Origin of the sequence: Mesorhizobium sp. L-8-10 (assembly GCF_016756635.1) — a bacterium.
GTDB lineage: Bacteria > Pseudomonadota > Alphaproteobacteria > Rhizobiales > Rhizobiaceae.
Genome location: NZ_AP023263.1, coordinates 4,322,836 through 4,437,291, shown reverse-complemented (window position 1 = coordinate 4,437,291; position 114,456 = coordinate 4,322,836). Strand labels below are relative to the sequence as shown.

Genomic DNA, 114,456 nt, shown 5'->3' with positions numbered 1-114,456 from the left:
CGAAAAAGAGTGGCGTAAGCGGCAAGCCGGAACCCTTGGTCTCCAGACTGCAGTTTGCGATGAACCATGGCAGGTTCGCTCATGCCGCCGCCAGCAGGCTGGCATTGCCGCCCGCAGCGGTGGTGTCGACGCAGACGGCGCGCTCATGCGCATAGGCCGCCGGATAGATGACCTCGCTCACCAGCGGCACGATCGGCCCCTTGCGTGTCGCGAGCGCCTGGCGCAGCGGCTTCAGCGTCGCGGCATCGGCGGAACAGGCCACGGCGTCGATCGCAACTCCGCCGAGGCTGTCGGGTGACACAACACCGTCGATCACGGCGAGAGGCAGGCCTTTTCCGGTGAGCGCCTGCAGCGCCACAGGCGCACCCGGCGCCACAGCCAGCACCGCATTGCCGGCGGCAAGCGCCTGGATCACCTGCGCCAGCAGCGTGTCGGCATCGGGCCCCAGGCACAGGACCTTGCCGCGCGGCAGCAGCGACAGCGTGTTGGCTTCTCCGGTCGGCCCGGGAAGATCGGCCTGGCCGTATTCCACTGCAGCCGCGGCGGCGATCGCCTCGGCGCCCTTCCCGCGCAGATGCTTGCGCAGGATGGCGATGCGGTCGGCGCGTGCCGCCCAGCCGCCGAGTGCCGCATCCGGCATATGCTCGGCGAGCGTCGTCGCCGCGGCCGGCTTGCCGGCTGTCGCCGCTGGGTTACCGGCCATAGGCCCGCCAGCCGCCTCAGAAGCCTTGCGGAAGCGGCGCAGATAATGCGGCCCGCCCGCCTTCGGTCCGGTGCCGGAAAGCCCTTCGCCGCCGAATGGCTGGGACCCGACCACCGCGCCGATCTGATTGCGATTCACATAGATGTTGCCCGCATGGATGCGATCCACCACGTGCTGCACCCTTCCCTCGATGCGGGTGTGCAATCCGAAAGTCAGGCCGTAACCCTTGCGGTTGACGGCGGCGACCACCTGGTCGATCTCGTCGGCGTCGAAACTCGCGACATGCAGGACGGGCCCGAAGATCTCGCGCTCCATCTCGCCTATGCCCTTCACCTTGAGCACATGCGGAGCGATGAAACGCCCCTCGCCTGGAACCTCGCCCTTGGCGATGAGCTTGCCTTGTTCCTCCATCGACCGGCAGTAATCGCCGATCGACTGCTTGGCCTCGTCGTCGATGACGGGTCCGACATCGGTGGCAATGGACCGCGGGTCGCCGATCGTCAGGGCCTCCATGGCCCCGCGCAGCATTTCCAGCATCTTCTTCTCGACATCCTTCTGGACGTACAGCACGCGCAGCGCCGAGCAGCGCTGGCCCGCGCTCTGGAAGGACGATGCCAGGATGTCGCGCACCGCCTGCTCGGGCAGCGCGGTGGAATCGACAATCATAGCATTGAGCCCGCCGGTCTCGGCGATCAGCATGGCGTCTGGGGCGGCCGTCGCCGCTAGCTGGCTCTCGATCAGCTTCGCCACTTCCGTGGAACCCGTGAAACAGACGCCCGCGATCCGCGGGTCGGCCGTCAGCGGCGCGCCGACGGACGGGCCGTCGCCGGGCAGCAACTGCAGCACGTCTTCCGGGATGCCTGCCTCGCGCAGCAACGCCACCGCGCGGGCCGCGATCAGCGGCGTCTGCTCCGCCGGCTTGGCGATGACGGCATTGCCGGTCACGAGTGCGGCGGCGATCTGGCCGGTGAAGATCGCGAGCGGGAAGTTCCAGGGCGAGATGCAGGCGATGACCCCGCGCGCCTGCGTGCCGGCCTCGGCCTTGCCGGCCTCGGCGGCGTAGTAGCGCAGGAAGTCGACAGCCTCGCGCACCTCGGCGACGCCGTCGGCGAGCGTCTTGCCCGCCTCGCGCGTCGCCAGCGCGAAGAACTCGACGGCACTGGCCTCGTAGAGGTCGGCGGCACGGCGCAGGATCGCGGCACGCTCGGTGACCGGACGCGCCGCCCAGGCCGGCTGCGCTTCGGCTGCGAAGCGCACAGCAACGGCCACTTGCTCGGCGCTGGCTTCGTGGACCGTGCCCACCACTTCGCTCGGCTTTGCGGGGTTGACGATCTTGCGGCTGCGGCCATAGCCGGCCGCGCGCGTCATCGGCTTGGCCGTCCAGCGGTCCCCGCCGGCAAAGGCGGCGCGTCCGGCGTCGATCTTTTCCAGCGTGAGGGGATCGGTGATGTCCCAGCCCTTGGAATTGCGCCTGCCGGCGCCGAAGATCGCCAGCGGCGCCGGGATCGACGGATTGGCGGCCGGTCCCTGCGTGGCGACCGTCTCGAAGGGATCGCGGGCAATCTCCTCGGCGTTGACCTCCTCGTCGACGATCTGGTGCACGAAGGACGAGTTGGCGCCGTTCTCCAGCAGCCGGCGCACAAGGTAGGCGAGAAGGTCCGAATGCGCGCCGACCGGGGCATAGATACGACAGCGCGTACCTTCCGCCTGGCGCACGGTCTCGTGCAGCGCCTCGCCCATGCCGTGCAGCCGCTGGAACTCGAAACAGTCGCGGTCGGGCGCCATGGCCAGCACCGCCGCCACGGTATGCGCGTTGTGCGTCGCGAACTGCGGATAGATCCGGTCGGTCAGCGACAGGAGCTTTCGAGCATTGGCGATGTAGGATACGTCGGTATTGGACTTGCGGGTGAAGACCGGATAGCCCGGCAGCCCCATCGTCTGAGCGCGCTTGATCTCGGTGTCCCAGTATGCGCCCTTCACGAGGCGCACCATGATCCTGCGGTCGAGCCGCTCGGCCAGCGCATGGAGCCAGTCGATGACGAACGCCGTGCGTGGCCCGTAGGCCTGGACGACGACGCCGAAGCCATCCCAGCCGGCAAGTTCCGGCGACGACAGCACCCGCTCGATGACGTCGAGCGACAGGTCGAGCCGGTCGGCCTCCTCGGCGTCGATATTGAGCCCCATGCGAGCATCGCGGGCAGCGATCGCGAGGGACAGGAGCCGCTCCGACATCACCGGCAGCATGGTCTCCCGCTGGGAAACTTCGTAGCGGGGATGTATCGCCGACAGCTTGACCGAGATGCCGGGGTTGCGGCGGATATCGCTGCCGCTGCCGAGGCTCTCGAGCGCGGCGATGGCGTCCGTATAGGCCTTCAGATAGCGCAGCGCGTCGGCCTCGGTGCGGGCCGCCTCGCCCAGCATGTCGTAGGAATAAAGATAACCCCTGGATGTCATGGGACGGCCGCGCTTGACCGCCTCGGCGATGGTGCGGCCGAGCACGAACTGCTCGCCCATCTCGCGCATGGCGGCGGCGACCGCCGTGCGGATGACGGGCTCGCCGAGCCGCCGCACCATGGCGCGCAGCGTGCCTTCGATGCCGCCCTCGCCTTCGTCCAGCACCTTGCCGGTAAGCATCAGAGCCCAGGTCGAGGCGTTGACGAAGATCGAGCTCGACCCACCCGAATGCGCCGACCAGTCATGCGGGGCGATCTTGTCGCGGATCAGGTCGTCCATAGTCTCGGTGTCGGGCACCCTGAGCAGCGCCTCTGCCAGGCACATCAGCGCCACACCTTCCTTGGTGGAGAGACCATAGGCCTTGAGGAAGACCTCCATGAGGCGGGGATCGGACGAAGCCCGCACCGCACGTACGAGATCGGCCGCACGCGCCGAGATCGCCGCGCGGTCGGCTTCCGACAGCGCCGCCGCCTTCACCAGCCGCGCAATCGCCTCCGCCTCGTCAGGCAGGTAGTTGCCCCTGATTTCGGCACGAATGGCGTCGAGCGCTGGCATGGCATACCCCGTCGGTTGCGAGAGTGATCTGGAATGTCCCCGGTGGCAAGCCGGAGACTGGCGGCCTCTATAGCATGGTCGCTTTTTCCGGATGGTCTGAAGAAATGGAACTGAAGGACCTTTTGGTCTATAATTTTGGCATCAGCCGATAGATTTGGACTGCAGATTTGACAAACTCAGATCAATTGGACCGCATTGACCGGAACATACTGGCGGCTCTGGCAGCCGATGGCCGGCTTTCCATGGCCGAGCTCGCGGCGAAAGTCGGCCTTTCCAAGACCCCGGTGCATGCAAGAGTCAGGCGGCTGGAGGCGGAGGGCTATATCCGCGGATATTCGGCCGTCATCGACCGCGAGCGCATGGGCGAAGGTCATGTCGCCTTCGTGCAGGTCAAGCTCTCGGACACGCGATCGGCGGCTCTCGACGCCTTCAACCGGGCCGTCCGGGGCGTGACCGAGATCGAGCAGTGCCACATGATGGCGGCGAGCTTCGACTATCTCCTGAAGATCCGCACCCGCGACATCGCCGCCTATCGCAAAGTGCTCGGTGAGCGGATATCGGCCCTGCCCCATGTGGCTCAGACCTCGACCTTCGTGGCGATGGAAACCGTCAAGGACAGGTAGGCGGTCTATTGCGACAGCGTTCCCAGGAACCCGATCAGCGCCGAGACCTCGCGGTCGGAAAGCTTCAGCGGCGCAAGTTCAGAGTGGCCGGAAACGCTTTTCGGCGCCTGGACATAATGTTCGACAACCTCTTTCAGCGAGCCGAACTGGCCGGAATGCATATAGGGCGGACGGTCGGACGCGCCGCGTAGCGACGGTGTCTTGAAGGCGCGGACCTGTTCGGGGCTGTCCTTCACCATGAAGCGCAGTTCGCGGCACTCCTCCGGCCTGGCGTCGCTATAGCGGCCGAGGCAGTTGAAGGGATCGGCGAGAACCTGCCGCGCGCCGGCCTCCCGTCCGGTTTCGTCCGGCAGGCCCGCCACCGGCGGCACGCCGGTATTGTGGAAGTGGTCGTCCGTGAATCGCGGCCCGTTGTGGCAGGTGACGCAGTTCGCCCTGCCGATGAACAGCCTGAGCCCGTAGATCTCCTCATCCGTGAGCGCCGCATCGCCTTCCGGCTGCCGACCCGCCCTGATCGCGTCGGCGAAGCGGTCGAAACGCGTGGGCTCGTGGACGATGCTGCGCTCGAAGGCGGCGATCGCCTTACCGAGATTGACGAAAACCTGATCGACATCCGCGCGCTGCCCGTCGCTCATCGCCGCCCAGGCGGCCTTTTCCGCCTCCGAGCCGAGCGGCCCGGCGCTGACCGGCATGCCGGAAAGGTCGGGCAGCGGCCCGAAGACATGTTCGTAACGATCGCGGAGCGTGTCCTTCACGACATGCGCGTAGAAGGCGCGTGTGCCGCCATGCTCGCGCGGATCCTCCATCGGCGTCAGCGCCTGGGCCCAAAGGCTGTCGCGGCGGCCGTCCCAGAACAGGAAGGGCGCGCGCGCCACGCCGGCGAGCGGCATCGAGCGGCGGTTGGTCATGGCGAGCCCCACCGACCGCGGCTTGTCGTCCTGGAACTGACGGTCGATCAGATGACAGGTCGCACAGGCCACGCTGCCGTCGCGGCTGAGCCGCTGCTCGAAGAACAGCGTCGCGCCGAATGCGGCGGCGCGCGGCAGATCGGCATAGCGATTGCTGGGATCAGGAGGCAGCGGCGGCAGGGCGGAAAGCGACAGCGACGCGACCGTCGCCTTCTCTGCCTCGGTCAGTCCTTCGGGCTGGCATCCGGCGACCGCCGTCGCCAGAACGAGTGAGACTATTGTGAAACGCCGCTTCATCGCCCCTACAATACGAGGTTGCCTACAATACAAGGTTGAACGTCACGCTGTCGTCGCCCGGTGACGCCGAGATCGCGAATTTTAGCTCCCACCAGCCGCTCATGTTGAAGCGCACGCCTTCGACCCTGTAGCGTCCATCCCCGAGATAGGCCGTGACCTCGGGAGACGTCGGCAGCCCGTGACCGTGCTGCGGCATGCCGCCGCCGACCGTGATATGCGCACCCTCGACTGGCTTGCCGTCAGGCGTGGCCAGCGTCAGCACCAGCGCCTGGAGGGGGCCCCGTTGCACCGGTTCGATCTCCGGGGCCATCGCCACCGAATAGAGGCCCATGGCGCTTGGCTTCGAACGCGAGAGATCGAGTTCGGCCGGCGGCCTGACCAGGAAATGCATCGCCGCCCAGCCGGCCAGGCCGACGGCGACGAGGGCGATCGCGATCAGCACCGCTCGGCGCAACTTCATGCTAATGCTCCGTGTTCACGGTCCCGAACGGTATCGGGAAAAAGTTGACGTACCGGAACAGGGCGAATCCGGTTCGGCCATGGCCAGCCGATGTGCGGCAGTGTAGAGCGGAACGCTCAATCGGGGAGAAAAAATCCATGGCGGGACGCGGCGTGGCGTCGATCGGCGAATGCATGCTGGAGCTTTCCGGCACGCGCGGCGACGAATGGCGGATGGGCTTTGCCGGCGATACCTTCAACACGCTATGGACCCTGCGCGCGCTGACCGCGTCCGACATGCCGGCCGACTATGTGACCGCCTTCGGCGACGATCCCTTCTCGCGCGACCAGATCGCCTTCTTCCGCGAAAACGGCATCGGGACCGCGGCCAGTCCTGTCATCCCGGACGCGCGGCCCGGCCTCTACGCCATCAAGCTCAAGGGCGCGGAACGGTCCTTCACCTACTGGCGCTCCGATTCGGCAGCGCGCCGCCTCGCCGACGACCCGGATTCATTGGCAAAAAGCCTGGAAAACCGGGCACTTGTCTACTTTTCCGGAATCACTTTGGCAATTCTCGAAGCGCCGGCGCGCAAGGTGCTCGTCGAAACGATCGCCACAGCACGCAAGGCCGGCAGCCTCGTCGCCTTCGACCCCAACTATCGGCCTCGCCTGTGGCAGGACGCGGCCACCGCGCGCGCGGCGATCGCCGAAGCGCTCGCGGTCACCGATATCGCACTGCCCACTTTCCCCGACGAGCAGGCGCTATGTGGCGACGCCTCGCCGGAGGCGACCGCATTGCGGCTGCAGGGCGCGGGCGTGAAGGAGGTCGTCGTCAAGAATGGCGAGGAGCCCGCCTTGGTCGCGTCCGGCCGCATGATGGAATCCGTTCCGGCCATTACCGCCGTCGCCATCGACACGACGGGCGCCGGCGACAGCTTCAACGGCGGCTATCTCGCCGCACGACTGGCCGGCTTCGAGCCCTCCGAATCTGCGCGCCATGGCCATGCGGTGGCCTGCGCCGTCGTCCAGGTTCGCGGCGCGCTCGCTCCCTTCGAGGTGCTGAAGGAAGCCTTCGAGGTTTAGATATCACCAGTTCCGGACTCTGACCGCCGCGCCGGGTCACCCCAGCCTCAAGCGATATTCCGTCGTCTGCCTATAGATCTCGCCCGGCCACAGCACCGCTTGCGGAAAATAGGAACGATTGGGCGAATCGGGCCAGATCTGCGGTTCGAGCGCGAGGCCCGCATAGGCCCCATAACTGCGCCCGCCATGCCCCTTCGCCCCGGGCGCCAGCTTGTGGCCGGAATAGAACTGGACGCCCGGCTCGGTCGTCCACACTTCCATTTCGAGGCCCGATTCCGCGCCCTGCACCCAGGCCGCCTGGTGGAGCGGACCGCGGCTCGCCGCGAGGCAGAAATTGTGGTCGTACGCCATCTGCTGGCCACCGCTCTCCAGGCGGATCGGCCGGGCATGGCGGAAATCGAACGGCGTACCCTCGACGGGCTGCACCACGCCGGTCGGGATCAACTCGTCGTCGACCGGCAGATAGGCTCCGGCCGGCAGCATCAGCCTGTGGTCGAGGATGCCGGAAGCCCCGCCGTCATCGAGATTGAAGTAGGAATGGTGTGCGAGATTGCACAGCGTCGGCTCCTCGCATGTCGCGCTGAGCTCGATCGACAGCGTGCCGGGGATCCTCAGCCGATAGGTGCAGCTCACGTCGAGCGCACCGGGGAAGCCCATGTCGCCGTCGGGCGAATGGAGTGTCAGGGTGACGAAGTCGGGGCCATGCAGCGCGACCTGCCAGACACGCTTCCCGAAGCTTTCCTTCCCGCCATGCAGCGTGTGCTTGCCGAGGAAGTTCCGGTCCGTCTGGCAGCGCCTGCCTGATATGATGAAACGGCCGTCCTTGATGCGGTTGGCGTAGCGTCCGGCGATCGCCCCCATATAGGGCGAATGGGCGGGATAGTCGTCGAACTTCTCGAAGCCAAGGACCAGCGGCGGCTCATGGCCCGCAAGCCGCAGGTCCTGCAGCACGGCGCCCCAGTTCATGACGGCGGCGGTGAGGCCGCCGCCCGAGATCGTGAAACGATGGACGGCCTCGCCCTCGCCGGTCGTGCCGAAGCGTTCGCCGTCCATCTCTGTCGGGCCGCCTAGAGGCCGAGCCCGCCGATGCAGACATATTTGGTATCGAGATAGTCCTCGATGCCCTGATGTCCGCCTTCGCGGCCCAGACCGGATTCCTTCACGCCGCCGAACGGCGCCTCGACAGTGGTGATCAGGCCCTCATTGACGCCGACCATGCCGTATTTGAGGCCTTCCATGACCCGGAAGGCGCGGCCGAGATCGCCCGTATAGAAATAGCAGGCCAGACCATATTCGGTGTCGTTGGCGAGCCGCACCGCCTCTTCCTCGGTCTCGAACTTGAAGACCGGGGCGACCGGACCAAAGATCTCTTCCTTCATGAAGCGCATCTTGGTAGTTGCATCGGCGATCACGGTCGGCTCGTAGAAGGAGCCGCCAAGCGCGTGGCGCTTGCCGCCGGCGACCACGCGGCCGCCCTTGGCCTTGGCGTCGGCGACAAACTCCTCGACCTTCTCCACCGCCTTGTCGTCGATGAGCGGCCCCTGCTGGACACCGTCGTCGAGACCGGAGCCGATCTTCAGCTTCTGCGAGGCTTCGGCGAACTTCTCGACGAATTCGTCATAGACGCCCGCCTGCACGAAGAAGCGGTTGGTGCAGACGCAGGTCTGGCCCGAATTGCGGTATTTCGCCACCATCGCGCCCTCGACGGCGCGGTTGATGTCGGCGTCGTCGAAGACCAGGAACGGCGCATTGCCGCCGAGTTCCATCGACACCTTCTTGACCGTTGAGGAAGCCTTCTGCATCAACAGCTTGCCGACCTCGGTCGAGCCCGTGAAAGTGATCTTCTTGACCAGCGGATTGGTGCACAGTTCGTCGCCGATCTCGCCCGCCGAACCGGTCACGACATTGACGACACCCTTGGGGAAGCCGGCCTCTTCGGCGAGCGCTCCCCAGGCGAGGCCCGAATAGGGCGTCTGCGAGGCGGGTTTCACAACGACCGTGCAGCCGGCGGCGAGCGCCGGGCCGATCTTGCGCGACAGCATCGACGACGGGAAGTTCCAGGGCGTGATGGCCGCGACGACGCCGGTAGGCTCCTTCGTCACGAGGATGCGGCGGTCGGCCCAGGGCGACGGCACGACATCGCCATAGGCGCGACGGCCCTCCTCGGCGAACCACAGAACATAGGCGGCCGAGATGGCGACCTCTCCCTTGGCTTCGGTCAGCGACTTGCCCTGCTCCATGGTCAGCAGTTCGCCCAGCGTCTGCTGGTTATCCATGATCGCGTCGTGCAGCTTGCGCAGCAGCTTGTGGCGCTCGAGCACGGAGGTTTTCTTCCAGGTCTGGAAGGCGGCGTCGGCCGCCTCGATGGCGCGCCGCGTCTCGACCTTGCCTGATTTCGGCACGGTGCCGAGCTTGAGGCCGGTGGCCGGGTTGATCACATCGACGGTGGCGCCCGAATCGGCCTGCACCCATTCGCCATTGATCAGGTTGGCCTGCCGCATGAAGGGGCTGGTTTTCTGGAGCATGGTTCCGTCTCCCGTCGGCGCCCCGGGGGCGCCGGTCTCTGTTCCGTTGTCAAAAGCCTGGCCGACCGCTTGGTTCCATGCGGTCATTCCGCAGGGCCGAGGCTATTGAATGGTCTTACCCCAGCGCATGACGCAGGATCAATCGCAATGCGGTGGCATAACCCATTGGCACAACGAAAAGTCCCGCCTAGCCGAACACCATCTGGGCGATTGAAAGCCAGAGCGCGGTCGTCGCCACCGCGGCAGCCGTGGCGATTGTCATCTGGTTGGAGGCCAAGGCCTGGCCGGTTCCGAACTGGATGGCGATCAGATAGGAGTTGACGCCGGAAGGCAGCGCCGCCGTCGCGACCGCCACCTTGGCCGCGAGCGGCGGCAGGCCGAGCAGCCAGGCCATGAGCAGCGTGACGGCCGGCATCAGGAACAGTTTCAGGACCGACAGGGCGAGCGCCGGCCGCACATTGCCCGATATGCCGAACTTCAAGAGCCCGAGCCCCATGGCGAAAAGCGCGATCGGCCCCGCTATGCCGGCGAGCGCGTCGACCAGCCTCAGCGCGAAGCCCGGCAGGGGCAGTCCGATGAGCCGCCACGCCAGACCGGCGAGAATGCCGATGACCAGCGGATTGACGAAGAGCTTGCGCAGGAACGACTTGACCAGCGCCGTGGGCTTCACCGGCTTGCCCTTCTCGCTGCCGAACAGGCCGAAGAGGATGATCGAGGCCGCCATCATGACGGGCAGATGCACAGAAACGATCAGCGACAGTATCTCCACGCCCTGCTCTCCGAAGACGCCGAGCGTGAAGGGAATGCCGAGCAGCACTGTGTTGGAGAATGCCGCGGCGACCCCGCCGACGACGCCGGTCGCGCCGTCGCGGCCGAACAAACGCGTCGTCGTCAGATGCCCCGCGGCCCATGCGACTGCCGCGGCCGTGAAATAGGTCGCCCACAGCGCCCATGGAGCCGCGCCGTGGAAGTCGGCCGAAACCATGGTGCGGAACAGGAGCAGCGGAACCGCGACGCCGACCGCGAATTCCGACAGCGCGTCACCCGTCTCGGCCTTGAGATAGCCCGACCACCCGGCGAGATAGCCGAGCGCGACGAGCCCGAAGACGAAGATGACGGTTTCGGTCGATGAGGACATCGCGCCCTGATAGGCGAGCGGGGTACGAACCGCAATCTTGGCGGGTCGAAAGATCGGAGGAGGCGACTGGTGGCGATCGGCCCGCCGCATGCGATGGCCCATGCCGGCAGGTCCGAGCCTTCCGACTTGAGGAAGATCCTTTAAACAACTGCTGTTACATGCGATTTCGGGCGTCTACTCTAGGGACCGTTATCACGAGGCGATGTCTCTGATCACACTGGGACGGCTTACCGGCGGTTAATGTATTCAGCGGTAGGATCAATCCATGTAGTGGAGCACAGGTGACGGAGATGGGTGATCCAGCGGGCCAATCGGAATTCGGTGCCCATCGGCCCATTTCCGACCGCGGTCATCCCCCGGAGTCCACGCTCTATTCGCTCCTCGCCCGTCTGCGTCTGGCCCTGACGAGCCCCTTCAATGCCCGTACCGTTTGGCGATTGCATCGGCAGATCGAGTATCAATCCGGCTTGCTCCGACAAGCGGAAGCCGCAATCGCAGGCGCCGAGATTTTCGAGCGGGCTTCCGTCGCCGCGCGAATGGGCTTCTGGCAGTGCGAATTGCCCAGCGAACGATTGACGTGGAGCGACGGAACCTACGACCTCTTCGGCCTTCAGCGTCGCAGTGGTATCGTGCGCAGCGAGATCCTGAAAGGCTATTCCGAAGAATCGCTTGCTCGCCTGGGGCGAGTCCGTGGCAATGCCATAGAAGCGGGTTCGGGCTTCGGGCTTGATGCCGAAATCCGGATTCCCGAAGTCGGAACGCGTTGGATCAGAGTATCCGCCACCGTCGAGCGTCGAAACGGCGAACCGATCCGGCTCTTCGGTATCAAACAGGAGAGCGCTTTTCAAAAGTCCCAACTCTATGATTCAATAGAGAAAAGTTAGGATTGATTCGGCTATGTCTCGTCGTAACTTGGCGCAACCTTCACTCGCCGATGCATTGGTGCGTGACGTGAGCAGGGGTAACAAGTTTCTGGAAGAAGTGCAGAAGTTGATCGATTGGTCGGCTTTCGAGGTGCTGTTCCGGGAAATCCATAACGATGCTCTGGGGGCGCCCGGCTACCCGCCGATAGCAATGTTCAAGATTGCGCTCTTGCAGCAATGGTACGGCCTGTCCGATCCGGCGGCGGAAGAAGCGGTGGCCGACCGGCTGTCGTTCCGCCGCTTCTGTGGGTTTCCGCTCGATCAAAAGACACCGGACCACATGTCGATCTGGCGCTTCCGCCAGAGGCTGGTCGAACTGGCGCTTCAAGATAAGCTGCTTGCCGAATTGAACCGGCAGTTGGAAGGGCGCGGTCTTCTGGTAAGGCGCGGCACGCTGGTTGACGCCACCATCATCTCGGCGGCGGTGGCCAGGCCCGACTACGAGAAGGGCCAGGTGTCGGCGCGCGATCCGGATGCAGGCTTCACGCACAAGCACGGCAAGACCTATTTCGGCTACAAGGCCCATCTCGCCGGCGACGCGGAGAGCGGGCTGATACGCCAGGCGGAGATGAGCTCGGCCGATCTGCATGACAGCCAGATGGGCGCTGTGCTCATTCAAGGTGACGAAGAGGCCTATTACGCCGACAAGGCCTATGACAGTCAGGCGCTGCGCGACGAACTGGCGGATCGAGGCATCAAGGACCGGATTGCCTACAAGGCCAAGCGGGGCAAGCAGCAGCCGAATTGGCAGAAGTGGATGAACAAGGTCGCCGCCAGCGTGCGGGCCGGCATCGAGCGGACCAACGCGACGATGAAGAACTGGTACGGCATGGCCCGGGTTCGCTATCTCGGCCTGGCGCGCAACCACTGCCATCTGCAGCTTGTCGCCTGCGCGATAAATGCCAAACGGGCGCTCGTTCTCGTCAAGGCCGGCACGGCCTGAGGGGAAGGCTGCGTCCAAAATCAGGAAATCGAGGGCAAAATCGGGAGCAAGTGAGCAGAAACTGAGCCGATAGGCTGGAGAAAGTTGCGCGGATCGGCGGCGACGGGCCGCTGATGCCCGCCACATACGGGCGAAGAACGTCTAAGGGCGGGACGCCCCAACTTTAGAAAAGCACTCCAGGACATTACCGAAGAAAAGAAACAACTCGAACGAATAGAGTATCTCGCGGGGCACGATGTGATGACCGGGCTTGCCAATCGCGCCCAGTTCGAAGCCCGAATCGCTGAAATCTGTCAATCCGGGGGAACAGGTGGCGTGCTGATGCTCATCGACCTCGATGGCTTCAAGAAGGTCAACGATACTCTCGGGCATGCTATCGGCGACGAATGTCTGATCGAGATTGCCCGGCGACTCTCAGCGGTGTGCCAGTCCGCCGAGTTGGTTGCTCGTATTGGCGGTGATGAGTTCGCTGTGCTCTTCGGCCCAGGCGCCAGCCTGCAAAAAGTCGAAGGGATCGCCCGGCGCATTGTTCGTGTTGCCGAGGAGCCCATGAAATGCTCCGGCCGCGTTTTCCGGGTCGGTGCATCTCTTGGCTATGCTTTCGCAGAACAGGAAACGCCGACGGCCGTATTCACGAGAGCCGACCGTGCGCTCTACGCAGCAAAAGCAACTGGCCGCCGCACTTTTTCAGGACCTCAGCGGGCGCCTGATCGATGTCTTCCGTAGGAGTCACGCGCATACGCGCGGCCCGTCGTGGTGGTGAGAAGGGCGCTCCTCGATGACAACGCTGGCGGCATGAAACCGACTGCCAGACTCTCGCGCGGTGATCCGCACACCCAAAGGGCTACAATTGCCAATTTAGCGACGCAGGATTTTTCGAGAGGCAACGAAGAGATGCGGCTTCTGTCACCCATGGAGGTCGGCGATCTACTGGCCGGGGACCTACGGGCCTTTGGCGGGCCAACGACGAGTGAACCGGTTGCTGGCCGGGTCAGGGCCGACCAGATCAGCATCGTGCTTCGCAACACACTATTCGCCATGCTCGCGAACATCGTCAACGCAGCCGTCCTTGTCATGGCGCTTTGGAACTCGCCGGACCGGACTCGAGCAATTTTCTGGGCAATCGGCATCTTCGCGGCTGCCGGTTTCATAGGCATTCGAGCATGGTCGTCGTATCAGGTCGTCAAGCCAAGGACAGTCTCTCGCCGTACAACGCAAAACCTGGTCCGAAACGCCTGCCTCCTCGGCATGTGGTGGGGAGCAGTGCCGGTTCTGTTTTTCCACGATGCAGCAAGCAACAACCAGGTCATTATCATCTGCCTCGTCGCGGGGATGATCTCGGGAGGCGCCGCGATGTTTTCGACGATTCCGATAGCGGCCATCGCCTACACACTGCCTATCTTTGCCGGCTCCGCGTTTGCGATCGCGCGGGCGGGAGATACCGTTAGCGTCGCGGTGGCAATCCTGATGGTGAGCTACGCCGCGACGCTGTTTCGAGCGGTGCTTGGTCACGCATTCGAGTTCACGCGGCGGTCCATTCTGCAGGTGGAAAGCGAACATGCCATCCGCCGAGACCTTCTGACGAGCCTGTCGAACCGCCTCGGTTTCAACGAACTGCTCGACAAAGCGTTGATAGACGCGAGGCAGTATGGCCAGAATTTCGCGCTGCTTTTCGTCGGCTTCAACAATTTCAACGATGTGAGCAACCATTTTGGTCGCGCAATAGCGGATGCAATTCTGGTTGAGATTGCGGCAAGGCTGCGCAAGGAAACGCGTGAGAGCGATAGCGTGGCCAGATTGGAGGGCGATGAATTTGCGATAATCAAAGCCCGGGACGTCAGGCCAGATCAACTGATGTCGCTAGCGGGCCAGATCATCGAATCAACACGCCAGGCTTTTCTGGTCGAAGGGCGCGAGATCTACTGTAGCGCCAGCATTGGCATCGCGCTGGCGCCGTCTGACGGCCTCGACGCCGACCGGCTCCTCAGGAGCGCCGACAGCGCGCTGGGCAGGGCCAAGAAGGTTGCGGCTGGCTCTATTCAGTTCTTCAGTCCAGATGACGACGACGCGGCTGCGAGGCGCCAAGCGCTTGAACGCGATTTGCGATCTCCGCTGTCCGACGGCCAGCTCTCGATGGTGTTTCAGCCGTTTCTCGACCTCGACCGTGATCGAATCCAGGGCTTCGAAGCCCTCATGCGATGGCAACATCCAATCCACGGCGCCATCTCTCCAGCCGAGTTCATCCCCATCGCTGAGGAGACCGGACTGATCCACTCCATCGGGCAATGGGCCATCCGGACGGCTTGTGAAGGCGCTGTTCAGTGGCCTGATGACGTGCGAGTTTCCGTCAACCTGTCGGTCGTACAACTGAGAGACAAGGCATTGTTGAACTCCATTCTGGAGACACTGGCCGACGTTGGGCTGGAGCCACGACGATTTGAGGTCGAGATCACGGAATCGGTTCTCATTTCCGATTTTCAAGAAGCCCAGGCGTTTCTGGAATCCCTGAGTTCTCTATCTGTAACGGTCGCCTTGGACGACTTCGGCACCGGGTACTCATCGCTCACCTACCTTCGCAAACTGCCGCTTTCCCGCCTCAAGATCGACCGGTCCTTTGTCCAGGACCTGCTGACCGATACGGACAGTGCAGCGATCGTCAGATCACTGATCGGGCTGGCGCATGAGCTGCGCATAGGTGTGACAGCCGAGGGCGTCGAGACGCCGGATCAGCTCGATTATCTGCGCCGGATCGGATGCAACGAAGCTCAAGGTTATTTGATCGGTAAGCCCATCCCCAAGGAAGACATCCCGGCGATGTTGCAAGGGCGTTCGCTCAGATGGGGTTGATGTCGGAAGCGAAAGTTACCGCCAGCGGAGTGCTAGCGGGGCGTCGCATGGGCGGAACTCCCTACTTGGCCGCGGACCGAAGTTGCGCCAGATGGCGCCGGAAGATCGCCAACGCGGACATCAAGTCACTTTGCTGACCGCCCCCATAGTGCCAGGTCCAGTATCTCGACCGCGCTTCTGCAGTTCAGACAACCCCAGCCAAGTCGAAAAGCGCATCAGCCATACGCGGCACACAATGCCAAGAGCCCCTCGACTTGTCTTTCTCCCCCGTTTCGCGTCCCTATAGGGCCCGTCAACGAAAGGAATCGAATGTTCCGAGTTGCTGCCGCGCTGATCCTGCTGGTTTTGGCCACCGCCGCCGAGGCTACGGAAGCCGGTTGGGCGCTCCTTCGCGACGGCGGTCATGTCGTGCTGCTGCGCCACGCCATGACGGCGGGCTCCGCCGATCCGGCCAAGGTCGATCTCGACGACTGCAGGAGCCAGCGCAACCTTTCCGAGCGCGGCAGGCAGCAGGCCCGCAAGATGGGCGCTTTGTTCGCCGCCCGCGCGGCCGGGATAGAACTTGCACTGGCGAGCCGCTATTGCCGTACGATGGAAACGGCACGGCTCGCCTTCGGCGAGCGACCCACCGAGGCCTTCGAGGCCTTGGACGTCCCGTCGTCCGACCCGACAGAGGCTGAGGCACAGAAGGCCGCGGTGATGAAGGAGATCAGCGGCTTCCGCGGCTCCGGCAACATGGTGATGGTCACCCATCTGGAGAACATCACCGCCCTGACCGGTCAGTCCGCCCGTGAGGGCGAGGCGCTGATCGTACGTCCGGACGGCGAGACCCTTCATGTGCTCGGCCGCATCGTCTTCAACTGACCCCTGCTCCGCCGCGCGTATCCGACGCCTTGCCGGCCGGACCGCGACTGTTGCAACGCAACAAGGCGACGTACCGGAAGGCTGGGGTTCAACCCGCTTCGGCGTCGCCTGGCTGTTCGCGCGTGGCAACTTCGCCCTTTTCCTGCCGGAAAAAACCGATTAGAGAGCCGAGCAAATCATGAAGACTATTCCCCCGATTGCAGAGGGACGCATCGTGCCATCCACATTCGACCGAGTTGCCAAGATCATATCCGATACGAGCGAGATCGACATCGACACGATCACGCCGGAAAGCCACACGATTGACGATCTGGGCATCGACAGCCTTGATTTTCTCGATATCGTCTTTGCCATCGACAAGGAGTTCGGCATCAAGGTGCCGCTCGAGAAATGGACGCAGAGCGTCAATGACGGCAAGGTTCCGACCGAGGAGTATTTCCTGATGAAGAACCTCTGCGCCAAGATCGACGAACTGGTGGCCGCGAAGGCTGCCTGATCGCAGGCGACAGAGCCCTTCATGAGCAGCACCCACGACGTCGTCATCACCGGCATCGGCCTCGTCTCCTCGCTGGGCGAAGGTGTCGATGCGCATTGGGACAGGCTTTCTGCCGAAGGCGCCGCTCCGGTGCTCGACGCGGAGCGTTTCGCGCCCTACACGATTCATCCGCTGCCCGTCATCGACTGGAGCCTGCAGATCGCCAAGCGCGGCGACCAGCGCCAGATGGAAACCTGGCAGCGGCTGGGCACCTATGCGGCCGGCCTCGCGCTTGACGATGCAGGCATCAAGGGCGACGAAGCGCTCTGCTCGACCATGGACATGATCGTCGCGGCCGCCGGCGGAGAGCGCGACGAGCAGGTGGACGCGGCGATCCTCGCGGCCTCGGAAACGCGCGACGACACCGAGGTGCTGATCAACGAGAAGCTTACCACCGAGCTCCGGCCCACGCTGTTCCTGGCGCAGCTCTCGAACCTCCTGGCGGGCAACATCTCCATCGTTCACAAGGTGACGGGGTCCTCGCGCACCTTCATGGGCGAGGAAGGCGCCGGCGTCGCGGCGATCGAGACGGCGGCCGCCCGCATCCGTTCCGGCCAATCGAGCCATGCGCTCGTCGGCGGGGCGTTCCAGACCGAGCACCCCGACATGTTGCTCGGCTACGAGTTCCGCGGTTTCCTGCATCGCGCGCCCTGGAAGCCCCTGTGGCAGCGGTCGGGAACGGAAGGCGGCGGCGTCGTGACCGGCTCTGGCGCGGCCTTCCTCGTTCTGGAATCGCGCGAACATGCCGAGCGGCGCGGACGCAAGATCTATGCGACCCTGGCGACGACGATCTCTGACAGGGTTAGGCGCCGGTCGACCGATCTTGCCGCGGCGATCGGTGCGATGCTCGACAAGGCGGGGCTGCCTGCCGGCCCTCTGCTCGCACTTTCCGGTGCGTCGGGCGCGCATGAAGCGACCGCGGCAGAGAAAGCGGCATTCGCCGCACGCCCTGATATCGCCGCACGCGGCTTCAGCAATCTCACCGGCCATCTCAAGGAAGCGCAGTTCCCGTTCGCGGTCGCCTTGGCTGCCCTGACAATCGACCGCGGTTCTGCCTATCCCGCATTCGATGCGCAGACCGAGCCGGCATTCGATGGCGTGCCCGAGGCGGCGCTTGCGACCGCGGTCGGCTTTTTCCACTTCGAGGGCATGGCGCTGCTTACAGCGCCGCGTTGACAGGAAGCGAGGTCGTCCATGGCGAACATGACGGACCATATGGGGCGCAAGGTCGTCGCCGTGACCGGCATCGGCGTGGTCACGTCGCTCGGCGCCGGCAAGAAGGACAATTGGGATGCGCTGACCTCGGGCCGTTCCGGCATCCACGCCATCACCCGGTTCCCGGTCGACCATCTCAATACGCGGATCGCCGGTACCGTCGACTTCCTGCCGGCGAGCAACGGCGGCGCCAGCGCGTTGACCTATGAGCTCGCGGCACTGACGGCGGAAGAGGCGCTCGCCGAGGCGCAGCTCGGCACATCCGATTTCGGCGGCCCCCTGTTTCTTGCTTCGCCGCCGGTCGAGCTGAGCTGGAAGGACCGTTTCAGCCTCTATCATTCCGGTAACGGTACCACAGGCTACGACCGTCTGCTCGAGGTCGCCCGCGGCCTCAACTCGACCGAGGTCTTCGATTCGGTGCAGTTCGGTACGATCGCCGAGCGATTGTCGGACCGTTTCGGCACGCGCGGCCTGCCGATCACGCTGTCCACGGCCTGCGCCTCGGGCGCCACCGCCATCCAGCTCGGTGTCGAGGCGATCCGCCGGGGCGAATGCGACCGGGCGCTCGCGATCGGCACCGACGGCTCGGCGACAGCCGAGGCGTTGATCCGTTTCTCCTTGCTGTCGGCCCTGTCGACCAACAACGAGGTGCCGGAAAAGGCGTCCAAACCCTTCTCGCGTGACCGCGACGGATTCGTGCTGGCCGAGGGGTCGGCTGCGCTTGTCCTGGAATCGCTGGAAAGCGCGCTGGCGCGCGGCGCCACGGTTCTCGGCATCATGCGCGGCTGCGGCGAGCGCGCCGACGATTTCCACCGCACCCGGTCCAAGCCCGATGGGTCCCCGGCAATCGCGGCGGTCCGGGCAGCGCTCGCCGATGCCGGCCTCGCCGAGGACGAGATCGACTATGTCAACGCCCACGGTACTTCGACGCCAGAGAACGACAAGATGGAGCATTTGTCGCTGGCGACCGTGTTCGGCGAACGGATGCGCTCCATTCCGATCTCGTCCAACAAGTCGATGATCGGCCATACGCTGTCGGCGGCGGGCGCGATCGAGGCAGCCTTCTCCTTCATGACGATGCGCGAAGGCGTCATCCCGCCGACCATCAACTACGACAATCCCGACCCCGCGATCGAGCTCGACGTCGTGCCCAACGTCAAGCGTTCGGCCGAGGTGCGCACGGTGATCTCGAATTCCTTCGGCTTCGGCGGGCAGAACGCCTGCCTTGTCATGGCTCGCGAACCGGTCTAGAGCATCGGACCCGAAAGTGGGTACCGGTTTCGGGATAAATCCGATGCTCAAACAAACAGATGGAGCGGCAGCACCGATCCTCTCGGTGCGTCCGCCGCTCTAGGCCACCATTCCTTCGCACATAGCCGTATTATCCGACCCGGAGCTTCGCCATGCGCGCATTGCAGTTGATCGAGGACCGCAGGCTCGAAGCCGTGGACTTAGCCCCCCCGCCTCCGCCCGCACTCGGCGAGGTCACGGTGCGCATCAAGGCCGTGGCGCTCAACCATATCGACGTCTGGGGCTGGCGGGGCATGGCCTTCGCCAAGCGCAAGCTGCCGCTGGTGATCGGCGCGGAGGCCTCGGGCGAGGTCGAGACCGTCGGCCAGGGCGTGTCCGGCCTGCTGCCGGGACAGCTCGTCTCGATCTATGGCGCACGCACCTGCGGCCTCTGCCGAGCCTGTCGCGAAGGTCGCGACAATCTGTGCGAACATGTTGCCGGCGTTCACGGCTTCCATCTCGACGGCTTCGCGCAGGAACTGATCAATCTGCCGGCGCGGCTCCTGGTACCCGCCCCTCCCGGGGTCGACGCGATCGGCGCTGCAGTCGCGCCGGTGACCTTCGGCACGGTCGAGCACATGCTGTTCGACAATGCCCATCTCGAACCCGGAGAAACTGTGCTTGTTCATGCCGGCGGCTCCGGCATAGGCACGGCCGCCATCCAGCTCGCCAAGCGCATGGGCTGCACGGTCATCACCACGGTCGGCTCAAACGACAAGATCGCCAAGGCCCAGGCGCTGGGCGCCGACCATGTGATCAACTATCGCGAGGACCGGTTCGAAGGCGTCGTGCGCAAGCTCACCCGCAAGAAGGGCGTCGATGTGGTGTTCGAGCATGTCGGCGCGGATACCTGGGCAGGTTCCATGCTGTCGCTGAAGCGCGGCGGACGGCTGGTGACCTGCGGCTCGACGTCTGGCGTGTCGACCTCGATCAATCTGATGCAGCTCTTCCAGCAGCAGCTCAAGCTCCTGGGCTCGTTCGGCTGCCGCATGGAGAACATGGCGAACGCCATGCAGAAGATGGCGGCCGGGCTGGTGCGGCCGGTCATCGACACCGAGGTGGATTTCGATTCCATCGACGCGGCGCTGAAACGCATGGAAGGCCGTGACGTCTTCGGCAAGATCATCCTTCGCGTCGCCTGAGATAACGACTAGATGAGGCCCCTGACGATCCGCATCCTTCAGCGGTTGAGATTGCTCAATCACTGGATGGTCGCCCAGCTCGCCCGCTTCGGCCTGGCCGTATTGAAGCGGTTGCCCGCGGACAAGGCGCTCAACTTCGCCGATCGCTTCGCGCGCCGGGTCGGCCCGTGGTTCGGCCGCCATCGCGTCGCGCTGAACAATCTGCGGCAGGCCTACCCCGAAAAGAGCGAGGAAGACATCCAGCAGATCGCCTCCGACATGTGGGGCAACATGGCGCGGCTCGCGGCCGAATATATCTTCATCGAGCAGCTTTTCGACTTCGTGCCGTTCAAGGAACCGCCCGGCCGGATCGAGGTTTCGGGCATCGAGATCTTCGAGCGCATCGCGGCGGAGAACAGGCCGCACATCATCTTCACCGGCCATATCGGGAATTTCGAGTTGTTGCCTGTGGCGGCGGCCACCTTCGGCCTGAAGGTGACCGCGATGTTCCGGGCGCCCAACAACCCCTTCATCGCCGACTATGTTTCGGAGACGCGCAAGTCGGCGATGGGCGACCTGCTCGCCTCCCGCGCCGGCGCCGCGCTCGCTCTGGCCCGTATCCTGGATGCCGGCGGCAATGTCGGCGTCCTCGTCGACCAGAAATTCGCGCATGGTGTGCCCACCACCTTCTTCGGCCGCAAATGCGAGACCAGCCCGCTGGTGCCCAAGCTCGCCCGCCAGTTCGATTGCGACGTCTACCCGGCCCATTGCATGCGGCTGCCCGGCAACCGCTTCCGCCTCGTGCTCGACGAAAAGCTCGATCTGCCGCGCGACGAGACGGGTCAGGTGGACGTAAGCCGGACCACGCAGCTTCTCAACGACGTGGTGGAGAGCTGGGTCCGCGAGAACCCCGGCCAGTGGATGTGGTTCCACAAGCGTTGGAACATGGCCGGTCCCAAGCGCAGGCCGGCCCCGCGATCAGCCTGAAGGAGCTCGCCCGAAAGCGTGCGGCAGTTTCGGGAAAAAGACGAGCATGCAGCGCTCAGCCGCCGTAGTAGTTCATCACGGCGTGGCGAGCGCTTGCGAAGAACAGCCAACGTTCGACAAGCACCCCGGCGAGAAAGGAGATCGCGGCGGCACTGGAGAGCGCAATGGCGACGCCCCCTCCCGTCACAATCCCCAGAATAAGAAACAACGCCGGCGCGAACCCGCCGAGTGCAAGCGCGAGGCGCCGCAGCTTGGCGGCATGTTTGCGGGCGACGCGAAAACCCATCTCGCGCGTCAGATAGTTCTCGTTGACGTGCGGCCGCTCGAACAGATGCACGCGGCCGATGAAGCCCAGCCCCGTGGCGCTTTCCGGCGTCGACAACGGCGTCAGCCCATCGAGGCGCCGCCACCATAGGATCTTGGCGACCCAGGCCGCAACGAGGAGAACCAGCGCGGCCGCAAGCATCGGCACGGCCATCGATCCGCCTGCTACCGCGAAGACACCGGCCAGCATTGCCCCTCCGGCCGCGGCGAACAGCAGATAACACGCCGGCGTCAGGGGCGTGTGCCAGGCATCGACCGACTTCAGCGAGGCATAGATCATGGCCGTGCAGTAGACCGTGCCCGCCGACAGCAGCGAGCCCAGCAGGCCATGGAACCAGAAGTAGCGTCCCTCGAACACCGACGCCCAGGCCGACCATACCAGCGGCACGAAGGTCAGGATCGACATCACCCCTTCGCGTGACAGCCAGCTCGACCGCCATTGCGAGAAGGCCCGCCAGGCGCGCTGCGGATTTCCGAGATGCAGTGTCGACGACGAAAGCCCCGCGGCGATCAGCAGAAGCGCAAGGATATGGGCAATGCCCGTCGAGGTCGCGGCCGGGTCGAGCAGGCCGAGCCCGAGCACTGCCGCCAGCCCGTAGCCGAGGCCTGAAAACGTGGTGAAGACGATGATGGAGGGTGCGGGATGCATGGCTAACCGGCTGACGAGAGGAAAGAATGCCGGCTGGCGTCGCGTTCCTTCGCGCCCCCCTCTGTCCTGCTGGACATCTCCCCCACAAGGGGGGAGATCGGCTGTCTCCGGCCTCTCGCCCATCCAGGAGCGTTGCAGATTGGCGAAAGCCGGGCGGCCGGCCGATCTCCCCCCTTGTGGGGGAGATGTCCGGCAGGACAGAGGGGGGCAACGTAGAGCGCCGTACTGAAATGCATGATCGCCATCAAATCCGGTCCAGCACGCCGTCGAGCCATGCGAAGAAACCCTTCGCGCTCTCGGTGTTCTCGGCGAGCGGCAGCGAAGAGGCGCTGGCGGCGAGTGGCTTGCGTGGCCGCGGCGGCAGGTACTTGTTGACCGGTCTCGTTCCCTGCTCCGGCATCAGATCCATGCCGCCGCGCTCGCGGACCATGACGGAGACGGCCGAGGCAGGGTCACCGAGATCGCCGAAATGGCGGGCATTGGCCGGACACGTACGAACGCAGGAAGGAATCCGGTCCACCTCCGCCAGCGTCTCGTTGTAGATCCGGTCGACGCAGAGCGTGCATTTTTTCATCACGCCGGCAGCCAGGTCCATCTCGCGGGCGCCATAGGGGCAGGCCCAGGCGCAGAGCCCGCAGCCGATGCACTTGTCCTCGTCCACCAGCACGATGCCGTCGGCATCGCGTTTATAGGACGCGCCCGTCGGGCACACGGTCACGCAGGGCGCGTCTTCGCAATGAAGGCAGGATTTGGGGAAATGCACGATGCGGGCCTGCCCCGCTTCTCCAACGATCTCGCCGCCTTCGGGCACCACTTCGAAACTGTGGACACGATTGAGCCAGGCGCCCGAGACATCGACGCCGTAAGGATGCTGGTCGGATAGCGCGCTGCCATAGCCACCGGTGTTCCACTCCTTGCAGGACACGACGCAGGCATGGCAGCCGACACAGACGTCGAGGTCGATGACCAGCCCGAGCTTCCTCGGCGATCGCGCGGCCGGCAGGCTGGTCATTCGGCCCACTCCTGCCCGTAGCGCAATTCGTTCGGCCGGTTTCCGAGATCAGGCTCCGACAGTTCGGGCAGATGCGGCTCGCTTATTTCGGCCGGCTCGGCCTTCTCGATCCGCACGCGCAGGTCGTACCAGGCCGCCTGACCGGTGACCGGGTCGGAATTCGACCAGCGCTGGCCGTCGCCTTTCGGCGGCAACAGCTCATGGATGAGATGGTTCACCAGGAAGCCCTTGCGCGCTTCCGGCACGTCGCGGTCCAGAGCCCAGGCGCCCGAGCGCTTGCCGATCGCATTCCAGGTCCACATCGTGTCGCGATTGACCGCGTCGCTGCGCGCGATCTCGACCTTGATGCGCCCGTGATGCGAGATCACCCAGGCCCAGTCTCCGTCCTTCAGGCCATGCGCCTCGCAGATCGCTCCGGGCACATAGAGCACGTTGCGGGTGTGTATCTGGCGCAGCCAGGCGTTCATGGACCCCCAGGAGTGATACATCGCCGCCGGCCGCTGCGTGATCGCGTGATAGGGAAAATCCCCCTCGCCCAATGCGGCCTCCTCCAGCGGGCGGTACCATTCGGGGAGCGCATGGAAGGCGCCGAGGATACGCTGCCGGTATGCCTCCGGCGCCAAGGGCGCGCGAAGCCCTTCGGCGGACAGGCGGAATTTCTGCAGCGTCTCGGAATAGAGCTGGAAGGTTACGGGCTGCGGCTTGTCGAAGAAGCCCATGCTGACGGCGAAGTCCTGGTACGCCTGGTTGGCGTGCTTGAAGAACTGCGCCTCGAGCGGGATATGCACGGAGAAGAACGACCCGTTCTCGATGTAGCGCTTCAACTGGTCCGGATTGGCCGCCCCGCGCCCCGCACGGTCGCCCTTGACGCCCCGGAACCCCGCCAGCGGACCGATGCCGGGGCGCCGCTCGTGGCGGACGATATAATCGGCATAGTCGGCATAGATCGCCTTGCCCCTGCTGTCGACGAAGCCCGGCAGTCTCAGCCGTACGCCGAGATCGAGCAGCACCGTCTGGAAGCCGCGAACGTCGCGATCGGGCTCGACGACCGGCCAGCGGATCGCATCCTGCACGGCATCGGGCTCCGAGATCGGCCGGTCGAGCAGCGAGATGCAGTCGTGCCGCTCCAGATAGGTCGTGTCGGGCAGGACGAGGTCGGCATAGGCGACCATCTCCGAGGCATAGGCGTCGGAATAGATGATCCTCGGGATGCGATATTCATCCGTCTCAGGATCCTTGTCCTCCAGCATCCGGATCACGCCCGCCGTGTTCATCGACGAGTTCCAGGCCATGTTGGCCATGTAGAGGAACAGCACGTCCACCGGATAGGGATCGCCGGCATGGGCGTTGGCGATTACCATATGCATGAGGCCATGGGCCGAGACCGGCGCATCCCAGGAAAAGGCCTTGTCGATGCGGGTCGGCTTGCCCTCGACGTCGACGAGCAGGTCTTCCGGCCCGCGTGGAAAGCCGAGATGCGGCCCCGACAGCGGCTTGTTCGAGCCGAAATGCTCGGCCTTGCCATGCGGGGTCGGATGGGCCTCGAGGGGCTTCGGATAAGGCGGCTCGAAACGGAACCCGCCAGGACAGTCGACGGCGCCGATCAGCACCTGCAGCACGTGAAGCGCGCGTGCCGTCTGGAACCCGTTCGAATGCGCCGAGATGCCGCGCATGGCGTGGAAGGAGACCGGACGGCCCACGAAGGTTTCGTGATGGACGCCATGCACGTCGGTCCACGACTGGTCGACGGTGATCGTCTCCTCGAAGGCCACGCGCGCGATCTCGGCGGCCAGTCCGCGAATGGTCTCGGCCGCGACGCCCGTCTCGGCCGCGACGGCCTCCGGCGCATATCTGGGATCGAGATACTTCTCGGCGAGCAACTGGAACGACGGCACCGCGAAGCGGCCATCCTCGAACCGGTAGCGTCCCGACAAGGCGGAATGCGCCCCTTTGGTGCCATGCGGGACGATCCTTTCCGTCACGGTCTCGTAGACCAGCGCCCTGCCCGCGGTGTCGCGTGCGAACAGGCCGTGCTCTTCCGTGCCGGGAGCGTCGATCACCAGCCAGGGCGCATTCGAATAGCGGACGAGATAGTCCACATCGATCCTGCGGGCCCGCAGCAGTTCATGAACAATCGCGAGGATCAGCAGTCCGTCGGTTCCCGGCCTTATCCCGACCCAGTTGTCGGCCACGGCGGAGTAGCCGGTGCGCACCGGATTGACCGAGACGAAACGCGCGCCGCGCTGCTTGAGCTTCGAGATGCCGATCTTGATCGGGTTGGAATCATGATCCTCCGCGACGCCGAACAGCACGAAGAGGCGGGTCCGGTCCCAATCGGGCGCGCCGAATTCCCAGAAGGCTCCGCCGATGGTCATGATGCCGGCTGCCGCCATATTGACCGAGCAGAAGCCGCCATGAGCGGCATAGTTGGGGGTACCGAACTGCTGCGCCCAGAAGCCCGTCAGCGACTGCGACTGGTCGCGGCCCGTGAAGAAGGCGAGCTTCTTCGGGTCGGACTGGCGCACCTCGCCCAGCCAGGTCGTGGCGAGCGACAGCGCCTCTTCCCAGGAGATCTCCTCGAACGTGCCCGAGCCGCGCGGGCCGGTCCGCAGCAGCGGCGCGCGCAGCCGCGCGGGCGCGTAGTGCTGCATGATGCCGGCGGAACCCTTGGCACAGAGCACGCCGCGGTTCACGGGATGATCGCGATTGCCTTCGATATAGCGGATCTTGCCGTCCTTGATATGGACGTCGATGCCGCAACGGCATGCACACATGTAGCACGTGGTCTTGCGCACTTCGTCGCCTACCGGCTTGGACAGCGCCACGCGCGAGTCGGTATCCATCTGCGATGCTCCCTGCGCCCGAGTCCTACAGAGCGGACCCGCGAAAGGAAATGGCCGAAGGCGTCAATCCACGCCGCTGCACCCCAACGTGTCGACATGAGCGCCGGCGGCCGGCCGGCACCCTTGCGCGGAGATCGTCAGTTCGACACGATGATGCGTGTGTTGCCCGGCCCGAACTCCTTGACCAGCGCGTAGAAGCGCGCCGCGTTCTGCGTGTCGAGCCTGACGCAGCCATGCGAGGCGGGCGATCCGAGCCGCGACACGGCATTGGTCCCGTGGATGGCATAGCCGCCATGGTAGAACACCGAATAGGGCATCGGCGAATTGTCGTATTTGCGCGAGCGCCACATCTTGTGGAGCCGGGTCGGCCGCCAGGTGCCGCGCGGCGTGACATACCCCTTGCGAGCCGTCGAAACGCGCCAGGTATGGATGATGCGGCCATGTTTCGTGACGGTCATGGTCTGTGTCGAAACATTGATCCTGGCGACGAGACCCGCCGAGTAGGCTTCCGTCGAAATTCCAGAAAAGGCCAGAGCAGCCGCCATGAATAGTATCTTGTACATTCAAATGAACCTTTCTTCCCAAGCTTTTCGTCCATTTCGGAAGAAGCGGCAAAAATCTCTACACGGGGTAAATATTCTGTGGCGAATACGCAACAATAACGATTGAACCGCCCGGAAGTTGCGCCATTGCGTCGGGAGACTTTGCGCCACGGAGCAACCGAGGATTGCGCCATCGCGGCGACTTCCATTGACAGGGTGGAGGACAGGCATAGTCTCCGATCACGCCCCTGGAAGACAGCGAGGCTGTTCCGGTCGGCGCGGCGTGATCACCATGCGAGGTACTGCCGGAAAGGATCAAAATGCAACATGATGGAGCACTTGCCGGCCTGAGCCGGCGTCAGTTGCTGTCGCTGATCGGGCTGACGGCTGGCACCGCCGCCATGTATCAGGCGATGTCCAGCCTCGGGCTCGCGCAGGAGTCGGGCTACAAGGGACCGGTCAAGCTCGAAGGGGACCCGAAGGGTGCCTCGGTGCTGATCCTCGGTGCCGGCCTTGCGGGCATGACGGCCGCCCTTGAGTTGCGCCAGGCCGGCTACAAGGTGCAGATCCTTGAATACAACGAGCGCGCCGGCGGCCGGAACTGGACCTTGCGCGGCGGCGACACCTATACCGAACTGGGCGGTGCGACCCAGAAGTGCGAATTCGACGAAGGCCTCTACATCAATCCGGGCCCTTGGCGCATTCCGTATCACCACAACGGGCTGCTTGCCTATTGTCGGCGGCTCGGCGTGACCCTGGAGCCCTTCCAGCAACTCAACCACAACGCCTTTCTGCATTCCAGCAAGGCCTTTGGCGGCAAGCCGCAGCGCGTCCGCGAGATCAAGACGGACTTCCGGGGCCACGTATCCGAGCTTCTGGCCAAAGTGACCCAGAAGGGCGCACTCGAAGGAGACGTGACCAGGCAGGACCAGGAGATGCTGCTGGAGGCGCTGCGCTCCTGGGGTGCCCTCGACAAGGATTACGCCTACAGGGAAAGCCTGCATACGGCGGAGTTTCGCGGTTTTGCGAAAGACCCTGGCGGCGGCCTGGGCGCGGCGCCCGTGCCCGGCAAGCCGATCGCGCTTGCCGACATATTGAGCTCCGGGCTCTGGGACAGCCTGGCCAATTTCGCGCTCTACGAATTCCAGACCACCATGTTCCAGCCGGTCGGCGGCATCGACATGATCGGCAAGGCCTTTGCCAGGGAGGTCGGCGACCTCATCCAGTATGGCGCCAAGGTCACCAGGATCGCGCAGGACGACAAGGGCGTCACGGTGACCTACGAGGAGACCAGGAACCCCGGCTCGACCAAGCAGGCAAGTGCCGACTGGTGCGTGTGCACGATCCCGCTGAGCATCCTCAGCCAGATCGAGATCAACGTGTCGGCGCCGATGCAGGCGGCGATAGAGGCCGTGCCCTATGTGTCTTCGGTCAAGGTCGGCCTCCAGTTCAAGCGCCGCTTCTGGGAAGAGGACGATCTGATCTTCGGGGGCGTCAGCTACACGGACCTGCCGATCACCCAGATCTCCTATCCCAGCACCGGTTTCAACAAGGGCGGCAAGGGCGTTCTGCTCGGCTGCTACACTTGGAACGGGCCGAATTCCTACGAATTCACGTCCATGGCGCCGGAAGAGCGGGTCAAGCGCGCGGTGGAATACGGTTCCCAGATCCACCCCCAGTACAAGGACGAGTTCGAGAACGGCATCGCGGTAGCTTGGCACCGATCGCCCTTCACGCTCGGCTGCGCCGGCGACTGGACGGACGAGGCACGCAAGGAGCACTACGACAATCTCTGCCAGATCGACGGGCGCATCGTGCTCGCGGGCGAGCACGCTTCCTACATACCGGCCTGGATGGAAGGCGCGATCCTGTCGTCGCTCGACGCCATAACCCGCCTGCACCAGCGTGTCGTCTCGGGTTGACGCCGTGTCGACGCGATTTTCCGCGACTCAGACAGCGAGGGATGTCATGACCCAGCACACTTCCGCACGCATAGGCCTTGCCTTGGCGTTCGCGGCCTGCGCCGGCTCCGGCGCCTTGGCAGATTCGGCCGGCGTCACCGTCAGCCAGGGCGACAAGTTCAGCCAGCAGACCGGAGAGGCACTTTATGCCAATGTCTGCACGGCATGCCATATGGACCAGGCGCAGGGCGCGGTGGGTGCCGGCAAATATCCGGCGCTCGCCAAGAATGAGAACCTGGAGGCCGGCGGATACCCGGTCTATGTGATCCTGCATGGGTTGAAAGGCATGCCGCCCGTTGGCCAGATGATGAGCGACGAGCAGGTCGCCGCCGTGGTCAACTATGTCAGGACCCATTTCGGCAACGACTACACGGACGAGGTGTCGGCGCAGGACGTTGCCGACGCCCGGTAGAGGCGACAGGATCCGGCGTGCCGGTTTCCCCTCACTCATCGATAGAAGGAGCATGCAACATGAAGAATTCGCGGATCGCCGCCGCCACGCTGGCTGCCGGCCTTTTTGCCGCCAGCGGCGCACTGGCCGACGAGGTCGTGCGCCACAGGATCCCGAACTCCGATTTCCCGATCGCGCAGGCGGTCGAGGTCCCGGCCGGGAAGACGACCGTCTATGTCAGCGGCGCGGTGCCGACCGCAATCGACGAAAAGGCCGACAAGAACAGCGTGGCGGCCTATGGCGACACCAGAACACAGACCGAGACCGTGCTGAAGGCGATCGACAGGACACTCCAGGGGCTCGGCTTGACGATGGGCGACGTCGTCAAGATGCAGGTCTTCCTGGTCGGCGATCCCGCCAAGGGCGGCAAGATGGATTTCGCGGGTTTCATGGAGGGTTATGTCAAGTTCTTCGGAACCAAGGAACAACCGAACCTGCCCTCACGATCGGCTATGCAGGTGGCGGGGCTTGTCAATCCCGGCTTTCTGGTCGAGATAGAGGTAACGGCCGTCCGGCCCTGACGAAGCTGAAGTGCCCGTGCCCTGAATGCGCAGGCGCCAGGCTCTCACCAGCCGCAATGGAATCCGCGCAAGGCGCCGCCGGCCGCGCCTCGCCGCAAGGTTTTTGGAATGTACGACAAGCTCTTCGAAACGATTGACGGCCAGGTAGACGACCTGGTCGAGCTCACGGCCGACCTCATCCGCTTTCCGACCGTGAACCCTCCGGGCGAAGCCTACACGCCCTGCGCCGAATACATCGGAGAACGCCTGAGGAAGCAGGGCTTCGGCGTGGAGTTCGTCCGTGGAGAAGGCACGCCCGGCGACACCGATCGCTATCCGCGCACCAATGTCGTGGCCCGCTTCGACGGACGCGGACCCGGACCGACGGTGCATTTCAACTCGCATATCGACGTGGTCGAGGCCGGAGAAGGCTGGACCGTCGATCCCTTTGGCGGCGTGGTCAGGGACGGCCGGGTCTATGGCCGCGGCGCCTGCGACATGAAGGGCGGCCTCGCCGCCTCGATCATCGCGGCCGAGGCCTTCATTCGTGTCAATCCCGATTTCTCCGGTGCCATCGAAATCTCGGGAACCGTGGACGAGGAATCGGGCGGCTTCGGCGGCGTCGCCTATCTTGCCGGCAAGGGCTATTTCTCGAAGCCGCGTGTCGATCACGTCATCATCCCCGAGCCGCTCAACAAGGATCGCATCTGCCTCGGCCATCGCGGCGTGTGGTGGGCGGAGATCGAGACCAAGGGCGAGATCGCGCATGGCTCGATGCCCTTCCTCGGCGACAACGCCGTGCGCCATATGGGCGCCGTGCTCGCGGCCTTCGAAGCGGAACTGTTCCCGGCCCTCGACCGCAAGCACACCCGGATGCCCGTGGTGCCTGAAGGCGCGCGGCGCTCGACCATGAACATCAACTCGATTCATGGCGGGCAGACCGAGGATTTCCGGCCGGGCCTCCCCTCGCCCAATGTGCCGGACTGGTGCCGGCTCACCATCGACCGTCGGTTCCTGCTCGAGGAGGACATCGCCGAGGTGAAGGGCGAGGTCACGTCGATCCTCGAACGTCTGAAGCGTGAGCGGCCAAAATTCGACTACAAGCTGCGCGACCTGATGGAGGTCCAGCCGACCATGACGGAGCGCGACGCGCCGGTCGTCACCGCGGTGGCGCAAGGCATCCGCGAAATCTTCGACCGCGAGCCAGACTATGTGATCTCCCCTGGCACCTACGATCAGAAACACGTCGCCCGCATCGGCCACATCTATGACTGCATCGCCTACGGGCCTGGCATCCTGGACCTGGCGCACCGTCCCGACGAATGGGTCGGCATCACCGACATGGTCGAATCGGCCAAGGTCATGGCGATCGGCCTCGACGTCCTGCTACGCGGCGGCGCCGGTTCCAGGCCGCGGTGATCGAGCGGCTCGCCCGGCGCGGCGAAACGGAAAGCGATTTCACCGGGGCCGTGGGCAGCGCAACAATGTCGATTTACTCCGGCCGAAATTCCGGCTTCAATCGCGCCCATTCATTCTTGGGGAGTAGGTTATGAAAAGTTGGAAGACCATTCTCGCGGCGACCGCCCTGGCGCTCGCATCGAGCACGGCGGCCCTCGCCGCGCGCACCGATCTCGTGCTCGGCATTCCGCTGGAGCCGCCGCATCTCGACCCGACGGCAGGTGCTGCCGCGGCAATCGACGAGGTACTCTACGCGAACGTCTTCGAAGGCCTGACCCGAATCGGCTCCAAGGGCGAAGTGCTGCCGGCGCTGGCGGAAAGCTGGACCATCTCGGACGACGGCAAGGTCTACACCTTCAAGCTTCGCACCGGGGTGAAGTTCCATGACGGCAGCGACTTCAACGCAGAGGACGTGACGTTCTCGCTCGACCGGGCACGGGCCGACAATTCGACAAACGCGCAAAAGGCCCTGTTCGCGGCGATCGACACGGTCGAGGTCGTCGACCCCGCGACGGTGAAGGTCACACTCAAGCAGCCGCAAGGCTCCTTCCTTTACAATATGGGCTGGGGTGACGCGGTGATCGTCGCGTCGGAATCGGCCGAGACCAACAAGGACAAGCCTGTCGGCACCGGTCCGTTCAAGTTCGACAACTGGGCCAAGGGCTCCGCGATCACCCTGGTCAGGAACCCCGACTACTGGGGTGAACCGGTGGCGCTGGAGAAGGCCGAGTTCCGGATCGTTCCCGACGCGGCCGCCGCCATTCCCGCGCTGCTTTCCGGCGACGTCCAGGCCTTCCCGAATGTCGGGGTGGGCGACGCGCTGCCGCAGATCCAGGCCGATCCGCGCTTCAAGGTGGTCATCGGCGCGACCGAAGGCGAAACCATCCTGTCGACGAACAACAAGAAGCCGCCCTTCGACAATCTGAAGGTCCGTCAGGCGATCGCCCATGCCCTCGACCGCAAGGCGATCATGGACGCTGCATCCTCCGGCCTGGGCACGCCGATCGGTTCGCATTTCTCCCCGGCCAATGCCGCCTATGTCGACCTCACCAGCACCTATCCTCACGACGTCGCCAAGGCCAAGGAACTGATGAAGGAGGCCGGCCTCGAGAACGGCGTCAAGGCGACCCTCAAGCTGCCGCCGGTCGCCTATGCCCGCGACGGCGGACAGGTGATCGCCTCGGAACTGCGCGAGATCGGCATCGATCTCGAGATCATCCCCGTGGAATGGGCGGACTGGCTGAGCCAAGTCTTCAAGAACAAGGACTACGACTTGACGATCGTCTCGCACACCGAGCCGAACGACATCGGTATCTATTCCCGCAAGGACTATTACTTCAACTATGACAACCCCGCCTTCGACAAGGTGATCGAAGAACTCGATCTGACCTCGGACGAGGCCAAGCGGATGGAACTCTATAAGCAGGCGCAGAAGATCCTGGCCGACGATGCGGTCAACGGCTTCCTGTTCGAACTGCCCAAGATCGGCATATGGGATGCCAAGCTGGAAGGGCTCTGGGAGAACTCGCCCATCCAGGCCAACGACCTTACCAAGGTGAAATGGGTCGACTGACGTCTCTTGGTAAGCATGCGAAACTACCTTTCTCCGGTCTGCCGGCCGTCTCCCCCGATCCGGGGGAGACGCGCGCACATATTCGCCTGTCGGATGAGGAGCTCTTTCCCAGGCGTCGGCGCCGCCCCTCATCTGCCTGCCGGCACCTTCTCCCCGCAATGCGGGGAGAAGACCGCCTGCCGCAGTGACGGCGTTCAATCTGCTATGCTGACGATTGGCGAAGCCCGTGGCGACATCGATCTTCTCCCCGCAATGCGGTTATGGGACGCACACATCGCGAAAGTACCCCTCATCCGACCTCGCCCTTTGGGGCGAGGCCACCTTCTCCCACAAGGGGAGAAGGTTGGAGCCTGGCTTGGCCGGCCCTTCAAATCGTCAACTTATGCGATTAGCTGCGACGTTGCGGGAGCCTTCCCTTCTCCCCTTGTGGGAGAAGGTGGCCGCGCGAAAGCGCGGTCGGATGAGGGGTACTTTCGCGACGTGTGCTGCCGTAGCGCAATGCGCGGAGAGGGTGTCGGCAGGCGGATGACGGGCCCAGCTCGGCGTTGCCGAGTCCGTTATCTCACTGAAGCAAAACGAATTTCAGCGCTACTTTCACGGCACGGGCAGTGCCGGCGCGGCAAGAAGAGCCTCTCGCCCTGCCCGCACGGAAGAGGTCAGGCAGGCCGAACAGCACTCTTCGGCGCCGTCGTGCCACCGACCCTTCGGCGCGAACTATGACCGCCTACATCCTCAAACGCCTCGGCATCGGCGTTGCCACACTTCTGGTGGCTTCGCTCGTCGTCTTCGCCGTTCTCGAGATCCTACCCGGCGATCCTGCCCAGCTGATGCTGGGCATGAACGCGACGCCGGACGCCGTCGAGGCGCTGCGCCAGCAGACGGGCCTCGACCAGCCGCTGGCGGTTCGCTACCTGAGCTGGCTCGGCGGCATGCTGACGCTCGATCTCGGCCGTTCCTACACTTATTCGGTGCCTGTCATCGACCTGGTCGCGGAACGGGCCGTCGTGTCCCTGCCGCTTGCGGTGATCTCGCTTTTCCTGTCGACGGCGATCGCCATTCCGGTCGGCATCTTCTCGGCCTCACGGCGAGGAAAGGCGGCGGACGCCGTCGCCATGGGAACGGCGCAGCTCGGCGTGGCGATCCCCAATTTCTGGTTCGCGCTGCTGCTGATCTATCTCTTCGCCGTGTGGCTGCGCCTAGTACCGGCCGGCGGCTTCCCGGGCTGGAGCGCGGGCGTCTGGCCGGCCCTGAAGGCGCTCGTCCTGCCGGCGGTGGCGTTGGCCCTGCCGCAGGCCGCCATCCTCGCTCGGGTGACGCGCTCCGCCCTGCTCGAGGTGCTGAACGAGGACTATATCCGCACCGCGCGCGCCAAGGGCATGCCGCGCCGCTACGTGCTGTGGCGCCATGCGTTGCGCAACGCGATGATACCCGTGCTGACCATAATGGGCTTGCAATTTGCCTTCCTGCTCGCCGGCACGATCATCATCGAGAACGTCTTCTATCTGCCGGGCCTCGGGCGGCTGGTCTTCCAGGCGATCACCCAGCGCGACCTCATCGTCGTCGAAAGCGTGGTCATGCTCCTCGTCGCGGCAGTCATCCTGGTGAATTTCCTCGTCGATCTCTCCTACGCCGTGATCGACCCCAGGCTGAGGACCCGGCAATGACCGACCCTGCATCTGCCGTGAAGGGGGACAGTTTCCTGTCCAAGGCCCTGGCGAGCCGTTCCCTCGTGATCGGTCTTTTCATCACCCTTGCCATCGCCCTGATGGCGCTGGTCTCCTTCTTCTGGGTTCCCTATGACGTGACGGTGCTTCCGGTCGCGGACCGGATGAAGCCGCCCTCGTCCGCGCATCTTCTGGGCACCGACCACTTCGGCCGCGATATCCTGTCCATGATCATGGTCGGATCGCGCAATTCGATCGCCGTAGCCCTCGTCGCGGTCGGCATCGGCATGGGGGTCGGCGTGCCGCTCGGCTGCTGGGCTGCGGCCCGCGGCGGTCTGGTCGATGAGGTGCTGATGCGGTTCAACGACCTGGTCTTCGCCTTCCCCGCCTTGCTCTCGGCAATCATGATCACCGCCATCTTCGGGCCCGGCGCCATCAACGCGATCATCGCCATCGGCATCTTCAACATCCCCGTCTTCGCCCGGGTCGCCCGTGCCGGCGCATTGGCGATCTGGCCGCGCGAGTTCATCCTGGCCGCCCGCGCCGCGGGCAAGGGCAGCGCGCTCATCACGATCGAGCACATCCTGCCCAACATCGCGACAATGCTGCTCGTCCAGGGCACCATCCAGTTCGCGCTCGGCATCCTGGCGGAAGCCGGTCTTTCCTATGTCGGCCTCGGCGCCCAGCCGCCCATGCCGAGTTGGGGACGTATGCTGTTCGACGCGCAGACGCGCATGATGGTTGCACCCTATCTCGCCATCTTTCCCGGCATGGCCATCGTCGTGACGGTGCTCGGCCTCAACCTGCTCGGCGACGGCCTCAGCGACGTTCTCGACCCCAAGCTGAGGCGCGAACGGTGAGCCTGCTCGACATACGCAACCTGACGGTCGACATCGCCGGCATTCCGGTGCTGAAGGGCATCGACCTGTCGATCGAACCCGGCGAGGTGATGGGGCTCGTCGGCGAATCCGGCTCCGGCAAGTCGATGACGGCGCTGACCGTCATGCGCCTCCTGCCTCGGTCTGCGCGCGCCGCAGGACGCGTCGTCTTCGACGGCATCGACCTGCTCACGGCAACCGAGGACCAGATGTGCGCGCTGCGCGGCAACGAGATCGGCATGGTCTTCCAGGAGCCGATGACTGCGCTCAATCCCGTCAAGACGATCGGCGAGCAAGTCGCCGAAGGGATACGCTGGCACACGGGCGCCAGTCGCGGCGATGCCGAGGACAGGGCTCGCAGGATTCTCGACCGGGTCGGCCTGCCGGAAGCGAAGTTCCCCCTCTCCCGCTATCCGCATGAGCTTTCCGGCGGCCAGCGGCAGCGTGTCGTCATCGCGATAGCCTGCGCGCTGAAGCCGAAGCTGCTGATCGCCGACGAGCCGACCACCGCGCTCGACGTGGTCCTCCAGAAGCAGATCCTCGAACTGCTGCGCGACCTGGTCGACGAGGCCAGGATGGGGCTTCTGCTCATCTCGCACGACCTCGCCGTCGTCACCGACATGTCCGACCGCGTTACCATCATGCGCCACGGCGAGGTGATGGAGTCCGGCGAGACCGCGCCGACACTCTCCGGACAGGCCCATCCCTATACGCGCCAACTGGCGCTTGCCTCGGTACATGTTCCGGCACGCCCCAAGGTCCATTCCAGCAGCGGGTCCACGGGCCGGCTGCTCGAACTCAGCGACGTGACGCGCGACTATCCGGGCCGGAGAGTCTCGCTGTTCAAATCAGGCGCACCGGTGCGGGCGGTGAACGGCGTGTCCTTCTCTCTGGCCGAAGGCCAGTCGACAGCTCTGGTCGGGCGCTCGGGCTGCGGAAAGTCGACGCTCGCGCGGATGATCCTCGCTCTCGACAAGCCGACGGGCGGCAGCATCCGCTTCATGGGCGCTGACCTCGCAGGCAGGACCGAGGCCGAGCTGAAGCCGGCACGGCGCAACATGCAGGTCGTCTTCCAGGACCCTTACGGTTCCTTCGACCCGCGCCACAAGGTGGAACGCCTGGTCGCGGAGCCCCTGCATCTGCTCGAGCAGAAGCCGTCACCGGCCGAGCGGCGCGAGCGGGTGGCGGCCGCACTTCACGAGGTCGGGCTCTCGCCGCGCGACATGGACAAGTACCCGCACGAATTCTCGGGCGGCCAGCGCCAGCGCATCTCGATCGCGCGCGCCATCATCACGCGCCCCAAGCTGGTGGTGGCGGACGAGCCGGTTTCGGCGCTCGACGTCTCGATCCGCGCCCAGGTCCTCGACCTCTTCGCCGACCTCAACCAGCGGCTGGGCGTCGCCTACCTGTTCATCACCCACGATCTCACCGTCGCGCGCGCCATCACCGACGACGTCATGGTTATGGACGAAGGCCAGATCGTGGAGGCGGGCAAGACCACGCAGGTGCTCGACAATCCGCAGTCGCAGGCGGCCAGGGACCTGGTCGACGCCGCGCCCGACCTGCACCGGGCCATCGCGCGGAAGCTGCAGGAACAGGGATGAGCGAATAGCCAATGGCCAAAAGCGAAAGAACCCGAACTGCCGTCCGCGCACCTTTTCCCTGTTCGCTACTCGCTATTCGCTATTTGCTCGCTGCTGGCTTCACGACATCGACCGGGCTGAGGCCCAGCATTTCGAGCGTACGGCGGAGCAGACGCACTTCGTTCTCCGCAAGCTGCTGGTCGGCCTTGGCGATGTCGGCCATGTGCTGCGCCAGGAGCCGTCGCCGATCGTCATCCAGGTCCTGGAACATCGCAACGGCCTGGGAGCCGTTCGTCTCGTATCCGAACTCGTTAAGGTAATCGATCACCGAGTCCATGCTCGCTTCCGGGATGCCGAAGGAGTCACGGCAGATCCGCCGCAGCGTCTCCATTTCGGCATCGCTGACGGAACCATCGGCGAGGATCATGCGGAAGAGGAGCAGAAGTTCGGCGGAGAGCACGGGATCGTCGGCCACCTTGCGTACGCCCGGGTCACCCTCGAAAAGCGAACGGATCCTGGCCAACATTCCCTGAGACATGTTTGTGTCACTCCACAGACCGGAAAGCCGGAACCTATAGCATCGGACCGGGGAGCGGAACGGTTTTTCGGAAGGCTGCTATCGCGAAATCGGCCTTGCGAAAGGAGCCTGCCTGTGGTCGAAGCACAAAGGCTCACCGCTGGCCATCCGCCCCGAAATGTTCGATCTCTCGACTGAACTCGTCCTCCTGCTTGCGATTGCCGCTTTCGGCGCCGGCTTCATCGATTCCATCGCGGGCGGCGGCGGGCTGATCACGGTTCCGGCCCTCATGCTCGCCGGCTTCAGCCCGGTCGAGGCGCTGGGCACCAACAAGCTTCAGGGGTTGTTCGGGACCGGCTCCGCCACGATCGCCTACGCCTCCAAGGGGCATGTGGACCTGAGAAAGCAGCTTCCGTCGGCGTTTCTTTCGGTCGTCGGCAGCGCGGCTGGTGCGCTGCTGGCGACGGTGCTGCCCGGCGATCTCCTGCGCCTCGCGCTGCCCTTCATGCTGATCGCGATTGCTCTCTATTTCGCGCTGAAGCCGAACATGAACGACGTCGACCGGGCCGAGCGCCTGTCGCCCCTTCTGTTCGGCCTGCTCATCGTCCCTGCGATCGGCTTCTATGACGGGTTGTTCGGCCCCGGCGCCGGCTCCTTCTTCATGCTCGCCTTCGTGTCGCTCGCCGGTTACGGCGTGCTCAAGGCAACTGCTCACACCAAGCTGCTGAATTTCGCTTCCAACCTCGGCGGCTTCGCCGCCTTCGCTGCGGCCGGGGTGATCTCGTGGAAGATCGGGCTGATGATGGGACTGTGCCAGTTCCTCGGCGCGCGCGTCGGCGCCGGCCTGGCGATGCGGATCGGCGCCAGGCTGATCAAGCCGCTGCTCGTACTCACCTGTATCGCCCTGGCCGTGAAGCTTCTCGCCGATCCGACCCACCCGCTGCGGCTGCTGATCGGCGTTTGAGCCTGCGGCCGAAATCTGACGACTGAGTGGGATTATCCGTCCCGAGCGGCCACGGTCTCAGGCGAGGTCCGTGTGGGCAAAGTCGTCGCCCTTATAGAGCAGCGAGACATTGAGCGACTTGGCACAGGCGTAGGCAAAGCAATCGCCGAAATTGAGATCCGCGACATGACCGACGGCTTTGCCGTATGTCGCGCTGGCGTCCAATGCTCTCCTGCCGATCTCACCCGATATCGACACCTCCTCAGCCTCGAGATCCTCTACGAACGCATCGATGGCCGCTTGCGCCTGTTTCAGCAGCGTCGGCGACGGTCGCGCAATGGATCCCTTCGCCGTCGCCTTCAGGCGTGCAAGCGCCACGGTCGCCTCGAACTTCACCAGCGGGGAAACGAAGAACCGCCCGCCGGCCGCAGCCAGTCGCTTCTCGATCTCCTCGTGCCCCGGCTCGCGTCCCAGGATCGCGACGACGACCGACGCATCGACGAACATCACGCGTCGCCCCACATCTCGTCGGTAAAGTGCTTCATGTCGAAGCTGGGATCGCCGGGTCCCATGACATCGGCGAGCGCCTTTGAACGAGCGAGACGGTCCCTTAGCGGGAGTGCGCTTCGTGCTCGCGCGAGTTGGTCCCTCAAGGCTTGGCGAACTGCTTCGGTCTTGGTGGGTGCGTGTGTCAGCCTGCGAACCTCCTCGGCCAATGCATCGACTTCCGCGTCCCTGATGAACAGCGCCATGGATATCTCCTTCGTATATCCATATATCACATGGAGGATATACGGTCCATGTCATCTGCCTGCCTCTTCCTCATGGCGCCATTCGGTCCTATCCTCGTCGAACATCGAGGCGCGAGGATCTGATGTCGTCGGCATCGAGACCATCGACGGAAAGCCGGGCCTCCACCAGCCCTTTCCAGCTCGAACGGAGAACCCCGCCCGCGCTCGACGGCATGGTCGAGCGTTTGATCGGATACCGGGAGCACGGCCAAGCCATCACAGGCAACGTCGAGACGGCCACGCTGGTGGTACCCCTGGTCATCAGTTTCGGGGAAGCCTTTGAGATCGGTCTCGGCCGCAAGCCCGGCCCCGGCGATCGTTATGGCAGCTTTGCGGCCGGTCTCTATGCGGGTCCCGTGGTGATCACGTCGACTGGCGCCGCCGAATGCATTCAGATCGACTTCACGCCGCTTGGCGCCTGGCGTTTCTTCGGCCTGCCGATGAGCGAACTCGCCGCCCGGATGGTGGCTCTCGACGATCTCGGCGACGAGGATATGAGGCGCCTGCGCCAACGGCTATGGGAAGAGCGCGACTGGCAGCGTCGGCTCGATCTCGCCGAGAGCTACGTCATTGAAAGGATCCGAGGCGCGCGGCAAGCCGATCCGGCCCTTCATTGGGCCTATCAGCGCATGCTCGCCTGCCGGGGTGACCTCCGCATCGCCGATGTCGCGCGAAAGCTCGACTGGAGCCGCAAACACCTGTCGCAGCGGTTCCAGGCGCAACTTGGCCTTCCGCCCAAGGTGATCGCCCGCATGATCCGCTTCCAGGCGGCGCTCGCGATGGCACGGTGCGAGGGCGAAGTCGACTGGGCCGACATTGCCGCGGCCTGCGGCTACGCCGACCAGGCGCATCTGACGCGTGACTTCTCCGAATTCGCCGGCGCCAGCCCGTCCCGGTGGCGGGCCCGGTCCGCCTGAGCGCGGTTACAATTCTTCAAGACGGCGGGCCGGGTTCTTGCGACCATTCAGGCCGACGAAACCGCCGGCATGAGGAGAGAAGTCATGACCGAAGCCCCGCGCATTTTCGCGACCTTTCGCTACCGCGATCCAGCGCGAATGATCGACTGGCTGGTGGAAGCCTTCGGCTTCACCTTGCGTGTGAAATACGGTGAAGGCGACGACGTCCACCATGCCGAACTCGCCTTCGGGTCTTCGATGATCATGGTCGGCCACACGCGCGAGGATGAATATGGCGCGATCGTCGGCCCGCCCGGCGAGAATGGCGGCAAGTCGGTCTACATCGCCGTCGATGACGCCGACGCGCTCTATGCGCGCGCCAGGGCGGCAGGCGCGAAGATCGAGCAGGAACTGAACAACAAGGATTATGGCAGCAGGGATTTCATCTGCCGCGACCCGGAAGGCAATGTCTGGTCGTTCGGCACCTACTGGCCGAAGGCTGGGGACCCAGCCTGAGCCCTACCGAGCCGCGGCGAAGAGCGCGTCGCAGTCGAGATGCCTTTCGAGATGCTCGGCAATGGCGTCGAGCGCATCCTCGACTGCGGCCCTGTAATCGATGCCGCCATCGGCCACGCCCAGGCTGGCCAGATAGCGGCGGCGAAACGTGTCGGCGCCGAACAGCCCATGGAGATAGGTACCGAAGACCTTGCCGTCGACCGATGTGGCGCCGTCCTCGACACCGTCGATGACGGCCGTCGGGCGCAGGCAATCCGGGCCGACGGTGCGGCCGAGGTGGATTTCGTAGCCTTCGAGCGCGGTATTGAAACGGGCCGAGCGCGCGGTGGCGTTGCGCACCGTCTTCTCGGGTTCCATGACGGTCTCGACATCGAGCAGGCCGAGGCCCGGTGCTTCCGTGACCTTGCCCTCGATTCCATCAGGGTCGCGCACGACGCGGCCGAGCATCTGATACCCGCCGCAGATGCCGACCACATGGCCGCCGCGACGGCGATGCTCGGCAAGATCGCGATCCCAGCCGTTCTCGCGGAAACGGATCAGGTCGCCGATCGTCGATTTCGAGCCGGGGATGACGACGAGCCCGGCATCGTCAGGCAGCCGGCTGCCCGGCGGCACGAACACGACCTCGACCCGTGGCTCGGCCTTCAGCGGATCGAGATCGTCGAAATTGGCGATCCTGTCGAGCATCGGCACGGCCACCTTCAACGCCCTTTGCTCGCCCGAGGCCAACCTCTCGAGCACCACCGAATCCTCCGACGGCAGCAGCGCCGCCTCCTTGAGCCAGGGTACGACGCCGAAACACGGCCATCCCGTCAACTTCCCGATCGCGGCAAGGCCGCTGTCGAACAGGGTCACGTCTCCACGGAACTTGTTGATGAGATAGCCCACGATCATCCGCCGGTCGGCTTCCGGAAGGATCAGATGCGTTCCCGCGATCGAGGCGATGACGCCGCCGCGATCGATGTCTCCGACCAGCACGACGGGACAGTCCGCGCGTGTGGCAAAACCCATATTGGCGATGTCGCGGTCGCGCAGATTGATCTCGGCCGGCGAGCCCGCGCCCTCGACGATGACGAGGTCGGCGCCCTCGCCCACCTTGCGCCAGGAGTCGAGCACCGCATCCATCAGCTTCGGTTTCAGATGCTGATAGTCGCGGGCCCGTGCCTGGCCGAAGACCTTGCCCTGGACGACGACCTGCGCGCCGATGTCGCTTTGCGGCTTGAGCAGCACGGGGTTCATGTGGATCGAGGGCGCAACGCCGGAGGCGATCGCCTGCAGCCATTGCGCGCGACCGATCTCACCCCCGCCGCTTTCGCCGGGAATGTCGGCCACCGCCGCGTTGTTCGACATGTTCTGCGGTTTGAACGGCCGCACACGCAATCCCCGCCTGCGCGCCGCACGGCAAAGTCCGGCCACCAGGACGGTCTTGCCGACATCCGACCCCGTGCCTTGCAGCATGATCGCCTTGGCCATCGCGCCTTCTCTTTCAGTTGCTGACGACGGGCTTCTGGGCCAGGGGGCCGGCCCGCCAGAGATAGAGAGCGAGCAGCGGCTCCGCCCTCGTACGCATCGCATGATTCACGTTGGAGGGATGATGGATCACCTCGCCAGCGCCCCTCGGCAGGTAGTCGCCCGTTTCCTTGCGCCATTCAGTCCCGCCGGTGAGTGGAACATAGATCTCCTCCGCTACATGGTGATGGTCGGGATAAACCACTTCCGGGCCGAGAATCAGAAAGCCTGCTGCGACGTTCTCATTGGCGAAATGGCCCCGCGTGCCAAAAAGCTCCAGCCAGCCGTAACGATCGACGAAATGCTGGCCGAAGTCGGCAGCCGTGTAGGTCTGCTGCCAAAGCAGCGCTTGCCGGTGCTCCGCCAGGAAGCGGACAAGCCGCAGTGCTTCGGGCCGTGCGATCTCCGCGACACGATCGAGATAGCCGAGGCAGGCAAGCGTTCCGGGCTCCACGGCGCGCGCCGCCATGTCCCAGTTGATCTCGCTCACATAGCTCGCCAGCGGCTCGGCCGGGAGGGTTCCGAGATACTCCCGGAACAGTTGCAACAGGGTCTGGGGGATCGTCGTCGCCATCATCCGTATCTTCGCACAACCGCTCCGCAGCGGGTCGGATTGCGCTGCGGCATCATTGCTCTAGATTGCGTCATACGAAAAGCAAGACCTGCCGGGGAGGCCGCCATGGACGCAGCGATCGAAGCGACCGCCGGACAATTCGAGCTCAACGAGGATCAGCGCGCCATTCAGGAGATGGCGGAGGCCTTCGCCGCCGACCGGGTGGCCCCCAATGCGCTCGAGTGGGACCGCAAGAAGCATTTCCCCGCGGATGTGATCCGCGAGACCGGCCCGCTGGGCCTCGGGGGAATCTATATCCGCGACGACGTCGGGGGCTCCGCGCTCGGAAGGCTCGACGCAGTCCTGATATTCGAAGCACTTTCCAGGGCCTGCCCCGCCTTCGCCTCCTTCATCTCGATCCACAACATGGCAGCATGGATGATCGACAGCTTCGGCAATGACGAGCAGCGCCATCGCTTCCTTCCCAAGCTGACCTCCATGGAATGGCTGGCATCCTATTGCCTGACCGAGCCGGGATCGGGATCCGACGCCGCGGCGCTGAAGACGCGCGCGATCCGCAGCGGCGGCAACGGCAGCGACTATGTACTGAACGGCGCCAAGCAGTTCATCTCCGGCGCCGGCGACAGCGACGTCTATGTGACCATGGTGCGCACCGGCGAGGACGGACCGAAGGGCATCTCGACCCTCGTCATCCCGAAGGACGCGCCCGGCCTTTCCTTCGGCGCGGTCGAGAACAAGATGGGCTGGCACATGCAGCCGACCCGTCAGGTCATCTTCGAGGACTGCAAGGTTCCGGCCGAGAACCTGCTCACCGGCGAAGGTTCGGGCTTCCGCATCGCCATGGCCGGCCTCGACGGCGGCCGGCTCAACATCGCGGCCTGCTCGCTGGGTGGAGCGCAATCCGCGCTCGACAAAGCGCTCGCCTATGCCGGCGAACGGTCGGCCTTCGGGCAGAAGATCAACCAGTTCCAGTCGCTGCAGTTCAAGCTCGCCGACATGGAGACCGGGCTGCAGGCCGCCCGCGTGCTTCTTTACACCGCGGCCTCGAAGCTCGACCGCAAGACGCATGACGCCTCGAAATGGTCGGCCATGGCAAAGCGCTTCGTCACCGACACCGGCTTCGACGTCGCCAACGACGCCCTGCAGATCCACGGCGGCTACGGCTACCTGCACGACTACGGCATCGAGAAGTTGGTTCGCGACCTTCGCGTCCACCAGATCCTCGAAGGCACCAACGAGATCATGCGCGTCATCATCGCGCGCCATCTGATCGCCCGCTGAGGCGGCGAGGAATCCGGAGAACAGACATGACCACGATCGCTTTCATCGGCCTCGGCAATATGGGCAACCCCATGGCCGCCAATCTGGTCAAGGCCGGGCACACCGTGCAAGGCTTCGACCTCTTGCCGGAGAACCTCACCGTGGCGCGCGAGCATGGCGTGACCGTGATGGCGAACGCCGCGGCCGCCGTGAAGCATGCGGAGGTGGTGATCACCATGCTGCCGGCCGGCAAGCATGTGCTGTCGGTTTATGAGGACATCGCCGCCGGGGCCCCGGCGGGCACTCTGTTCATCGACTGTTCGACGATCGACGTCGAATCGGCCCGCAAGGCACACGCGATTGCCGCCAGGCACAAGCTGCTCTCGATCGACGCGCCGGTCTCCGGCGGAACGGGCGGAGCCGCGGCCGGCACCCTGACCTTCATGGCCGGCGGCTCCAAGGAGGCCTTCGCCAAGGCCGAGCCGGTGTTGAAGCCGATGGCGGGGCGCGTCGTCTATTGCGGCGACGCCGGCGCCGGCCAGGCGGCGAAGATCTGCAACAACATGATCCTCGGGATTTCCATGATCGGCGTCGGCGAGGCCTTCGTGCTCGCCGAGAAGCTCGGCCTCTCCCATCAGGCGCTCTACGACGTGGCCTCCACCTCGTCTGGCCAGTGCTGGTCGCTGACCAGCTACTGCCCGGTGCCGGGGCCCGTGCCCAACTCCCCCGCCAACCGCGACTACAAACCCGGCTTCGCCGCCGCCCTGATGTTGAAGGATCTGAAACTCTCCCAGGAAGCCGCGCAGGCATCCGGCGCGATCACACCGCTCGGCGCGGAAGCGACCCAGCTTTATGCCCTGTTCAACGCCGCGGGCCATGGCGGAACCGATTTCTCCGGCATCATCCGCTTCCTGCGGGGTGACGCATCGTAAGCTTGCGAAGACAGGCTTCCGAGCAAAAAAGCCACAAATTTAGAATTGCTTAAGGTCTCGATAACCGCGCGGTAACGATGTTCCTGTAGAACGGATGACGAGGCGGCGATCGCAACCGCCCCCGCTCCGGATCAGGTCTCGCGTACCGGAGCCGTATCATTGCCGAGTGAGTATGCGTCGGCCTTGCGTTGTTTGGCGAAGCCGTGCTTCCCCGATGGGGCAGCGCGGTTTTCGCGTTTTGGGGCCCACACCTCGACCTGGCGTCTGAAGGCCATCTGGCGGAACTGGCAACTCTGATTAGGTCATGTACTCATAATTTTGATGGCGTGGCGCATCGATGTTGGAGTTGCTGCTCAGCAATGAAATGACGCGACGGATCAATAGGAGGCCGCATTCGAAGGAATACCGCCCGCTATTCTCGGGAAATGCAAGCTCATCCAATTGGTTCTCAATTCGGAGGCCGCATATATCTCGTTGACACTAATCGTCCCTGGGCCCACGATTCGCCACGCACTGTGCAGATTGCAGACGCCGGCCACTTTTGGGGCGCGACGATGTCGCTGTCCGGGACCCATCGTAGTCTGCCGCGCGTGCTGCGACTTACGCAACAGGAGACGCACATGAGCGCTACGGGCTCCGTCCCAACATCGACTTTCATGGCGGGCGACGGCAGCGGTTACGAACGCCAAATGGGGCGCTGGAGCCGCAGACTGGCACCATTGTTCGTCGACTTCGCCGGCATCAGCGAGGGCGAACATGTCCTTGATGTTGGCTGCGGCACCGGGAGCTTGGCGTTCACACTCTCCCAGAACCCAAACGTGAGAAACATCAGTGCGATCGACTATTCGCCGATCTATGTCGAATATGCCAAGCGCCTCAACAAGGATCCTCGCGTTCAGTTTCAAGTTGGCGACGCGTGCGCGCTGCCATTCGAGGATGCCACCTTCGATCACTGCGCGTCGCTCTTGGTTCTGGCCTTCATTCCTCGAGCGGACCTCGCCGTGCGCGAGATGCGACGCGTGACTCGGCCCGGTGGAACCGTTGCTGGTTCAATGTGGGATGCTCGAGGTGGATTGATAATGTCTCGCATATTCTGGGATACCGCTGCGATGCTTGATCAACGGGCCGTCGAGCGCCGGGCAAGGGCTTACTCGCGGCCAATGACGCGACCTGGCGATCTCGCGCGCGCCTGGCGGGATGCCGGCTTCCGGGACACAAGCGACGCCATGATCACCATTCGAATGGATTTCGCCGACTTCGAAGATTTCTGGACGCCGATGGAAGGCAAAGACGGGCCGTTCGCTGAATATGTCAGCACACTATCGATTGAAGGAAGAAGCAAACTGCGAGATGCGGTCAGATTAGCGTACCTCGATGGCGAAAATGACGGCGCTCGCTCCTATGCCGCCACTGCGTGGGTCGTCAAAGGTCGGGTGCCTGAGCAATAGCCCCGGCTAGCCTCTCCCCTGACTCGGGTGCCTCTGTTCAGCTTGCGTCGCCGCCGACAGGCGAATTTTCCAGGAACTCTCAATGGATCCCGACGTGCTCGGCAACACGGCCAAGGACACCGTGAAATACTGCGCGGAGAGCCAGGAGATGAGCGTTGTCAACGCCACCAAGGAAGTGACAGCGCAGCAACGCTACCCACGCGGCTCGAACTGTGGATCGACCGGCGGGCGCAGCCCGTTCGCCAGCCGGTTGGTCTGGTTCGCCATGCCGACGACGGCGAGCAGTTCCATGAGTTGGGCCTCGCTCATGCCCTTGGCCCGCGCAGAGGCCGTATGCGAATAGATGCAGTATTCGCAGCCATTGGTCGCGGACACCGCGATATAGAGCATCTCCTTGACCAGAGGATCGAGCGCGCCTGGCGCCATCACCTGCTTCAGGTCCTCCCATGTACGCCTGAGCAAGGCCGGGTCATGGGCGAGGACCTTCCAGAAATTGTTGATCCAGTCGACCTTGCGCGTCCGCATGATGTCGTCATAGACGGCTCTGACCTCGTCGCTCGCCGCTTCATATTCGATCGGCGGGACAACAGGTTTTCCGGTCATGGTCGCCTCCTCTGTCGGCGGAACATCGCGGGGTCGCGGCAGATCGCGACGAGCCTTCCCATGTTAACGTTTCCCACCAACCAATCCACGTCGCGGCTTGCGCGGCGGCGCGTACCCTTCCGCGTCTGGGCGTGAGGTCGTCTTCCCGACGTTCCCACCATTGTACGACGTACCGTCGGGCCTCGGGTACCCGTTCCAACGTCGCCACCGCGAAATTTCCGTGACGACGTTGCTGACGTTCAGACCGCGGCGAACAGCCTCCTTGCGGGCCTGATCATTCGTGACATTGCGCCCCAATTCATCGAACATGATCCAGGCTGCGTGACATAACCCGCCAACCGATGGCGACTTGATCCCATTCTGTTCTTTTGCGACGTGATATTTTGGCATCAAGATTTCCTTTCATGTTGCTTCATCGCGTTATTGGCATGAAACACATATCCGTCTGGATCAATGAAATAACACTCCTAGGCGACTCGTCCTTTTGGCGTCCTTGCTCTTCTTGTCAAGCACGCCGACCACATTCGTCCGCACACCCCAAGGCGCCCTTCTTTTCGATCCGGAAATACATCTGGGCGGAGACGCTGAAGGGTGAGGAAAAGGGCGCAATCATCGCTCGCCTGATCTCGCAAGGCTTCACCGCCAATTCGGTGTGCAAGCGCGTTGCCGACACCTCCGCCGGGGCACGAAGAATCCTGCTGGAGCGGGACGATCCGATCGGCTTTCCGGTCATGGTCGCCTCCTCTGACATCGCAGGCCGAAGGGCAGGACACCGGCGTGCCCTGCCCCTCGCCAATCATTTCGAGCGGAAGAGATCGGCCTTGGCCAGATCGAGCGCCTTGCGGATGCGTTCACAGGCGAGATCGATCGTGTCGCGTGTCCAGATCAGCGGCGGGGACATGATCATGGTATCGCCCGTGGCGCGCAGCATCATGCCGTTGGCGATGGCGTGATCGCGCACCACGACCGCGGCACTGCCCGACGGCTCGAAGCGGTCCTTGGTCGCCTTGTCCTTGACGATCTCGATGGCGCCCATGAGACCGATCGCACGGACCTCGCCGACGATGTCGTGGTCGCCAAGATGCTCCTGCAGCGCCTTGGCGAAATAGGGACCGGTGTCGTTCTTGACGCGTTCGACCAGGCCTTCGCGCTGGATGATCTCGATGTTCTCCAACCCCACCGCGCAGGCCACGGGATGCCCCGAATAGGTGTAGCCGTGATAGAACTCGCCGCCCTTCTCGACCAGTGTGGCGGCGATACGATCGCCGACCAGCAGCGCCGACAGGGGCTGGTACCCTGAGGTCAGCGCCTTGGCCGTGGTGATGGTATCGGGCTCGAGGCCGAAGGTCTGCGCGGCGAACCACTCGCCGGTACGTCCGTAACCGGTGATCACCTCGTCCAGCATCAAAAGCACGTCGTATTTGCGGCAGATGCGCTGGACTTCCGGCCAATAGCTCGCAGGCGGTATCTTGACGCCGCCCGCCCCCATGATCGGCTCGCCGATGAAGGCCGCGACATTGTCGGCGCCCGCCTCGAGGATTGCATCCTCGACGGCCTTGGCCGCACGCAGCCCGAAATCGTGGTCGTTCTCACCCGGCAACGCGAGTTCATAGGCGTAGGGCATCATGACATGCACGATGTTCGGCACGGCGCCGCCAAGCTGCTCGTGCATGCCGCCCATGCCGCCCAGCGACGCGCCGGCGATTGTCGAGCCGTGATAGGCCATGTTGCGCGAGATGATGCGGTTCTTCTGCGGCTTGCCTTGCAGTGCCCAGAAGTGGCGCACCAGGCGCAAGGCCGTATCGTTGGCCTCGGACCCTGACGAGCCGTAGAATACCTGGTTGATGTTGTCAGGCGCGAGCTCGGCGATCTTCTTTGCCAGCAGCACCGGCGTCGGCGTCGTGCAGCGGAAGAAGGAGTTGTAGAACGGCAGCTCCTTCATCTGCCTGTAGGCCGCTTCGGCCAGCTCGTTGCGGCCGTAGCCGACATTGACGCACCACAGGCCCGCCATGCCGTCGAGGATCTCGTTGCCTTCCGAATCGTAGATATACGGTCCGTCGGCGTGGGTGATCATGCGGGATCCCGCCGCGCGCAGGTCCTTGTGGTCGGTGAAGGGATGGAGATGATGCGCGGCGTCGATCGCCTGCAACTGCTTCAGCGAATAATTCTGATAGGTCATGGATTTAGCCTCTTCTCTTGAATCGGTCCGGCAGCGTTGCCGGGATGGATCCTCAGAAAAGAGCGGGCGGCGAGTAGCCGATGCGGGCGCACAGCCGCAACAGCTCCGCATGCCGTGTGCGCGGAGACGGCGTTACGGCGGTGCCTGGCGTGCGGAGATGGGCGTCGAAGGCGCTCATGAGCGCACACTAGCCGAGACTGGTTCGATGCTTCAAGCCGTTACCGGCCCCACGCGCTCCGGCGCCCGGCCTGAAGCAGGGCGAGAACGAAACAGAATGAGCCTAGAGTCAGCGGTAACCCCTGAGTTCCTACGATGTCCATGACGGCACCAGTAACAGGCGGACCGGCGATGCCGCCCACGCCCCAGAACAGCGCAAAGGCCGCATTGCCGGCGATCAGCATCGGCCCGCTGAACCTGTTCGCCAGCTCGATCAGCGCCATCGTATAGATGCCGAAAGATATGGCTCCCAACACGAAGGCGAGCGGCCATATCAGCGGGGTCGCAAACAGGAAAGGCAGCAGCAGGCAGCCGAGCGTCGACCCGGTTGCGCAGAGTGCGAGCCCCTTCGCGGGCCCGAGCCGTTCGGCGACCATGCCAAGCGGAACCTGCAGGGCGATGTTGCCGGCGACGAAGACGGCGAGCAGCGTGGCGGTCGCCGCCTCGGTATTGCCGTAGCTGCGCGCATAGACCGACGTCAACGACAACAGGGATTGCTCGAAGGCAGCAGCGACGGTCACGGCGAGGAGAAGCAGCGCCGCGAGCGGAATGAAGCGAGCGAGCGAGGCGTCGCCGTCGGCGTCGTGGAGCTCCGGCAGGCGCGGCAAGACCGCTCCGAGACAGAAGGTGCAGAGACCGAAGGCTGCGATGCCGACGAGGAACGGCGTCCAGCCTTGTGTTCCGGCAATCGACAGGATCAGCGGGCCGGTGGCGAAGCCGGCGGAGACGACCGCGGTGTAGGCGCCCATGATCCGGCCGCGGCTGGACGGCGGCGCCAGCATGAGCATCCAGGTCTCGCTGATCACATAGAGCGGATTGATCGAGAAGCCGAGCAGGAAACGCAGCGGGAACCAGAGCCAGACATCCCGCGTCCAGCCGATCAGGGCCAGCAGCGTCGCGCCCAGGAAAGCACAGACGAGCGCCGTACGCGCTGCCCCGAAACGCCGCACCAGCGACGGGATGACCGGCGCCGACACGATGAAGCCGAGCGGTGTCATGGCTGCCGACAGCCCGATCAGGCTCGATGACGCGCCCTGCCGCTCAAGGATGAAGCTGAGCAAAGGATAGCTGAGGCCCTGCGCGATCGCGAACACGGAAACCGTCGCGATGACACCGGTGAGCGCCGGCCATGGTGTCTTTTCCGCGACGCCCAAATCCTGTCTCCCTCAGACGCCGCACGCACCAGACGAGCAGAGCCGCAGGGCATCAATGCCACGCCGCGAAGGCGCCTCCTTGGGACAGGAAGAGCAATCGATCCCTCGAGCAGGGGGCGCTGCCTCGTCGGCGAACCTGCAGCCCGCTCGATGTCGCTTCCTTCGCGCTAGTAGTCGTAGCTTCCGTACCCGGGCGTCTAGCCCCGGTCCATTATGCCGGCGAAACATGCTTTGCCACGAGGAATTTCCATGACCGCCGCGCTCCACCCGGCCGAACCGGTTCTCGCCACCGATCGTGGTCGCCGCGGCGGACGTGCCGGCAAACGCGCCGTCGGCTCCGCCCCCTTTGAGCAGCCGCCGTTCCGCCAGCTCCGGATGCCCTTCCCGCCGACGAGACTGATCTCCGACGACGAGCTCGAATCGATCCATCTGGCGTCGCTGCGCGTGCTCGAGGAGATCGGTGTCGACGTGCTTCACGATGAAGCCCGCCGCATCATGAAGCAGCATGGCGCCGACGTGCGCGAAGGCAGCGAGCGGGTCCGCTTCGACAGCGAGATGATCCTGGAGCTCATCGCGCACTGCCCGCCGCAGTTCACCATGCATGCGCGCAACCCGACGCATAACGTCACATTCGGTGGCGACAATGTGATCTTTTCGATGATGGCGTCGGCGCCGAATTGTTCCGACATCGACCGTGGGCGTCGTCCCGGCAACCAGGAGGACTACAGGAACTTCCTGCGGCTTGCGCAAATGCACAACATCCTGAACTGCACCGGCGGCTATCCGGTCGAGCCGATCGACATCCATCCGTCTGTGCGACATCTCGAGTGCATCCGCGATCTGGCGCTGCTCACGGACAAGGTCTTCCACATCTACTCGCTCGGCAAGGAGCGCAATCTCGACGGCATCGAGATCACCCGTATCGCCCGCGGCGTGTCGCGCAAGCAGCTCATGGATGAGCCGTCGGTCTTCACCATCATCAACACCAATTCGCCGCTCAAGCTCGACATCCCGATGATGGAAGGCATCATCCAGATGTCGTCCATGGGTCAGGTGGTGATCGTCACGCCCTTCACATTGTCCGGCGCGATGGCGCCCGTGACCGTCGCCGGCGCGCTGGTGCAGCAGAATGCCGAGGCGCTGGCTGGCATCTCGTTCACGCAGATGGTGCGCAAGGGCGCGCCGGTCGGCTATGGCGGTTTCACCTCCAACGTCGACATGAAATCCGGCGCGCCCGCCTTCGGCACGCCAGAATATATGAAGGCGCAGCTCGTCGGCGGTCAGCTGGCGCGGCGCTACAACATACCCTACCGCACTTCCAACACCTGCGCGGCCAACACGGTCGACGCGCAGGCCGCCTATGAAAGCGTGTTCTCGCTTTGGGGCGCCATCCAGGGCGGCGGCAATCTGATGATGCACGGTGCCGGATGGCTGGAAGGCGGGCTGCGCTGTTCCTACGAGAAGACGATCCTAGACATCGACCTCCTGCAGATGGTGGCGGAGTTCCTGACGCCGCTCGATCTGTCGGAGGATGCGCTGGCCGTCGAGGCCATCCGCGCCGTCGGTCCCGGCGGCCACTTCTTCGGAACGCCGCACACCCAGTCGCGCTACAAGACCGCCTTCTATTCCCCGATCCTCTCGGACTGGCGCAACTTCGAGACCTGGAGCGAGGCCGGCGCGCCCACGGCATTGGAGCGCGCCAACCGCGTCTGGAAGGAGAGGCTCGCCTCCTACGAGGAGCCTTACATCGATCCGGCCATCCGCGAGGAGATCAACGCCTTCGTGGAGAAACGTAAGGCCGAGGGCGGCGCGCCGACCGATTTTTGAGCTAGACTTTGTCCGGACCGACTTGGCATCCGCACATCGGAGATTTGGTCGTGAGCATAGACAAGGAAGAACTGCGCAAGATTGTGCGCGAAGAGCTGAAGGCCGTCTTCGCCGAGACGCGGCTCAAGCTCGACATCGGCGATATGGTCGCACAGATCGGACAGAGCCCGACCAGCCTGGCCATTCGGGAATATCTCGACGCGGAGTACCGGTTCGTGGAGACGATACGGGAACGCAGCCGCCGTGCGGCCCGGGACACCTACGACTTCATCGACAAGGAGATGCGGCACGCGCTTTGGCAAAGGGACCAGTTCCGGGTCCTAGAGGCGCGCAAGGACGAAATCTCCCCGACGGCGGACACGCTCGTCGTCGACCTCGGCGTCTTCAAGGGCGGTTCCACCCGTGCCCTCGCGAAAATTTTCCCGAAGCATACGATCCATGGGTTCGACTCTTTCGAGGGTCTACCGGAGGATTGGTCCCACTCGATGAAAGGGGCCTTCGGCTGGCTGAAGGGCCTGCCCGAAATGCCGGCGAATGTCCGTCTCTACAAAGGCTGGTTCGACGACACGCTGCCCGTTTGGGCGAAAGAGCATGAAGGCGAGATCATATCTCTTCTTCGCGTCGACTGCGACCTGTACAGCTCGACAAAGACCATATTCGAGACGCTTGGCCACATGCTACGAAAAGGTTCATGGATCTGCTTCGACGAACTTATCGGATACTATGGATGGCAGGAGCATGAGCATAAGGCATTCATGGAATTCATAGAGAAGACAGACTTCAAATATGAATATGTCGCCTTCGGCCTGACATACACCATAGCAAGGCTCCTGTAGTCGACCGGTCTACCACAGGGATGGCACTGAAATGATCCTCACAGACCTCGATCGTTGGCCGGACCACGTCAGCCGCCTCGCCGCGTCGACGGCGCTATCCCTCCCCTTGCCGGGGCGAACCATCCATGCGGCGGCTCGCTCCCACGCTCCCTTCCGAGGCCGCCCGGCACGCGGTTCCGATCAATCCCGGGTCGAGACCCCATGAACCGCCGCCTCATCAACGCACCGGACGCGCCGCAGGCACAGGGCGGCTACGCCCAGGCCGTCGAAACGATTGGGGCAACGCGCATCCTGCACATCAGCGGCCAGATCCCAGTTGCGCCGGACGGTACCGTCCCCACCGATTTCGCCAGCCAGGCCCGGCTCGCCTGGGCCAATATCGAGGCGCAGCTTCGCGCCGCCGACATGACGCTCGACAACCTGGTCAAGGTCACCACCTTCCTGGCGGACCGTCGCCACGGCGTCGAATATCGTCAGATACGCAACGAGATCCTGGCCGGCCGCAGGATCGCCCTCACGGTCGTGATCGCCGGGATTTTCGACGAGGCCTGGCTGATCGAAATCGAAGCCATCGCGGCAGCCTGACTCGTCCCTCCTTTCATCGATACATTACGGAACCGGAACCAACTGTTATGAGATCCCACGCAAAAGCGGTTGTCATCGGCGGCGGCGTCGTCGGCTGCTCGGTGCTCTATCACCTGGCCAGGGCCGGCTGGAGCGACGTCATGCTGATCGAGCGCTCGGAGCTGACGTCGGGCTCGTCTTGGCACGCCGCCGGCGGCTTCCACACGCTGAACGGCGACCCCAACGTCGCCAAGCTGCAGGCCTACACGGTCCAGCTCTACAAGGAGCTTGAGGAGCTTTCCGGCCAGTCCTGCTCGCTGCACCTCACCGGCGGCATCATGATGGCCGATACGCCGGAGCGCATGGACTTCCTGCGGCTTGCCCACGCCAAGGGCCGCTATCTCGGCATGGACACCGAGCTCATCACCCCGTCGGAAGCCAAGGCGATGTTCCCGCTGATGGACGAGACCAATTTCGTCGGCGCCATGTGGGACCCCGTCGAGGGCCATCTCGATCCGTCGGGCACCACCCATGCCTATGCCAGGGCAGCCCAGAAACTCGGCGCCGAGATCGTCTTGCGCAACCGGGTCGTCGAGCTGACGCAAGAGCCCGACGGCACGTGGAATGTGGTGACCGAAAAGGGCACGGTGAAAGCCGAGCATGTGGTGAACTGCGGCGGCCTGTGGGCACGCGAAGTCGGCCGCATGGTCGGCGTCGAGCTGCCTCTGCTCGCCATGGAGCACATGTATCTGCTGACCGAGCCGATGAAGGAGGTCGAGGATTTCAACAGGGCGACCGGGCGCGAGATGGTCGGCGTGCTCGACTTCAAGGGTGAGATCTATACGAGGCAGGAGCGCAACGGCATCCTGCTCGGTACCTATGAGAAGGCCTGCAAGCCCTGGTCGCCGGTCGACACTCCTTGGGACTTCGGCCATGAGCTGCTGATCCCCGACCTCGACCGCATCGCGCCCTCGCTCGAGATCGGCTTCAAGCATTTCCCGGGGATCGAGAAGGCCGGCATCAAGCAGATCATCAACGGCCCGTTCACCTTCGCGCCCGACGGCAACCCGCTGGTCGGCCCGGTGCAGGGGCTGACGAACTTCTGGTGCGCATGCGCGGTCATGGCCGGCTTCTCCCAGGGCGGCGGCGTGGGTCTCGCGCTCTCGAACTGGATGGTCAACGGCGATCCCGGCTTCGACGTCTGGGGCATGGACGTTGCGCGCTTCGGCGAGTGGGCGACCCTGCGCTACACTAATGCCAAGGTGCGCGAGAACTATTCGCGTCGCTTTTCGATCCGCTTCCCCAATGAGGAACTGCCCGCCGCACGGCCGGCGCAGTCGACGCCGCTCTATGACACGATGGTCGCGCAGAACGCGGTTATGGGCGACAGCTGGGGCCTGGAGACGCCGCTTTGGTTCGCGCCCAAGGGCACGGAAGCGAAAGACATCGTCTCCTATCACCGCTCCAACGATTTCGAGCATATCGGCAACGAGGTGCGCGCCACGCGCGAGCGCGTCGGCGTCACCGAAATCGCCAACTTCGCCAAATATGAAGTGGCCGGTCCGGGTGCTGAAGACTTCCTGAACCGGCTGATGACCAACCGCATGCCGAGGAAGGGTCGCATCGTGCTGACGCCGATGCTCAACGAATTCGGCAAGCTCATCGGCGACTTCACCATTGCCAAGACCGGCAACGAGAAATTCATGATCTGGGGCTCCTCGGCCGCGCAGAAATACCATATGCGCTGGTTCGAGAAGCATCTTCCGAAGGACGGCTCGGTGCATATCCACCGCTTCGACCAGACGCTGGTCGGCCTGTCGATCGCCGGACCGAAAAGCCAGGCATTGCTGCAGAAGCTGGTCGACGAGGATGTTTCGTCGGCGGCCTTCCGCTTCATGGACTTCCGCGAGATGGCGGTGGGCGGCGCTCCCTGCATGGTCAACCGCATCACCTATACCGGCGATCTCGGCTACGAGATCTGGATGCAGCCGGCCTACCAGCGTCTCGTCTACCAGGCGATCAAGACGGCCGGCGAGGAATTCGGCATCGTCGATTTCGGAATGCGCGCGCTTCTGTCGATGCGCCTGGAGAAGAATTTCCCGACCTGGTTCCGGGAACTCCGGCCCATCTACGGCCCCTTCGAAGGCTCGATGGACCGCTTCATCAAGCTGGAGAAGAACGACTTCATCGGCCGCGAGGTGGCGGCCCGGGAGAAGGCCGACGGACCCAAGCTGCGCCGCGTGTCGCTGATCGTCGAGGCTGCGGATGCCGACGTCATGGGCGACGAGCCGATCTGGGCCAAGGTCGGCGACAAGGATTTCGGCACCGTCGAGAAGCCGCATGGCTACGGCGCGCCGCGCTTCGATGCGACCGGCAAGGAAGTGCGCGGCTCGGCTGCGGCCAGCGGAGCCTCGGCGGTTCGCGGCATCGCGGACGGCGATTGGCGCGTGGTCGGCTGGGTGACGTCCGGCGGGTATGCGCACTATGTCGGCAAGTCGCTGGCGCAGGGTTATGTGCCAGCCGCGCTCGCCGAGGACGAAAGCGAAGAACTGTTCGAGATCGAGATCCTCGGCCATCGCCGGCGGGCGCGCATCAATGCGGAACCGCTGTTCGATCCGGCCGGCGAGAAGATGCGGGGATAGAGGGAGCGGCGGCGAACGGCCATGGCAGTGCTTCATACCCCCCTCTGGCCTGCCGGCCATCTCCCCCTCAAGGGGGGAGATTGGCAGTTGCGACGCTGGAAACTTTCCTGCAGCGCTGCCTATGTGTGCAGGCAGTGGCGACAGCTAATCTCCCCCCTTGAGGGCTACGACATTCACACATCGTGGGGGGCGAGTTGCGGTGTCGGCGAAAGTCTGACTCCCTGTTGCTGTGATTCGGCTGATGGAGAGGCAGATGGACCTTGGTTTTGGGGAGTTCGGAGACGCTCGCCTGAAAGATGCGGGGTTTTTTTGCATGAGCGGCTGGTGTCGGCGGGTGGCTGGGGGAGCAGCGTGCGCGCGCTGGGCGGCGGCCGCTCCGGCGAGATGCGGATCACGCGCTTTCTGCACAACCCGAAGGTGACGGTCGGCGCGATGCTGGAGACGGCCTCGGCCCGCACGTGCTTGCAAGTTGGTGGCCGTCATGTGCTGGCGATCCAGGACACGACGTCTGTTCGGGTGGACGAAAAAGGCATCGGCCTGTCCGTGCACCCGCTGATTGCCGCGGATGCGACCAGCGGCTTTGTGTTGGGCCTTGTCGATGCGTTCTTTCTGGATCGCCGCGGTGGTGTGAAGGCGACGCGCACCAAACGGGACTTCGCGGACAAGGACAGCCGGCGCTGGCTCGACGGCGCCGAAAGCGCGCGCCGGCTGTGGGACGCCGGCGCGACCTGCGTGACGGTCGTCGAGGACCGCGAGGGGGACATTTACGAGTGCTTCGCCTTCAAGCCGGACCATGTCGAGAAGCTGGTACGGGCCGCGCAGGACCGGCTTCTGGCCGACGAGACCCATCTGTTTGCCGCCGCAGAGAGCTGGCCCGAAGCCGGGCAGATGACGGTCGCGTTGCCGGCCATTCCGGGCCGCAAGGCCCGCACGGCCACTCTCGGCGTGCGCTTCGGCCGTGTCGAGATCGCAAGGCCCAGGAACCGCAAAGCCCAGGCGGGAACCCGGGTGCTGCCGAAGACCGTCACGCTCAGCATGGTCGATGCCCGCGAAATCGATCCGCCGCACGGCCAGGAGCCGGCGCATTGGCGGCTGCTCACAACACATCAGGTCACCGATCTGGCCGATGCACGGCGCATCATCGGCTTTTATCGTCTGCGCTGGACCATCGAGCAGCTGTTTCGGACCACCAAGACAAAGGGCTTTGACATCGAGGCGCTTCGCCAGCAGGAGGGCGGGCCGCTGGAAAAGCTCGTAACAGCAACCCTCATCGCCGCCGTCACGGTGATGCAACTCGTTGCCGAGCGCGACGGCAAGCTCGAGCGGCCGCTCAGCGACGCCTTCGATCCCGACGACCAACCGGTGCTCGAACGCGTCAGCCACAGCCTTGAGGGAAAGACCCAGAAGCAGAAAAACCCCCATCCCAAAGGCACATTGGCCTTCGCTGCCTGGGTCTTCGCACGGCTCGGTGGATGGACCGGATATTACGGAAAGCCCGGCCCCATCGTCATGCTCAGAGGCCTCACCAAATTCCACGCAATCAAGCATGGCTGGACCCTCCGAGATGTGTGAATCTCGTAGCCTTGAGGGGGAGATGGCCGGCAGGCCAGAGGGGGGTACTGGCGGCAGGGCGCTTCCATGAACGACGCCCCGCGCTCGACCTTCGGCCGCCACCGCAAGATCATGCCTTTCGAGCCGGGCTCGATCGAGGCGCTTCGGCAGGCCTCGCGCGACAAGGCTGCGGGGCTCAACCAGCACGTCCTGGGCTACGGCGCCGTTGCGGAAGCCGAATGGCGCGCCGCCGGTATCGCCGCGCCCGATCTGCCAGCGATGCGCCGCTATCGGCTCGAACGCATCCGGGCTGAACTCAGGCGGCGCGACTATGCCGGCGCCCTGCTCTACGATCCGATCAACATCCGCTACGCCACCGACGCCACCAACATGCAGTCCTGGGTGGCGCATAATCCGACGCGGCATTGTTTCGTCGCCACGGACGGCCCGGTGGTGCTGTTCGACTATTTTTCGTGCGAGCATCTCTCCGATCACACAGGTGTGGTCGACGAGGTTCGCCCGGCCGTCCCATGGCTTTTTCTCTATGGCGGCGAACTTACTCATAAGCGTGTCCGACGCTGGGCAGGCGGCATCGCCGATCTCGTGAAGGAGCATGGCGGCGGTAACAGGCGCCTCGCGGTCGACCATCTCGACCCCGAGGGCGTATCCGAGCTCGCGCGCCTGGGCATCGCGATCGGCAATGGCGAGGCGGTGATGGAGAGTGCCCGGCTGATCAAATCGCCCGACGAGCTGCTCGCCATGCGCCGCGCCATCGTTGCGTGCGAAGCGGCCATGGCCGAGATGGAAGCCGCATTGCGGCCAGGCATATCGGAGAACGAGCTTTGGGCCGAGCTTCACCGCGGCAACATCGCCCGCGGCGGCGAATGGATCGAGACACGCCTGTTGTCCTCCGGCCCTCGGACCAATCCGTGGTTCCAGGAATGCTCGTCGCGGATCATCGAGGCGGGCGACCTCGTCGCCTTCGATACCGACCTGATCGGGCCCTACGGTTTCTGCGCCGATCTCTCGCGGACCTGGCTCTGCGGCGACGTCGGCCCGACGCAGGAGCAGCGTGATCTCTTCCGCATCGCAGCCGTTCAGATCGCCCAGAACACGGAACTGATGAAGCCGGGCACGACGTTCCGCGACCTGGCCGAGCGTTCGCGCGTTCCGCCACCTGACTGCTTCGCGACACGCTACGGCGTGCTCTACCATGGCGTCGGCCTTGCCGATGAATATCCGACTTTGCCGCATGCGGCCGACTGGACCGACGACACGCCCGATGGCGTGCTCGAGCCGGGCATGGTGCTCTGCGTCGAAAGCTATATCGGCCGGCTCGGCGGACACGAGGGCGTGAAGCTCGAGGAGCAGGTGCTCATCACTGAAAACGGCAACGAGAAGCTGTCGGCCTACCCGCTCGACCCGCGGCTCATGTCTGACTGAGCTTCGCTCATATCAAGACTGAGCTCGCTCATGTCAGCCTGAGGCTCTGCTTCAACGCAGCCACGACATCAGGCGGCGTCGACCTCGACGTGATCAGGGGCAGGCCCTTGCGCCTGCCCGTCCAGCCCACCACTTCGACGTCGGCGGCGCGCGGCTCATGGCGGAGCGCCATGTCCCAACTCCGGCAGTCGATGGCGCAGACGTCGGCCCGGCCGTCGGCGACGGCCACGATCGAGGCACGATGGGCACCAGTCGCGATGCGCTCCGAGAAGATGTCCAGGCTCTCGCCCGATGCCCCGAGATCGCGGGTGAGTGCGATGATCCCCGACATGGAATCATTGCCATTGTAGGCGAGCCGCTTTCCACGCATGAGATCGAGCGGGATGGACGGCTGGCCATCGGCCGGCGCCGGCATTCTCGGCCCGGCTCCCCGCAGCATCAGAATCGCGCTTGAATAGAGGGCACCCTGCCCGCCTTCCATATTGCCATAGCTCGGTTGGCCGAGGACAGCGACGTGGTCCTGCAGCCCGAGTTCCATCGGCCCCCAGCAGGTCTGGGTGAAGAGCAGTCGTGGATGCAGCCAGAGCGCATGGAAATCGAGTTCATCAGGCGGCAAGGTTGCGGGATCGGGCGCGAGCGGGTTCCCGTTCGCGTCGCGGATGCCGCCCGGCACGGGAGGAAGGTCGGCGTTGCGCCGAACCAGAGGTTCCGGCGCCGCGATTCCGGCCTCGCGGAACGCCGCGCGGAGCCGCGCCCACTCGGCATCCGTTTCGTGCCGGGTCTCGGGCCATTCATACATGGGAAGCGCGACGACGAACTCGTTCATGGCAGGATATCAATCGGCCCGCGGGCAGATGGCAAGAGAAGCGACCTGCCGGAGGGAGGCGCCCTCACTCCTTCGGCGGCTCGGCCGGCACCGGCGCAGTGCCGGCGCCGTGTACCGTGCGCGCCCTGATGCGCGGCTTGAAGGCCCGCCCCGTCTCGGGCGCTCGCCGCAGCATCGGGTGCACGACGGGTTCCTTGGCGCGGAAGGCATAGTCCTTCAGCAGCGCGAGATAGCTGGGGACGACATAGCCCTTGTTGCGGGCGATCCATTCCTCCCGCCTTTCGCGGAACAGCCGGGGCAGGTCGTACCAGGCCGCTGTCGGGTTCTTGTGATGGACGAAATGCAGATTGTTGTTGAGGAACAGGACGGACAGCGGCGAGCGCTCGACGATGATGGTGCGACCCTCGGGATGCTCGGACCATTGATGCTCGGCGTAGGTGCGGATCGAAATAAGCGACTGGCCGATCCACACCGGCACCAGCACATAGAGCCAGAGCGGTATGCCGAAGCCGAAGACGATCACTGGCACGACGAGCGCGAGCCCGACGCAGTGCAGCAGCAAGGCCTGGCGTACGGCGCGGTCGCCCTCGACGGCCAGCTTGAAGTCGCCGATGACGAAGCCGATGCTCGACAACCAGGGTCCGACCAGGAATCGCCCGACCATGGTATTGTTTGCCCTGAGCAGCTGCTTCATCGTCTTCGGGAGGTCGTGATGCTGCCAGAGCGCCCTGTAATAGCTCTCGGGATCGTCGAACGGGTCGGTCAGCCTTTCGTCGGCATGGTGACGCAGATGCAGGTTCTTGAAGCGTCGGAACGGCCAGACCAGACCGATCGGCAGGAAGACGAAGGCCTCGTTGACGCGCGCATCGCGGGTGGGATGCCCGTGCACGATTTCGTGCATCAGCGACGACTGCAGCGTCAACGTCAGCGTGAGCGCGATGAGGGCGATGATCGGATGGTGCGGCCAGACCAGGAAACCCGTTGCGGCCCAGGTGCCGTAGCAACCCACGACCAACAAGACTGTCGGCCATTCTATCGTCGGCGCCCGCCGTCTGCCTGCTTCGCCCATGCCCTTGGTGATCGCGCTAAACTGCTGGAATCATTGGTTACTGACAGCATGGTGTCAGGAGCTTTCGTTGCGTGCAATGCGACAATGCGCATAAAATGTTTATATTGCGCTGCTTGGAATACAGATGTTGTGTGTTGTAAACACTTGGGAGGATTCCGATGCTCCTCCTTAGTCGGTATTCCGACCAATCCCGGTATTTTTTTCCTGGAGGCGAGCACACGTGGACAAGCGCGATCTTTCAAGTGTCTTCCGTGAGAGACTCAAGACCCTCATCCAGCGCGCCGGCGTCAATCAGTCCGCCTTCGCGGCCGAGGTCGGCATAGACCGGTCGGCCCTGTCCCAGCTCCTCTCAGGCACCTCGACCCGCCTGCCCCGGGCCGAGACGCTGCTCAACATAGCTTCCGAGCACAAGGTCTCGCTCGACTGGCTGCTCGGCCTCAGCCAGGACGAAGGCCTGACCGGCGAGATCAGGGAAAGCCTCGAGATCGAGGAGGCCTCCGGCGGCTTCGAGCGTACGCTCATCGCCAAGTGGCATGCGGAGGCTGCGGGCACCAAGATCCGCTATGTGCCGGCCGGCATCCCTGACCTTCTGAGAACCGATGCGCTGATCGACTATGAGGCAGGCATTTCGAACAAGAGCCGCGAGGCCCAACTCGGCGAGACGCAATACCGCATCGACTACAGCCGCCGGCCCGAGACCGACATGGAAGTATGCATGCCGCGCCACACGCTCGATATCTTCGCGCGCGGCCTCGGCGTGTGGGACCGCTTTCCAGCCGATCTCCGCGCCGAACAACTCGCTCACATGGCCCGGCTGCTGGACGATCTCTATCCGAGCTTCCGCCTCTATCTCTATGACGGGCGCATGCGCTATTCGATCCCCTATACGATCTTCGGGTCACTGCGTGCCGCCATTTATGTCGGCGACATGTATCTCGTGCTGAACGCCACGCAGCCGATCCATACGCTGACCAGGCATTTCGACAATCTGATCCGCGCTGCCGACGTCAACGCGCATGAGGCTGCGTCCTTCGCCGCTTCATTGGCCGTGACCCGCTGAACCGTCGTTTTCCCAACCCTGGACATTGACTACATATAAAGACTTCTTTATATGCTTATCTCAGTTTGAGCTAAGGCAATCTCCCGATGAACAATCCAATCGATGCGCTCCTTGCGGAAAAGGGCGTGCTTCTGGCCGACGGCGCAACCGGCACCAACCTCTTCGCCATGGGCCTGGAGGCCGGCGAGGCGCCCGAGCTCTGGAACGAGGCGGCGCCCGAGAAGATCGCCGCCCTGCACCAGGGTTTCGTAGACGCCGGAGCCGACATCATCCTCACCAACTCTTTCGGCGGCACCCGCCACCGGCTGAAGCTGCACCATGCGCAGGATCGCGTGCACGAGCTCAACAAGCGTGCGGCCGAAATCGCCCGTTCGGTGGCCGACAAGGCAGGCCGCAGGGTCATCGTGGCCGGCTCCGTCGGCCCAACCGGTGAACTGCTGGTGCCGCTCGGCGCGTTGACCTACGAAGAGGCTGTCGAGGCCTTCGCCGAGCAGATCGAAGGGCTCAAGGCCGGCGGCGCCGAGGTCGCCTGGATCGAGACCATGTCCGCGCCGGATGAAATCCGCGCTGCGGCGGAAGCCGCGATCCGCGTCGGCCTGCCCTACACCTATACCGGTTCCTTCGACACCGCCGGCCGCACCATGATGGGCCTGCTGCCCAAGGACATCCACGGCGTGGCGGAAGGCCTTTCGGCCGCCCCGATCGGCGTCGGCGCCAATTGCGGCGTGGGCGCGGCCGACATCCTGGCTTCGCTGCTCGACATGACGGCTGCCAAGCCGGAGGCGACCGTCATCGTCAAGGGCAATTGCGGCATCCCGGAATTCCGTGGATCCGAGATCCACTATTCCGGCACCCCCGAACTGATGTCGGACTATGTGCGCCTCGCGGTCGACGGCGGCGCCAGGATCATCGGCGGCTGCTGCGGCACGTCTTTCGCGCATCTGGCAGCGATGCGCCACGCGCTCGACGCCCATACCAAGGCGAGCCGCCCCACCCTCGAAACAATCGTGGAATACATCGGACCGTTGCGCAACAAGACGGCAGCAGACGGTGGCGAACCACGCCGCGAGCGTCGCCGCGCAAGGGCCTGACCCTCAGCCTTCGTGGCGCAGCTCCGTTGCGGAAGCCTGCCCCGGCGACTTGTTCTTCATCCCTAAACAATTGAGCGGCGACGGACCAGGTTCGTCGCCGCTCTGCTTTCTGGCCGCAGGAACCTCGCCGTATCAGCGATTTCCGCCTGACAGTGCCGAAGCGAGCCTCGCCAGCGACAGGAACTCCGCGCGATAGCCATAGGGGTCGGAACCGCGCGCGGCGCCGGCCAATTCAATGATGCGCTCCCAGGACATCGACGCGAGCTGATCGGCATCGCGCAACTTCTGGCCGAAGGCGGCGACCGCGACCGAGAAGCGCTGGTCGACGCCGGCCGCATCGAAGGATGCTACCGCGTCGGCATCCGTCACCGGGGTCGTGATCAGCTTGCTTATATCGCCGTCGGGCGCCTTGTATCGGATCTTCACGAAGGCATATTCGTCCGCGTTCCGGATGCCGCCCGGATTGGCGGTCGACGCCGCGCCATAGCGCAGGTCGTCCACTATCTGCGGCGCTCCCTTCGGCGTGATCTCGTAGATGGCGGTGACCGAATGGCCCGAACCGATCTCACCGGCGTCGACGCGGTCGTTGTTGAATTCCTCGCGGTTCAACGCCCGCGTTTCGTAGCCGATGAGCCGGTACTCCGAGACCTTGGCCGGATTGAACTCGACCTGGATCTTCACATCCTTGGCGATCGGGAAGAGCGTCGAGCCGGCCTCCTGCACGAGCACCTTCTCTGCTTCGGCAAGCGTATCGACATAAGCCGCCGTTCCGTTACCGTTCTGGGCGATCGCCTGCATCATCTGGTCGTTGAGGTTGCCGCGCCCGAAACCGAACACCGACAGGAAGACGCCCGACTTGCGTTTCTCCTCGATCAGCCGCTTGAGCTCCATGTCGTCGCTTTGTCCGACATTGAAGTCGCCGTCGGTCGCCAGCATGACCCGGTTGACGCCGCCCTTCACGAATGACTGCTCGGCGAGCCGGTAGGCTTCCTTGATGCCCGCTTCTCCTGCCGTCGATCCGCCGGGGCGGAGATCGTCGATCGCTGCCAGGATCCTTTCGCGCTCCGACGCTTTGGTCGGCGCCAGCACGGTCCCGGCCTCGCCCGCATAGGTGACGATCGACACCGTGTCATTGGGCTGGAGCTTGCCGACCAGGAGGCGGAAAGCCGACTGCAGCAGCGGAAGCTTGTCGGGCTCCTCCATCGAGCCCGACACGTCGATGAGGAAGACGAGATTGGCCTTCGGCCGCTCGACCGGTTTCACGTCGTAGCCCTTGATCGCCACATGCATGAGCCTGCTGTGTTCGTTCCAGGGCGTGGGCATGATGGAGACCGTCGTGTTGAACGGCGTCGAGGCGTCCTCGGGGCCGTTCCAGTCGTAGGGGAAATAGTTGATCATCTCCTCGACGCGGATGCTGTCGGGGTCCGGCAGGATTCCCTCCTTCAGCGAACGCCGCGCGAAGGAATAGGAGGCGGTGTCGACATCGATGGAGAAGGTCGAAACCGGATCCTCCGCCGCCGAATGGATCGGGTTGGACTTGAACGCCTCGAACCGGTCGCGGCCCTGCGCTTTCGGCGACGGCATATCGGGCGCGGGCGCGATCTCGCGGACGGCCATCTTTCCTACCGCCGTGCTGGGCGCGAACAAGGCTCGATTGCCGCTCTGAACCACGGGCGCCGACGCCAGAGTATCGGCCGGCGCGGCCTCCTGGTTCGCCATCTCCGCCGGACCTGCCTCGGGCTTCGACGGCGCCGGCAGTTCGGCGACCGCTTGCCTGCTCTCCGCATCGAGATCACGCTTCACCTGGGCGGGCCGGGCGAGCGCCTGTTCCCGGGGTTCCGACGTGGTCTGCTCGGCCACATCCGCCGGCACGAAGGGGCTCTCTTTCAAGATATGGAAGGCCGCATAGCCGGCGATCGGCAACGCCACGAGACCGGCGATTGCTGGTGTCGCAACCAATTTCTTCTGCATCATCTCTCTCCAGAGCTTGCTTGCTCGCTCGATGAGACGAAGCTTCGCGGCCGATCCTTGGGCCGCCTCCGAACTATTCTGGTTGCCGTCATAGGCGGCAAGCGCCGCCTCAAGCGCCTGCGCACGCGCCTTCGCCTCGGGCGTCGGCACGGAGATCGTGCGCAGCAGATCGAGTTCGTTGTCGTTGACCATGGTCACTCTTCCCCGGCATGGCGCATCAGCACCTTCAGCCGCTTCTTCGCTTCATGGACGTGCCAGGACACCGTCGTTTCCGCGCAGGCCATCACATCGGCCGCGGCCGAGTGGCTGAGGCCTTCGCCATAGACCAGCAGCACGGCATCGCGCTGCTTGTCGGGAAGCTGCCGGACCGCCGCCCAGAGCCGCTCGGCCGCGCTGTCCGGCACGGGCGCGATCTCGCCGGAGATCAATGCGTGAACACCGAAGGCTTCAGCCTTCAACGCCTCGCGCACCGTCTTGCGCCTCATGTCGCGAGCGGCGTTCAAGGTCATGGCGTAGAGCCATGTCGTGAACGCGCCCTCTCCCTTGAAGGTCCTGATCGCCTTGCCGAGCCGCACGCAGACCTCCTGCGCGATGTCCTCGGCGTCGGTGCTGTTGCCGCACCATCGCCAGGCGACGCGATGGATAAAGTCGTAGTGCCTTTCGACGAGTTCGCCGAAAGCCTGCCTGTCTCCCTCGCGCGCCAAACCGACCAGATCGGCATCGGACGCGCTGCCTTCGTCCAGCATCGTCGCCATCATTTGCCTGTTGGACGAAAGCTTGTCGTCATTCCTTGGGCGCTCGGTCAAAAAAGTCCGTTCCGTGATGTCGGCGTGGGCGCCCACCTCGCCGGCCAACCATTTGCGGCGCCGGACGCTGCGTCCTCACGAAAGCGACCGGCATGTCCGGCGTCGGCGGCTACTTCGCGGGGAGCGTCTCGGCGAAAAGTGTCGTCAATCGTTTCCAGTGCCTTTCGGCCCCCGCCGTGTCGAAGACGCCATGGTCCGGAACCGCCCAGCCATGGCGCATGCCGACGTAGTTCTCGATGATATGGTCGACCTCGGCGCGGCGCAGCGCTTCGGCGAGCTTCGCCGACTGTTCGGGCGGAAAGCTCTGGTCGACGCCGGCGACCCCGACATAAACCCGCGCCTTGATCTTCGCCGCATTGTTCGCCGGGCTGTCAGGCGCGTCGGTCGCGAGATTGCCGCCATGGAAGCTCGCCGCGGCAACGATGCGATCGGGATGGGCGGCGGCCGCATTGAGCGCACGCCCTCCACCCATGCAGTAACCGACCGCGCCCAGCCGTCCGTGCGCGCCTGCGTCGGTGAGCGCGGCGATGAAGTGAGCGGTATCGGCCTGGGTCATGGCCTGCGTCGTCCCGCCGATCAGCGCCATCAGTTCAGCCCGCTTCTTGTCGTCGCCGAACGCGGTCCTGGCATCGAAGGGGCCATAGGCCCCGAAGCGGTAGAAGAGGTCGGGCACGAGCACCAGACAACCCTCGCCCGCCAGCCGCTCCGCCATTGCGTCGAGCGCGGGGCGCGGGCCGAAGGCATCCATGTAGAGGATGACTCCGGCCCCGTTTGTCGCCTGGCCGAACAGGACGCCTTTCGCCACGCCGTCCCCGGTCCTGATTTCGATGTCCTTCCTGGTCATTGCGGGCTCCCTCGACTCTCCACTGCGGTCTTGTCGCCTGTCGACGGCAGGCGGGGCAAGCACAAGGTGCATCCTTGCGATTGTCGTCGTCTCAGCAATGGTAAATTTTCTATAAATGCCGCGATCTCGACGCAGCAACGCCACATTCGCGCGGCAGAACCCTCGACTGGCGGGGTGTGAGACAACGGTCTTGCGTGGAGAGTAAGTTGAAGAGCCCGTTCACAGGGGAAGCGGCCCGGCCCTATCACGAAGATGCGGCGCGCCGGAGCAAGCCCACCGAAAAAAGCCAGCCCCCTCGGAAGCAACGCCTTATCCTGAGCGCGACCGGGATGGCGGCACTCGCCGGCCTCGGCGCCCTGGCCGCGTTGTTCACTGCGCCGTTCGCCGATCCGCCCGCTGCCGCCGGTGACATCCGCGCTGCGGCCGTGCCCGCGGCGATGGCCGCCGAGGATACAAGCCCGGAGGCCGCAGCGCCCCGGCCACCAGCAGCGGGCCCCCAGCGCGACGCGCGCATGGCGTCCAACACCACGGCATCGGGCCAGGTAGCCCGGGCCGGGCTGGCAGCGATCTCATCCGACGTCGAAGCGCTGGAGGGGAACGACCCACGCTGGGCGAAGACCTTGACCCCGGCACACGATCCGATTCCGGCCGCCTCCGGCGCACAGGTCGGCGAAGCGCTCGCCCCCACGGTTCCAGCTGCATCCGCCGTCCAGGCCGCACTGGCCATGCAGCCAGGTGGTGAAAATACGGCGACGCTCGTCTCTCCACCCGCGGCTCAACCGCTGCCGGAAGCGCCGGTCACGCCTGAAGTCCCGGACGAGACCCGGACCGCAGCGATCACTCCAGACGAGCCGGCTGCCGAGGCGCGGCCGGCACCAAGGAAAGCCCCTGCCGGCGCCGCCGCGACCGGTGCTGCGCCGTCTAGCACAGCCGTCGTCACCAGCGCGGTGAAGATGCGCGCCCGCGCAGCCAACGGCGCCACCGTGGTCGCGGTCATCCCCGACAATGCCTCCGTCGGGATCGTCGCCTGCAAGGCCTGGTGCGAGGTCGTCTACAAGGGCCGGCGCGGCTTCGTCTACAAGGGCTTCGTCGGCCAGCCAAGCGCCCAGGCGCAGCCCCAGAAATCGGCGGAGAACAAGCCGAAGATCGTGGCGCCCACCCGGACCGATCCCAACAGAGGCGGGCGCTAGAATTCTTCGGCTGCCCCTGCGAAGGCGGCCATGTGTAAGGCCTGGAGCTCCGCCGGGTAACGATGGCCCTGTCCGTGCGGGCACGCGTTGCGATCGAGGCAGCCCCCGGTCAAGCAAGCGTTGCCGGAAGGCGATCTGACGTGACGAAGACAGTCGCCATAAGCGAAACCGGCTTCGGAATGGGCATCGACCGGGCAGGACCTAAGGCAAGGTTTTCCGACACATAGATCGCAAAGATGAATCGGATTGCGAGGTGCCTCGATCGCGACCTCGACGTCGAACAGCAGCGCCCCGCGATAGGCGTGCCACAGTCCATAGTCCGGGTGCATGAGGATTCCGAGCGGTGACGGCTTCAGCCCCTCGGCGCGCATCGCCCATTGCTGGAACGGCAGATAGGGGCGGTCCGACGGAAGCACCGCCCGCGCACCGAAGAACTCTGCGACCGCGCCTATGGCCTCACGGCTCCAGCTGTCGAGCGGGTCGGCAATCTCTCGTGACCGGCTCTGCCGCCAGCGCAGGAAATGCGGCCAATGGGTTGCCCCGGCCTGGCCGACGAGCAGCACCGCGGTCGCCGGCGCGCCTGATAGCCCCTGCGGCCTGGCTTCGTCTTCGCCGAACACGAAGCCACCGCGCAGAATGAGGCCGTGGCCGGAAAGCGCCGAGGCGATTTCACCCGGCAGGCCCTCGCCGGTCCCTCCCCACTCGGACAAGGCTATCGCCCTCCCCGGTCGGAGAACGCACTCCGCCAGACTTCCTTATGGATGATCGCGGCCACTTTAGCCCGGCCTGACACGGGCTCCCTTCACGTGAAGGCGTCGGGCATGGACTCCTTTTTCCTGGCGATGAAGTCCTTCAGCCCATCGTCGATACCCTGGTCGAGCGCCGGCGCCTCGTAGCTTTCGAGCCAGCGGCGGGCGAGTTCGTTGGCGCGCTGCGGTGCCGTCTTTTCCCCCTCCGCCAGCCATTGCTCGTAGGAATTGTTGTCGGCGATGCTGGAGCGGTAGAAGGCCGTCTGGAAATTGGCCTGGGTGTGGTCGCAGCCGAGGAAATGGCTGCCCGGGCCGACCTGCCGGATGGCGTCCATCGCCTGGCCGTTTTCCGAGAGGTCCACGCCCTCGGCGAATTTCTGCTGCATGCCGAGCTGATCGATGTCCATCATGAACTTCTCGTAGCAGGATGCGAGCCCTCCCTCGAGCCAGCCGGCGGCGTGCAGCACGAAATTCGTGCCCGCGAGGATGGTGGAGTTCAGCGTGTTGGCGCTCTCATAGGCGGCCTGCGCGTCCGGAACCTTGGATGCGCAAAGCGAGCCGCCGGTGCGGAACGGCAGGCCGAGGCGCCGGGCGAGCTGCGCGGCGCCATAGGAAACCAGCGACGGCTCAGGCGTGCCGAAGGTCGGCGCACCCGATTGCATCGAGATCGAGGATGCAAAAGTGCCGAACAGAACCGGCGCACCCGGCCGTATCAACTGGGTGAAGGCCGCGCCCGCCAGCACCTCGGCCAACACTTGCGTCAGAGTGCCTGCCACGGTGACCGGGCTCATGGCGCCGGCCAGGATGAAGGGCGTGATGATCGTCGCCTGGTTGTTGCGGGCATAGACCTTAGCCGCGCCGAGCATGGTTTCGTCGAAGACCATCGGCGAGTTGGCGTTGATCAGGTTGATAATGACGGTATTTTCCTCGACGAATTTCTCGCCGAACAGGATCTTCGCCATCGCCACGGTGTCTTCCGCCCGCTCCGGCGCCGTGACCGACCCCATGAACGGCTTGTCGGAATAGCGCATATGCGAATAGACCATGTCGAGATGGCGCTTGTTCACCGGCACGTCGACCGGCTCGCACAAGGTGCCGCCCGAGTGATGGATCGACGGCGCCATGTAGGCGAGCTTTACGAAATTGCGGAAATCCTCGATCGTGGCATAGCGGCGATTGCCGTCGAGATCGCGCACGAAGGGAGGGCCGTAGACCGGCGCGAACACGGTCGCGTTGCCGCCGATCTGCACCGAACGCTCGGCGTTGCGGGCATGCTGCGTGAAGACGGACGGCGCGCTCTTCAGCAACGATCGCGGCAGGCCGCGCGGGAAATGCACACGCTCGCCCTTCACATCGGCGCCGGCCTCCTTCCAAAGGGCAAGGGCCTCGGCATCGTCACGAAACTCGATGCCGATCTCTTCGAGCACGGTGTCGGCGTTTTTCTCGATCAGGGCGAGCCCGTCCTCGTCGAGCACCTCGTAGACCTTGACCTTGCGACGGATATAGGTGAGCGACTGGCCCGGCCCGCCACCCGAACGGGCCGCGCGCCGCGCAGCAGCGCCGCCGCGATCGCCTCTGCCGCGCCTGCCGCCCGTGGCTTCCTGATCGGCTGCCGACTTCTGTTCCATCGTCGTATTCCCTAGAAAACATGGCTTGGCCGATGCCCGCGGCCACTGCCGGGATCGTAGTCATGCACCCTAGATGAAACGGCCCGCCAGCGCCAAGCCGTGTCGCAAAATCGACAAGAAAACCACTGGCTTCCCCGTCGGCCTTCCGGTCGCTTTCGTTTTGCAGGAAGTCGCAAATCAGCTATGGCGACGAACGGCTTGCGAATAGATATTGGGTCGAGACCTTACGTTTACTTCGTCCTTCAAAGCGGCACCGAGGAGCCCTTCATGTCCGACGACGAGATCATCCTGTCCGAGCTGTCCGACGACGAGCTTGTCCAGCAGATGCATGACGACCTCTATGACGGCCTGAAGGAAGAGATCGAGGAAGGCACGCAGATCCTGCTCGATCGCGGCTGGTTGCCCTACAAGGTGCTGACCGAGGCGCTGGTCGAAGGCATGCGCATCGTCGGCGAGGACTTTCGCGACGGCATCCTGTTCGTCCCCGAAGTGCTCCTGTCGGCCAACGCCATGAAGGCGGGCATGGCCATCCTGCGTCCGCTGCTTGCCGCCACCGGCGCACCCAAGCAGGGCAAGCTGGTGATCGGCACCGTGAAGGGCGACATCCACGACATCGGCAAGAACCTCGTCGGCATGATGATGGAAGGGGCCGGCTTCGACGTGATCGACCTCGGCATCAACAACCCGGTCGAGAACTACCTGAACGCCATCGAGGAGCACCAGCCCGACATCATCGGCATGTCGGCGCTGCTCACCACGACCATGCCCTATATGAAGGTCGTGATCGATACGATGAAGGAAAAGGGCATTCGCGACGACTACATCGTGCTGGTGGGCGGCGCGCCGCTCAACGAGGAGTTCGGCAGGGCCGTCGGCGCCGACGCCTATTGCCGCGACGCCGCAGTTGCGGTGGAAACAGCCAAGGACTTCGTCAATCGCAAGCATAATCTGCGCGCTTCGGCCTGACTTTGAAACCAAGCGGCGTGCGTTCCGTCAGACGCGCGCCGCTAGGAATTGTCGAACGAGGCGCGGTGCCCCGATGCCGCACTTGGACTTGATCGCACTCTGCTACTCGACTGAATCCGCGACCGCGTCTGCAGTAGCCCTGACATCCTTACCGATACCGCGAACCGTGTTCGCGCAGGATGAAAGCGCCAATGCCGAGACGATCACGGCGATCGGGACAAGTCTGGACAGTCTCATCATCGGTTCTCCTCGCGAATATGCTCAGATTGAGAAATGCGGCAGTACGAAAGTAGTTCGATGAAGGCAAGCGGCAAAGGCATGGCGCGCAGATCGGGAGACCTGCGCGTCATTGCCTGCGGCATGATTGCCCGCGAGGTTTTGGCGGTTAAGGAGAAGCTCGGCCTCGACCATCTCGATCTCAAATGCCTGCCGGCCGAACTGCACTATTATCCGGACCGGATTCCGGCGGCCATGGAGACGGCGATAGCCGAAGCCAGGGCCGAGGGGTTCCAGCATGTCTTTGTTGGCTACGGCGATTGCGGTACCGGCGGGCTGCTCGATCGCGTCCTGGAAAAGCATGGCGTGGAACGGATTGCCGGCCCCCATTGCTTCGCCTTCTATCAGGGCCTCGCCGCCTTCGAGGCACAGGGCGATGCCGATATGCTGGTCTTCTATATGACCGACTTCCTGTGCCGGCAGTTCGAGGCGTTCTTCATCAAGCCGCTAGGGCTCGACCGGCATCCGGAACTCGCGAAGGACTATTTCGGCAACTACGAAAAGCTGGTCTTTCTCGCGCAGACGGACGACCCCGATCTCGACAAGGTGGCGGAAGATGCGGCAAAGATGCTGGGCCTCGCTTATGAGCGCAGGTCGACGGGCTATGGCGATCTGACCAGGGCGCTCGACCGGGCCGCCACCGCGGTGAGGTGACGAGCGAGGGGCCGACGGCCTTTTCGTCAGCCCAACGCCCGGAGGCAAAGCATGGATTTCCGAACCCGCCTGTTCGCCGCGCTGCTGGCATTCGTCCCCTTGCCCGCGGCCGCCGACGGCGTCGTCGACAAGATCATGACCGCGGCCGACAAGACCCGGCTCGCCGGTTACGAGGCGGCCCGCACCAAGGCCATCGCCGAGGCGAAGGCCGGCGGCGGCGCACAAGACGTGGCCGTTCTCGACCAGATACTGGCGAAGCCCCCAATCTCCTTCTCGGATTTCGATATGACCGGGAACTGGCAGTGCCGCACAGTCAAGGTCGGCGGGCTCGGCGCGCTGGTGATCTATGGTTGGTTCAAGTGCAAGGTGACCGACGACGGCTCCGGCTGGATGCTGGAGAAGCTGACGGGCTCGCAACGCACCAAGGGGCGCTTCTATACCGAAAGCGACACGCGTCTCATCTATCTCGGCTCCTTCTACGTGGCCGGAGACCCCGCCAAACCCTATGGGAGCGGCCGTGAGAGCGATCAGGTCGGCTATGCCGTCCGCACCGGCCCGAGCGAATGGCGCATCGAACTGCCCCTGCCGGAATATGAATCCACGCTCGATGTGCTGGAGTTCAGGCGCTGACCCGTCATCAAGGTTTAACCGGCCGCGCGCATAGTGAGGCTAGCAGGCATCGCGTGGGAAATCGGGGCTGGGGCAGCACTGCATGAGGCAGGAGATCGCCGGACATGAAGGCGACGGGATAGGCGCGCCGCGACGGCGTCGACCTCGACGCCTGTCGCAGATCTTCGAAAAGATCGCCCGCGAGGCTGAAGGTCGCGTGTCTCTGGCGAGCATCCGCGACGGCCTCGGCGACCGCAGCTTCGCGGCCCTGCTGGTGCTTTTCGCCGCCTTCAACATGATCCCGCTGCCGCCCGGCGCTTCGGCCGTGCTCGGCCTGCCCATGGTCATCGTGGCCGCGCAGATGACGCTGGGCAGCCGGCGGGCCTGGTTGCCCGGCTTCGTGATGAACCGATCGATCTCGGCCGAGCAGTTCCGCACGGTCATCGACTGGGCGGTGCCACGGCTGGTGCGGCTGGAAGATGTGATCCGCCCTCGCTACTGGCCGTTCTGGCGGCGCCGCGGCGAGCGTGTCGTCGGCTTCGTCGCGCTCATAATGGCGATCGTGGTGACGCTGCCGATCCCGTTCGGCAACTGGCTGCCGGCCTGCACCACCGCGCTGCTCGGCCTCTCTTTGGTCGAGCGCGACGGCATCCTGCTCGCGATCGGCGGCGCGGTCGGCATCGCCGCGCTCGCGGTGACCTTCTTCGTGGTCGGCGCCGCGGGCGTCGCCACCCACGCCGCGCTCGGCTGGATGTTCTAGCCCGACCATCGGCTCGCCTCGCCACCAGACTTCGGAACGCCGCAGGATTTGCCTTTTGCGATACTGTCGCGCGTCGCTTTTGAATGCACCCGCGTCGTCCGATGAGAAGCGGGCCATGGCCCGTTGCGGCAATGCTCCGACAAACAGCGAAACGAGCAGCAAATGGCCGATCTCATTGTCGTCTACTGGCGTGATATCCCCGCCCAGGTCATCGTGAAGAAGGGCCGGCAGAGCGCCAAGCGCGAACTGCCGCTGCGATTCACCGAGGCGATCGACATGTGCGCCATGCGCACCGGCGCCGGCGATACCGACGCCTATCTCGCCGAATGGCGCAAGGCCGACCCCGTGCCTGTCGGCGACGATCTCGAAGCGGAGGCGGAGAAGGCCTTTCAGGCGCTCGATGCGAAATACGACCGGGAGCGGCTGGTCGCCCTGGTCAAGGCAGGCGGCAAGGAAGATGTCTGATACCCAGCCGATGGTGACCCAGGCGACGCTCGTCAAGAAGGCGGCGCCCAAATCCGACTACAAGCCGGCTGACGTCTCGCCGCAGAGGCGCGTGCAGCGCCGCTACACGATGCGGCTCTGGTCCGTGCGGCATTCGCGATTGCTCGAATGGTTCTACGGCCACTTCGCCGACATGTTCCTGCTGCTCCATCCCTTGTGGAAGGGCATCGGTTATGCGCGCGTCGAAGGACCGGTGACGTTCGTCGAGAAGCGGGTCAAAGGCCTGATGTTCGACTGCCGCATGTGCGGCCAATGCGTGCTCTCCTCGACCGGCATGTCCTGCCCGATGAACTGCCCGAAGCAGTTGCGCAACGGCCCCTGCGGCGGTGTGCGGGCCAATGGCAATTGCGAGGTCGAGCCCGACATGCCCTGCGTTTGGGTGAAGGCCTGGGAAGGGTCGCGCAACATGGTCCATGGCGACAACATCCTCGCAGTGCAGAAGCCGGTCGACCAGTCACTGCGCGAGACCTCGGCCTGGCTGCGCGTCACCGCGCTCGCCGCCGCGGAAAAGGACAAGGCCAGGACCGCGGCATGATCGAGAAACGCCCTCCCCAGCGCGACGAGAATCCGGAAGGCATACACCTGCCGCTTGAACCCTTGCCCGGCCATTCCTCGCGCGGCCGGCTGGAACGGGTGCTGCGTCGCGGCGAGTTCGCGGTCACGACCGAGCTCAACCCGCCGGACAGCGCCGACCCGGAAGACGTCTACAACCGCGCCAGGATCTTCGACGGCTGGGTCGACGGCATCAACGCGGTCGACGCCTCGGGCGCCAACTGCCACATGTCGTCGGTAGGCATCTGCGCCCTGCTGACCCGCATGGGTTATGCGCCGATCATGCAGATCGCCTGCCGCGACAAGAACCGCATCGCCATACAGGGCGACGTGCTGGGCGCGGCAGCCATGGGCGTGGGCAACATATTGTGCCTGACCGGCGACGGCGTGCAGGCAGGCGACCAGCCCGGGGCGAAACCCGTCTTCGACCTCGACTGCATGTCGCTGCTGGAGACCGTCCGTATCATGCGCGACAACGGCAAATTCCTGTCGGGCCGCAAGTTGACCACGCCGCCCCAGCTTTTCCTCGGCGCCGCCATCAACCCCTTCGCGCCGCCTTACGATTTCCGGCCTTACCGGCTGGGCAAAAAGATCGCCGCCGGCGCACAGTTCGTACAGAGCCAGTACTGCTTCGACGTGCCGATGTTCCGCGAATACATGAAGCGCGTGCGCGACCTCGGTTATGCCGAGAAGTGCTTCATCCTGGTCGGCGTCGGCCCGCTGGCATCGGCCAGAACCGCCCGCTGGATCCGCTCCAACGTGCCGGGCATCCACATCCCCGATGCGGTGGTCGAGCGGCTCGAAGGCGCGCAGGACCAGAAGAAGGAAGGCAAGAAGCTGGCGATCGACATCATCAACGAGGTGAAGGAGATCCAGGGCGTTTCCGGCATCCATGTGATGGCCTACCGCCAGGAGGAATATGTCGCCGAGATCGTCGACGAATCGGGCGTGCTGAAAGGGCGAAGGCCCTGGAAGCGCGAACCGCGCAGCGACGACCATGTGGTCGCCCAGCGGCTCGACCACATCCTGCATGACAACGTTACCGAGTCCCAGATCGACATGGTGAAGACCGCGCATTGAGTGAGTGTCAGGCGGCGCAGCTTGCTTGATAGGGCCCAGACAACGATATAAAGAAATCTTTATATCCCACGGAGAGGATAATGACCCGTACCATCGTCGCCTCGGCGACCAAGGAAATCATCATCGGTTTCGACCAGCCGTTCTGCGTCATCGGCGAGCGCATCAACCCGACCGGCCGCAAGAAGCTGGCGGCCGAGATGGTGGCAGGCAATTTCGACACGGTCCGCAAGGACGCGCTGGAGCAGGCAGCAGCCGGCGCCACCATGCTCGACGTCAATGCCGGCGTGACCGCCGTGGACCCCAACGCGACCGAGCCGGCGCTGCTCGTCCGGACGCTGGAGATCGTCCAGGGACTCGTCGACCTGCCGCTGTCGATCGACAGCTCGGTGACAGCCGCCATCGAGGCCGCGCTGAAGGTCGCCAAGGGCCGGCCCCTGGTGAACTCCGTCACCGGCGAGGAGGAGAAGCTCGAAGCGATCCTGCCGCTGGTCAGGAAATACAACGTGCCCGTCGTGGCGATCTCCAATGACGAGACCGGCATCTCTATGGACCCGGACGTACGTTTCGCCGTGGCCAAGAAGATCGTCGAGCGGGCCGCCGACCATGGCATCCCGGCGCATGACGTGGTGGTCGATCCGCTTGTGATGCCCATCGGCGCGCTGGGCGACGCCGGCCGCCAGGTCTTCGCGCTGCTTCGCCGCCTGCGCGAGGAACTGAAGGTCAACACCACCTGCGGCCTGTCCAACATCTCCTTCGGCCTGCCGCACCGCCATGGCATCAACGCGGCCTTCATCCCCATGGTGATCGGCGCCGGCATGACCAGCGCCATCATGAATCCCTGCCGCCCCCAGGAAATGGAAGCAGTGCGCGGCGCCAACGTCCTGGCCGGCACGGACGAGCACTGCACGACCTGGATCAAGACCTACAAGGACTACAAACCGGCCGAAGGCGGCCATGCAGCCCCTGCCCCGGTCGCGGTCAACACGCCCGGCGACGCCGCCGCCGGCAACGGCGGACGGCGCCGCGGCGGCCGCGAGGCGCGGCTGGCGAGAGGGTAGATGAAGTGGTGCGTCCTTCGAGGCTCGCTTTGCTCGCTCCTCAGGATGAGGACGGAAGGCGCACTGCGTCCGCTACTTGGAGAACTCGGCCCGTCCGAACAGTCAGGACGACGGTAGGGTTGCTCCCAACATCTAGGGTTGGCGGATCCAAAATGCCGGGCCGCAACTTCCCTCATCCTGAGGAGCGAGCGAAGCGAGCCTCGAAGGACCCACCACCTTATTTGCTGAACAGCCTAAGGGGCCTTGGCGACAAGGTAGCCACGACGAGAAAGCTCCGGCAGAGATTCGTAGGCAAGCGCGATAAGCGCTTCTTTCTTGCGTCGCGACCATCCCTTCAGCTGCTGCTCACGCGCGATCGCATCGGTGATGCGGTCGTAGGTTTCCGTGAACACGAGCTCAACGGGGCGCCGCCTCGTGGTGTAGCCGTCGATAGGCAGGTTGTTGTGTTCCCAAACGCGTGCCTCGACAGCCTGCTTGGTCGACCCGACATAGTAGGAATCGTCAGCGCAGCGGAGAATGTAGACGGTCATCTCAAACGGCATCAGGCTCCCCCCTTGGAAACTCGCCCAGCTTCCAGGAGAAATTCTGCCACGAGCACGCATCGAATGACAACGTGTCGGCGTTTCAACGATCTGGTGCGTCCTTCGAGGCTCGCTTCGCTCGCACCTCAGGATGAGGACGGTCGGCACACTGCACTCCCCCATCCTGAGATGGGATCAAGAAGCGCACACCTTCCTCATCCTGAGGTGCGAGCGAAGCGAGCCTCGAAGGACGCACTCCCGTACCCTCGGCCAAAAAAAGCGAGCCAATCTCCTCGCCTTGAGGACAAAATAAAACGCGCCGACCTTCCTCACCTTGAGGAGCGAGCGAAGCGAGCCTCGAAGGAGGCACCAAATTGAACCCTCCCCCCAACATCACCGACCCGCTCGTCCTGTTCATGCCGTCAGGCAAGCGCGGGCGGTTCCCGAGAGGCACGCCCATCCTCGACGCGGCACGTTCCCTCGGCGTCTATGTCGAGAGCGTGTGCGGCGGGCGCGCCACCTGCGGACGTTGCCAGATCGAGGTGCAGCAAGGCAATTTCGCCAAGCACAAGATCGTCTCCTCGCTCGAGCACATATCTCCCAAGGGAGCAAAGGAAGAGCGTTACGAGCGCGTCCGCGGCCTGCCGGAAGGCCGCCGCCTCTCCTGCTCGGCGACGGTCGAGGGCGATCTTGTCGTCGACGTGCCGCAGGACACGGTCATCAACGCCCAGGTCGTGCGCAAGGCGGCGACCGACCGCGTGATCGAGCGCAACGCCGCCGTCCAGCTCTGCTATGTCGAAGTGGACGAGCCGGACATGCACAAGCCGCTCGGCGATCTCGACCGGCTGAAGGCAATGCTGGAGAAGGACTGGGGCTGGAAGGACCTGCTGATCGCCCCGCACCTGATCCCGCAGGTACAGTCGATCCTGCGCAAGGGCAATTGGGGCGTCACCGCTGCCATCCATCGCGATATGGACACCTCCCGCCCCTTCATTATCGGCCTGTTCCCGGGGCTGAAGAACGAAGCTTACGGCATAGCCTGCGACATCGGATCGACCACGATCGCGATGCATCTGGTGTCGTTGCTCTCAGGGCGCATCGCGGCCTCCTCCGGCACGTCGAACCCGCAGATCCGCTTCGGCGAAGACCTGATGAGCCGCGTGTCCTATGTGATGATGAACCCGGACGGCCGCGAGGCCATGACCAAGGCGGTGCGCGAGGCGGTCAACACGCTGATCGGCAAGGTCTGCGCGGAAGGCGACGTCAATCGCGAAGACATCTTCGACTGTGTCTTCGTCGCCAATCCGATCATGCACCATCTGTTCCTCGGCATCGACCCGACCGAACTCGGCCAGGCTCCCTTCGCGCTCGCCGTCTCGGGCTCGCTGCAGTACTGGGCGCATGAGGTGGATATTGCCGTCAATCGCGGCGCGCGCCTCTACATGCTCCCGTGCATCGCCGGTCATGTCGGCGCCGACGCGGCCGGCGCGACGCTGTCGGAAGGCCCATATCGCCAGGACAAGATGATGCTGCTGGTCGACGTCGGCACCAATGCCGAAATCGTGCTCGGCAACAGCACGCGCGTGGTGGCGGCCTCCTCGCCGACCGGACCCGCCTTCGAAGGCGCGGAGATCTCCTCCGGCCAGCGCGCTGCCCCCGGCGCGATCGAGCGCGTGCGCATCGATCCCGAGACGCTGGAGCCGAAGTTCCGGGTCATCGGCGTCGACAAGTGGTCCGACGAGGAAGGCTTCGAGGCCGCTGCCGCCGCGACAGGCGTCACCGGCATCTGCGGTTCCGCCATCATCGAGGTCGTCGCCGAGATGTATCTCACCGGGATCATCTCCGAAGACGGCGTCGTCGACGGCGCGCTCGCCGAAAGAAGCCCACGCATCATCCAGAACGGCCGCACCTTCTCCTACCTGCTTCGCGACGGCGAACCGCGCATCACGGTCACGCAGAACGACGTTCGCGCCATCCAGCTTGCCAAAGCAGCGCTCTATGCCGGCGTGAAGCTCTTGATGGAAAAACAGGGCATCGATCACGTCGACATCATCCGCTTCGCCGGCGCATTCGGTTCGTTCATCGATCCGAAATATGCGATGGTTCTCGGCCTGATCCCCGACTGCGATCTTTCGGACGTGAAGGCGGTCGGCAATGCGGCCGGCACCGGGGCGCTCATGGCGCTGCTCAACCGCAACCATCGCCGCGAGATCGAGACGGAAGTCGCGCGCATCGAGAAGATCGAGACGGCGCTCGAACCCAACTTCCAGCAACTCTTCGTCAACGCCATGGCGCTGCCGAACAAGGTCGATCCATTCCCGAAGCTCACCGAGCAGGTGAAGCTTCCGCTACGCAAGGCGGCAACCGAGACGGGCGAGCCCGGCGACGGAGCGCCGCGCCGGCGCTCGCGCGAAGAACGGGCGGCGCGGCGCAGAGGTTGACGGCACCCAGCGAGGCTTGGAGTTCCGCGATGGCGGCGCGCCAATGTTTCAGCCCGGTAACAGAAACGGCCAAGGTTGGTGCCCTGCCGCAATCGTCCGGATACACGGCCGCCCCATCATCGTGACAGAAAGCTGTTTCCTCGAACTGGCTAATTCTCGACCTCAGCGTCCGTGGGCACCATGGCGGGGGCTGCCATTGGGCAGGGCGCTCGGCGCCACCGGAGACCAATCCGGTGGCGCTGCTTGCCGGAGGGGCTAGCCATCCGCCGGGGGGCGGTTGACTTTCCCGACAGGTCAGTCAGGCTCGGCGATCCCGCCACAGCCGCAGATCCCGCGCCGATGGAACAAACTGCATGCCGAGCCTGAAAAGCCATTTCGTCGCCTTCATCCTCAAGCACAGCCGCAAGAAAGCCTTCACCAGCCCCGAAGGGCTGCATCGCTGGATAGCCCGTTCGCGCCGGACGCAGGACCATCGGCCCCCGCCGAAGATCGCGGCCCGGATCACCACGACATGCCGCGAGGTCCAAGGGTTCCCGGTCTACGAGGTTACCCCGAAGACGTTTGGCGACATGCGGATTCTCTACCTTCACGGCGGCGCCTATGTCTTTGAAATCACGAAATTTCACTGGGCTCTGATCGCCGAGATGGCCGAGAGGCTCGGGGCGCGGATCACGGTTCCCGTCTACCCGCTGGCGCCCGAGCATGATTTTCACGCCATGTTCGGCATGGTCGGCGAAGTCTATCGCGGCATGCTCGACGAGACGCCGGAAAACGACATCGTCTTCATGGGAGATTCGGCAGGCGGCAACATGGCCGTGGTGTTGACCATGATGGCGGTTCGGGAGGGCTTGCCGGCGCCCGCCCGTCATGTGCTGATCTCGCCCGGCCTTGACATGACGCTCGCCAACCCCGCCGTGCACGCGGTCGAGCGCATCGATCCGTGGCTGGGGATACCAGGCGGGCTCGAGGCGGTCCGCCTCTACAGTGCCGGCATCGAGCGGACGGACTGGCGCATCAGTCCGCTCTACGGCGACCTGTCAGTGTTGCCCAGGACGCTGCTTTTCACCGGGACGCGCGACATCCTCAATCCGGACAGCCTTATCTTCGCCGAGCGTGCGCGCGCCGCCGGCATCGATGTGGATCTCGTTTCGGAGCCCGGCATGATCCATGTCTGGCCGCTGATCGACATGCCCGAAGCCCGCCGCGCGCGCGACCGCATGGTCACCTTCCTTGGCGATATCGGCGGGGCCGGAAAGTCGACGCCGGCCCCGGTCAGAACCGCCCCGTCTCCCTGAACACCTCGAACGCGGCACGGATGTGGTCCGCGGCGGCCTTGACCGGGGGGATGGCGTCGGGCGCGACGATCATGGCAAGGCTGTAGGTGCCGATGTCGGGCATGCCGTCCTTGGGCGTGAGTTCGACCATCTCGGAGCCGAGGAAGGATTTCGGCAGCGGCGCGACCGCGAGATCGGCCAAGATGGCGGCGCGTTGCCCGGCCGTGTGGGCGCTCATATAGGCGACCCGATAGTTGCGCCCTTCCCGCCCGAGCGCCTCCAGCGCACCGGCGCGCCAGGCGCAGCCTTCTTCCCACAGCGAAACCGGAAGCGGCTCGCGCAGATGCGCACAGCCGCCCTTCGCGCCGGCCCAGACGATCGGCTCCGTGAGCAGGATCTCCGTCCCCTCCATGCTCACCTTGAAGGAGTTGGTGAGCAGCGTGATGTCGAGCGTGCGGTCGTCCATGCGGCGGCGCAGGTTGCTGCTCTGGTCGATGACGACATCCACCGCGATCGAAGGATGCGACTGCGCAAAGCGCTTAAGCACGTGCGGCAGGACCCGCTCGCCATAATCGTCGGGAGAACCTAGCCGAACCACGCCGGTGATGTCGGGCACTATGAATTTCGACACCGCCTCGCGGTTGATGGCCAGCATGCGCCGGGCATAGCCGAGCAACATCTCGCCTTCGGTCGTCAGCGAGACCGAGCGTGCGTCGCGCGAGAAGACCGCGCGCCCAAGGATGTCCTCCAGCTTCTTGATCTGCATGGAGACAGCCGACGGCGTGCGGAACACGGCGTTGGCTGCCGAGGTAAAGCTGCCGGTTTCGGCGATGGCGACGAATGTGCGCAGCACATCCAGGTCGAGCAGCGGCAGAGGATGGTTCAGTGGCGCGGTCATCACGGACACTCTTCAATTTTCTTGATTGAGACGATCATTTCATTTCGATTGATTGAACATCAATCCGGAGGGATAGTCAAGCTGCGGACGGACAGATGGCCCGCCCGCCGGACAGAGGAGAAAGGACATGTCGATCTATTCAGCATTGAGCCGCTTCGCCGAGGAGTGGCGCGTGGCCCGCGCCGAGGCGCGTACCTATCGCATCATCGGATCGCTCCCGCTCGAGGTGCAGAAGGACATCGGCTGGCCGGACAGTCCCCGCACACGCAACTATCCGTTGACGCTCGGCTCCTGGGCCGGAGACAAGTGAGGTGAACATGCGTCGAGCGGGGCGCCTGCCGGGTTGCAACCCTCCGGCAGGCGCATCTTTTCGCAGATGCGGAACGCCCGAAGCTATGCATTTGTCGCATGACGCGTTTGAGTGCGTCGCATATCAGGTCAGATTCGAAACTAATCCGTTGTCACAGCTGTGATATTTCCCGCCGGAAGCGCCTGCGCGACGCCAGCTATGTCGCTTTTCATATCAAGCGCTTCGCTTTTTGCGCGTTGTTTGCGTCGCACAATCCCTATATCCGCGTCATCAACGAGCTGCCCCACTCCAGAACGCGAAGGCACCCCGTGTAAACGACTGCATGGAGCTGTGTCATGAAACTGTTTTCCCGCATTTTCGCCGCCCGCCGCCGGACCAACCTGACCACCGAGCTTGAGCGGCAGCGCCTGGGCAACACCATGCCCGGCCAGACGGCGGCGATCGCCGGCGCACGGCTCGGAGTCTTCGTCGGCTGACCACCAGCGCGCTCGACCCGGCGCGCTCGACAACGAAGCGCCGCGCGTCCACCTGGACGCGTAACGGTCGCCTCCGTCACTGTTGGTTGATCCGCGCAACGTGCCTCGGAAGATCGAGCATGGCTTCCGGGTCGATGCGGTAGCCCGGCGCCAGGCGGGCGCGCGAACACCCGCAATGATAGACGACACCGTTCCGGCACCACCGGGACGGTGTCCTGGTTTTCGGCTTTGGGCTCCTCTCTGGTCCCAAAGCGGCATCTGTCGCAAATATTGCTCGGCGGAGCCCATGCAGAGCGTTGACAACAATGTGCTTTCCTGATGACGCTTTGCTGATCGCGACATCAGGTTCGCGTCATGAACGGTGTGTGGAGGCTCCGTGAACGCCATCAAGCATCCGATCAAGAGATCGCTGGTCTTTTTCCTCGTCCCCGATTTCACCATGGTCGCCTTCGCGACGGCGCTCGAGCCGCTGCGCATCGCAAATCGCATGCTGGGCTACGAAGCCTATCGGTGGCGTCTGGCCAGCACCGACGGGAAGTCTGTACCTGCCTCCAACGGCGTGCTCTGCGCGGTCAACACCTCGCTCGAGGAGGAACGCCGCAAGATGGCCGGGCCTGACCGTCCCTCCATGGTCATCGTCTGCAGCGGCATAAATGTCGAAACCTATCACAACAAGTCGGCCTTCGCCTGGCTGCGCGAGGAGTATAACCGCGGCGTGGCGATCGGCGGCCTGTGCACGGGCGCCCATGTGCTGGCGGCGGCGGGACTTCTGTCCAACAAGCGCTGCGCCATCCATTGGGAGAACCTTCCGGGCTTTTCCGAGGCCTACCCGAAAGTGAACGTCTTTGCCGACCTGTTCGAGGTCGACCAGAACATCTATACCTGCGCCGGCGGTACGGCCGCCCTCGACATGATGCTGAAACTGATCGGCGACGACTTCGACGATGGACTGGTCAATCGCGTTTGCGAGCAGGTGCTGACCGATCGCGTGCGCAGCCCGACGGACCGTCAGCGGCTGCCGCTCCGGGCACGCCTCGGCGTTCAGAACGCCAAGGTGCTGAGCATCATCGAACTCATGGAGGGCAACCTCGCCGAGCCGCTATCGCTCATCGAGATCGCGGACGACGTCGGTCTCTCCCGCCGCCAGATCGAGAGGCTCTTCCGTCAGGAGATGGGTCGCTCGCCGGCGCGCTATTATCTCGAGATCCGGCTCGACCGGGCGCGTCACCTGTTGATCCAGTCGTCGTTGCCCGTCGTGGAAGTGGCGGTCGCCTGTGGCTTCGTCTCGGCGTCGCATTTCTCGAAATGCTACCGGGAACTCTATTCCCGCTCGCCCCAGCAGGAGCGCGTCGATCGCAAGCAGTTGCTTGCCGCGTGAAGTGAGGGCCGCAACGATATGCGTCTGAAACCAGAGGCGCCTCATTCATTGCAGGGGCGGCCTACCGCGAATCCCACATGCCCGAGCGATCGCGCCAGAGCTTCTCGCCGACCATGCAGTCATAGGAAGACCTCGCATCCGCAAGGATAACGGGCGGGTGCGCGGCTACCTCGCCGGCCTGACGCTGCCAGGCAGGACCAGCAAGCTCCAGCACGAGCTTGCGGCGCACCGCCTCGGGGAACTGCGACCAGCCGTTGACCGGGATCATGAAGGCGCCCGGCCCGCCGATCACGCAATCATTGTAGTAGCGGTCGAGGTCCGCGACGTCATAGGCGCTGATCAAGCCGCTGTTGGTCATCAGCGGCAGGCCGTTGATGACGATCCCCTGCGCAACCACCGTGTCTCGGACGAGGTCCACGGGAGCGCCCTGGTTGTTCGGTCCATCGCCGGAGATGTCGATGACGCGCTTGGCGCCCTGGAACGGGCTTTCGGCGAAGAGGTCGGAACCGAACTCCAGAGCACTGGAGATCGAGGTACGGCGTGCGCTGTTCGGCGGCGTCGCCGACAGCTTGGCCGCGACAGCCTCGGCATCATCGCGCGTTTCGATGATCGTCCAGGGTACCACGACACGCTGGGTGGTCGTGCCCGCCCACTCGAAATAGGTTACGGCGATCCTGCCGTTCATGCCTTGCCTGATGGCATCGAGCACGTGCTTGTCGGTGAGGGCAGCCGCATAGCCTTCGCGCTGGATCTCGAGTTCCCCCGGAGACATCGACAGCGAAACGTCGACGGCAAGAACGAGTTCGACGTCGACCGGCTCCGCCGCAATGGCCTGCTCCAATGCAAGGCCAGTGAGCGCGAGCGCTGCGCAGGTCAGTGTCCGCCATGGGCGAAGCAACGTCGACATCAGGGCAGTATAGGTGAGGGATTGCCTGAAGAAAGAAAGCCAACCCGTGAAAAGGCCGGCTTCATCTTCACTTTTCCGCGACCTGCCGGGTCGAGGGATGGAGCGGGGCCTGACCCCAATCCCGAGCCGGCAGCCCTCAGCTCCGCGGCTTCAGGTTGTCCGGATCGTAGAGCGGTTTGTAGCCGATCGCCACCACCTCCACCGGATAGGTCTCTGCGAAATACTCCACGGCGAGCTTGCGGCCTTCCTGGCAATAGGCCCAGGGCAGATAGGCGAGCGCGATGTTCTTGCCGATGGTCGGACCATAGGCGACCGACGTCGTGAAGGAGCGGCGGCCAAGTTCGTCGACAAGTGTGGCGCCCGTCTCCGGGTCCATCACCGGCATCGTGCCGACCGGATAGCGCGCGACGTCCCTGGAATCGATATTGTCCGTCATGACGAGCGTGCAAAGCATGGCGGGCTGGTGGGTCCGGGCACGGTACTCCAGATGCTTCGCCTTGCCGCGGAAATCGGCTTCCTTCACCTTCGGCCGCGCGAGATCCGCCTCGAAGAGATTGTACTCGGTCAGGAGATCGGCGTTCTGGAGGCGCAGGCTCTTCTCCATGCGACGGCTGTTGGCGTAGGTCTCGACGCCGAAGGCCATCACGCCGGTCGACCGCAGCGCGTCCCACACGGCCAGCCCGTCCTCATAGGCCATGTGCAGTTCCCAGCCCTGCTCTCCGACATAGGAGATGCGGAAGGCCGTCACGTCCTTGCCGGCGATCCGGACATGCTTGATCGCCGCAAAGGGGAAATTCTCCGGCGAGAGGCCGTCCGGATCCTCCACGACCTTCTGCAGCGTCCGGCGGGCATTCGGCCCCCAGATGCCCACCGTAACGTTCTTCTCGGTCACGTCGGTCACCGTCACGTCGAAGCCTTTGTCGGTGGCAACCCGGCGCATATAGTTGAAGTCGCGCGGACCGGCATCGGCGCCGTCGATCACGCGGCAGCGGTCGGCCATGCGGATGACCGTCAGGTCGGCGCGCACCATGCCCTCGTCGTCGAGGAAATGGGTGTAGATGCCCTTGCCGATCATGGCGTCGCCGCCGATCCTGGCCGCGCACAGCCACTCCATCAGCGCCACGTGATCCGGGCCCTCGACATCGTAGATGGCAAAATGCGACAGGTTCACGATGCCGCAATCCTCGCTCATGGCGAGATGCTCGGCATTCGAGACGCGCCAGAAATGGCGGTTGTCCCACTCGTTCTCGCGCTTCGGAACGCGGTTCCCGTATTTCTCCAAAAGATGCTCGTTGGCGGCGTAACCATGGGCGCGCTCCCAGCCGCCCAGTTCCATGAAATAGCCGCCGAGTTCCTTCTCGCGTTCCCAGAAGGGCGAGCGACGCACGTCACGGCCGGTCGCATAGGGCTCGCGCGGATGGACCGCCGGGTTGTAGACCTTCTGCGCCGCCTCGCCGCAGCGTCCTACTATGAAGGTCTCCTCCATCTGGTGCGGATAGAAGCGCGCATAGTCTATGCGTGCATGGTCGATCGGCGTCCGGCCGTCGGTCATCCAGTCGGCGACGAGCTTGCCCATGCCGGGGCCGTCCTTGACCCAGATGGCGACGGCGTACCAGAGCCCCCTCACCTTCTGGCTTTCGCCGATAGAGGGGCCGCCATCGGCCGTCACCTGCAGCAGCCCGTTGAAGGAGTGGCTTTCATTGTAGCCCAACTCGCCCAGGATCGGCGTGAGTTCCATGGCGCGTTCGAGCGGCGCCATGATCTGCTCCATGTCGAGATCGCGCTGCGAGGGCGACAGGCGGGCCTGATCCTTTTCCAGGAGATCGCGCGGATGGCACAGGCGCGGATTGGTCTCCTCGTAATAGCCCCATTCGATCTGTCCGCCCTCGGCGGTCCTGGGATCGCCGGTGTCGCGCATATAGGCCGAGTTGCCCTGGTCGCGCAGCAGCGGCCAGCCGATCTCCTTGCCGGTGCCGGCGAATTCGTCATACGGCCCGAAGAAGGTGAGCGGATGGTCGACCGGCATGACCGGCAGGTCCTCGCCGGCCATTTCGGCGATCAGGCGTCCCCAGAGGCCGGCACAGACCACGACATGGTCAGCCACGATGGTGCCGCGATCCGTCACCACGCCCTTGATGCGGTCGTCCTCGATGAGGAGGGATTTGGCGGGCGTGTTGGCGAAGGCCTTCAACTTGCCGGCGGCCTCGGCCTGGTCGACCAGCTTGCCGGCGACGGTCTGCGAGCGCGGGATCACGAGGCCCGCATCCGGGTCCCAAAGGCCGCCCTGAACGAGGTTCTCCTCGATCAGCGGGAACTTTTCCTTGATCTCGGCAGGTTCGATCAGCCGGGCCCGTGTACCGAATGCCTTCGCCGAACCGACCTTGCGCCGGATCTCCTCCATGCGGTCGTCGTCGCTGACGCGGGCGACTTCGAGACCGCCGACGCGCGCGTAATGGCCCATCTTCTCGTAGAAATCGATGGAGTAAAGCGTCGTCCAGCACGACAGGAAATCATGGCTGGTCGTGTAGCAGAAGTCGGAAGCATGTGCCGTCGAACCGATGTCGGTCGGTATGCCCGATTTGTCGATGCCGACGATTTCGTCCCATCCGCGCTCGATGAGGTGATGGGCGACCGATGCGCCCACGATGCCGCCCAGTCCGACGATGACGACCTTCGCCTTTTCCGGAAACCCTGCCATAAGACGCGACTCCGCGATGATGTTGCCGGCGGACTATAGGTCGGGGCGGCGGCGCGACTGCAGCCTGTTTGCGACATCGCCAAAAAACCGCGCGACCAAAATCATGTCGGCTGCCCGCCAGAGGGTCAAGCGCGGGCCGCGGCAATGTCGAAACGCGGCTTCCACATGGTGGCCAGCACCACCGCCATGGCGGCGATGGACACGAAGTAAAAGCGGTCGTCAGGCAAGGGAAAGCTGGCGAACTTGCCGAGCGTGCCGATGACGAGCGCGAAGACCAGTGCATTGGCGCGCTCGGTGCCCGTCCTTCCAACGCGATTGAGCAGAGCCCAGGCCGCGATCAGCAGCGCGAAGATCGCCGGCCAGTCATTTTCCATGATCGCCACCAGCACGCCGCGTGTATAGCCGCGCATGATGGCGCCGAACGAAAAGTCCGGATGGAAGTTCGTCATCGAGTTCTGGACCTCGACGCAGGAGAAGTAGAAATGCGCCCACCATCCCGGGTGGCTGCCGAACCTGGACATGGCCACGCAGGCCACCAGCCCGACGACGAAGGTCACCAGGAGCGGAAGGACACGCCAGCCGAAGGCGATGGCCGTCAGAAGAAGGGCGAAGGCGAGCACGATGTTGTCCGGCCGGATCAGGACGGAGACAAGGAGGACGACGCAGGCCGCTATATCGCGCTTGCTCGCGAAGAGCAGAATGGCGAGCAGCGAGACGAATGACACCAGCATGTCGGGAACGACGGCCGTTGTCATGTGGGCATAGCCGGCGAGCATCAGGACCGGCGCCAGAAGGAAGGCCCCCTGCAGGGCATCGTCGCGGCCGAGCAGCCACAGGCACAGCGCGCCGAGCGCGAGCGACGGCAATATGCTCAGCAGCATCGACGCCTTGACCAGACCGGTCAGCGGCTCAAGAGCCTCGATGAGTGCGACATAGGCGACCTTCACCCGATACATCGATAGCTGCGACTGGAAGTCGGCCGGATTCTCCCATTGATGCTTGTTGTAGGGGGTGCCGTATTGGAGGTGGTAGAGCTGGGACTGGCTCGCCCCCTCCGAGACGCGCTTCCAGGTCTCGGCATGCAACTCCGCCGGATCGGGGTGGCGGTCCTCGAGTGCGGCGGCGACATAGGCCACCATGTCCCAATTGTAGTCGGGGCGCACGAGCGCATAGGCCGAGACCAGCAGGCAGATCGCGGCGAAGAACACGACGGCCAGGCGATCCAGCAGAACCTTGCTGCCCGCGGCCCGCATCAGGAGCCTTGCGGGCATTGTTCCCAAAGCCCAGCCGATCGCCGTGCGTTCGATGGCCGTCATGGACAAGTTCCCTTCCCTGTGCCCCTGCCCGACCGGGCCGTCACTTCACCTGGCTTTTCACGAAATCCTTGACGATGGCGACGATGCCGCGCGACAGCAGGCTGTCGAGTGCGTCAGCGAAACGGTCGACATGCTCGTTCCCGCAGATCAGCGGCGGCTCAAGGCGGATGACGTTGCGGTTGTATTCGGTGAAGGCGACAAGCACGTCGTAGTCGCGCAAGAGCAACGCTCCGACGAAACCCGACAGCGACCCCTTGAGCTTGTCGTCGAGCACGCTGACGACAGGCCGCAGCACCATCGGCAGGGTCTGCGAGAAGTCGTGGAATTCCAGCCCGACCATCAGGCCCTTGCCGCGCACATCCTTGATGATCGTCGGATACCTGGCCTTGAGCGCCTTGAGCCTGTCGAGCAGATGGTCGCCGACGGATGCGGCATTGTCGATCAGGCCATCGTCATAGAGGACATTGAGCGCTTCGATGGCCGTGATCGCGGCCTCGCCGATGCCACCGAAGGTCGCGGCCGCGTGGACCATGGCGGTCTTCGGCGTGCCATAGGCCTTCATGTAGACATCGCGGCTGGCTATCATCGCCCCGACCGCGGCCTTGCCGCCGCCGAGCGACTTGGCAAGGGCCGTCACGTCGGGCACCACGCCGTAATGCTCGAAGGCATAGAAGCACCCCGTCCGGCCATAGCCGCACTGGACCTCGTCGGCCACCCAGAGGACGCCGTAGCGGTCGCAGAGCCCGCGCAGCTTGCGCCAATAGTCCGTCTCGGCCTGGATGATGCCGCCGCCGCCCTGGATGGTCTCCAGCACGATCACGCCGATGGCCGGGTCCGATCGGAAGGCGTTCTCGACCGCTTCGATGTCCCCGAAGGGCACGCGCACCGTGTTGTCGACCAGCCTGAATTCGCCGCGATAGAGTTGACCGTCGGTGATCGACAGAACGCCCTTGGTCTTGCCGTGGAAGGAATTCTCGGCATAGACGATCTTCGGCCGCTTCGGCCCGGCGGCACGCTCGGCCACCTTGATCGCCGCCTCCATCGCCTCGGACCCCGTCGAACCGAGAAACACCATGTCGAGCTCGCCCGGCGAGCAGGCGGCGAGATTGTGCGAGAGGGCCGCCGCATATTGCGACATGAAGGCGATCGCGATCTCGTGCCGCTTCTCCTCCTGGAACCTGCGGCGCGCCTCGAGAATCCTCGGGTGGTTGTGGCCGAAGGCGAGCGAACCGAATCCGCCGAAGAAGTCGAGGATCGCCCGCCCGTTCTGGTCGTAATAGTACATCCCCTCGGCGCGCTCGATCTTCACCTTATGGAAGCCCAGCAGCTTCATGAAATGGAGCTGGCCGGGATTGATGTGCGCCTTGAAGAGATCGGTGATGCGGGCAACGTCGAGGTTCTTCGCCTGTTCGACGGTGATCAGGTGGGGTTTCGGCGTGCCGTTGCTGGCAAGTTCGCCGGCGCGGTCGCCGCCATCAGCGGTTTTGGTCAAGGCGTTCATCACTCGCTCCTGTCTCACTCCGCCGCAACCCGGCTCTCCGAGGAGGCCCGGCCATCCCTGACGGCGCGGTATTCACTGTAGGCGGCGATCAGCATGTCCTCGTCGCGATAGCGCGGGGCCCAGCCGAGCTCGCGTTCGGCCTTCGATACGTCGAGCACACACATCTCGTCGGCGATCAGATACTGCTCCGGATCCATGATCGGCATGTTCAGGAGGTCGAGCAGGTCGAGCGTGCGCTTCACCGCCCAAGCCGGCGTCGGCAGGAGGACCGACTTCGACCCGGCATGCCTGACGAGGTCGCCGAGCAGCTTGCGGACCGGCGGCGGATTGAGCGATCCCAGATTATAGGCCTGGTTGGGCACGCCTGCCTTCCATGCGAGGCGTGCCGCCTCGGCGCAATCGAACACCGAGATGAACTGATAGGGGTTGCGACCCGAGCCGATCATCGGCACCGGCAGGTTCCAGTCGATCAGCTTGAACAGCTTCGCCAAAATGCCGAGGCGTCCGGGACCGATGATCAGCCGCGGCCGGAACAGGGAAATGCTCATGCCGCGCTCGCGCCACTGGGCCGCAAGTTCCTCGGTCTTGAGCTTGGACAGTCCGTATTCGCCGAGCGGCGCGGCAGGGTGATCCTCCGTCTGCGGCCAGGCATAAGTGTGGCCGTAGATCATGTCGGTCGTATAGTGGACGAGCTTGCCGGCGCCGGCCTTGTCCATGGCCTGGATGATGTTCTCCGTGCCGCGGAAATTGACCGGCCAGAAGAAATCGTGACGCTTGGCGCGAACCTGGATCGGCGAAAGCATCTTGGCCGAAAGGTTGTAGACCATGTCGTCGGGCCCGATGCCGACCGCCGCGACCGAGGCCGGATCGGTCACGTCGCATTGGACGAAACGCGCCGGCCGGTAGTGCGGCAGTTCGCTCCTGACGATGTCTGCGACGATCACCTCTTCGCCGTCGGCGAGAAGCAGAGGCACGAGATGGCGGCCGACGAAACCGTCGCCGCCGAAGATCACATGTTTCATTGGACGATCTCGCTTGTCTGGACCGGCTTGGAGGGATCGGCTTCAGGTGCGGCATGGCTGCGTCCGCTCTGGGCGATCAGCACCGTCCCGACGCAGATGAAGCCAATGCCGGCGATGCGGTAGGCGTTGAGGTCCTCTCTGAACACGAAATAGGCGAAGACGGCCACCGCCACATAGGCAAGGCTGAGGAAGGGATAGGCGAAGGAGAGTTCGACCTTCGACAGCACATAGAGATGCGAAGCCATCGACACGACGAAGGTGAGGAGGCCTGCGAACACCCATGGACTGAATACGATCTGCAGCAGCCGCAGTACCGGATTGGCGCCCTCGAAGGAAATCGGCCCAAGCGTGATCATGCCCTGCTTCAGCATGAGCTGCGCGGCGGCATTGGTCATGACCGTGAAGAGGATGAAGGGTATGTATTTCATGCGTCACCTGTCCTGACCAGTACTAACACCAATGTCGAAACATTTCGTGAATAGACGAAATAAAAAGCAAATTCAGTCTGTTAGTTCTTCCTTTGAAACTTCTTCCGAAACGCCCTCAGGCGGCTGCCGCCGCCCCGCCCGGAGCGGCCGGCAGCCTCAGCGCCGTGCGCGCCCAGAAGGCCGAAAGGAAGACGGGGTCTCTCAACCTCTCCAACTCGCGCCAGTTCGGAAACGAGGCCGCGAAGGTCGTCGCAGCCATGCGTGCATCCTTGTAGGGATTGACCGCCCCACCCGCGCCGACGGTGATGCGGTCGAGTTCGGAAAGCAGCGCCAAGGTCGACGCGCCGTGATTGGGAAAGTCGAGCGTGAGCGTGTAGCCCGGCCGCGGAAACGAAATCAGCCCGGGCGAGCGCATGTCGCCGAACCGCTTGAGCACGGTCAGGAATGAGCCCTGCCCGGCCGTGCGCGCGGCTTCCAGCATCCGTGGGATCGCTTCGCGCGCCGCCTCGAACGGGATCACGCTCTGGTGCTGGAACAGGCCTCGCGGCCCGTAGAGACGGTTCCAGTTGCCGAGGCTGTCGAGCGGGAAGAAGAACGCCCGATAGCCGCTGCGCCGCGGCTCGGCCGACGCGCCCTTTCTCCAGCGATAGGCGGCATTGAAGACGGACAGGAACGGACGATTGAGCACATTGACCGGAACTCGGAACGGGATCGAAAGGCGCGGCGCTGACAGGTGTGCCGCGCGACCTCCCTCCATGCGGTGATTTCCCGTCATCATGAGACCGCGACCCGCATGACGGCCCGATGCGAGTTGGTCGACCCAGGCGACGGCATATTCATTGGCCTGGTCCGCGGCTTGAGCGAGATCGAAATACTCGCCGAGGTCGCGGAATGGCGTCACCTGCTCGGTTACGTCGAGCGAAGGCACCCGCATGAGCCGGATCACGGCGGAGAGGATCAGGCCGGTCAGTCCCATGCCGCCGATGGTGGCGGCGAAGAGCGGAGAGTTTTCGGTGGCCGAGCAGGCATGCACGCGCCCGTCGGACCGCAGCAGCCGCAGCGAGCGCACATGGCGGCCGAAGCTGCCGCGGCGGTGATGGTTCTTGCCATGGATGTCGTTGGCGATGGCGCCGCCCAGCGTGACGAATTGGGTGCCGGGCACCACCGCCGGAAAGAAGCCGTGCGGCGCCGCTGCAGCGATGATGTCGCAAAGCAGCGTCCCGGTTTCCGCCTCCATCAGCCCCGTCTCGGGATCGAAGGACAGGATGCGGTTCATGCCGCGCATGTCGACGACGGTTCCGGAATCTGCCTGGCAGCTGTCGCCGTAGCTGCGCCCGTTGCCATAGGCGAGAAAGGAGCGCCGACGCATGTCTGCCGCCTTCAGGCCGGCAATCGCCTCTTCGGGAAGGATCGCGGCACGCGCCGGCGGGGTCGCCAGGCCGAAGCTCTGGAAGGCGCTCATGGCACGTTGCTCGCGACCACAAGCAGGATCGCACCGATGCCGGCGACCAGCTGGCTCCGCCAGTCGCTGATGATGAAGACGACGGGATCGTCATGCATTTCATCCCGCCGCGCCAGGATCCAGACACGCATGGTCAGATAGAGCACGATCGGGGCCAGCGGCCAGATCATCCAGGGATGTGGGTAGAGATCGCGTACAGCGGCGCTGTCGATATAGAGCGCCAGCACCAGCGCGGAGGAGAAGGCGGCCCCCATCCCCGCCTGCGCGATGATCTCCTGGTCCTCGGTGCGGTAGCCGCGGCCGGCGATCCGCTCCTTGGCGGGCAACGGCGTCGAACGCAGCTCGACGTAGCGCTTCACCAGCGCGAGCGACAGGAAGAAGAAGATCGAGAAGGCGAGCAGCCAGAACGACACTTCGGTGCCGGTCGCGGCGGCGCCTGCAAGGATGCGCGTCGTATAGAGGCCGGCCAGCGCGAGCACGTCTATCAGCAGCATGCGCTTGACCGCCAGCGAATAGGCCGTCGTGCCAACGAGATACGCGGCGAGCGCCGCCCAGAACAACGGCGGCAGGAACGCCGCGGTGAACAAGCCGACCGCCAGCAGCACGGCCATGGAAACAAGCCCGAACCGCATCGACAGAAGCCCGCTGGCGAACGGCCGGCTGCGCTTGGTCGCGTGGCGGCGATCCAGCGTCAGGTCGAAAAAGTCGTTGACGATGTAGACGGCCGACGCGCAGGCGCTGAAGGAGACGAAGGCCAGCAGGCAGGCCAACAGCATGTTCAGGTTCAGATATTCGTGCGCCAGCACCATCGGCACGGCGATCAGGCTGTTCTTGAGCCATTGATGGGCGCGCAGCATTTTTGCGACGGTCCGCAAGGTCGGCTTCGGCGTCTCCAGGAGCTCGCAGCGGTGCATCGCCTGCCAGCGCGCGGCTTGGCGGTCCGGCGCGACGACGATCGCCTCGCGCGCGGCATCGAACACCTTCAGGTCGTGACGGCTGTTGCCGACATAGTCGAAACCGCCGTCGCCATAGGCTGCGGTGAGCACGGCGCGCTTTCGCCCGGCGGTGACGTTCTCCCGGCCTTCGGTGGCGATCACGGTATCGAAAAGGCCGAGATGGGCGGCGATGGCGTCGGCGAACTTACGGGGGGTTCCGGTGGCGAGCACGATGCTGCGGCCGGCATCCCGTTCGCTGCGCAGCCGGTCGAGCACCGCAGGCCGATATGGCAGCACGGTAGCGTCGATATCGACACGGGCGGCAATCTCCAGCTTCAGCCGCGCCGGCCCGCCGGTCGCGATCCACACCGGCACCATGAACAGAAAAAGCGGATTGCGCCTGATAAGCAGGAACAGGCCTTCCCACAGAAGATCGGTAGCAATCAGCGTGCCGTCGAGGTCGACGGCCAGAGGCACCGCATTCCCGTCCGATCGCACGTCCATCGCCGTCGTTCCGCCGTCTCCCGCATTGTCTGCGGGGTGACCCATAACGGACGAGCACGCTACCGACCGTTAATCCCCCGCATCCGGCAGAGCCACTCTAGCCTGTTTTCAACCTGAAGGTTAACCGGTGATTGCAGGGTATACACAAAGGCCGGGTTTGAGACCCGGCCTTTGCTTCATGCTCGCACAGAGGACGTCTACTTGATCCTGGCAGCCCCGCCGGAGATCTCGATGGTCTCCGACCCCGTCAGCGCTTCGCGGTCGCCATTGGGCATGGTGACGAAGCAGCCGTTCGGGCAGAACTCGACGGTCTGACCGGCAGGCAGTGCAAGCTCGGTCTTGTTGCCGCCTTCGGTGACGACCAGGGTACGCGGCTCCGAGTCGAGATTGACTGCGCTCGCAGCCATCCCGTGGCCGTCCATCGCAAGGAGCGCGGCGAACGCGAGACAGTATTTCTTCATTGCGATACCGGTGTTACCACCGCCTCTGTTGCACTGAGAAGGGCCTTCGGCCTTCTTTCGTGGGACCTTATAGGACTTCCATCCTGAACGGCAACTGAATGCGCCGTTCAGGCGCGGTTTCGCCGGAATTGGCGGATCGTGCCCCGCCGATCGGGAAGCCTCAATGGGGATCGGGCTTCCGGACCCTGCCCTTTCGTTTCGGGGCTGCCCTCTCGGCCTCCCTGGCGGCGGCGGCCCGGTGCTTCTCCATGAGATCCGCATCCGCCCGGTCGTCGTCGGTGGGCCAGGCCTCGGTCGCCTGCTCGGAAGCGGCAGCCCTGACGAGGAGTTCCCGGTGAGGATAAGGAATGGTGATCCTCTCGCGCTCGAACGCGTCCACAATCGCGAAGCGGATATCGTTCTGCACGCTCACACCGTTGAGGATGTCGGACAGGAAGACACGAACCTCGAAGTCGAGCGAGGATTCGCCGAAGTTCACGAAAGCCACGGCGGGTTCAGGATTCTTGAGCGCCATCGGATGGTTGCGAGCTATCTCCAGGAGGAGGCTGTGGACCTTCCTCGGATCGGAACCGTAGGCCACCCCGACCCTGACTTCGATGCGCCCGAGCTTGTTCTTGTGCGTCCAGTTGCCGACCGCGGCATTGATCAGCTCGGAGTTCGGCAGGATGACGGTCTGGCGCTGGAACGTCTCGATCTCGGTGGCGCGAACGCTGATTTTCTTGACCGTGCCCGTGACGGCGCCCGCCACGATCCAGTCACCGACCTTGAACGGACGCTCGGCCAGCAGGATCAGGCCCGACACGAAATTGGAGACGACGTTCTGGAGGCCGAAGCCGATGCCGAGGGAGAGCGCACCGGCGACCAGCGCCAGATTGGAAAGGTCGATGCCGGCGGCCGAAACGCCGATCAATGCCGCGAGCGCGACGCCGGCATAGCCGACGGCGGTGCGAATGGAGTTGCGGACGCCGGCATCGAGCTTGCCGCGTGCCATGACCGAACCGTCGAGCCAGCCCTGGAACCAGCGGGTAACGAAATAGCCCAGCACGAAGACGATGATGCCGGTGAGGATGCCGGTCAACGAAAAGGAGAAGGAGCCGATCTTGATCTCGGTCGCGAACCTGTAGATCCAGGCGGTGATGTCGCCCGGCTGGAACCCCCAGAGAAAAAGGATCAGTGGCAGGCCGATGATGAGCACGAGGATGTTGACCGCGATGCTGACGACGAGCCCGAGTTGGTCGAGCGTGGTCTCGTCGAGCTTGAAGACCTCGCCGAGACGCTGACCCATCTTCGTATTGGCGAAGGCGCCTTCGTCGGACATCGCGCGCGACGACAGGAAGCCGAGATACATGGTCGCCAGCACCGCGCCGGTGATGACGATCTGAGCCGACATGAAGCGCGCCAGCCCGATATAACCGAGCAGTGCCGCGATGATCGTGGCGCCGCCCAGAAGGAACAGGGTGAAACGCAACAGCGGATGCCAGCGCCGTGGCCGGCCATCGTCGCCGGAAGCAGGCCTCACCATCCCAATGAAGATGACCAGCAGGCCGGTAAGTACCGTCGAGATAAGACTCTCGCCGACCGTCAACGCCAGAGGCGAACTCAGCACCTGGTAGACCTGGCTGAGGAATGCGTCGACGCCGGTGAAAAGCGCGGTGGCGAAGACCAGCCAATGGAGCAGCCGCGCCGCCCCGGTGTCCACGTCGATCAGCCGCCAGTTCGGCAGCTTGGGCGATAGCACCGCATCGCCCAGGCGATGGACGAAGAACACGATCCCGATGACGCTGAAAAGCGAGGCCATGATCGTGGCGATATCGGGCCGCAACACACCGAAATACTGATAGAGCAGATAGGTCGTTGCCAGGAACACGCTCACGGCCGCGGTCGGAACCAGTGTCGACCAGAAGGCCACGGACAGGCGGCTGAGATAAGACGGCTCCTCCACCAGAGGGTCGGCATCGAAGAGATCGCCGAACAGCCGCCGCCCGCCGACCAGCAGCACCACAGCAGCCACCAAGGCGAAGAAGGTTGCGGCGAGCACCGACTGCAGCTTGAACTGCACGACGAAACGAAGCCACGACGATACGGTCCGATAGAAGGTGGCCATCTCGGAATAGGCGGCACCGACGACTTCTCCCAGCAACTCGTAGCCGACGTCATAGCGTTTGGTCAGAAGGCTCTGGAACAGCTCCCGGCGGATTTCGGCGATATTGTTGATCAGGCCGGTAACGCGGATCGACATGCTCTCCGCATTGCCCAGCAACACGTTGATCTCGGCCTTGTCCGCCACCAGTGACTTTCGCTCCGACGCGACCGCCTCCGGTTCGGGCGGCTGCCCCTCCGCCGGCGCCGGGCCGAGCTGCTCGAGCCGGGCATTGATCTCAGCGAGGCGCGGACGAAAGGCGACGCCGCTCGCCAGCAATTGGCGCGACAGCTCCTCGAGCCCGGTCCTGATCTCGACGAGATTCGCGTCGTCCTGCGAATTGGCGCCGATCTTCTTTTCGAGCGCGTCGATCCTGGCCCCGAGTTGGCCGACGACCTGCTGCTGCTCGGCGAGCAGTCCGTTTCCCGGGCCGCTGCCGTTCTGTGCGCCAGCAAGCGTGGCCCAAAGTACGGCCAGAAGCAGGATCAGGGGGACGGCGAAGCGCCGGAAGGACAGGATCGGCATGGGGTTCTGCAGGCTGTGCCCTCTGCGTGACGGTTGAATCCGCGCCCTTGATAAAGATGCCCGCAGTCAGGGGCAAGCCACGCCTCCCGGAAGACAAGGCGCAACGGCAACGCCGGCCTCGGGAGTCGGCCCTGCGAAAGGGCGTGGCGCAATCCTTGCCTTGGTCCGTCGGCCGCCCCGATAGTGTGCGCCGGAATCAGCAACGGATCACAACTGCCAATGGCGGAATATTCGGCCCTTTCGCTCTTCAGGAACGCTCTTGGCGGCAATCGCGACTGGAAACCGGCATGGCGCAAGCCGGAGCCGAAACCCGCCTATGAAGTCGTCGTCATCGGCGGCGGCGGACACGGCCTGTCCACCGCCTATTATCTCGCCAAAGAACACGGCATCACCGACGTGGCGGTCATCGAGAAGGGCTATCTCGGCTCGGGCAATGTCGGCCGCAACACGACGGCCGTGCGCTCCAACTACCTCCTGCCCGCCAACACCCGCTTCTACGAGCATTCGATGAAGCAGTGGGAGACGTTGTCCCACGAACTCAACTACAATGTGATGTTTTCGCAGCGCGGCGTGCTCAACCTCGCCCATTCGCCCGCCCAGCTCGACGACTATGCCCGCCGCGGCAACGCCATGCGCCATGACGGCATCGATGCCGAGCTGATGAGCCCCGCCCAGCTCGCGCGGGAGGTACCCGGCCTCGACCTGTCGGCCTCGGCGCGCTTCCCGGTGGTGGGAGGCCTCATGCAGCGGCGTGCCGGCACGGCCCGGCACGACGCGGTGGCATGGGGTTATGCGCGCGGCGCCGACCGGCGCGGCGTCGACATCGTCGAGAACTGCGAGGTGACCGGCTTCCTGCGCGACGGCGACCGCATCACCGGCGTGACCACCACGCGCGGCGAGATCAGGGCGAGGAAGGTTGCGGTCGCGGTCGCCGGCAGCACCGGGCATGTCATGCGGCTCGCCGGCATCGAAAGGCTGCCGATCGAGAGCCATGTGCTCCAGGCCTTCGTGTCGGAATCGCTGAAGCCCTTCCTGAACACCGTCATCACCTTCGGCATGGGCCATTTCTACATGTCGCAATCCGACAAGGGCGGCCTCGTCTATGGCGGCGACATCGACGGCTACAACTCCTACGCGCAGCGCGGCAACCTGCCGATTGTCGAGGAGGTGATGAGCGAGATGCTGGCGCTGTTCCCGAGCCTCGCCGGCGTGCGGGTGCTGCGTTCATGGGGCGGCGTCTGCGACATGTCCATGGACGGCTCGCCGATCATCACGACGGGGCCGCTGCCGGGCATGTATCTCAATTGCGGCTGGTGCTATGGCGGCTTCAAGGCAACGCCCGCCTCAGGCTTCGCCTTCGCCTGGACGATCGCGCGCGACGAACCGCACGAGATCAATGCGGCCTTCACGCTGGACCGTTTCCATCGCGGCCTCGTCATCGACGACAAGGGCCAGGGCGCGACGCCCAGATTGCATTAGACAATGAGAATGATCCTCTCCACGTCCCCCTTTCCCGCGGAGCGCAAACCATGCTGATCCGCTGCCCCTATTGCGGCTCGCGCGACGTCTCGGAATTCACTTACCAGGGCGACGGCAACCGCACCCGCCCCGATCCGGCATCGACGGATCAGGCCGCATGGAACGCCTATGTCTACGACCGGCTCAACCCGGCCGGCGAGCATCATGAGATCTGGCAGCACTCGGGCGGCTGCCGGGCCCATCTCGCCGTCACCCGCAACACGCTGACGCACAAGATTTCCGATGTCGCGATGGCGCGCGACCTGCGCGAAGCCGGAGCGAAGCCATGAGCGCACGCCGCATCGACGCGGGCCGGCGCATCGACCGCAGCCGCACCATCCGCTTCACCTTCGACGGCCATCCCTATACCGGCCACCCCGGCGACACGCTGGCGTCCGCTCTGCTCGCCAACCGGGTCTCGCTGTTCGGCCGATCGTTCAAATACCACCGGCCGCGCGGCGTGATCGCCGCCGGCGTCGACGAGCCCAACGCGCTGGTGACAGTGCTGCGCGACGACGTGCGCGAGCCGAACATCCCGGCGACAATGCTGGAGATCCATGACGGCCTCACCGTCGTCAGTCAGAACCGCTTTCCGTCGCTCGGCCTCGACATCGGCGCCGTCAACCAGGTGGCCGGCAATCTTTTTTCCGCGGGGTTCTACTACAAGACCTTCATGGGCCCGGCGATCGGCCCGCTGAGAGGCACGCGCTTCTGGATGTTCTGCGAATACTTCATCCGGCGCGCGGCAGGCCTCGGCCGGGCGGGGCTGGCGAAGGATCCATCGCGCTATGAACGCATGAATGCCTTTTGCGACGTTCTGGTCGTCGGCTCCGGGCCCGCCGGCCTCATGGCGGCGAAGGCCGCCGCCGACCAGGGCAGGCAGGTGGTGCTGACCGAACTCGATGCGCGCTTCGGCGGCTCCGCCAACTGGTCGGGCGAGACGATCGGCGGCGCCGGCGCGGCCGATTGGGCCGAGGCGATGACGCGCGACCTTGCCGGACGCGGCAATGTCCGGCTGCTGCCGCGCACGACGGCCTGGGGCTACTACGACGACAACACGATCGCCGCGCTCGAACGCGTCACCGACCACAAGGCCGCGCCCGCCGAGGGCGAGCCGCGCCATCGCCACTGGACGATCCGCGCCGGCGCCGTGGTGCTGGCGACAGGCGCCTTCGAGCGCCCGCTGGTGTTTCCGGGCAATGACAGGCCGGGCGTCATGTTGGCCGACGCGGCCGTCCGCTATGCGGTCGAGTTCGGCGTGCTGCCCGGCGCGAGGATCGCGATCCTCACCAACAACGACAGCGCCTACCGCGCGGCCGCCGCGCTCGCACGCGCGGGGGCGACCATCGTCGCGATCGCCGACGTGAGGGCCGACATCTCGGCAGCCGCACACGAACTTGCCGCCGAGACGGGCGCGGAGATCTTGACCGGCCATGCCGTCGTCGCCACCGAGGGCAAGGCGCTGGCAGCCATCAAGGTCCAGAAATTCGATGCCGCCACGCGAGCCTTGTCGGGCGATCCGCGCAGCATCGCGGCCGACCTGCTCGCCGTTTCCGGCGGCTGGTCGCCGGCCATCCACCTCGCCAGCCAGGCCGGCGCGCGGCCGGCCTGGCATGACGGCTTGCAGGCCTTCCTGCCGCCGAAACCAACGCAGCGCTGGTTCGGCGCGGGCGGCTTCAACGGCAGCTTTTCGACGTCCCGGGCGATCGAGGAAGGCCGGGACGCCGGCCTCGCCGCTTCGGGCGCGACCATCGGCAACGGACGGCTGCCCGATGTCGGCGAGACCGAGATCGACCATCACCCCGCCCCCGTCTTCGAGATCAGGGCCAAGGGCAAGGCCTTCGTCGACCTCCAGCACGACGTGACGGCGGAGGACGTGCGGCTCGCGCATCGCGAAGGTTTCGTCTCGGTCGAACATCTCAAGCGCTACACCACGCTCGGCATGGCGACCGACCAGGGAAAGACCTCCAGCGTACCCGGCCTCGCCATCATGGCCGAGGCGCTCGGCAAGCTCGTGCCCGAAGTGGGCACCACGCGCTTCCGCCCCCCCTTCGCACCGGTTTCGATCGGCGCGCTCGCGGCGGAGCGCTACGGCGACCTGAAGCCCGAGCGGCTGACGCCGATGCACGACTGGCATGCCGAAAACGGCGCGACGCTCTATTCGGCCGGCCTCTGGTTCCGTCCGCAGATCTACGGGCTGCCCGGCGAGACGGTCGAGCAGGCCTATGTGCGCGAGGCGAAGGCCGTGCGCGATCATGTCGGCATGGTCGACGTCTCGACCCTCGGCAAGATCGCGGTCAAGGGACCGGATGCGGCAACCTTTCTCGACCGGATCTACACCAACCTCTTCTCCACGCTCGCCGTCGGCAAGGCGCGCTACGGACTGATGCTGCGCGAGGACGGCTTCGCCTTCGACGACGGCACGACGTGGCGGCTCGGCCAGAACGACTTCCTGATGACCACGACCACCGCCAATGCCGGCAAGGTCATGCAGCATCTGGAGTATTTCCTCGACGTGATCTGGCCGGAGCTGAGAGTCTCCGTCACCTCCGTCACCGACGAATGGGCCGGCACGGCGATCGCCGGCCCGAATGCGCGCAAGGTCCTGGAAGCCTGCGTCACCGGCACGGCCGTCGACAATGCCACCCTGCCCTTCATGGGCATCGTGCATGGCGAGATCGCCGGCGTGCCGGTCATGATCTGCCGCCTCTCCTTCTCCGGCGAACTCGCCTATGAGGTCTATTGCGGCGCCGGCTTCGGCACCCATGTGTGGGAAGCCCTGCTGGAAGCCGGCGCCCCGTTCGGCATCCTGCCCTATGGGCTCGAGGCGCTCGGCACGTTGCGCATCGAGAAGGGCCATGTCACGGGGGCGGAGATCGACGGCCGCACCACGGCGCGCGATCTCCATCTCGACTGGATGCTGTCGAAGAAGAAACCCTTCATCGGCTCGGCCATGATGGACCGCGAAGGGCTTGTCGCGGCCGACCGCCTGCAACTCGTCGGTCTCGTGGCGCTGGACGATCGGGCGCTCAATGGCGGCGCACATGTCGTCGAAGAACTCGACCGGGCGCGCGCCCATGGTTCGATCGGCCACATCACGGCTGCCTGCTATTCGCCGGCCCTGGGCAAGCATGTTGCGCTGGCGCTGGTGGCGAGGGGCAAGGCGCGCCACGGTACCCGCGCCTTCGTTTCCGACCCGCTGCGCGACCGCTTCGGCCCGGTGGAGATCGTCAGCCATCATTTCTTCGATCCCGAAGGGAGCCGCATGCATGGTTGAGCCGGTTTCTCCGCTGCTCCCCGTCTGGAAGCCCGGGCCGCACGGTCGCCTCGCCGAGAGCGCGGGCGTCGTCCTCACCGAGACGAGGCCCGGCTCGATCGCCGAGGTCACCGCATGGCCGGGCAAGGAAGCCTCCGTGGTCGGCGCTATCCGCTCGGCGACCGGGCTCGCATTGCCGGAGGGCGCGGGCGCCGGCGTGGCGGAGGAAACGAAGGCGGCCTTCGCCGTCGCGCCCCGCCGCTTCCTGGTGGTCGATCAGGCCGCCGGTGCAGAGACGGCCCTCGCCAGGCTGATTGGCGACGAAGACGGCGCCGTGACCGCCCTCTCGCACGGGCGCACGGCGATCCGGATTTCGGGCGCCCGTGCCGAATGGGTGCTGGCGAAATTCTTCGCGATCGATTTCTCGCCGGCCGCCTTTCCGGTCGGTGCGGGCCGATCGACCGCGCATCACGACGTCTTCGCCCAGATTCAGCGCACGGCGCCGGAGCAGTTCGACCTCTATGTGTTCCGCTCCTTCGCCAGGAGCTTCTGGACGGCGCTCTGCCACGGCGCTGCCGAAGTCGGCTACGAGGTGCGATAGCGCCGCCCGCCTGCATCTACCGGTCCACCCTTCGCAGCTGCAGCGCAACTGCTGTGGCGCCCGTCACGGATTTGCGCGAAGCGGGCACGCGGTGAACCTGCAGTGCATGAAGAGACCTCACCGGCAGGCGATCCGCTTCTTCTGGAGCGCTAACCTCGCTCGGGGTCGACCATATCGAGGAAGCGCGTCACGACATCCTCGCCCGCCACCGGCTCGCTGCCGACCATCACCGCCACCGAGAAGGCGATCAGCGACGACACCGGATTGTGGCTGCTGGCCCCTGCCCTCAGGTTCATCACCAATGTCGGGCACAGGAACAGCGCAAGCCGGATCACCTCGCGCCAGTCGGGCGACAGCAGCCCGCGCTCGGAAAGTGTGGCAAGCAGCGGCCGCCAGAAGGTCCCGGCCTTCACCTCGAGCAAGGCCAGGCGGATGCGGCTCGGCTGCCAGTCGGTGACGATGTCGAGCACGCCGTCGGCGAATGTCGCGTCCGCGCGATAGCGCGTCGCGGCCTCGGCCGGATCGTAGAGCCAGAGCGGATGGGCGAAGATGTTGTGGAATGTCGCCTTGATCTCGGCGAGAAGCGTCGGCACGTGGCTGCCGGCGAAGGCCGGATCGAAGAAGGCAAGCGACGGCGCGCCGCCCCCTTCCACGTACCAGACATTGGCGTTGTGGGCGTCGCCATGGGCGGTCACGCCGCCTGCATCCGCCAGGCGATCGGGCCGCAGCCGCTCTGCCGCCGCGGCGAACAGCTCGCCGATCGTCCTGCGGTAGCGCACGCCGTTGATGACGACTGCCGCCCGGCTGAAAGCCTCCCAATCGAGCTCGACGCCGGGAAACCGGAAGCTCCGCCCGACATAGAAGTCGGCGAAACGCCCGCCCGGCAGCGCGCCGCTTTTCGGGTCGATCAGCCGTTCGTAGAACAGGCGATGGATCGGCTCGGCCGCGACTTCGGCCGCGTCAACGGGATGGAGCGTCTTGCGACAGACTTCGAGCAGCGCCTCGTTGAGCTTCCGTTCGGCCGCAAGCGCCCGCGCCTCGGCCACTTCATCGGGCGCGAGATCGAGGCGGCGCAGGACATCGGAGAAGCGCGGATCGGTGCGGCGGCGATAGATCAGGATCTGCTCGCCAGGCAGCGCCGACATATGGACGGGATTGTCGACCGGCAGTCCGGCTTTGGCCAGGATGTCGGCGCGGTAATATTCGCCGCTCATCGCCTCCTCGCCCTCTTCCTGATGGAACTTGAAGAAGAAGGCTTCATCACCCGTCCGGAAGAAGCCGTTGAGCGAATTCAGGCTGTAGCGGTCGCGATTGATCTCTACTCGTTCGGCCTCGATGCCGAAGAGGTCGCGCAGCAATTCCGCCAGCGCGCGGGCGGCGGCATCGCGATCCTCGGCTGCCAGCCGGCGGATCTCGGCGGTCCTGCTTTGCGTGACGGTCACGTCTGTCCCTTTCCGATGCCCCGACGAAGAGCCGGCATAGAGGGAGTCGGCGGTCATGGCTACGGGCGGCGCATCCTCACACGCCGCCCGCAGGCTTGATGTCAGGCCGCGACCGCCACCCGGCGGGAGCGTATACCTGCCACGATCATCAGCCCCGCCAGCAGGAGAATGAAGCTGCTCGCGGTGAAGACGCCGATGCCGCCGCTGGTGTCGAAGATCGCGCCGCCTGCCGCAGCGCCCAGCGCAATCGCGAACTGGATCGCCGCGACGAGCAGACCGCCAGCGCTTTCCGCCTGGTCGGGCACCGTGCGGGTGAGCCAGGTCGACCATGCCACCGGCACGGCGCCGAAGGCCATGCCCCAGATCGCCACCATCACCGCGCCTGCCGCGGGCTCGCTGCCCACCGTCACCAGGCCGAGACCCAGAAGGCCCATCAGCAGCGGCATCGACAGCAGCGTCATCCGCAGGCTGTGCTCCAGCAGGGGACCGGCCAGGAGCGTGCCGAGGAAATTGGCGATGCCGAAGCCGAGCAGGATGCCCGAGACGCCGCCGATGCCGACGCCGGTCACGGTTTCCAGGAAGGGACGCACATAGGTGAAGAAGGCGAAATGCCCGGTGAAGATCAGCATGGCCGCAAGCATGCCGAGCGCGATCCCGGGTCGCGCCAGCACCTCGCCCAGCGTGCGCAGGCCCGCCTGCCCCGTCGGCGCGATCCTGGGAAGCGTCGCGAACTGCACTGCCAGCGCGACGCCGGCCAGGACAGCGGTGAGCAGGAAGACGCTTCGCCAGCCGATCACCTCGCCGAGATAGCTGCCGACCGGCGCGGCCAGGATCGTGGCGGCGGAAACGCCGCTGAACATGATCGACAGGGCCCGTGGCACCAGCGCCTCGGGCACGAGGCGCATGGTCACAGCCGCCGACATCGCCCAGAAGCCGCCGAGCGCGGCGCCGAGCAGCACACGACCGATGAGGAGCAGCGGCAGCGATGGCGCGAGCGCGACCAGCAGGTTCGAAATGATCAGCATCGCGGAAAAGGCGAGCAGCACGACACGCCTGTCCAGATCCCCGATCGCGGCCGGGATCAGCAGGCTCGCCGCCAGCGCCACCAGCGCCGTCGCCGTGACGGCCTGACCCGCCAGTCCTTCGGTGATACCGAGATCGGCCGCCATCGGCGTCAGCAGGCTGGCCGGCAGGAACTCCGCCGTCACCAGCCCGAACACGCCGAGCGTCATCGCAATGACGGCGTCCCAGGCGGGCTTGTCCCGAGCCGGCATATCTCGGATGGACCTGTCTCGGGCCGGCTTGTCTCGGGCTGGGGCCGCCTCCGCCGGTGGTAATGGTTCGCTCATCGTCTGTCCTTTCAAGGGAGCTGTGCTGCAATGCAGCAGAATTAGGATGGACATTCCGGACGCACCATGTCACTAGATCCGGAATGCTTGATCGAAAGTCCGAAACCGGCACGCAGCCATCCGCCCGGCAAGTTCTGCCGGATCTCGTCAGCGAGCTCTTGATGGGGATGCGCCTGGTCGGCGGCAACTATCGCCGCATCCAGCTCTCCGCCCCCTTCGGCGTCCGCTTCGGCACTGTGGAAGGACGGGCGCAGTTCCATTTCGTCGCGCGAGGGCCCGTGCTGTTGCGCCGCAAGGACGGCGGCGTCCATGTCATGGATACCGGCGATGCCGTGCTCCTGCCGCGCGGCGGCCTGCACGACCTCATCTCAGACCGCGACCTGCCCTGCCGCGACGTCTCCACCTACGAGGCGGCGCTGCTTTGCCAGAGCGTCAGCGAGATCAAGGATTGCAACGGCTGCCGCTCGACCGACGTGATCGTCTTCAGCGGCTGCATGGATTTCGATCTCGGCGGCATGCACCCGCTGGTCGCCCTGATGCCCGAGGTGATGTTCGTGGGCACGCTGATGGAGCGTTATCCCGAGATCCTGCCGATGCTGGAGGCGATGGAGCGCGAGGCGCGCGACGCCCGTGCCGGCTTTGCCGGCATATTGGCGCGGCTCGCCGACGTCGTCTCGGCCTTCATCGTGCGCGGCTGGGTGGAATGCGGTTGCGGCGACGCCACCGGATGGGTGGAAGCGCTGCGCGACCCGCGCCTCGGCCGCGTGATCGCCGCCCTCCATCGCGATCCCGGCCGCAACTGGACGCTGGCCGACCTCGCTGCCGAAATGGGCAGCTCACGTTCCGTCTTCGCCGAGCGCTTCCTGGCGGTGACGGGCATGACGCCGGTGCGCTACCTGACCGAACTGCGCATGCGGCTCGCCTCGCAATGGATCGGCCGCGACCGGATGCCGATCGAGACCGCCGCCCACCGCCTCGGCTACGGCTCCCAGGCCGCCTTCAGCCGCGCCTTCAAGCGCGTGATCGGCAGCCCGCCTGGCGTAGTGAGGGGTGGCGGGGCTTCGGCGGACGTCTGATAGCTCCGCACGGAGGAAAAGGCGAGTTGGTGCGTCCTTCGAGGCTCGCTGCGCTCGCACCTCAGGATGAGGAACGTAGTGCCAGCCTCCCTCGTCCCGAGGTGCGCAGCGCCAACGCTCTTCAGCCTTGGCGCCGGCCTCCCTCGTATCTGCCGGCTCCTGTTCTTCGGCCGGGGATAACCGAGCAGCCGGCTGTCCTGTTAAAAACTGGAAATTTACAGGACGGGCCTGTTATTCAGGCATGCCGTCGAAGGCAGGGTGACGGGGCAATGCTTGCGGCGCTCGCGCCGCCCTCGCCGGCCTGCCGACATCTCGCGAAGGATCGGAGAGGACCGCCTGCCGGGAGGGCTCGCCTCGTTGTGCGGATATGTACTTCCACCAGCGCGTCGTGTGAAGAAGGATTCCATAGTACACGACAGAGTGAATGATGACCCCGTTTGGGGGTGGCGCGCTGCCCTACCTTCGTCATTCTCGGGCCCGAGCCTACGCGAAGCGTGGGCGAGGAGACCCGAGAATCCATGCCGTGAAAATCGCGGTTGACTGCTTCGATGCAGAATATGTGCTGGGCTTGGGCGGATGGATCGGGGAGCCATCCTCTTCCTCGACCGTCTGCGGCCTTCGGATCGGTCACGGAATGGATCCACGGATCGGTGCGCCCTCCGCTTCGCTGCGTGCGCTCGTCCGTGGATGACGAAGCGGATATGTTGCCGCTGATCACCCGCGACCGCTGCGTCGTGTATTGTGGAAAGATTCACGCGACACCCTGCAGGTTTTTGATTTGGTGCATGCCTCTTTTTCCCGAAACCGCTGCACACTTTCGGGAGATATGCTCAGGCGACTCGGCCGGAGCCGGCGGACGCAATTCATCACGTTGAAAGCAGGCGTCAAAAATTCACTGTGGCGGCGCCGGTGTCAACGGTGGTCAGCAAGGATTGATCGACTGCAGAGATGTGCGCCTGCCATCCATGACATGAATTCCTGCTGATCGAGCACCCGTGCCGAGATGCCGTATCAGCGGGTCGATCCATACGCCCGCCTGCCCGCCCCTTTTTCAGCGAAGGGCGGGCAGGCCTGGCTTCAAGGCCGGATGTTGTGGTTGACCCGGAAGAGATTGGCCGGGTCGTATTCGCGCTTGACCGCGACGAGCCGGTCGTAGTTGTCGCCGTAGGCGGCACGCAGGCGTGCTTCGCCCTCGTCATCCATCATGAAGTTGACATAGGCGCCGCCATGCGGATTGTGCTTGTGCACCGCGGCCCAATAGTCGCTCGCCCAGCGTTTGAGCTCGGGCGCCTTCTTCGGATCGGGATCGATGCCGGCGATCACCATGGACCAGCGCGCGCCCCGGGCGCCCCAGGCGGTGGCATCGGAAGCCACGTCCTGGACCGCCCCGTCGATTGGGTAGAGATGCATCAGCGACAGCTCGCTGGGGCTCTTCGCGCCGTGCTCGACATGGGCGGCGATCGCCGCATCGGAGAGTTCGTCGACATAGTCGCCCTTCCAGTGCCATTGCAGCCCCTTCGGTAGTAGCGGATCGAACAGGCCCTGCAGATCGACGAAAGGCATCTGCATCATCCCGTCCATCAGCGGCGCCGGCAGCGCGTCGCGCGCCGGCTTCATCGCCCGCATGCCCTCCTCTTCCGTGCCGTTGTAGCAACTGATCAGCGCGCAGATGCGCCTGCCCCAGATCTCGCGCGGGAACGGATCGCAGGACGGCACGGTCTTGATGCCGAAGAACATGCCCAGTTCCCGCGGCGCGCCGGGCAGGAAGTCGCGATACCAGCGCATGACCTCGGCGGCATCGGCGATGTCGTAGAAGATCGGCCCGGCATAGACGTCCTTCGCCGGGTGCGCCCGGAAGAAAAAGGCCGTCACGACGCCGAAATTGCCGCCGCCGCCGCGCAGCGCCCAGAACAGGTCCGGATGCTTGTCCTTGCTCGCCGTCACGACGCTGCCGTCGGCCAGCACGACCTCGGCGGCGAGCAGGTTGTCGATGGTGAGGCCGTGCTTGCGCGTGAGATGACCTGTGCCGCCGCCCAGCGTCAGCCCTGCCACGCCGGTGGTCGAGACGAGGCCTGCCGGCACAGCCAGCCCATGGGCGCTGGTGGCGCGATCAACCTCGCTTTGCGTGCAGCCGGCTTCGGCACGAACCGTACGGGTATGCGGGTCGACGTCGACCCGCTTCATCGGCGACATGTCGATGACCATGCCACCGTCGCAACCGCCGAAGCCCGGACCGCTGTGGCCGCCGCCGCGAATGGCGACGAGCAGGTTCCACTGCCGGGCATGATTGACGGCTGCGACGACGTCTTCGACCTCGGCGCAAGGGACGATCCAGCGCGGCCGCTTGTCGATCGCGGCATTGTAGAGCGCGCGCGCCTCGTCATAGGCCGGATGGTTTTCGCCGATGAGGCCCGCCCGGAGCCGCCCGGGGAAGTCGTGTGGGGTCATTGCCTTCTGCATCTTGATCTCTCAGGTTCGGAGCAAGTCATATCGGCGCCGCAGCGCAGACGAGCACAACGTCCCGCGCCCTGGATATTTGCTGATCGCCGGTTGAATCTGCCGCATCCATGCGGCTGTGCTTGTCTTACACCGGTTTCTTTTCAGGTGTTTTTCTGAAGCGGCGTGGGAGTGTTTCGATTGTTTCAGGGGTGAGCAGGGGCGCAAATTGTAGCGGATCGGGTGGGAACTCCGATGCCGGGTGCGCGGGGGGCAAAGGGGGCGCCCCGATCCATCGCGATCCTGGCCGGAACTGAAGCTGGCCAACCTCGCCGCCAGGATGGCAGCGCACCTCCCCGAGCGGTTTCTGCCCGCACCCCAACCCGAGACCGGACTTCTGCGACGATTTCGATCCGGCGAGTCGCGAGATCAAGCAGGAACGTAGGTCAACCTGATCACATCCTCGCCAATCCGATCATTGGTCATAAGGCGGAGCGGCGGCCGGGGGCCGGCGAAATACGGCTTGCCGTGACCAAGCACGACGGGGTGCAGGTAGATTCGATACTCATCGATCAAGCCAAGTTCGGTGAGGCTTTGCGCCAAGTCCGGGCCAGCAACTTCGATCTCCCCGTCGCGCTCGACCTTCAGCGCGCGAATCGCGCCCTCCAGATCACCCTCAACAAGCCTGGCGTTGGGGCCGACCGACTTCAACGAGCGCGAGACGACCCATTTCGGCTGGTTGCGCCACGCCGCCGCGAAGGCGTGATGTTCTGCATCCCATTCAGCATGATCGTCATCCCAGTAGCGCATGATCTCGTAGATTTTGCGACCGTACAGGCTGCCCGCCTGGCCCTGAGCCTCCTCGATGAAGTGACGGAAGAGCGTGGGGCTCGGCGCGAACGCCATATGGTCGACGTAGCCGTCCAGGGACTGGTTCATTCCGAACACGAGCTTGGCCATGCCTTTTTTCTCCTCCCAAGCGCCGCGCGACCGGGGCGCAATGCAAAATGGTCTGCGCCAGGGCGCAGTTGGATTTGATATGTACTCCCCCCACCCAGCAAGCGCCGGCGTGATGCCTCATGCGGTGCGGGGTCGCCACGGCTCGTGCTCGTGCGCGAGCCAGACCAGCTCGGGTTCCAGCGCGTGCACCCGCAGCTGGCCTTCGGTGTGCGGCTCGTCGAGCTCGCCAAACCAGACCGCCACGTCGCCGCCAACGACGACCGGGCGCCCGCCAGTCTCGACGACGACGACCTGCATGCCGGCTGTGTGGCCCGGCGCCGGGACAAGCCGGAGCCCGGGAAGCAGTTCGAGTTCGCCGTCGACCGGCACATACCGCACGCCGGGCGCATCGACCCACTCGCGAATGGTGTACTCGTCCTCGCTGCGCGCGTCGTCGAGCTCCCGACGCTGGACGTAGATCGGCTTGTCGCCGAAGAGGTGGTTGCCGCCGCAATGGTCGGCGTGCAGGTGTGTGTTGACGACGATGTCGATGCCGGCAAGGTCGAAGTCCTGCCTGCTCAGTGGATGGAGGCGGGGATCGAGGTCGGCCACCGCCGGGTGCAGCTCCGTCATGCCGGTGTCGACCAGTACGCGCGCATCGGGGTGGTCAATGACGTGCACGTAGACCGGCATCCGCCCGCCCTCGACAAGCAGGTCGGCAACGAGGATTGGCGTGATGGTGATCGAGGCGGGGGCGTTCATCTTCTCATCTCCGTCAACATTTGCACGCTGCTTGCCAGGTCGCGCATGTCCTCGATGAAGTGGCGGAAGAACGTGGGACTCGGCTCAAACGCCATATGGTCGACTTAGCCGCCCACGGACTGGTTCATTTCGAACACGAGCTTGGCCAGGCCACTTCCTTTCCTCACGCGGCATATCCGCGGCTCTGATTGCGTTATGCAAGCAGTTTCAAGTTAGATCGATTGATCTTAAATTGCAATCGGTTTTTGGAGTGCGCATGAATGACCACGCCCGGGCTGCCAGATCAATCCGACTCTCGATGCCCTGGGGGAGCGCCGGAGCCTGATCGTCATCCGCGACCTGATATGAAGCCGACAAGACCGGGTTGCTGAAAGCCGAAGCGGTCCGGCCGCATCAACCCGGCCGCTTCCTGGCGGGGGTCGCGCCATCGCCGACACCGGCCGCATATCGAAATCCCCACAGCCGCTGCCCGTGGCCCGCGGGTTCCTTCCTCGGGGACTTTCGTACGCCTGCCGGCGCCCGAAACTCTTCACGTCAGCGGATTGGCAGCTTTCGGGATGTCGTTCCGCTCCGATCCCCACGTCAGCATCAACCGCAGTCCTGCTGCGGGGCCTCTGAACTCGGATATCAGGTTTCTGTATTCCGTAGCAGTGGTGTACCCTTCCTGACGAGATGTCACTGAACCCGCTTGAAACAATTCGTGCCGCGCGGGCTGCTTACGACAGGGGTGCCTGGGCAGACGCGGTCGAATTGTTCCTGAATGCGGACGCCGAGTCGGAGCTCGGGACCGACGACCTCGAGGCACTGGTCTGGGCTGCGGGGATTTCGGCGCAGGATCGGGTCATGCTCGACGGGCTGGAGCGGCTTTACGCGCAATTCTCCGCCAACGAGAACCACGAGGAAAGCGCACGCACGGCATTCTGGTGCGGATTGCGGAACATGCTGATCGGAGAGGTCGGACTGGGATCCGGCTGGCTTCAGCGCGCAGCCAAACATGCCGAACAGACCGCGCCTGATTGCGTGCAACGCGGGTATCTGCTCCTTCCTCAAGTCTACATGCACCGGGGAAAAGGCGACTACGAAGCGGCGATCGAACTTGCAGACAATGCAATCGCCATCGGAGAGAAAGGAGACGATCCCGACCTGATCGCCATGGCTGGCAGCCTCAAGGGCGGAATCCTTTTTCGGCTCGGACGCATCGACGAGGGGTATGTCCCGATAGACGAGGCAATGCTGCTCGCCAACGGCCGACGGCTTTCGCCGGTGGTATGCGGCGTGGTCTATTGCGAGATCGTTGCCTCCTGCTGCCGTGTTCTCGAGATGGTGCGCGCGCGCGAATGGACCTCGATCCTCACCGACTGGTGCCGGCGCAATCCCCAGGCCAGGGCCTTCAACGGCGTCTGCCAGGTGCACCGGGCCGAGGTGTTCCAACTCGAGGGCCACTGGGCAGAAGCCTTCGAGGAGGCGGAGCGCGCCGGTGACGGCCTGAGTGGCACGACCGAGCACACCGCGATGGCCAATGCCGCCTACCGGCGCGGGGAGATCCTGCGCCTGCGCGGCGAGTTCGACAAATCCGATGCCGAGTATCGCCTGGCCGGTGAAATCGGGGTGGACCCGCAGCCCGGACTGGCGCTGCTGCGCCTTGCACAGGGCCGGCGCGAGGAGGCGATTGCCGGGATTCGGCGCGCTTTAGAAACGGCCGGCGACATGCCCCGCAAGGTGGCACTGCTGCCCGCGGGCATCGAGATATTCATCGCCTGCGGCGACCTGGACGCCGCCGAACGGCTGTGCGGCGAAATGTCGGACATCGCGGAGCGCTTCGGCACGGAAATCCTCGCCCGCGTGGCCGATCAGGGACACGCCTCGCTGGCGCTGGCGCGCGGTCAGTTCGGCGACGCGGTCCCCCCGCTCACCCGAGCCCGGCGCTACTGGTCGGAATTCGGCGCGCCCTATCTCGTTGCGCGTCTGCGCGTCGACATCGGGCGTGCCTGCGCGGAGCTCGGCGACACCGAAAGCGCCGAAAGGGAGTTCGACGCAGCCGAGAATATTTTCGAGGAGCTCGGCGCGGCGCCCGATCTGGCGCGAATTCTCGAGTTGCGGGCCGGTTCCACGGCGGCGGGAGCCGACAATCTGACGGCGCGCGAGCGGCAGGTGCTGGCGCTGGTCGCCGACGGCGGCACGAACCGCGAGATCGCCAGGCAACTCAGGCTCAGCCCCAAGACAGTGAACCGCCATGTCGAGAACATTTTCAACAAGCTCGGGGTTTCCTCGCGCGCCGCCGCCGTTGCCAAGGGCTTGCAGACCGGCTCGATTGACGCGCGGCGGAATGGGTAGAACACCCCATTCCTGAAAGATGCGGCATGGGTCATACGAACGATGAAAGCCGCGTGTCCAGAGGACTAGGCTCGTCTCCGCAACGACCACAGGAGAAGAGCCATGGCCGACACACGCACATCCGACAGGGCCCGCACCGGCCGCCACCCCGCCGACCTGGTGGAAACGGGGAATCTGCTCAGAACCCAACCGGACACATTCCCGGCGGCATCGCTCCGGCAACCGGCCGAAGCCAGGCCCGAACGTCACGACGTCGTGGTGATCGGCGCCGGCCAGGCGGGACTGTCCGTCAGCTATCACCTCAAGCGGAGAGGCATCGACCATGTCATCCTTGAGGGTGCGCCCCGCGTCGGCGACGTCTGGCGCAACCGCTGGGACTCGCTGCGCCTCTTCACGCCGGCGAAGTTCGACTCGCTCGACGGCTATCGTTTCCCGGCGCACAAGGACACCTTTCCCACCAAGGACGAGATGGCGGATTACCTCGAAGCATATGCCGCGAAATTCGACCTGCCGGTGCGCGTGAACGAGCCGGTCAGGCGGCTGCACAAGGCGAACGGCCGCTTCC

At 64.7% G+C, this 114,456-nt stretch carries 100 protein-coding genes and 1 pseudogene (2 of these 101 cut by a window edge); 56 read left to right on the top strand and 45 right to left on the bottom strand.

The window, feature by feature from the left end; translation table 11 throughout:
* Positions 1 to 18 carry the 3' end of a DUF2442 domain-containing protein gene (locus JN280_RS20430; protein WP_202304639.1) on the top strand. 231 nt of this gene lie to the left of the window's left edge, so only the last 18 of its 249 coding nucleotides appear in the window; the start codon falls outside the window, past its left edge; the stop codon is at positions 16 to 18.
* A gap of 61 nt (positions 19 to 79) precedes the next feature.
* Here the strand turns inward: JN280_RS20430 and putA are convergent, their stop codons facing one another.
* A complete protein-coding gene (gene putA / locus JN280_RS20425) occupies positions 80 to 3,712 on the bottom strand; it encodes a bifunctional proline dehydrogenase/L-glutamate gamma-semialdehyde dehydrogenase PutA (RefSeq protein ID WP_202304637.1) in 3,633 nt (1,210 codons plus the stop codon).
* A gap of 167 nt (positions 3,713 to 3,879) precedes the next feature.
* Here putA and JN280_RS20420 point away from each other — a divergent pair, with 167 nt between their 5' ends.
* A complete protein-coding gene (locus JN280_RS20420) occupies positions 3,880 to 4,335 on the top strand; it encodes an Lrp/AsnC family transcriptional regulator (protein ID WP_274609018.1) in 456 nt (151 codons plus the stop codon).
* 5 nt (positions 4,336 to 4,340) lie between these two features.
* Here JN280_RS20420 and JN280_RS20415 read toward each other — a convergent pair whose 3' ends face one another.
* Both JN280_RS20415 and JN280_RS20410 read right to left on the bottom strand, forming a co-directional pair.
* Positions 4,341 to 5,540 carry a cytochrome-c peroxidase gene (locus tag JN280_RS20415; RefSeq protein WP_202304633.1) on the bottom strand — a complete coding sequence of 400 codons (1,200 nt, stop codon included), beginning with the start codon at positions 5,538 to 5,540 and terminating at the stop codon, positions 4,341 to 4,343.
* A 22-nt stretch (positions 5,541 to 5,562) separates the two neighbouring features.
* Positions 5,563 to 6,000, bottom strand: a complete 438-nt coding sequence (locus JN280_RS20410) for a FixH family protein (protein ID WP_202304631.1) — start codon at positions 5,998 to 6,000, stop codon at positions 5,563 to 5,565.
* A 137-nt stretch (positions 6,001 to 6,137) separates the two neighbouring features.
* Here JN280_RS20410 and JN280_RS20405 point away from each other — a divergent pair, with 137 nt between their 5' ends.
* Complete coding sequence (locus JN280_RS20405; RefSeq protein WP_202304629.1) at positions 6,138 to 7,061, top strand: sugar kinase; 924 nt, start codon at positions 6,138 to 6,140, stop codon at positions 7,059 to 7,061.
* A gap of 36 nt (positions 7,062 to 7,097) precedes the next feature.
* Here the strand turns inward: JN280_RS20405 and JN280_RS20400 are convergent, their stop codons facing one another.
* The 3 genes from JN280_RS20400 to JN280_RS20390 form a co-directional block, all read right to left on the bottom strand.
* Entirely contained in the window at positions 7,098 to 8,114 is a 1,017-nt protein-coding gene (locus tag JN280_RS20400; RefSeq protein WP_202304628.1) for an aldose epimerase family protein, read from the bottom strand.
* A gap of 14 nt (positions 8,115 to 8,128) precedes the next feature.
* Positions 8,129 to 9,586 carry an NAD-dependent succinate-semialdehyde dehydrogenase gene (locus JN280_RS20395; protein WP_202304626.1) on the bottom strand — a complete coding sequence of 486 codons (1,458 nt, stop codon included), beginning with the start codon at positions 9,584 to 9,586 and terminating at the stop codon, positions 8,129 to 8,131.
* Between the two features lie 187 nt (positions 9,587 to 9,773).
* Positions 9,774 to 10,724, bottom strand: coding sequence for an AEC family transporter (locus tag JN280_RS20390; RefSeq protein WP_202314924.1), 951 nt, complete (start codon positions 10,722 to 10,724; stop codon positions 9,774 to 9,776).
* Positions 10,725 to 11,005: 281 nt separating this feature from the next.
* Here JN280_RS20390 and JN280_RS20385 point away from each other — a divergent pair, with 281 nt between their 5' ends.
* The 10 genes from JN280_RS20385 to JN280_RS20340 all read left to right on the top strand — a co-directional run bounded on the left by JN280_RS20385 (position 11,006) and on the right by JN280_RS20340 (position 21,449).
* Positions 11,006 to 11,608 carry a hypothetical protein gene (locus tag JN280_RS20385; protein WP_244741810.1) on the top strand — a complete coding sequence of 201 codons (603 nt, stop codon included), beginning with the start codon at positions 11,006 to 11,008 and terminating at the stop codon, positions 11,606 to 11,608.
* Between the two features lie 67 nt (positions 11,609 to 11,675).
* The gene (locus JN280_RS20380; RefSeq protein ID WP_202304624.1) at positions 11,676 to 12,590 is read left to right on the top strand and encodes an IS5 family transposase; all 915 of its coding nucleotides are present in this window, start codon (positions 11,676 to 11,678) and stop codon (positions 12,588 to 12,590) included.
* A gap of 183 nt (positions 12,591 to 12,773) precedes the next feature.
* On the top strand, positions 12,774 to 13,316 hold the full coding sequence (locus JN280_RS20375) for a GGDEF domain-containing protein (protein WP_342216198.1): 543 nt from the start codon (positions 12,774 to 12,776) through the stop codon (positions 13,314 to 13,316).
* 69 nt (positions 13,317 to 13,385) lie between these two features.
* Entirely contained in the window at positions 13,386 to 15,437 is a 2,052-nt protein-coding gene (locus JN280_RS20370; protein WP_342216109.1) for a putative bifunctional diguanylate cyclase/phosphodiesterase, read from the top strand.
* Between the two features lie 309 nt (positions 15,438 to 15,746).
* Positions 15,747 to 16,301 (top strand): histidine phosphatase family protein, encoded by a 555-nt coding sequence (locus tag JN280_RS20365; RefSeq protein WP_202304620.1) that lies wholly within the window; start codon positions 15,747 to 15,749, stop codon positions 16,299 to 16,301.
* Between the two features lie 214 nt (positions 16,302 to 16,515).
* Positions 16,516 to 16,797: an acyl carrier protein gene (locus JN280_RS20360; RefSeq protein ID WP_202314920.1), complete on the top strand. Its 282-nt coding sequence runs from the start codon at positions 16,516 to 16,518 to the stop codon at positions 16,795 to 16,797.
* Between the two features lie 21 nt (positions 16,798 to 16,818).
* Positions 16,819 to 18,012: a beta-ketoacyl-ACP synthase gene (locus JN280_RS20355; RefSeq protein ID WP_202304618.1), complete on the top strand. Its 1,194-nt coding sequence runs from the start codon at positions 16,819 to 16,821 to the stop codon at positions 18,010 to 18,012.
* 18 nt (positions 18,013 to 18,030) lie between these two features.
* Positions 18,031 to 19,302 carry a beta-ketoacyl-ACP synthase gene (locus JN280_RS20350; protein ID WP_202304617.1) on the top strand — a complete coding sequence of 424 codons (1,272 nt, stop codon included), beginning with the start codon at positions 18,031 to 18,033 and terminating at the stop codon, positions 19,300 to 19,302.
* A 152-nt stretch (positions 19,303 to 19,454) separates the two neighbouring features.
* Complete coding sequence (locus JN280_RS20345; RefSeq protein ID WP_202304616.1) at positions 19,455 to 20,483, top strand: zinc-binding dehydrogenase; 1,029 nt, start codon at positions 19,455 to 19,457, stop codon at positions 20,481 to 20,483.
* Positions 20,484 to 20,495: 12 nt separating this feature from the next.
* Positions 20,496 to 21,449 carry a lipid A biosynthesis lauroyl acyltransferase gene (locus JN280_RS20340; protein ID WP_202304615.1) on the top strand — a complete coding sequence of 318 codons (954 nt, stop codon included), beginning with the start codon at positions 20,496 to 20,498 and terminating at the stop codon, positions 21,447 to 21,449.
* A 55-nt stretch (positions 21,450 to 21,504) separates the two neighbouring features.
* On the opposite strand, the gene JN280_RS20335 is transcribed toward JN280_RS20340, so the two are convergent.
* From JN280_RS20335 to JN280_RS20320, 4 genes are all read right to left on the bottom strand, one after another.
* Positions 21,505 to 22,422: a dimethyl sulfoxide reductase anchor subunit family protein gene (locus JN280_RS20335; protein ID WP_202304614.1), complete on the bottom strand. Its 918-nt coding sequence runs from the start codon at positions 22,420 to 22,422 to the stop codon at positions 21,505 to 21,507.
* Between the two features lie 244 nt (positions 22,423 to 22,666).
* Positions 22,667 to 23,434, bottom strand: coding sequence for a 4Fe-4S dicluster domain-containing protein (locus tag JN280_RS20330; RefSeq protein WP_202304612.1), 768 nt, complete (start codon positions 23,432 to 23,434; stop codon positions 22,667 to 22,669).
* Positions 23,431 to 26,277: a molybdopterin oxidoreductase family protein gene (locus tag JN280_RS20325; RefSeq protein ID WP_202304611.1), complete on the bottom strand. Its 2,847-nt coding sequence runs from the start codon at positions 26,275 to 26,277 to the stop codon at positions 23,431 to 23,433. Before JN280_RS20325 ends, JN280_RS20330 begins: the two co-directional genes overlap by 4 nt.
* 137 nt (positions 26,278 to 26,414) lie before the next feature.
* Complete coding sequence (locus JN280_RS20320) at positions 26,415 to 26,840, bottom strand: L,D-transpeptidase (protein WP_202304610.1); 426 nt, start codon at positions 26,838 to 26,840, stop codon at positions 26,415 to 26,417.
* 299 nt (positions 26,841 to 27,139) lie between these two features.
* On the opposite strand from JN280_RS20320, the gene JN280_RS20315 reads away from it, so the two are divergent.
* From JN280_RS20315 to JN280_RS20280, 8 genes are all read left to right on the top strand, one after another.
* On the top strand, positions 27,140 to 28,741 hold the full coding sequence (locus tag JN280_RS20315) for a flavin monoamine oxidase family protein (protein ID WP_202304609.1): 1,602 nt from the start codon (positions 27,140 to 27,142) through the stop codon (positions 28,739 to 28,741).
* 46 nt (positions 28,742 to 28,787) lie between these two features.
* Positions 28,788 to 29,192: a c-type cytochrome gene (locus tag JN280_RS20310; protein ID WP_202304607.1), complete on the top strand. Its 405-nt coding sequence runs from the start codon at positions 28,788 to 28,790 to the stop codon at positions 29,190 to 29,192.
* A gap of 59 nt (positions 29,193 to 29,251) precedes the next feature.
* Positions 29,252 to 29,752, top strand: a complete 501-nt coding sequence (locus tag JN280_RS20305; RefSeq protein ID WP_202304605.1) for a RidA family protein — start codon at positions 29,252 to 29,254, stop codon at positions 29,750 to 29,752.
* Positions 29,753 to 29,860: 108 nt separating this feature from the next.
* Positions 29,861 to 31,150: an acetylornithine deacetylase/succinyl-diaminopimelate desuccinylase family protein gene (locus JN280_RS20300; RefSeq protein WP_202304603.1), complete on the top strand. Its 1,290-nt coding sequence runs from the start codon at positions 29,861 to 29,863 to the stop codon at positions 31,148 to 31,150.
* A 130-nt stretch (positions 31,151 to 31,280) separates the two neighbouring features.
* Positions 31,281 to 32,762: an ABC transporter substrate-binding protein gene (locus JN280_RS20295; protein WP_202304595.1), complete on the top strand. Its 1,482-nt coding sequence runs from the start codon at positions 31,281 to 31,283 to the stop codon at positions 32,760 to 32,762.
* A gap of 716 nt (positions 32,763 to 33,478) precedes the next feature.
* The gene (locus JN280_RS20290) at positions 33,479 to 34,426 is read left to right on the top strand and encodes an ABC transporter permease (protein WP_202304594.1); all 948 of its coding nucleotides are present in this window, start codon (positions 33,479 to 33,481) and stop codon (positions 34,424 to 34,426) included.
* Positions 34,423 to 35,286, top strand: a complete 864-nt coding sequence (locus tag JN280_RS20285; RefSeq protein WP_202304592.1) for an ABC transporter permease — start codon at positions 34,423 to 34,425, stop codon at positions 35,284 to 35,286. The genes JN280_RS20290 and JN280_RS20285 overlap by 4 nt, the downstream gene beginning before the upstream one ends.
* Complete coding sequence (locus JN280_RS20280) at positions 35,283 to 36,908, top strand: ABC transporter ATP-binding protein (protein ID WP_202304590.1); 1,626 nt, start codon at positions 35,283 to 35,285, stop codon at positions 36,906 to 36,908. Before JN280_RS20285 ends, JN280_RS20280 begins: the two co-directional genes overlap by 4 nt.
* Positions 36,909 to 36,987: 79 nt before the next feature.
* On the opposite strand, the gene JN280_RS20275 is transcribed toward JN280_RS20280, so the two are convergent.
* Positions 36,988 to 37,425: a TerB family tellurite resistance protein gene (locus JN280_RS20275; RefSeq protein WP_202304589.1), complete on the bottom strand. Its 438-nt coding sequence runs from the start codon at positions 37,423 to 37,425 to the stop codon at positions 36,988 to 36,990.
* Between the two features lie 157 nt (positions 37,426 to 37,582).
* On the opposite strand from JN280_RS20275, the gene JN280_RS20270 reads away from it, so the two are divergent.
* The gene (locus tag JN280_RS20270) at positions 37,583 to 38,368 is read left to right on the top strand and encodes a TSUP family transporter (RefSeq protein ID WP_202304587.1); all 786 of its coding nucleotides are present in this window, start codon (positions 37,583 to 37,585) and stop codon (positions 38,366 to 38,368) included.
* A 57-nt stretch (positions 38,369 to 38,425) separates the two neighbouring features.
* On the opposite strand, the gene JN280_RS20265 is transcribed toward JN280_RS20270, so the two are convergent.
* Both JN280_RS20265 and JN280_RS20260 read right to left on the bottom strand, forming a co-directional pair.
* Positions 38,426 to 38,854 (bottom strand): type II toxin-antitoxin system VapC family toxin, encoded by a 429-nt coding sequence (locus tag JN280_RS20265; RefSeq protein ID WP_202304584.1) that lies wholly within the window; start codon positions 38,852 to 38,854, stop codon positions 38,426 to 38,428.
* On the bottom strand, positions 38,854 to 39,099 hold the full coding sequence (locus JN280_RS20260) for a type II toxin-antitoxin system VapB family antitoxin (RefSeq protein ID WP_202304583.1): 246 nt from the start codon (positions 39,097 to 39,099) through the stop codon (positions 38,854 to 38,856). Before JN280_RS20260 ends, JN280_RS20265 begins: the two co-directional genes overlap by 1 nt.
* 122 nt (positions 39,100 to 39,221) lie before the next feature.
* Between JN280_RS20260 and JN280_RS20255 the strand changes: the two genes are divergently transcribed.
* Positions 39,222 to 40,055 carry a helix-turn-helix domain-containing protein gene (locus JN280_RS20255; RefSeq protein WP_202304582.1) on the top strand — a complete coding sequence of 278 codons (834 nt, stop codon included), beginning with the start codon at positions 39,222 to 39,224 and terminating at the stop codon, positions 40,053 to 40,055.
* Positions 40,056 to 40,139: 84 nt separating this feature from the next.
* Positions 40,140 to 40,550 carry a VOC family protein gene (locus tag JN280_RS20250; RefSeq protein WP_244741805.1) on the top strand — a complete coding sequence of 137 codons (411 nt, stop codon included), beginning with the start codon at positions 40,140 to 40,142 and terminating at the stop codon, positions 40,548 to 40,550.
* 3 nt (positions 40,551 to 40,553) lie between these two features.
* Here the strand turns inward: JN280_RS20250 and JN280_RS20245 are convergent, their stop codons facing one another.
* Complete coding sequence (locus JN280_RS20245) at positions 40,554 to 42,023, bottom strand: cobyric acid synthase (RefSeq protein ID WP_202304571.1); 1,470 nt, start codon at positions 42,021 to 42,023, stop codon at positions 40,554 to 40,556.
* Between the two features lie 13 nt (positions 42,024 to 42,036).
* On the bottom strand, positions 42,037 to 42,636 hold the full coding sequence (locus tag JN280_RS20240; RefSeq protein WP_244741801.1) for a dimethylsulfonioproprionate lyase family protein: 600 nt from the start codon (positions 42,634 to 42,636) through the stop codon (positions 42,037 to 42,039).
* A gap of 102 nt (positions 42,637 to 42,738) precedes the next feature.
* On the opposite strand from JN280_RS20240, the gene JN280_RS20235 reads away from it, so the two are divergent.
* From JN280_RS20235 to JN280_RS20225, 3 genes are all read left to right on the top strand, one after another.
* Entirely contained in the window at positions 42,739 to 43,914 is a 1,176-nt protein-coding gene (locus JN280_RS20235) for an isobutyryl-CoA dehydrogenase (RefSeq protein ID WP_202304569.1), read from the top strand.
* A gap of 26 nt (positions 43,915 to 43,940) precedes the next feature.
* The gene (gene mmsB, locus JN280_RS20230) at positions 43,941 to 44,825 is read left to right on the top strand and encodes a 3-hydroxyisobutyrate dehydrogenase (RefSeq protein ID WP_202304567.1); all 885 of its coding nucleotides are present in this window, start codon (positions 43,941 to 43,943) and stop codon (positions 44,823 to 44,825) included.
* 620 nt (positions 44,826 to 45,445) lie between these two features.
* The gene (locus JN280_RS20225; RefSeq protein WP_244741796.1) at positions 45,446 to 46,273 is read left to right on the top strand and encodes a class I SAM-dependent methyltransferase; all 828 of its coding nucleotides are present in this window, start codon (positions 45,446 to 45,448) and stop codon (positions 46,271 to 46,273) included.
* A 192-nt stretch (positions 46,274 to 46,465) separates the two neighbouring features.
* Here the strand turns inward: JN280_RS20225 and JN280_RS20220 are convergent, their stop codons facing one another.
* The 4 genes from JN280_RS20220 to JN280_RS20205 form a co-directional block, all read right to left on the bottom strand.
* Entirely contained in the window at positions 46,466 to 46,876 is a 411-nt protein-coding gene (locus JN280_RS20220; RefSeq protein WP_202304563.1) for a carboxymuconolactone decarboxylase family protein, read from the bottom strand.
* Positions 46,877 to 47,381: 505 nt separating this feature from the next.
* Positions 47,382 to 47,609, bottom strand: a complete 228-nt coding sequence (locus JN280_RS20215) for a hypothetical protein (RefSeq protein ID WP_202304562.1) — start codon at positions 47,607 to 47,609, stop codon at positions 47,382 to 47,384.
* A gap of 63 nt (positions 47,610 to 47,672) precedes the next feature.
* On the bottom strand, positions 47,673 to 49,055 hold the full coding sequence (locus JN280_RS20210) for an aspartate aminotransferase family protein (RefSeq protein WP_202304561.1): 1,383 nt from the start codon (positions 49,053 to 49,055) through the stop codon (positions 47,673 to 47,675).
* A 218-nt stretch (positions 49,056 to 49,273) separates the two neighbouring features.
* Positions 49,274 to 50,425, bottom strand: a complete 1,152-nt coding sequence (locus JN280_RS20205) for an MFS transporter (protein WP_202304560.1) — start codon at positions 50,423 to 50,425, stop codon at positions 49,274 to 49,276.
* Positions 50,426 to 50,674: 249 nt separating this feature from the next.
* Between JN280_RS20205 and JN280_RS20200 the strand changes: the two genes are divergently transcribed.
* From JN280_RS20200 to JN280_RS20175, 6 genes are all read left to right on the top strand, one after another.
* Positions 50,675 to 52,252, top strand: coding sequence for a trimethylamine methyltransferase family protein (locus JN280_RS20200; protein ID WP_202304559.1), 1,578 nt, complete (start codon positions 50,675 to 50,677; stop codon positions 52,250 to 52,252).
* Between the two features lie 50 nt (positions 52,253 to 52,302).
* Positions 52,303 to 53,088 carry a TylF/MycF/NovP-related O-methyltransferase gene (locus tag JN280_RS20195; protein ID WP_202304557.1) on the top strand — a complete coding sequence of 262 codons (786 nt, stop codon included), beginning with the start codon at positions 52,303 to 52,305 and terminating at the stop codon, positions 53,086 to 53,088.
* A gap of 201 nt (positions 53,089 to 53,289) precedes the next feature.
* Positions 53,290 to 53,673: a RidA family protein gene (locus tag JN280_RS20190; protein ID WP_202304555.1), complete on the top strand. Its 384-nt coding sequence runs from the start codon at positions 53,290 to 53,292 to the stop codon at positions 53,671 to 53,673.
* Between the two features lie 47 nt (positions 53,674 to 53,720).
* On the top strand, positions 53,721 to 56,294 hold the full coding sequence (locus tag JN280_RS20185; protein WP_202304553.1) for a GcvT family protein: 2,574 nt from the start codon (positions 53,721 to 53,723) through the stop codon (positions 56,292 to 56,294).
* A gap of 351 nt (positions 56,295 to 56,645) precedes the next feature.
* Positions 56,646 to 57,866 carry an IS4 family transposase gene (locus JN280_RS20180; protein WP_244741793.1) on the top strand — a complete coding sequence of 407 codons (1,221 nt, stop codon included), beginning with the start codon at positions 56,646 to 56,648 and terminating at the stop codon, positions 57,864 to 57,866.
* Positions 57,867 to 57,932: 66 nt separating this feature from the next.
* A complete protein-coding gene (locus JN280_RS20175) occupies positions 57,933 to 59,288 on the top strand; it encodes a M24 family metallopeptidase (RefSeq protein ID WP_202304552.1) in 1,356 nt (451 codons plus the stop codon).
* Between the two features lie 28 nt (positions 59,289 to 59,316).
* On the opposite strand, the gene JN280_RS20170 is transcribed toward JN280_RS20175, so the two are convergent.
* On the bottom strand, positions 59,317 to 60,114 hold the full coding sequence (locus tag JN280_RS20170) for a phosphate/phosphite/phosphonate ABC transporter substrate-binding protein (RefSeq protein WP_202304550.1): 798 nt from the start codon (positions 60,112 to 60,114) through the stop codon (positions 59,317 to 59,319).
* 64 nt (positions 60,115 to 60,178) lie between these two features.
* Positions 60,179 to 61,183 (bottom strand): fatty acid desaturase, encoded by a 1,005-nt coding sequence (locus JN280_RS20165; RefSeq protein WP_202304548.1) that lies wholly within the window; start codon positions 61,181 to 61,183, stop codon positions 60,179 to 60,181.
* Positions 61,184 to 61,403: 220 nt separating this feature from the next.
* On the opposite strand from JN280_RS20165, the gene JN280_RS20160 reads away from it, so the two are divergent.
* Positions 61,404 to 62,243, top strand: a complete 840-nt coding sequence (locus JN280_RS20160; RefSeq protein ID WP_202304546.1) for a helix-turn-helix domain-containing protein — start codon at positions 61,404 to 61,406, stop codon at positions 62,241 to 62,243.
* 86 nt (positions 62,244 to 62,329) lie between these two features.
* Positions 62,330 to 63,334, top strand: a complete 1,005-nt coding sequence (bmt, locus tag JN280_RS20155; protein ID WP_202304541.1) for a betaine--homocysteine S-methyltransferase — start codon at positions 62,330 to 62,332, stop codon at positions 63,332 to 63,334.
* Positions 63,335 to 63,466: 132 nt separating this feature from the next.
* Here bmt and JN280_RS20150 read toward each other — a convergent pair whose 3' ends face one another.
* The 3 genes from JN280_RS20150 to JN280_RS20140 form a co-directional block, all read right to left on the bottom strand.
* Positions 63,467 to 65,497 (bottom strand): VWA domain-containing protein, encoded by a 2,031-nt coding sequence (locus JN280_RS20150; RefSeq protein ID WP_202304539.1) that lies wholly within the window; start codon positions 65,495 to 65,497, stop codon positions 63,467 to 63,469.
* A 2-nt stretch (positions 65,498 to 65,499) separates the two neighbouring features.
* Positions 65,500 to 66,060, bottom strand: coding sequence for an RNA polymerase sigma factor (locus JN280_RS20145; protein WP_202314914.1), 561 nt, complete (start codon positions 66,058 to 66,060; stop codon positions 65,500 to 65,502).
* A gap of 160 nt (positions 66,061 to 66,220) precedes the next feature.
* A complete protein-coding gene (locus tag JN280_RS20140; protein WP_202304537.1) occupies positions 66,221 to 66,955 on the bottom strand; it encodes a dienelactone hydrolase family protein in 735 nt (244 codons plus the stop codon).
* Between the two features lie 329 nt (positions 66,956 to 67,284).
* Here JN280_RS20140 and JN280_RS20135 point away from each other — a divergent pair, with 329 nt between their 5' ends.
* Complete coding sequence (locus tag JN280_RS20135; RefSeq protein ID WP_202304535.1) at positions 67,285 to 68,145, top strand: SH3 domain-containing protein; 861 nt, start codon at positions 67,285 to 67,287, stop codon at positions 68,143 to 68,145.
* On the opposite strand, the gene JN280_RS20130 is transcribed toward JN280_RS20135, so the two are convergent.
* Both JN280_RS20130 and JN280_RS20125 read right to left on the bottom strand, forming a co-directional pair.
* Entirely contained in the window at positions 68,142 to 68,855 is a 714-nt protein-coding gene (locus tag JN280_RS20130) for a hypothetical protein (protein WP_202304533.1), read from the bottom strand. The genes JN280_RS20135 and JN280_RS20130 overlap by 4 nt on opposite strands.
* 92 nt (positions 68,856 to 68,947) lie before the next feature.
* Positions 68,948 to 70,522: a trimethylamine methyltransferase family protein gene (locus JN280_RS20125; protein WP_202304531.1), complete on the bottom strand. Its 1,575-nt coding sequence runs from the start codon at positions 70,520 to 70,522 to the stop codon at positions 68,948 to 68,950.
* 267 nt (positions 70,523 to 70,789) lie between these two features.
* Here JN280_RS20125 and JN280_RS20120 point away from each other — a divergent pair, with 267 nt between their 5' ends.
* Positions 70,790 to 71,488 (top strand): corrinoid protein, encoded by a 699-nt coding sequence (locus JN280_RS20120; protein ID WP_202304529.1) that lies wholly within the window; start codon positions 70,790 to 70,792, stop codon positions 71,486 to 71,488.
* Positions 71,489 to 71,590: 102 nt separating this feature from the next.
* Here JN280_RS20120 and JN280_RS20115 read toward each other — a convergent pair whose 3' ends face one another.
* Positions 71,591 to 71,725, bottom strand: coding sequence for an entericidin EcnAB (locus JN280_RS20115; protein ID WP_202304527.1), 135 nt, complete (start codon positions 71,723 to 71,725; stop codon positions 71,591 to 71,593).
* Positions 71,726 to 71,785: 60 nt separating this feature from the next.
* Here JN280_RS20115 and JN280_RS20110 point away from each other — a divergent pair, with 60 nt between their 5' ends.
* The 7 genes from JN280_RS20110 (at position 71,786) to JN280_RS20080 (ending at position 76,981) form a co-directional block, all read left to right on the top strand.
* On the top strand, positions 71,786 to 72,418 hold the full coding sequence (locus JN280_RS20110; RefSeq protein WP_202304525.1) for a DUF1638 domain-containing protein: 633 nt from the start codon (positions 71,786 to 71,788) through the stop codon (positions 72,416 to 72,418).
* A 51-nt stretch (positions 72,419 to 72,469) separates the two neighbouring features.
* Complete coding sequence (locus JN280_RS20105) at positions 72,470 to 73,048, top strand: DUF4893 domain-containing protein (protein WP_202304523.1); 579 nt, start codon at positions 72,470 to 72,472, stop codon at positions 73,046 to 73,048.
* A gap of 82 nt (positions 73,049 to 73,130) precedes the next feature.
* Positions 73,131 to 73,787 (top strand): exopolysaccharide biosynthesis protein, encoded by a 657-nt coding sequence (locus tag JN280_RS20100; RefSeq protein ID WP_202304521.1) that lies wholly within the window; start codon positions 73,131 to 73,133, stop codon positions 73,785 to 73,787.
* Between the two features lie 162 nt (positions 73,788 to 73,949).
* Positions 73,950 to 74,252 carry a virulence factor gene (locus JN280_RS20095; protein WP_202304519.1) on the top strand — a complete coding sequence of 101 codons (303 nt, stop codon included), beginning with the start codon at positions 73,950 to 73,952 and terminating at the stop codon, positions 74,250 to 74,252.
* The gene (locus JN280_RS20090; RefSeq protein WP_202304517.1) at positions 74,245 to 74,826 is read left to right on the top strand and encodes a methylenetetrahydrofolate reductase C-terminal domain-containing protein; all 582 of its coding nucleotides are present in this window, start codon (positions 74,245 to 74,247) and stop codon (positions 74,824 to 74,826) included. Before JN280_RS20095 ends, JN280_RS20090 begins: the two co-directional genes overlap by 8 nt.
* Positions 74,823 to 75,923 (top strand): methylenetetrahydrofolate reductase, encoded by a 1,101-nt coding sequence (locus JN280_RS20085; protein WP_202304515.1) that lies wholly within the window; start codon positions 74,823 to 74,825, stop codon positions 75,921 to 75,923. Before JN280_RS20090 ends, JN280_RS20085 begins: the two co-directional genes overlap by 4 nt.
* Before the next feature lie 80 nt (positions 75,924 to 76,003).
* Positions 76,004 to 76,981: a methyltetrahydrofolate cobalamin methyltransferase gene (locus tag JN280_RS20080; protein ID WP_202304513.1), complete on the top strand. Its 978-nt coding sequence runs from the start codon at positions 76,004 to 76,006 to the stop codon at positions 76,979 to 76,981.
* A gap of 233 nt (positions 76,982 to 77,214) precedes the next feature.
* Here JN280_RS20080 and JN280_RS20075 read toward each other — a convergent pair whose 3' ends face one another.
* Positions 77,215 to 77,511 carry a GIY-YIG nuclease family protein gene (locus JN280_RS20075; RefSeq protein ID WP_244741789.1) on the bottom strand — a complete coding sequence of 99 codons (297 nt, stop codon included), beginning with the start codon at positions 77,509 to 77,511 and terminating at the stop codon, positions 77,215 to 77,217.
* 407 nt (positions 77,512 to 77,918) lie between these two features.
* Between JN280_RS20075 and JN280_RS20070 the strand changes: the two genes are divergently transcribed.
* Both JN280_RS20070 and JN280_RS20065 read left to right on the top strand, forming a co-directional pair.
* Positions 77,919 to 79,943: an ASKHA domain-containing protein gene (locus JN280_RS20070; RefSeq protein WP_202314912.1), complete on the top strand. Its 2,025-nt coding sequence runs from the start codon at positions 77,919 to 77,921 to the stop codon at positions 79,941 to 79,943.
* 353 nt (positions 79,944 to 80,296) lie between these two features.
* The gene (locus tag JN280_RS20065; RefSeq protein WP_202304509.1) at positions 80,297 to 81,238 is read left to right on the top strand and encodes an alpha/beta hydrolase; all 942 of its coding nucleotides are present in this window, start codon (positions 80,297 to 80,299) and stop codon (positions 81,236 to 81,238) included.
* On the opposite strand, the gene JN280_RS20060 is transcribed toward JN280_RS20065, so the two are convergent.
* A complete protein-coding gene (locus JN280_RS20060; protein ID WP_202304507.1) occupies positions 81,216 to 82,115 on the bottom strand; it encodes a LysR substrate-binding domain-containing protein in 900 nt (299 codons plus the stop codon). The two genes, JN280_RS20065 and JN280_RS20060, sit on opposite strands and share 23 nt — an antisense overlap.
* 127 nt (positions 82,116 to 82,242) lie before the next feature.
* Between JN280_RS20060 and JN280_RS20055 the strand changes: the two genes are divergently transcribed.
* The 3 genes from JN280_RS20055 (at position 82,243) to JN280_RS40320 (ending at position 84,279) form a co-directional block, all read left to right on the top strand.
* Positions 82,243 to 82,425 (top strand): hypothetical protein, encoded by a 183-nt coding sequence (locus JN280_RS20055; RefSeq protein ID WP_202304505.1) that lies wholly within the window; start codon positions 82,243 to 82,245, stop codon positions 82,423 to 82,425.
* A 335-nt stretch (positions 82,426 to 82,760) separates the two neighbouring features.
* Positions 82,761 to 82,901, top strand: coding sequence for a hypothetical protein (locus tag JN280_RS20050; RefSeq protein ID WP_202304503.1), 141 nt, complete (start codon positions 82,761 to 82,763; stop codon positions 82,899 to 82,901).
* 439 nt (positions 82,902 to 83,340) lie between these two features.
* On the top strand, positions 83,341 to 84,279 hold the full coding sequence (locus JN280_RS40320; RefSeq protein ID WP_446720849.1) for a GlxA family transcriptional regulator: 939 nt from the start codon (positions 83,341 to 83,343) through the stop codon (positions 84,277 to 84,279).
* A gap of 61 nt (positions 84,280 to 84,340) precedes the next feature.
* Here JN280_RS40320 and JN280_RS20040 read toward each other — a convergent pair whose 3' ends face one another.
* From JN280_RS20040 to JN280_RS19995, 10 genes are all read right to left on the bottom strand, one after another.
* A complete protein-coding gene (locus JN280_RS20040) occupies positions 84,341 to 85,186 on the bottom strand; it encodes a DUF1194 domain-containing protein (RefSeq protein WP_202304499.1) in 846 nt (281 codons plus the stop codon).
* 136 nt (positions 85,187 to 85,322) lie between these two features.
* Positions 85,323 to 87,884 (bottom strand): GcvT family protein, encoded by a 2,562-nt coding sequence (locus tag JN280_RS20035; protein ID WP_202304497.1) that lies wholly within the window; start codon positions 87,882 to 87,884, stop codon positions 85,323 to 85,325.
* Positions 87,885 to 88,009: 125 nt separating this feature from the next.
* The gene (locus JN280_RS20030; RefSeq protein WP_202304495.1) at positions 88,010 to 89,200 is read right to left on the bottom strand and encodes a hypothetical protein; all 1,191 of its coding nucleotides are present in this window, start codon (positions 89,198 to 89,200) and stop codon (positions 88,010 to 88,012) included.
* A gap of 40 nt (positions 89,201 to 89,240) precedes the next feature.
* Positions 89,241 to 90,701 carry an aspartate aminotransferase family protein gene (locus JN280_RS20025; protein ID WP_202304493.1) on the bottom strand — a complete coding sequence of 487 codons (1,461 nt, stop codon included), beginning with the start codon at positions 90,699 to 90,701 and terminating at the stop codon, positions 89,241 to 89,243.
* A 14-nt stretch (positions 90,702 to 90,715) separates the two neighbouring features.
* A complete protein-coding gene (locus JN280_RS20020; protein ID WP_202304491.1) occupies positions 90,716 to 91,723 on the bottom strand; it encodes an NAD-dependent epimerase/dehydratase family protein in 1,008 nt (335 codons plus the stop codon).
* Complete coding sequence (locus JN280_RS20015; RefSeq protein WP_202304489.1) at positions 91,720 to 92,151, bottom strand: EamA family transporter; 432 nt, start codon at positions 92,149 to 92,151, stop codon at positions 91,720 to 91,722. The genes JN280_RS20020 and JN280_RS20015 overlap by 4 nt, the downstream gene beginning before the upstream one ends.
* A gap of 115 nt (positions 92,152 to 92,266) precedes the next feature.
* Complete coding sequence (locus JN280_RS20010; RefSeq protein ID WP_202304488.1) at positions 92,267 to 93,613, bottom strand: FAD-binding oxidoreductase; 1,347 nt, start codon at positions 93,611 to 93,613, stop codon at positions 92,267 to 92,269.
* Entirely contained in the window at positions 93,610 to 95,052 is a 1,443-nt protein-coding gene (locus JN280_RS20005) for a UbiA family prenyltransferase (protein WP_202304487.1), read from the bottom strand. The genes JN280_RS20010 and JN280_RS20005 overlap by 4 nt, the downstream gene beginning before the upstream one ends.
* Positions 95,053 to 95,249: 197 nt before the next feature.
* Positions 95,250 to 95,513 (bottom strand): hypothetical protein, encoded by a 264-nt coding sequence (locus JN280_RS20000; protein WP_202304486.1) that lies wholly within the window; start codon positions 95,511 to 95,513, stop codon positions 95,250 to 95,252.
* Between the two features lie 160 nt (positions 95,514 to 95,673).
* Positions 95,674 to 98,178, bottom strand: a complete 2,505-nt coding sequence (locus JN280_RS19995; RefSeq protein WP_202304485.1) for a mechanosensitive ion channel family protein — start codon at positions 98,176 to 98,178, stop codon at positions 95,674 to 95,676.
* Positions 98,179 to 98,397: 219 nt separating this feature from the next.
* On the opposite strand from JN280_RS19995, the gene JN280_RS19990 reads away from it, so the two are divergent.
* Genes JN280_RS19990 through soxG form a run of 4 tightly spaced genes read left to right on the top strand, consistent with a single transcriptional unit; the run spans position 98,398 to position 103,553 of the window.
* Positions 98,398 to 99,657, top strand: coding sequence for a sarcosine oxidase subunit beta family protein (locus JN280_RS19990; protein ID WP_202304484.1), 1,260 nt, complete (start codon positions 98,398 to 98,400; stop codon positions 99,655 to 99,657).
* A 50-nt stretch (positions 99,658 to 99,707) separates the two neighbouring features.
* Complete coding sequence (locus JN280_RS19985) at positions 99,708 to 99,986, top strand: sarcosine oxidase subunit delta family protein (RefSeq protein ID WP_202304483.1); 279 nt, start codon at positions 99,708 to 99,710, stop codon at positions 99,984 to 99,986.
* The gene (locus tag JN280_RS19980; protein WP_202304481.1) at positions 99,983 to 102,973 is read left to right on the top strand and encodes a sarcosine oxidase subunit alpha family protein; all 2,991 of its coding nucleotides are present in this window, start codon (positions 99,983 to 99,985) and stop codon (positions 102,971 to 102,973) included. The genes JN280_RS19985 and JN280_RS19980 overlap by 4 nt, the downstream gene beginning before the upstream one ends.
* Positions 102,966 to 103,553, top strand: a complete 588-nt coding sequence (gene soxG / locus JN280_RS19975) for a sarcosine oxidase subunit gamma family protein (protein WP_202304480.1) — start codon at positions 102,966 to 102,968, stop codon at positions 103,551 to 103,553. The genes JN280_RS19980 and soxG overlap by 8 nt, the downstream gene beginning before the upstream one ends.
* 149 nt (positions 103,554 to 103,702) lie before the next feature.
* On the opposite strand, the gene JN280_RS19970 is transcribed toward soxG, so the two are convergent.
* Both JN280_RS19970 and JN280_RS19965 read right to left on the bottom strand, forming a co-directional pair.
* Positions 103,703 to 104,995, bottom strand: coding sequence for a hypothetical protein (locus JN280_RS19970; RefSeq protein ID WP_202314910.1), 1,293 nt, complete (start codon positions 104,993 to 104,995; stop codon positions 103,703 to 103,705).
* Positions 104,996 to 105,096: 101 nt separating this feature from the next.
* A complete protein-coding gene (locus JN280_RS19965) occupies positions 105,097 to 106,269 on the bottom strand; it encodes an MFS transporter (protein ID WP_244741785.1) in 1,173 nt (390 codons plus the stop codon).
* A 158-nt stretch (positions 106,270 to 106,427) separates the two neighbouring features.
* Between JN280_RS19965 and JN280_RS19960 the strand changes: the two genes are divergently transcribed.
* On the top strand, positions 106,428 to 107,420 hold the full coding sequence (locus JN280_RS19960; protein ID WP_202304478.1) for an AraC family transcriptional regulator: 993 nt from the start codon (positions 106,428 to 106,430) through the stop codon (positions 107,418 to 107,420).
* A gap of 1,077 nt (positions 107,421 to 108,497) precedes the next feature.
* Here the strand turns inward: JN280_RS19960 and JN280_RS19955 are convergent.
* The 4 genes and pseudogenes from JN280_RS19955 to JN280_RS39510 form a co-directional block, all read right to left on the bottom strand.
* The gene (locus JN280_RS19955; protein WP_244741782.1) at positions 108,498 to 109,880 is read right to left on the bottom strand and encodes an FAD-binding oxidoreductase; all 1,383 of its coding nucleotides are present in this window, start codon (positions 109,878 to 109,880) and stop codon (positions 108,498 to 108,500) included.
* Positions 109,881 to 110,285: 405 nt separating this feature from the next.
* Entirely contained in the window at positions 110,286 to 110,816 is a 531-nt protein-coding gene (locus tag JN280_RS19950) for a dihydrofolate reductase family protein (RefSeq protein ID WP_202304476.1), read from the bottom strand.
* Between the two features lie 117 nt (positions 110,817 to 110,933).
* Complete coding sequence (locus JN280_RS19945) at positions 110,934 to 111,557, bottom strand: MBL fold metallo-hydrolase (protein WP_202304475.1); 624 nt, start codon at positions 111,555 to 111,557, stop codon at positions 110,934 to 110,936.
* Positions 111,558 to 111,559: 2 nt separating this feature from the next.
* Positions 111,560 to 111,706, bottom strand: a pseudogene (locus JN280_RS39510) (dihydrofolate reductase family protein); the annotation flags it as partial.
* Positions 111,707 to 112,229: 523 nt separating this feature from the next.
* On the opposite strand from JN280_RS39510, the gene JN280_RS19940 reads away from it, so the two are divergent.
* Positions 112,230 to 113,891, top strand: a complete 1,662-nt coding sequence (locus tag JN280_RS19940) for a LuxR C-terminal-related transcriptional regulator (protein ID WP_210387815.1) — start codon at positions 112,230 to 112,232, stop codon at positions 113,889 to 113,891.
* Positions 113,892 to 113,993: 102 nt separating this feature from the next.
* Positions 113,994 to 114,456, top strand: the beginning of a protein-coding gene (locus tag JN280_RS19935) for a flavin-containing monooxygenase (protein ID WP_202304472.1). 746 nt of this gene lie beyond the right edge of the window; the window shows 463 of its 1,209 coding nt (coding positions 1–463); the start codon lies at positions 113,994 to 113,996; its stop codon lies off the right edge, out of view.

Bases quoted from the DNA above. Each gene is read 5' to 3' on its own strand.
- JN280_RS20240 (WP_244741801.1), bottom strand. From the start codon at position 42,636: ATGATGGCGACGACGATCCCCCAGACCCTGTTGCAACTGTTCCGGGAG.
- JN280_RS19980 (WP_202304481.1), top strand. From the start codon at position 99,983: ATGAGCGCACGCCGCATCGACGCGGGCCGGCGCATCGACCGCAGCCGC.
- JN280_RS20225 (WP_244741796.1), top strand. From the start codon at position 45,446: ATGAGCGCTACGGGCTCCGTCCCAACATCGACTTTCATGGCGGGCGAC.
- JN280_RS20415 (WP_202304633.1), bottom strand. From the start codon at position 5,540: ATGAAGCGGCGTTTCACAATAGTCTCACTCGTTCTGGCGACGGCGGTC.
- JN280_RS20165 (WP_202304548.1), bottom strand. From the start codon at position 61,183: ATGGGCGAAGCAGGCAGACGGCGGGCGCCGACGATAGAATGGCCGACA.
- bmt (WP_202304541.1), top strand. From the start codon at position 62,330: ATGAACAATCCAATCGATGCGCTCCTTGCGGAAAAGGGCGTGCTTCTG.
- JN280_RS19950 (WP_202304476.1), bottom strand. From the start codon at position 110,816: ATGGCCAAGCTCGTGTTCGGAATGAACCAGTCCCTGGACGGCTACGTC.
- JN280_RS20310 (WP_202304607.1), top strand. From the start codon at position 28,788: ATGACCCAGCACACTTCCGCACGCATAGGCCTTGCCTTGGCGTTCGCG.
- JN280_RS19960 (WP_202304478.1), top strand. From the start codon at position 106,428: ATGCTTGATCGAAAGTCCGAAACCGGCACGCAGCCATCCGCCCGGCAA.
- JN280_RS20255 (WP_202304582.1), top strand. From the start codon at position 39,222: ATGTCGTCGGCATCGAGACCATCGACGGAAAGCCGGGCCTCCACCAGC.
- JN280_RS20145 (WP_202314914.1), bottom strand. From the start codon at position 66,060: ATGGCGACGATGCTGGACGAAGGCAGCGCGTCCGATGCCGATCTGGTC.
- mmsB (WP_202304567.1), top strand. From the start codon at position 43,941: ATGACCACGATCGCTTTCATCGGCCTCGGCAATATGGGCAACCCCATG.
- JN280_RS20260 (WP_202304583.1), bottom strand. From the start codon at position 39,099: ATGGCGCTGTTCATCAGGGACGCGGAAGTCGATGCATTGGCCGAGGAG.
- JN280_RS20215 (WP_202304562.1), bottom strand. From the start codon at position 47,609: ATGACCGGAAAGCCGATCGGATCGTCCCGCTCCAGCAGGATTCTTCGT.
- JN280_RS20030 (WP_202304495.1), bottom strand. From the start codon at position 89,200: ATGACGGCCATCGAACGCACGGCGATCGGCTGGGCTTTGGGAACAATG.
- JN280_RS20320 (WP_202304610.1), bottom strand. From the start codon at position 26,840: ATGTACAAGATACTATTCATGGCGGCTGCTCTGGCCTTTTCTGGAATT.
- JN280_RS20070 (WP_202314912.1), top strand. From the start codon at position 77,919: ATGCCGTCAGGCAAGCGCGGGCGGTTCCCGAGAGGCACGCCCATCCTC.
- JN280_RS20190 (WP_202304555.1), top strand. From the start codon at position 53,290: ATGAACCGCCGCCTCATCAACGCACCGGACGCGCCGCAGGCACAGGGC.
- JN280_RS20085 (WP_202304515.1), top strand. From the start codon at position 74,823: ATGATCGAGAAACGCCCTCCCCAGCGCGACGAGAATCCGGAAGGCATA.
- JN280_RS20115 (WP_202304527.1), bottom strand. From the start codon at position 71,725: ATGAGACTGTCCAGACTTGTCCCGATCGCCGTGATCGTCTCGGCATTG.
- putA (WP_202304637.1), bottom strand. From the start codon at position 3,712: ATGCCAGCGCTCGACGCCATTCGTGCCGAAATCAGGGGCAACTACCTG.
- JN280_RS20395 (WP_202304626.1), bottom strand. From the start codon at position 9,586: ATGCTCCAGAAAACCAGCCCCTTCATGCGGCAGGCCAACCTGATCAAT.
- JN280_RS20400 (WP_202304628.1), bottom strand. From the start codon at position 8,114: ATGGACGGCGAACGCTTCGGCACGACCGGCGAGGGCGAGGCCGTCCAT.
- JN280_RS20365 (WP_202304620.1), top strand. From the start codon at position 15,747: ATGTTCCGAGTTGCTGCCGCGCTGATCCTGCTGGTTTTGGCCACCGCC.
- JN280_RS20245 (WP_202304571.1), bottom strand. From the start codon at position 42,023: ATGGCCAAGGCGATCATGCTGCAAGGCACGGGGTCGGATGTCGGCAAG.
- JN280_RS20060 (WP_202304507.1), bottom strand. From the start codon at position 82,115: ATGACCGCGCCACTGAACCATCCTCTGCCGCTGCTCGACCTGGATGTG.
- JN280_RS20355 (WP_202304618.1), top strand. From the start codon at position 16,819: ATGAGCAGCACCCACGACGTCGTCATCACCGGCATCGGCCTCGTCTCC.
- JN280_RS20150 (WP_202304539.1), bottom strand. From the start codon at position 65,497: ATGGTCAACGACAACGAACTCGATCTGCTGCGCACGATCTCCGTGCCG.
- JN280_RS20120 (WP_202304529.1), top strand. From the start codon at position 70,790: ATGTCCGACGACGAGATCATCCTGTCCGAGCTGTCCGACGACGAGCTT.
- JN280_RS20405 (WP_202304629.1), top strand. From the start codon at position 6,138: ATGGCGGGACGCGGCGTGGCGTCGATCGGCGAATGCATGCTGGAGCTT.
- JN280_RS20000 (WP_202304486.1), bottom strand. From the start codon at position 95,513: ATGAAGAAATACTGTCTCGCGTTCGCCGCGCTCCTTGCGATGGACGGC.
- JN280_RS20050 (WP_202304503.1), top strand. From the start codon at position 82,761: ATGAAACTGTTTTCCCGCATTTTCGCCGCCCGCCGCCGGACCAACCTG.
- JN280_RS20080 (WP_202304513.1), top strand. From the start codon at position 76,004: ATGACCCGTACCATCGTCGCCTCGGCGACCAAGGAAATCATCATCGGT.
- JN280_RS20025 (WP_202304493.1), bottom strand. From the start codon at position 90,701: ATGAACGCCTTGACCAAAACCGCTGATGGCGGCGACCGCGCCGGCGAA.
- JN280_RS20005 (WP_202304487.1), bottom strand. From the start codon at position 95,052: ATGGACGTGCGATCGGACGGGAATGCGGTGCCTCTGGCCGTCGACCTC.
- JN280_RS20305 (WP_202304605.1), top strand. From the start codon at position 29,252: ATGAAGAATTCGCGGATCGCCGCCGCCACGCTGGCTGCCGGCCTTTTT.
- JN280_RS20105 (WP_202304523.1), top strand. From the start codon at position 72,470: ATGGATTTCCGAACCCGCCTGTTCGCCGCGCTGCTGGCATTCGTCCCC.
- JN280_RS20370 (WP_342216109.1), top strand. From the start codon at position 13,386: ATGAAACCGACTGCCAGACTCTCGCGCGGTGATCCGCACACCCAAAGG.
- JN280_RS20265 (WP_202304584.1), bottom strand. From the start codon at position 38,854: ATGTTCGTCGATGCGTCGGTCGTCGTCGCGATCCTGGGACGCGAGCCG.
- JN280_RS20015 (WP_202304489.1), bottom strand. From the start codon at position 92,151: ATGAAATACATACCCTTCATCCTCTTCACGGTCATGACCAATGCCGCC.
- JN280_RS20065 (WP_202304509.1), top strand. From the start codon at position 80,297: ATGCCGAGCCTGAAAAGCCATTTCGTCGCCTTCATCCTCAAGCACAGC.
- JN280_RS40320 (WP_446720849.1), top strand. From the start codon at position 83,341: ATGGTCGCCTTCGCGACGGCGCTCGAGCCGCTGCGCATCGCAAATCGC.
- JN280_RS20285 (WP_202304592.1), top strand. From the start codon at position 34,423: ATGACCGACCCTGCATCTGCCGTGAAGGGGGACAGTTTCCTGTCCAAG.
- JN280_RS20040 (WP_202304499.1), bottom strand. From the start codon at position 85,186: ATGTCGACGTTGCTTCGCCCATGGCGGACACTGACCTGCGCAGCGCTC.
- JN280_RS20315 (WP_202304609.1), top strand. From the start codon at position 27,140: ATGCAACATGATGGAGCACTTGCCGGCCTGAGCCGGCGTCAGTTGCTG.
- JN280_RS20170 (WP_202304550.1), bottom strand. From the start codon at position 60,114: ATGAACGAGTTCGTCGTCGCGCTTCCCATGTATGAATGGCCCGAGACC.
- JN280_RS20200 (WP_202304559.1), top strand. From the start codon at position 50,675: ATGACCGCCGCGCTCCACCCGGCCGAACCGGTTCTCGCCACCGATCGT.
- JN280_RS19940 (WP_210387815.1), top strand. From the start codon at position 112,230: ATGTCACTGAACCCGCTTGAAACAATTCGTGCCGCGCGGGCTGCTTAC.
- JN280_RS19995 (WP_202304485.1), bottom strand. From the start codon at position 98,178: ATGCCGATCCTGTCCTTCCGGCGCTTCGCCGTCCCCCTGATCCTGCTT.
- JN280_RS20135 (WP_202304535.1), top strand. From the start codon at position 67,285: ATGGCGGCACTCGCCGGCCTCGGCGCCCTGGCCGCGTTGTTCACTGCG.
- JN280_RS20185 (WP_202304553.1), top strand. From the start codon at position 53,721: ATGAGATCCCACGCAAAAGCGGTTGTCATCGGCGGCGGCGTCGTCGGC.
- soxG (WP_202304480.1), top strand. From the start codon at position 102,966: ATGGTTGAGCCGGTTTCTCCGCTGCTCCCCGTCTGGAAGCCCGGGCCG.
- JN280_RS20335 (WP_202304614.1), bottom strand. From the start codon at position 22,422: ATGCATCCCGCACCCTCCATCATCGTCTTCACCACGTTTTCAGGCCTC.
- JN280_RS19945 (WP_202304475.1), bottom strand. From the start codon at position 111,557: ATGAACGCCCCCGCCTCGATCACCATCACGCCAATCCTCGTTGCCGAC.
- JN280_RS20330 (WP_202304612.1), bottom strand. From the start codon at position 23,434: ATGACCAGCCTGCCGGCCGCGCGATCGCCGAGGAAGCTCGGGCTGGTC.
- JN280_RS20110 (WP_202304525.1), top strand. From the start codon at position 71,786: ATGAAGGCAAGCGGCAAAGGCATGGCGCGCAGATCGGGAGACCTGCGC.
- JN280_RS20410 (WP_202304631.1), bottom strand. From the start codon at position 6,000: ATGAAGTTGCGCCGAGCGGTGCTGATCGCGATCGCCCTCGTCGCCGTC.
- JN280_RS20390 (WP_202314924.1), bottom strand. From the start codon at position 10,724: ATGTCCTCATCGACCGAAACCGTCATCTTCGTCTTCGGGCTCGTCGCG.
- JN280_RS20350 (WP_202304617.1), top strand. From the start codon at position 18,031: ATGGCGAACATGACGGACCATATGGGGCGCAAGGTCGTCGCCGTGACC.
- JN280_RS20300 (WP_202304603.1), top strand. From the start codon at position 29,861: ATGTACGACAAGCTCTTCGAAACGATTGACGGCCAGGTAGACGACCTG.
- JN280_RS20220 (WP_202304563.1), bottom strand. From the start codon at position 46,876: ATGACCGGAAAACCTGTTGTCCCGCCGATCGAATATGAAGCGGCGAGC.
- JN280_RS20090 (WP_202304517.1), top strand. From the start codon at position 74,245: ATGTCTGATACCCAGCCGATGGTGACCCAGGCGACGCTCGTCAAGAAG.
- JN280_RS20290 (WP_202304594.1), top strand. From the start codon at position 33,479: ATGACCGCCTACATCCTCAAACGCCTCGGCATCGGCGTTGCCACACTT.
- JN280_RS20140 (WP_202304537.1), bottom strand. From the start codon at position 66,955: ATGACCAGGAAGGACATCGAAATCAGGACCGGGGACGGCGTGGCGAAA.
- JN280_RS20235 (WP_202304569.1), top strand. From the start codon at position 42,739: ATGGACGCAGCGATCGAAGCGACCGCCGGACAATTCGAGCTCAACGAG.
- JN280_RS19955 (WP_244741782.1), bottom strand. From the start codon at position 109,880: ATGCAGAAGGCAATGACCCCACACGACTTCCCCGGGCGGCTCCGGGCG.
- JN280_RS19985 (WP_202304483.1), top strand. From the start codon at position 99,708: ATGCTGATCCGCTGCCCCTATTGCGGCTCGCGCGACGTCTCGGAATTC.
- JN280_RS20100 (WP_202304521.1), top strand. From the start codon at position 73,131: ATGAGGCAGGAGATCGCCGGACATGAAGGCGACGGGATAGGCGCGCCG.
- JN280_RS20250 (WP_244741805.1), top strand. From the start codon at position 40,140: ATGACCGAAGCCCCGCGCATTTTCGCGACCTTTCGCTACCGCGATCCA.
- JN280_RS20175 (WP_202304552.1), top strand. From the start codon at position 57,933: ATGAACGACGCCCCGCGCTCGACCTTCGGCCGCCACCGCAAGATCATG.
- JN280_RS20340 (WP_202304615.1), top strand. From the start codon at position 20,496: ATGAGGCCCCTGACGATCCGCATCCTTCAGCGGTTGAGATTGCTCAAT.
- JN280_RS20270 (WP_202304587.1), top strand. From the start codon at position 37,583: ATGTTCGATCTCTCGACTGAACTCGTCCTCCTGCTTGCGATTGCCGCT.
- JN280_RS20295 (WP_202304595.1), top strand. From the start codon at position 31,281: ATGAAAAGTTGGAAGACCATTCTCGCGGCGACCGCCCTGGCGCTCGCA.
- JN280_RS20275 (WP_202304589.1), bottom strand. From the start codon at position 37,425: ATGTCTCAGGGAATGTTGGCCAGGATCCGTTCGCTTTTCGAGGGTGAC.
- JN280_RS20210 (WP_202304561.1), bottom strand. From the start codon at position 49,055: ATGACCTATCAGAATTATTCGCTGAAGCAGTTGCAGGCGATCGACGCC.
- JN280_RS20035 (WP_202304497.1), bottom strand. From the start codon at position 87,884: ATGGCAGGGTTTCCGGAAAAGGCGAAGGTCGTCATCGTCGGACTGGGC.
- JN280_RS20345 (WP_202304616.1), top strand. From the start codon at position 19,455: ATGCGCGCATTGCAGTTGATCGAGGACCGCAGGCTCGAAGCCGTGGAC.
- JN280_RS20325 (WP_202304611.1), bottom strand. From the start codon at position 26,277: ATGGATACCGACTCGCGCGTGGCGCTGTCCAAGCCGGTAGGCGACGAA.
- JN280_RS20010 (WP_202304488.1), bottom strand. From the start codon at position 93,613: ATGAGCGCCTTCCAGAGCTTCGGCCTGGCGACCCCGCCGGCGCGTGCC.
- JN280_RS20125 (WP_202304531.1), bottom strand. From the start codon at position 70,522: ATGGAACAGAAGTCGGCAGCCGATCAGGAAGCCACGGGCGGCAGGCGC.
- JN280_RS19990 (WP_202304484.1), top strand. From the start codon at position 98,398: ATGGCGGAATATTCGGCCCTTTCGCTCTTCAGGAACGCTCTTGGCGGC.
- JN280_RS20075 (WP_244741789.1), bottom strand. From the start codon at position 77,511: ATGACCGTCTACATTCTCCGCTGCGCTGACGATTCCTACTATGTCGGG.
- JN280_RS20020 (WP_202304491.1), bottom strand. From the start codon at position 91,723: ATGAAACATGTGATCTTCGGCGGCGACGGTTTCGTCGGCCGCCATCTC.
- JN280_RS20095 (WP_202304519.1), top strand. From the start codon at position 73,950: ATGGCCGATCTCATTGTCGTCTACTGGCGTGATATCCCCGCCCAGGTC.
- JN280_RS20055 (WP_202304505.1), top strand. From the start codon at position 82,243: ATGTCGATCTATTCAGCATTGAGCCGCTTCGCCGAGGAGTGGCGCGTG.
- JN280_RS19965 (WP_244741785.1), bottom strand. From the start codon at position 106,269: ATGCCGGCTCGGGACAAGCCCGCCTGGGACGCCGTCATTGCGATGACG.